Here is a 115343-nt window from a genome sequence, read left to right on the forward strand (position 1 = left end):
TAATTCAGCCACATCTAATGCATGACTATTTAAAGCATCATGCAATGGCGTATTACCTAAACTATCTTTAATATTAACCAGCAAACCATTCTCTAACAGTATTTGGGACTGCATCACTCGGCCACTTTGCGCGGCTAGATGTAAAATACTTTTATGTTGTGTTAACTGTGAACTCTTAATCGCTTGCCCATAAGGGGAATCAAGCAAGACTTGCATAAATTGCCCATTTATTGCCCTAGCCGATTGCTGAGCGAGAAAATTAATATCGCAAGATTTATTATGGCTTTTTATAAGATTTGAAAACTCCACAATATTGCCTTTTTTAATTGCGCTCTTACAACATTCTTGCCAATTTATATTTTGTTTTTCATCAGCCGTCGGAAATAATTTTAACGGAATTTCCACCTCTTTATCATATTCCCCTGTAATTGCATTCCAATTATTCCACGGTTTATGTTTACACATCATTTTAATGATTTTCACCATCGAATGGGCAATAAAACTTCTTGTTAATAATCGGTGCGGTAACCAATTTTTCCAAGAACTCTGTTCGCTATAAGCCATTTTAATACGCGTTCCCAGCGCTGAAGGGATAGGTAAAGTATTTTGTAATGAGTCAAGCCAGTCATATTGTACGGTATAAAACCGGATCAGCCCGTCTCTCGCAATTTGTTCCGCAATGTCATAATCGAGCCCAATTCGGTTTACAGTATTCTTTGCAAGACCAGCTGGACTAAATGCAACTCCTGGGCTTTGGCTGGCTAATGCAGCAATTGATGCAAGGCCACCACCTAATGAATGCCCTGTACAAATCATCTTTCCATTGACTGAATTAGACAAAATGTTAGCTAAACCAACTGCTTGGTAGTATTGCGGCTCATATTGGCCAAGACCTTGGCGAATATTGGCGTAAAAATCAACGATGTCATTTGTTCCCGCAAAGCAGAGTATGTATAAATTATCGTATCGGCATATATTGGCTTGAAACCCTGAAGTCCCATCTCCCAATAACTCTGCATCAATTCCTAATATGTTAAGTTGTGTCGTATTTAATCTTTCCACTCCCAAAATGTGTTGCCAGTCTTTGTAGTAAGCTCCATGTGACAATAAAGCCAAAATATAGTCTTTTTTTTGTGCATCAAAGCCCCAAAAATGGTCTTTTGTCATATTTTGGGGCCATCGCTCTCTTTCACACAGTGGAATATCTAAACTGTGATTTTGCAAATAAATACTTAAACCTTCCCTAGCGAGAGAAAGCTCATCCAATGAGTCTAGTGTTGGTTGTATTGATAAAGGCATAGATTCTCCCTAACAAATGCGTATGTTGGAAGAATATTGAATGCTAAATAGTGTTGAAGAGAAATACTCAACTTTATTAGAGGTAAATAAAAAGCCATTGATATCAATGGCTTTAGAATTTATTACATTATGCTAGATGTGATAGTGTTTAAACTTTATTACAAACTTTCAGTGAAAGTACGGGTAATAACATCACGTTGTTGTTCAGGGGTTAACGAGTTAAAACGAACTGCATAACCTGAAACACGGATAGTTAACTGAGGATATTTTTCTGGGTTTTTCACTGCATCTTCTAATGTTTCACGACTTAATACGTTAACATTTAAGTGCTGACCACCTTCAACACGGACAGTTGGTTTCATTTCCAGTGGCACTTCACGGTACTCAAAAGCCCCTAATTCGTCTTTAGCAACGATCTGGCCTTCATTATAATCAGCTTTAGCACAAACGCAGCGCGCTTCATTTTTCTCGTTATCCAGTAACCAGAAAGAATTCAATAATGCTGCATTATCAGTTTTAGTAATTTGAATACCTGTAATCATGTCGACCTCCACGTTCGAACTAGATTGCGCTCGATTTTTGTATCAATCAAAGCTGCATTAACCATCAATCTTATATACATTTGCAATTGGATATTTGGTCTAACCAATGTCTCTGAGTATTTTATACCAGCTCAATAGGTCATTTTCTTTGATATTTATCAATTATTCCGTATAGCAATTAACCAAACCAGCTCAACTTTATGATTTAAATCAATATTCATCATGATGACATTTTAATTATTTTTATAAATTTTCAAATTAATTTGAAATGAATTATAAAGATCAGGGCTTTATCTCTGCTCAACGAACCAGTAAGCTTATTACCATCATTTGGTTCAGTTATAAATTGCGCCAGCCAACATTCATTGTTATGGAAAATTTCATGTCAAATACCATTACATGGCACGACGTCATTGGCCCTGAAAAATTAAAACCGTATTTTAAAGAAACCTTATCCTACGTCGCGCAGCAGCGCCAAGCTGGCAAAGTTATCTATCCGCCACAAGATGATGTTTTTAATGCTTTCCGTTATACCGAACTTGCAGATATTAAAGTCGTTATCTTAGGCCAAGACCCTTACCACGGGCCAGGACAGGCTCATGGACTCTCATTTTCAGTTTTACCGGGTATTAAGCCACCTCCATCCCTTGTGAATATGTATAAAGAACTCGAAAAAGACATCGCAGGGTTTACGCGACCATCACATGGTTATCTACTCAGCTGGGCGCAGCAAGGTGTGTTGCTATTAAATACTGTGCTCACTGTAGAGCAAGGTAATGCGCATTCTCATGCCCATTTAGGGTGGGAAACATTTACAGATAAAGTCATTGAAGCGATTAATGAAAATACCGAAGGCGTCGTATTTTTACTTTGGGGCTCACATGCTCAGAAAAAAGGCAAAATTATCGATACCAAACGCCATCACGTTTTAAAAGCACCTCACCCTTCTCCACTTTCTGCCCATCGTGGCTTTTTAGGTTGTGGTCATTTTTCACAGACGAATGAAATTTTAATTCAACAAGGCAAAGCGCCAATTGATTGGAACCCTGTGATTAATGAATAGCTGCCTGTTTTAGGTAAGAAAAAGAATGGGATACACATGTATCCCATTTAAACAATTATTTCGAAACAATAACCATTGCAGGTCTGAGTAATCGGTTATTTAACGTATACCCTTTTTGCATCACGTTAATCACATGATTAGGTTGGTGATCAGGTGATTCAATCATTGTCATTGCTTGGTGAACTTCAGGGTTGAATGGTACATTCGCATCCCCCACAGGTTCGATACCAAACTTAGCGACAGCATCTAAGAACGTTTTCAGCGTTAAATCTAACCCTTCTAACATCGCTTTAGATTGCTCATTATCGCGATCAGCGGCATCGATAGCACGTTCCAAATTATCAATCACAGGCAAAAGCTCATTTGAGAACTTCTCAAGTGCAAATTTGTGCGCTTTCTCGATATCTTGCTCCGTACGACGACGAATATTTTCAATTTCAGCATGTGCGCGTAACATCGCTTCACGTTCTGTTTTTTGAGAAGCCGCTAATTGTTCCTCAAGCTCAGCAATACGCGCTGCTAACGCTTGTTCGTTTGCTTGCATTTCTTCAGCTTGCTGAACATCCATTTCTTGCTCTGTTTGCACTTTTTGTGATTCATTTTGCTCAGAAGCTTGCTCATCATGCATATTTTGGTCTTTACTACTCATGAATATCTCCGCGTATTTAGCATTAATCCCATATATGAGAGTATTATGGGGATCTAATACAGGGATTCAAGGGAAGTCATACAATGAGAGGCCAAAAAAGTATGCAAAAGGACAATAATACAGCACATTCTCACTTCAAAACGATAGGCATTGTCGGGCACCCAAGGCATCCTGAAGCGTTAGCAACTCATGAACTTATTTATCATTGGTTAATTTCAAAAAATTACCATGCCATTATTGACAAGCAAGTCGCTAAGGATTTGAAGTTAGTGAATGCGACAACTGGCACGTTAACTGAAATTGGCCAACAAGCCGATTTAGTCATCGTAGTGGGTGGTGACGGTAACATGTTAGGTGCAGCTCGTATATTATCTCGCTATAACAATAAAGTTATTGGTGTTAATCGTGGAAATTTAGGTTTTCTCACTGACCTAGACCCCGATAATGCCCTACAGCAACTTTCACGCGTGCTTGAAGGCGAATATCGTGAAGAAAAACGTTTTCTTCTTGAAGCCCAAGTCATTAAGCCTAATCAAAAAGCACGCAAGAGCAGTGCGATTAATGAAATCGTACTCCACCCCGGAAAAGTTGCTCATATGATTGAGTTTGAAGTCTATATTGATGATAAATTTGCATTCTCACAACGTTCTGATGGGTTAATTATTGCCACACCGACAGGCTCAACAGCCTACTCTCTATCCGCGGGAGGCCCTATTTTAACCCCTAATTTAGATGCTATTGTCTTAGTTCCTATGTTCCCGCATACCTTATCATCACGCCCATTAGTTATAAGTAGCGATAGCAGTATTCGCTTAAAATTTATACGCACCAATATTGATTATGAAGTCAGCTGTGACAGCCAAATCATGTTACCAATTCAAGATGGTGAGGAGGTCATTGTAAAACGTAGTAATAAAAATCTGAATCTAGTGCATCCTAAAGACTACAATTATTTCAATACATTAAGCTCAAAATTAGGGTGGGCGAAAAAAACTTTCTAATTTTTTAGCTCTGCCTCTTTACTGTATAAAAAAACAGGTTAAACTGTATGAAAACACAGGTGTGTATTTTCACAGGAGAGCGCAGATGCTTACCCAATTAACCATCAGTAATTTTGCTATCGTTCGTGAGTTAGAAATTGATTTTCGCAGCGGTATGACCACCATCACTGGTGAAACAGGTGCGGGGAAATCTATTGCAATTGATGCGCTCGGTCTGTGTTTAGGTAACCGCGGTGAAGCCAATATGGTGCGCCCAGGTGCACAACGGGCCGATCTTTGCGCTCGTTTTTCCCTATCTGATGCACAAATGGCGGCAAATTGGCTCACAGAACACCAACTTGATAACCAAAACGAATGCTTGTTGCGTCGTACGATTGCCTCAGACGGTCGTTCACGGGGGTTTATTAATGGTGTTTCGGTCCCTCTCTCCCAACTGAGAGAATTAGGTACCTTATTAATTCAAATTCACGGCCAACACGCACATCAACTGTTGCTTGATAATGCACATCAGAAATCCCTGCTTGATGCCTATGCAAACCAACAAGAATTGCTTGCTCAAATGAAACTAGCTTGGCAAACATGGCATGATTCATGCCAGCAACTTGCTGTATTTCAAAAGCAAATGCAAGAACGTGAATCACGTCAGCAACTATTGGATTACCACTTAAAAGAACTCAATGAATTTCTTCCTGTTCAGGGGGAATTTGAAGAAATTGACCAAGAGTACAAGCAACTGGCTAATCATGGTCAATTTTTAACAATTGGGCAGAATGCAGCACAAATATTGTCTGAAAATGATGATGCAAACGTTATTAGCCTACTAAACATGGCAAAAAATGAATTAATCGATCTTGTTGCACTAAGCCCGAAATTCTCAGGCTTGCTTGATATGCTGGAAGAAGCATCAATACAAGTTAGTGAAGTCAGTGATGAAATAAAACACTACTGCGACCAATATGAACTTGATCCTAATCGCTTGTTTGAACTAGAGCAGCGCATTTCTAAACAAATCAGTTTAGCACGCAAGCATCACATTGCACCTGAAGCTCTACCTGAGCTATTTCAACAACTTTTGTCTGAACAAGCGCAAATCGCCAACCAAAATGAAGACTGTGAAGCATTAAACTCACAAGTCCTTGCTGACCACCAAAAAGCCCTCGCTTGTGCTGAACGCTTGCACCATGTTCGTTTACATTATGCACAAGAACTTAGCACACTCATTACCAACAGCATGCACCAGCTGTCTATGCCGCATGGTTTATTCACGATTGATGTAAAATTTGCACCTGAACAACTTCAAACTGATGGTGCTTGTAAGATTGAATTTAATGTCACAACCAATCCAGGGCAACCACACCAATCACTTGCAAAAGTTGCCTCAGGAGGGGAACTTTCGCGTATTGCCCTTGCAATTCAAGTGATTACTGCGAAAAAAATGGATACCCCTGCATTAATCTTCGATGAAGTGGATGTCGGTATTAGTGGCCCTACCGCTGCCATTGTAGGTAAATTATTACGTGAACTTGGCGAATCAACGCAAGTCATGTGCGTAACCCATCTACCTCAAGTTGCAGGGTGTGGCCATCATCACTTTTATGTGAGTAAAGAAACTAATGGCGTTGAAACCGAAACACATATGCAATTACTAGATAAAAAATCACGATTACAAGAACTTGCAAGGCTTTTAGCTGGTTCTGAAGTCACAAAAAATACGCTAGCTAATGCAAAAGAGTTGCTTGCCGCATAATTTTTGACAACTTTTTTGCGCTCATGTGGTCTTAGAGTCGATAAGGAAGGTTTTAAAATGTATCAATGTCGATTATCATTGATGTTCTGACTCCAAAAGGAATGAGATATCCATGCGTTATAAATTGTTAACTGCTGCTGCACTATCACTCGCATTAATGTCTACGGGCTGTTCAATGATGGAACGTCTTGTCTATCACCCGGATATTAACCAAGGTAATTACCTCACAGCGAAAGATGTTGCTAAGATTCAAAAAGGAATGACACAGCAACAGGTCGCTTATACTTTGGGCACACCAATGTTATCCGACCCGTTTGGTACTCAAACCTGGTATTACGTATTCCGCCAAGAACTGGGGCATGATCCAGTTAAGCAAGAAACGCTGACACTTACTTTTGATCGCAACGGTATTCTTACTGACATCAAAAATGAGAAAAATCTTGCTGCTCAAGAGTCTATGGAAGCAGCTGAGGCTAAAACAGCTGACTAAAAATGCATATGCATTGATATAGAACTAAAAATATAACTACCTATAACCGAATATGCGTAGGTAGTTATTTGTATTTTTGTTAATATCTGATAAAGCCTTCTGAGCTTTAACGTTAGAGCTACAGATAACAGAAACAAAAAAACCGAGCAAATTGCTCGGTTTATCAATTCACTAAAGTCTAATTACTTTTTGCTTCTTTCGATTTTTCAGCACGCTTACGGCGCAGTTCTTTTGGATCCGCAAGTAAAGGACGATAAATTTCAATCCGCTCACCATCTTGTATCGTGTCAGAAAGTTTTGCTGGGCGGCTATATATTCCCACTTTATTCTTTTTCAAATCGATATCATCACGCAGTGAAAGGATACCTGAAGCTACAATCGCATCTTCTATTGTTGATCCCTCTGCAACTTTTACAGATAACAAAAATTGCTTTTCTGGGAGTGCATACACCACCTCAATATTGATATCAGACACTATAAACATCCTTAGCTCTTAGTGTAAAAGCTTGAACCATATTATTAGCTAGCTCTTTAAATATTTTGCCGAATGCTAGCTCTATTAATTTATTGGTAAATTCAAAATCAAGGTGAAATTCAATTTTACAGGCATCTGCACTAAGAGGAATGAATCTCCATCCTCCAGACAGCTTACTAAACGGGCCTTCTACCAATTGCATATGGATGCATTTATTGTCTTCAAGCACATTTTTAGTGATGAACGTTTTGCTAATTCCCGCTTTTGATACCTCAACAGAAGCCGTCATTTCCTCAGCACTGTGACTGATAATACGGCTTCCCACACACCCAGGTAAAAAACTTGGGTATGAAATTACATCATTTACGAGTTTATACATTTGTTCTGCGCTAAAAGGGACTAACGCAGAGCGACTAATCTGTGGCATATCAATTCCTATCCCTAAAAACTGGGCATATAATAGCACTATTGATTGGTTAAACAAAAAACAAAACCCATACAGGGCAAGAAATGCACAATCAAAAAAATATCAGCGCAGAAAGATTTCTTTCGACTCAGCTTACAGTATAATGATTGCACTATGACAAAGAAAAAACCATATAAACCCGGTTCAGCAACAATTGCTATGAACAAGCGTGCTCGCCACGAATATTCTATCGAAGAGGAGTTCGAGGCGGGTTTGTCCCTACAAGGTTGGGAAGTTAAATCACTACGTGCTGGCAAAGCTAACATTGGTGACAGTTACGTATTACTTCGAGATGGCGAAGCTTATTTATTTGGTGCTAACTTTACGCCTCTCAATGTTGCTTCTACTCATGTAGTCTGTGACCCAACACGTAGTCGTAAACTATTGTTAAATCAACGTGAATTAGATACCCTTTATGGTAAAGTTAACCGTGAAGGCTACACTGTCATCGCACTTTCTCTCTATTGGAAAAATGCATGGTGTAAAGTAAAAATCGGTGTTGCTCGGGGTAAAAAAGCCCATGACAAGCGTTCTGATATCAAAGAACGTGAATGGCAACTCGATAAAGCACGTATAATGAAACATTCTAATCGCTAAGTCCTAGCTTTATAGGATAATTTTCTGTTATACTGCGTTCAACAACTTGGGGCTGATTCTGGATTCGACGGGATTTGCGAAACCCAAGGTGCATGCCGAGGGGCGGTTGGCCTCGTAAAAAGCCGCAAAAAAATAGTCGCAAACGACGAAAACTACGCTTTAGCAGCTTAATAACCTGCTTAGAGCCTTCTCTCCCTAGCCTCCGCTCTTAGGACGGGGATCAAGAGAAGTCAAACCCAAAAGAGATCGCGTGGATGCCTTGCCTGGGGTTGAAGCGTTAAACTTAATCAGGATAGTTTGTTGATGGCGTGTCTGTCCGCAGTTGGCAAATGAATTTAAAGACTAGACTAAGCATGTAGTACCGAGGATGTAGAAATTTCGGACGCGGGTTCAACTCCCGCCAGCTCCACCACTATCTAACGACCTGATTCTTAACAAGTTTCAGGTCGTTTTTCTTTCTATCATGTCGAAATTGTGCCGCAGGAATGTACCGCATGACGACATTAAAGCTCCCCCACTACCTTTACCAACGTGCTAATACGTGGTGGTTTCGTAAAACCATCCCGACTGCAAACGCTCGCCATGACATCCGGCTGAGCCTCAAAACGAAGCAATTGCATGCAGCCCGATCATTAGCCTTAATCCTCAATAGTCAATATAATCACTGGAAAGCCCAATATTCAGGAAGCCCGAAAATGACCGAAGAACAAATTGTCTTTTTTCAGCAGCAACTCAAGTTACTAGTCAACACGTGGTGGCAGCGTGAAATGGATGATTTTCATGGCAACTTTGATAAAGGCATTAATGAACTCAATGATTTAGTGCACGTTTCAACAGGGATTATCGAGCTTCATAGAACTCGGGCTGATGATAAAGAATATTGGGACAATGCCAAAAACCAGAGAATAGTTGCCTCGGTATTAGATGAGCTCCAAGAGCAACAATTGAATATTCCACCTAATTTAACGGAACAAGACTATCAGCAACTGGCTTATATGGTTGACCAAGCTTATTGGTTTCATTATCAACGGCTCAATGAATATTTATTAAACCCAATACCTGACTGGTTAAACACCCCCGTCCCCCGTGAGGTTGAATCAATCATTGATGATAAGCCACGTTACCCTCTATCTAAACTGATTAGCGAATATCAGGAAGAAAGCCTGCAAAAAGGGCACAGCCAAAAGACCCAAAATAAGTATGCTCAATGCCTCGCCTTAGCAATTAGCTACTTTGGTGATGTGCTTGTTGATACGATTACACCCGAGCAAGGCAGACATTTTCGAGAGTGCTTAAAGACCTTTCCTATTGGGATTAAAACAAAAGAGATGCTGGCACAGCCACTGAGTGAAATCATAAAAAAACATCCACACGCTCAAACCATATCGGTGGAAACGGCGAATTCACACCTGCAAAAAGTGTCCCAGTTTTTTGATTGGATAGTGTCCTTAGGGTATTTAACCTACAATCCTATCCCTCAAGAACCGCTTCCGGCTCCACGGGTTAACCATAAAGACGATAGAGCCGTCATCACTGACGAGGAAGCCATGCGAGTTTTTCAGCATCCCCTGTTTACGATGCATCAAGGCGTCAAAACCAAGAAGATACAGCAGCCTTACCATTTTTGGTTACCGCTATTGTGTTTATTTACGGGTATGCGTCCCGGTGAAGCTTGCCAGTTGTTCACTAATGACGTTGAAAAAGTAAATGACATTTGGTGTATTCGAGTGGATAACCGATATGAAAAACAGCGGTTGAAAACACCAAATGCCAAACGCTACATCCCAATCCATCAACAACTTATTGATTTAGGCTTCTTGGTATTTGTGAACGATAAGGCAGGAACACACCGTGAAGATACACGCCTGTTCCCTGAAATTATGCTCATTCAAGACTCTTTTGCTACCAAGCCGGGTGAATGGTTCAACCGTAATTTACGAGACCGCCAATCGCTTCCTGAGCACGTCACGCTCTATAGCTTTAGGCATTACTTTAGAGATAAGCTACTCGCCCTGCATCCGTCTGATGAATATTTGAATAAGATTATGGGACATCAAACCAGTTCTTACGGTAAAGCCTTACCAAAAGATCAACAAGCCATGCATGAACTCGTAAACAAAGTCGATTATTCAACCATTATTGCTCAGATAAAACCTTATGAAACATTGGATATCTTCCACTAATAGTGGATAAAGCAGTAGACTACTTTTAGTCTACTTGGGGCGAATTTGGATATCGAAAATTATTGTACATTAAGATTATTTTTTAACCTGTTACCTTTGGCAGGTCTCAGTCGACGAAACTTACCTGAACCTGATATCAATCGCCCTTCATGTGAAGGGCTTTTTTGCCTAAATTTAAAAAAACGTTTTCAGTTCACTTTTGTTTCTAAATACCATATTTCTTATCCCATAATCTGCCAGATAAGCCATGATAGGAATAAGAAAAACAAAATGAATCACGTAGGAAGTCATGAATAAATCTGAAATAATTACAGACACTTGAGTGTATCTATTGGTTTGAAACTCCTTAAGCCCCCATACAATGACATTTATCAGATAAGGCATTAAGACATAGGCTACCAATCGGTACTTTTTGTTTATTTTTAGATCTTTTCGTGACGCATAAATAACAAAAATAAACAAAGCAATCAAATAGATAGAAAGCACCAAGGAAAATACTTTTTGATACTCGATTGCCAATCTTGAATTTACCGCGTGAGGATAAAATTTGAAAAAATACTCATGCACGGTTTCTAAATAGAAAAATGCTACACTAAGGGAAAGTGACAGGAATAAGATTAAGAACCTATTTTTAATAAGCACCAGAGAAAATACCTCCACGCTTAGGGTAATGAAGTTCTATTAGCTTATTTCTGAACGTCCACGGGTCTTCACGAAACAGCATATTCTCTTCAAGTGCATTAAATACGCCTCCACTTTCTTTCAAAATATAAAAAACAGTGTCAGCACACATAGCCCAACCTGCTGTGCCATAATTATAAATTAGCTCAGTGATTTTGTCTGCTTGCTCTCTAGGTACTGTAAATTCAATTATTTGGACATCTTGACCATCCCACAACTGAAAAGACAGGTAATCATCCCAATTGAATTCAGGATAATGGAAAAACTCCCCTGAACCTCGAGGGGTACGGTATTCTTCAATATTGTTATAGCATTCTTTTGAGGGGCATTCCGAATACCCGCCAGACGGGTCATATAGTAAAGCGTCCTCTCCTTCTCCCACGACCAAGCCAGTATGACCAATACCCCAGTTATAGTTAACTATTACAAATATTTTAACAGGGTCTTCTATCAATGAAGCTATGTATGGTTGTGGTGATGATACAATCGGCACATTAAAACGGTTAAAATATACATCATTGATTTTCATTGATATTTCCCATTATAATGTTTCACCTCGAATGCTATATCCCGATGCGTTAGCCTGAATGTGAGTGTAAGAAATGCTCTCGTATAAAAGTGATACTTTCTCAAATGACTGTAGCTCATTTTCAGTTAGAGAACTGGGGGATTCGTTTGTAATTCTAACAATACTGGCTTTTGTTAATCTTATTTTTTTGTAAGGCGTCAATTTACCGCTTTTATCAACACGGTAGTACTCAAAGACACAATCTAATATTTCATTATGAGATATGGCAGAGAGTAGTAGTGCTGAGGATTTATCGTCGGCTTTGACCATGATAAACGGTGCATGGGAAACATTTTGTTTTCTGGCTAAGTCATACGTTGTTGAATAAACCAATATTTCATCCGCATGATTTTCTTGATACCGGTTACCTATCGAGTCATAACTTGAACAACCTGCAGAAATCAACCCTTGTTTGTTGCCTTGCATTGTTAAATAAATAATATCAGCCACAACGACCTCTTAATTAGTCGTTAATTTAACTTAGGCTAGATCAACCATTGGTAGATTTACAATAAGTTAACTCTTAGTTCAGTTACGATTATCAGTGTGGTCTTAAAAAACCGCAGGTAAGTCGTCGTCAGCGGCAAAAACTGGAGAGTTGAACGCGCTCATATGTTCGGCAAATACAAAGATAAGTAAGCTTATCAGGAACGACACCAAAAAGTCATGTATTACAACTCAGTATCCGAGAAACAGCTAAGGCAACGGGCTATAGTTCTTCGCAGGTTTGCAGGGTTCAGGATCTTTATAAATAATTGGAAGCTGATAAAAAAACAGCCTCAACGTACAATAATTTTTGACATCCAAACTGCCCCCTACTTATGAAATCGTGATTGAGAATATTGCAGGTATTGGAAAGGGGTGTAACGTTACATTTTAAGAGAACGTTACAGCAGATCCCTATAATATCAACGTGTATCGCTGTTACGCCAGTTACGTCATAAAAATACGTCTCTGAACAAAAATTAGAACAGCCTAAAAGTTAGTCTAAGCGTCATTCCTATTATTAACGCATTTAGTGACGTTACACTCGTAACAGCGATACAAGCCGACATTGAAACATTTTTTGTTACATCACGCTGATAGTGTAACGTAACAAGGAGAGGTCCCCCCCTCCTTTTTAACTTTCACGATTAAACTGTATAACTTTCCATTACCTCACACCCTTCATCGCTTTGGCCTAAAAGTGTCCCTGATACAACATAGGGTTGTTGCTCTTCTACCTGTCCAACATCGAATATTCGCTCAGATATAGGGTACACGCGGCGAAGACCACCACCTTGCAACCGCTTCGTCACTGCGGATGTCTTAGGTAAAAAACCTAATTTAACCAATACGTTGGCGACACTTTTATGATCGAGTCCCTGACAAATATCGTTGCGAAACGATTCAGGGAAAACACAAAAGTCGTTGCCATCTTTGCAGCCCCAAACAGGTCCATTCGTATTTTGTCCAAATCTAGAGTCTCCCCATTTGAGTAATCGACCTCTAACAACTTCAAGTGCTTGGTTAGATTCGTGTGAGCCTTCGCCTCTTTCTAACAACCATGCATCAAAACAGGTTTTCACACCACGAAAAGCTTCACCTTTTTCCCAGCCAGTAATGTTTGCTGCCAACTCTCCCGCTGCTGCAACGAGGGCAAACCGATTTGCAGCACGTTTTATCTGCCCATCCACATTATCGGGCACATATTGTAAAAACTCTGTCATCAGCTCCCTTAGATTTATTGAGTACTCAGTCTTATTGCCAGCTAACTCCGTCAAAAATGCTCGAGCCGCAACACCATAGTATTGCTTGCTATTACTATTTAACATTTCGGCAAAACTTGCCGCATCAGAAAAACCATGAAGTTCTTCAAAGATACCTAACCCTTTTCCAGCATCTGCAGGAATGTCGATAAAACGAACTTCTTGCCCCGCTTTGACCATTTTTCCCGCCTGACTCATTAAATTTGACAAGGAAACTTCACCTGCTGAAACAAAAATGAGCCTCCATGTTTTCAACGATACCGCCCCACCGGAACGGTTTGCTCGTTGCTTGCTTGACCCATTAGCCACCATATACACTGTCTGAGCTGCTTCACTGGGGTTTTCATCTGCCATCTGACCTAATTCATCAATGACAAGCGTTGCATCATTATGAGCATAGGCGACACTCTCAAGTCCATTGGACGTTGCACGCCATGTCAGCAAGTTATCCGCAGATCCCCATATTCCTTTACACACACGCAATGCCGTTGTTTTTCCTCGGCTACTTTCACTTCGAATATGGAAACCACCCGATTCTAATGCGTGATCTAAATCCAATAATGGTCCCGCAAACGCAGCAGCGACCATCAAAATTAATCGGCTGTTACCTTGGCAATAAGCCGCTACATTACGCTGCCATTCTTCTAGTGTCCCCAATTGTTCATAGCCTGCCGGAGCGCCATACATAGACTGATAAACAACGCGTTCAGAGCTCGCCCCAATAGCTTCATTCGGTAAAACAAATACTTCACCATACCAACCCGTTTGAGATACATTACGGGCACGTTCTACTGGTTGAACATTTGAAATAAAGCTTATTAGGGCTTTATGTTCACTTGGGTTAAATTGCAAGCCTCTCGAAACCAAAGGTTCCAATATTAACGATGGATCTTTCACTATTGCAGCTCGAGGTAAAGCAAACAGATGTTCATGGTTATCCAAGTCTGCAAACTTGAGGACTATTCCCCACTCTTTATTCTCCTTATCTCGAGACAGCGCTTGCGGATACAATGCAGAACAAATTTGTGCATCATACGTCCCTTTGTCCGTAGTTCGTTTTTGATATAACCACCCATTATTGAAAAAATAATCAGCAGGTATCCTCATTCGGGCAATAGCAATAACTGGACACAACTGACGTTTAAGTTCATCAATCCCTTCTAAAACAGCTAAATCATTGGCATCTGTCGGTTGTGTTGATTCATCTTGAAACTGAGGTATAAAACACGAACAACCATATGATTTTGCCGCTTTTTCCGCAGCGTCAACGCCCGCGTTTCTCTCTTTATACTTATCATTATCAGCAATAATCACAATCGGTACATTTGTTTTACTTCGCACAGCTTTAACTACTTCAGATAAATTACCGCAATCAATCGCCATAATGCAGGTATACCCTGTCGCCTCATAACAGGATGCCGCTGTCGCAAATCCTTCGGTTATCAATATGGTGCTGCTATCACCTTCAATCACATAGCAAGCCCCTTTTTTACCACAATCTTTATAAAAGCGTTTAGTACCATCCTCCCAAATACGTTGAGCCGTTATGAAACCACCTTGATATTCACTCAATGGAATAACCAATTGATTACCATTGACTAATATACCATGCGCCTCCACTTTTTTTCGCAACAAATAAGGATGATGATTTGAAGCTGGAGGAAGTCTTTGAATATCCTCTTTTAATGCAGCTCTATTTTCGTCAAATAGGGCTTCTCGTGCTGCATCCTTGGCTGCTCTTAATTGCTTATATTCATCTATTCTTGTTTTTTGCTGTTCCTCTGACACTGAATTTAACCCATCACTACGCCAAATTACCTCACCTAATTCCTCATGAAAACTTTTCGCTATTAACCAATGAATTTTACCATTTTCATCGGCTAATGTTTTTATATAACCACTTGTTTCCCCTTCTTTGTCATGTGTATCTTTAAAACGAGGATAGTCGACCTCGATATCTTTTATTTCTGCATCTTCAGCAGCAAGTTGACGTTCTTTAGCTAACTGTAATCCCGAATCGAATGCGTATTGATTGTGTTCATCAATAGTCATAATTAACTCCAATGAGTGTTTAAGATAAAAGTTTGATGAGCCTCACTCATTTGAATGAGGCAATTGATTAATGAATTAATAGTTTTTTATAGAAAACTCTTCAAGGTCACCATAATCATCAAATATGAGCTTGAGGAAATAATGACCATCACAAGTGAAAAACTTATAGTCATTGGATTCAGGGCAATACTCGACGAAACCATCTTCTACATAGAGAATATCTTCGAGAAGTTCAGGTATGTATTCAAGGCGAGCTTCTTCACTATTGATTTCTCTAAATAGAGCGATTTTAGTGCGAAGGTTTAAGTTGTTTAATTGATTATTCATATTATCTCCTATGATAGTTAGACCCACCCTTGGCGAGTTGGGTCATATCATAAGAAATAAACTACAAAATTAATCCTCCCCCTAATGGGGCCTCATAAGCCCCCCCTTGATTTCCTTTAAGGAAAAGGAAATGATGAGGGGATTTAGCTTAAATCCCAGCAAATAATTCAGGCATAGCATCAATGAACGTGTTGCAACTACTCAATCTTTGTAAGTGTGTTAATGCATCATCTACACCAAAAAACCATTGGTCCTTTCCACTTATTATTGAATTTAAATATTTGACATAATCATTCAATTTTTCCTTATTATCATCATTGAGGAGATTATTTTCATCGAACCGAATGGTATTAATAATGTTTTCTTTTACGAATAACTCTTCCAGATTATCTGGATGCACTGAAATTTTATTTATAATACAACTTTCTCTTTTATTTATATCACCATCAATTTTAAATTTATAGCAAAGCTCACCAAATAACTCTTCATAAAATGATCCATTTTTACTATTTTTATATTTTTTAATATCTTTTTTCGTATAACCCAGAGTCATCATTATAGAAACTCTAGTTAGCAGGTAATGGTAAATATAATCACTTACTTCAACTTTTTTATTTTCTTGCTTCCTATAAGTTACGTTTAGAAAAAAAGAGTCTTGAAATGACTGAAACTCATCACCTTTTTTTAATTGATTATCTATAGCCTCATATAAATAACGTCTAATATTAGGGGGTAATTCCATATTCTTTTTTAGCATGGAGGATATAAAACGCAACAACATTTCCGCAGTTCCTTTTGGGACTCTTTTGTTTTTTTCATACTTTAAATAAGGTATTTCTGGAATTTCATCTTTATTTTTAGCTTGTAGCTTACTAAAGCTATCTTTCTGACTTATATATTTCTTATTTTTTACCATTGACATAACTAAATTATGCAAATGCTCATAGTCAACTAAATCTCTATTGTTTTTATTTTTATCCATCATATTAATCCCTCTAGTTATTAAAGCCTGAATGTAACAGTTAGAATGTAAAGCAAATCATTCAATATGAACACATAAAATAATACGCTAATTAAAAGGTATAAGAAAATAGAACAATATATTAGGAGATTGTTATGCAACAAAAAATCAACGAGGTTAGAGAGTACCTATCTATGCAGCTATACCATACCGAACAACTAACATCCCCTCGAGATACTTATGACTTCCTCGCTGTTCAACTCGGAGATAAAGAGCAAGAAGTGTTTTCAGTAATCTATCTGAATGCCCAAAATCAAGTCATACAGTACGTTGAGATGTTTAACGGCACCATTAATCACACAAATGTCTATCCCCGAGAAATTGCGAAGTTAGCCTTAAAACTCAACGCAGCCAATATTATCTGTGCCCATAACCATCCTTCTGGTACGGTAACTCCATCAAAAAGCGATATTAAAGTTACCGATAAGCTGAAAACAGTCATGCAGTTGTTCGATATAACGCTGCTTGATCACATTATTGTGGCTGGTGGAGAAACAATATCATTTGCTGAAAAAGGTCTGCTATGAAAGCAATCCTCCTCACTGCATTAATAAAAGGGCTTATCACATTTGCCTTTCATCTACTAAAAGTTGTATCGGCGGCATACAACTAAACCTAACTTAAATTTCATTATCCCCCTACCAATAAGCATGCTTCGATATCATACCACCAGCTAAATAACTCAATAAGTTATCCCACCATAGCAAAAGTGGCTATTTGAGCTTTGGTATAGAAATCCATCATACCATGCCCTATCGCTAGGGGTAAGGAGGCCATTGTGGCAATGATTGGTTACGCACGAGTATCAACACGAGGACAGAGCTTAGAGACTCAACTCAACTCGTTGCAAGATTGTGACAAAATATTTAAAGAAGTCATCAGTGGAGCAAAAAACAACCGCCCCGAGTTAGCGGCTCTACTTGATTATGTTCGAGAGGGCGATACCGTCAAAGTCACGAAGCTTGACCGCCTTGCACGTAATACAAAGCACCTCCTCGAAATATCCGATTACCTTGAATCTAAGCAGGTCAGACTGCTCATCATGAATATCGGTATTGATACCGCAACCCCAACAGGCAAATTGATGATAAGCATTATCGCCGCCATTGCGACATTTGAAAGAGAAATCATGTTAGAAAGGCAAGCTGAAGGTATTGCGCTTGCCAGATTAAAAGGTCGGTATACAGGACGGAAAGCTACCGCCAGAGCGAAAACAACAGAAGTTTTGAATTTGCTCGCTCAAGGGATAACCAAACCTGCAATATCAAAACAGCTGAATATAAGTATCACTAGCATTTATCGCATTGTTAACAATCATAAAAGACTTTCATTATAAGGAAATTATCATGCCGTTTTACACAATGACAAACTTTGCAGACCGTATCTCTTTCATGAAAGATGGTCAGTATGTAGGCTCAGCAATGCCAAACGTATTCGGTGGTTATAATCTCTCAGGAGCAACTGGAGAGTCTCTAGGGCACACTAGTACTTTAGGCAACACTGAGATGTTTCACGGTGACATGGGGCAGCTAGAGGGCTTTGCGAGACCCAACATCTTTGGTGGCATTGATTACTTGAGTTCAACAGGTTCATTTCAAGCCATGTCTATACCTGATTTTCAAGGGATGACACTCCATGATATTGCTGATGGTTCATCTGAGCATATATCAATGATTGGTGATAACCTAACTGACGAACACGTTGATGGATTGTCCAGTTTCTTTCATAAATTTCTGGGGTAGTTAACATGGACGACTTTCAACGCATTGAAGCTACTGCATTAACCATCATGATAATGCAGTCTACCGGATTCATTGAAAAAGAAGAGGATACCGCTTGCCTTGTTGATATTCCCTACATACTGTGCAAAGCACTTTGCGAAAAGAACAATTCTGAGCTTTATAATCACTTAAAGCTAACTGATGAGCAAAGAGCAAAAAGCATCAGTGCAGTTACGGCTATGCTAGCAGATAACGATAATTGGCTAGGCCAAGCTGCTCATCTCTACAATCTATTTTCAAACCCTCTAGGTAAAACTATCCGAGATACTATCACTAAACAATATGATGAAAACCCTCTGGTTAGAAAGATAACACGCTTATACCGTGGATTTGGTCTTGACTTAGTACTTGGTATCTGTGATGAACTCATTAATCAAGGTGTACCACCTAACAAGTTATTAGCTGACTTTTCCGATTATCAACTTGCCAACCTTCCCTGTGAAAATTTTGATGAAGTCGTACAAGTTAACGTCGATATTGGTGTCGTATCAGGTCAAATTGACAGCAAGGAAGCGAAGTATGGCGAATTAGCAGGTAACGTAGGTGGATTTGTTGCAGGAGCCAAGGCAGGTGCGATCATCGGTTCATTCATCCTTCCCGGTGTTGGCACAATCGTCGGGGGTGGAATTGGAGCTGCCGCAGGTAAAGTATTCGGCAAGCGCATGGGGAATCTTGTAGGACAAGGCTTTATTGAAACTAAGGAGTCAAAGTCTAAATAGCTATCATCAAATATGGCGGTTAGCAAAATAATCATAGAAGTACTAACCGCCCCTCTACTAAGATTTTTTGTGCAATAGAGTTCGAAAAATTAAGAGTTTTTGTAGCAAAAAAGAACAACACTGCATATAAAAAATAATTTCATATTGTAATTAATGCATTGCTCTAAGTTAAAGGGTAGAATCGCCAACAAATAGCTTAAGTTTTTCTAATCTATTTTAGAGATTATACATTGCCCATATCAAGGCTATCGAATTAATTTCTCCAATAGAAAATACAAGCCACTCTAACAATGAAAGGTCTCCCCATAACAATATACTTATTCGAATTGAGGAAAGAATGAGAGAACTACTTACACACCCAAACTCTACTACCTTTACACAAGGAAGTATATTTGAAGGTTTGAATGTAAACCAAGATACATACACTAATGCACTCGTAATCACTGCAAGATGTGATATTGCAAATGGTAAAGCTAGAAATATTCTGTGTTTACCAATATATAAAGCAAGTGAATGGTTGAATAATCAAGGCCAAGAAATAGTTTTTAGACGAGTCGAAGGGAAGCTCGAAAATAAGTTGAAAGAACAGCTAAAAAAGCTAGGTATTTCTTTTAATTTATTATCAACTTATCCTCTGAGCACTATCACAAAATTAATTGACTCAGCCCCCCCAAAAAAAGGATGTGAAGATATTAAGCAACATCTTAATATGTTTATGTCTAAAAAATGTGATTACAGTCTCAAATTTGTTTCTGATGAAAGAAAAAATCTTTCGAGTTCATTAATCAATAATACTGAAAATTCAATTTACTTTCTAGAGCAAATTGATTTAGATGAAGTATTAGAACCATATGTAGTTGACTTATCTGAACCAATATCAATACCTTATACTATTGCAGCTAAACTATTACAGGGTATAAAAAATAGAAACACTGATGATGTTATTAATCAATACTTAACTATCTATAAAAAGGAAATATCATACATCTCCATTTTAAACTCTCCATACATAGAGCATATCTTACAAAAATTTTCTAATTTTTATAGTAGAATTGGTACTGAAGATATTGATAAAGAACTAGTGAACATTTTAAAGGATAAATTAAATGAAATATGATTTTATCTGCTTAAGCTATGAAGCAACAAAAGTAATTATTCAAGCAAGAACTTTGCAAAGTTTAGATTTTAAAAATTCATCATTCATAGTAAATATTGCTAATGGAACCTTACCTAACTTTGAAAATATAGAATTGCCAATTTATCATATAGAAAAGAATAAAGGATTATATATTCTTCATGATGATGACAAATATATGATTGAACGAGATTCAGTTACATTAGATTTTAAAGCACTATCTTTCGATGACGTTGATGATAGTATGAAAGTAACAAGCATACAAAAATCCCTCAGATTTTGCATCAAATATTGGGATAACTTATCTTATAGTAGCTCGGAGATAATACCTTTAGACTCGACAAAAGGAATAATATTTCCATTTCAAACAAGAAATGGTAGTTCATATAAAGTTGCTATTGAATTAGCTCCTTTTAGAAACAAGTCAAATAAAGAACGAAAATATAAAGGAAAACATCTTTGCATTTATAAATTTGGACAAAACTCAGGAGCTAAAAATAAAGAAGAATGTGAAGTAGGAGTACTAAAAAGAGCTTTAGATGGATTATATTCTGTTGATTTATTCAAAAACACACACAAAAAAACCTCTGAAAAAAATAAAGAAAATATATCAGGTGCAGTTAACCTAGGTGAAAATGACTTACTTAATACTACTGTTTTATTAGGTAGAAATAATCCTTTTGAACTTTTATCAGATAAACAATTAGCTTTTGTAGATGCTAATTGGAAGTTACCTGCTCGATTACATGGCCCCGCAGGTTCAGGAAAAACTATTTGTTTAGTACTGAAAGCATTAAGAGCTATAACTTCAGGTGATTATAAGCTAAAAGTTCTTTTTATTGTTCCTAGTACCGCAGTTAAAAACACTGTTGAATATTTTTTAAAGGTTACAGCTAAATCGTCAGAGTCCTTCTACGATGCTCAATTATCACAAATAAGAGTTAGAACAATTCAACAAGTTTGTATGGAGCAATTAGGTAATGATGTCAGCCAAACAGAACTTTTAGATGAAGATAGTTATGAAGCAAAGCAAACACAATTGCTCTACATTATGGAAATTGTAGAAAAAGTTCAGAGTGAACTAAAAAATCATAAAAATATCATTTCCCAAGAGTTGTATGATTTATTTAATATTGAGGATTCATTTGCCTTATCTGAGTTATTAATACATGAATTTGGTGTTGCTATTAAAGGCCGCTGTGGCAATAGTAAAGAAGAATATGTTAGTGATAAATATGAACAATTCACACTACCGACACAAACTGAAGACGATCGCTACTTTATCTTCAAGATTTTTGAAGATTACCAATTGAAATTAGACGCTTTAAGTCAATTTGATCCTGATGATATAGCTTTATCAGCAATAGGAAGGCTTGAATCTCCTTTATGGAAAAGGAGGAGAAATACCGAAGGATATGACTTTATTATTATTGATGAACTTCATCTCTTAAACTTTAATGAATTAAGTATAATTCACTACCTAACAAAAGAAAATACTAGTGCACCAATATCTTTTGCTGTAGATGCAACACAAGCAATAGGAGATATTGCTTGGAAAAATGATTCTATTTTAGATTATTTGAATATTGCAGATCATTCTAGTTTGGAGGAAAAAACAGATCTTACTATTGTGTTTAGATGCTCTACAAGTATTACTAAATTAGCATCGATGATTACCAGTTCTGGTACATCATTATTTACTAATTTTATTGATCCATTAGCTCAAGCTACAGATATTCAAATAGAATTAGAAGAATACAAGCCAGAATATATACTATATGACCAATCAAATCGTTCAATACATCAAAAAGCTATTGACTTAGCAAGTACAGTACAAAGAGATTTAAATTGCATGAAGCATAGGATTGTTATCATTTATTTTGATCGTCTGCTCTATGAAGATGCTAAAACTGAATTTGAACAACAAAATAGACCTGTTAGTTATTTACATCAACGTGGTGATATTGAAGTTATAGAGGATGCAAAAAATAAAAATGACTACATCGTGGCTATGGCCGATTATGTTGGGGGACTAGAATTTGATGCTGTTATCTTGGTCGGTGTAGATAAAGGAAGATTACCTAGAGAAGATCGTTCAATCAGTAACACTAGTAATATATTTCAAAATTATACCGCTCATAATAGGATGTATGTAGCGATCACTAGAGCAACTAAAATAGTTAAAATCATTGGTGAATCAAGAAGAGGTCCTAGTCCCTTGTTAGGAGCAGCCATATCTGCAGGTGTAATTCAACGTTTAGATATGAGTTAATAATTCAGCTCCCGAAAAGGGAGTTGAACTCATATTAAACTTCAATATTTCGCCCTTGCAGCCATGAATCGACTGTGACACACTAATGTGTCATTAACTTCATCGACATAGATAGAAGAATCAAACAGTTGCTATGGGGAGGTGCTTCAAGCCAGCTCCACCAAATTATCTTCTAAGGACGTCCAAAGAAGACTGAAAAGCCCGCTAACTCAATGAGTTGCGGGCTTTTTTATGTCCTGCACAGTCTGATGTCACCTAATTAAATCCAATCATCTTAGGCACCTTGATAGGCACCTCGTTAACCTTTATAGTTTTTGAGGTGCCTAAAAACAATGGAACATCAAAAATGGCAAGACAAACCAAACCATTATCAGTAAAAGAGATCGACGCAGCAAAGCCAAAACAGAGTGATTATGTCCTCTATGATGGCGATGGATTAGAGCTATTAGTTAAATCCAATGGCAGCAAGCTGTGGTCATTTCGCTACATTCGCCCTCTCACTAAAAAGCGAGCTAAAAAGAGTCTTGGGTCTTACCCTGCCGTCAGTCTTGCTGATGCACGTAGTTACCGCCTTGAAGCAAGAACACTACTCGCTAAGCAGATAGACCCACAAGATCACCATAAAGAGCAAGTCCGTAACACCTTAGAAGCTAAGGCAAATACCTTCCAACTTGTCGCTGAACGTTGGTGGGAAGTGAAGAAATCCACCGTCACAGAAGACTACGGTAATGATATCTGGCGTTCACTTGAACGAGATGTTTTTCCCGCCATAGGCGATATCAGCGTTACCGACATCAAAGCGCATATATTGGTCCAAGCAATACAACCGGTTCAAGCTAGAGGTGCGCTAGAAACGGTTCGTCGCCTATGTCAGCGTATCAACGAAGTGATGATCTATGCTCAAAATACTGGCTTAATTGATGCCGTACCGAGTATCAATATTGGCAAGGCTTTTGAAAAACCCAAGAAAAAGAATATGCCAAGTATTCCCCCTGATCAGCTACCAAAGCTCATGCAGACAATGCGTACAGCTAGTATTAGCCTATCTACTCGATGCTTGTTTATGTGGCAGCTGCTTACCATCTCTCGCCCTGCCGAAGCCGCTGAAGCTCGTTGGGACGAAATCAACTTTGAAACCAAAGAATGGAAGATACCGGCTGCTAGAATGAAAATGAACCGTGAGCACACTGTTCCGTTATCTGACGCTGCTTTAGCTATCTTAGAACTAATGAAACCACTCAGTGGTCATCGTGAGTTTATCTTTCCTAGCCGTATCAAGCCGAGTCAACCCATGAATAGCCAAACCGTCAATGCAGCATTAAAACGCGCTGGATTCGGTGGTGTACTGGTCTCACACGGTCTTCGCTCAATTGCCAGTACCGCACTCAATGAGCAAGGTTTCCCACCAGATGTCATCGAAGCCGCCCTAGCCCACGTTGATAAAAATGAAGTGAGACGTGCCTATAACCGCAGTGATTACCTAGAGCAAAGACGCCCTATGATGCAATGGTGGGCAGATTTTATTGAGGAGGCAGATAGAGGGAGTATTATTGAAGGTGGGATAAGAGGGATATCGCTAGTTGGGTAATTTGTGTGTACCAGCTCAAATTTGAGCTGGTACAATAATACTACAAAACTATACACCATCTATATGTCAGCTTAGTGCCAAAAGCGGACATCACGAATACTATGGAACACTAGAATTAAACCATCTCCCAGAAAGATTCGTGGTGTAAAGTTGAAATCTAACGCATACGCTATATGGGCAGCAAACAATATTCAGAAAAATTTAAACTTGAAGCCGCAAAATAGTTCACGGAAAAGGGCGAACTCTACCAATAGAATTATTGGTGAAATATTGCTCGTTAGTGATTCTATCTCTAATGATGTAAATTAACTCATTAATTTGAAGGTGATTTATGGGCTAAATATAGCAATTAATAATTTTATTTTCTGGTATTTTTATAGCGATATGAATAACTATCAAATAGCTAGAATTATCAAACTTCATAATTACTAATACACTAAATTTAGTAAAAATCATGGCGAACACAATGAAAACCAATAATCTTATTTTATTCACTGTCTTATCTTTGAGTGTTTCATTCATTCAAAATGCGATTTCAGCAGGAAATCAAGAATTATTCTCACTATCAGAAATTTGCAAAGCAGGATTATCTGTCGTCTATGATAGAGATATTGATACAATGCATTCGACCTCAGTTTCAAATAATATTAATAGAATTAAATATATAAGAAACCAAGATGGTAAATCATTTTCATATCTGTGCAGAAAAGAGTCATTATCAAGACTAAGCTTCTTCGATGAAAATCTACCGAATGCTCGTTGGTATGGTGCTGATCTGGCTGAACCTCAGGTATTTTTCTCTATGACAAACAATATACTAACAATCAGAGATGTTGTTGACGGAAGAACATTAAAAACATATTTTTTTAATAAAAGTGATTTTATTCACAATGAGGAAATAACTAAGGGTGAAGTGGATAAAATTAATATCTGGCTAGATGAATATATCCAAAAAAAAATTATAAATTCAAAGAGTTGGGATGTTAAATATATGGGTGTAAAACATACGATGGATAACCCAGTTAATACTTACATGCTGAGTTTTAATACCACAGACAAAAAATTACTAACCCTTGAAAATGCAGATATAGATGCAATTGCTTTTGAAAAAAATATATCAAGAATATCTAATTGGAAGAGTTTTTTTTGTACTGAAGATATTTCTGATTTTATGATTAAGTATGAAATTGATGTGCTGCACTCAGAAATATCCAATGATGGAAAAACACAATTTATTGCCACATGCTTTAAAGGTAAATACTAATATTTATTTTAAGGTGGTATGAAGTGGTCTACAAAAATTGTTCACAGTTTTAGAAGTTTTCCCGAATTATACTGGCCTAACACATTCAGCCAGCATGAGGCTTATCTGGATAATTGCCAGAATTTTAGTACTCTTATAGCGATATAGAAATGACGTCTGCATTGTGTAATCGAACTCTGTTTATCGGGGGCTCTCTTAAGGCGCATAGCTTGTATCTTGGAGTGTGTATTAGGTGGTGATTAGCTAGATAATCAGTTCCCAGCAGATCAACATGTGTCAATGTTAGTCATGTCTTCATTAGTTATGCTAGAACTTCCGCTTTTCGCTCATAGCGGACATCACACTCGTTAAATTGTTGAGCGAGGTACAGAACAAAATACCAAAGCTGATGACCTGTTGAAATTTAACTATAGTTTAGTTTTATTAGTGCGAATACCTACTAATTTCATTTTTAAATCAAAGTGGTACATAGGGTTAAGCATTATACCTCACCTATATCATCAGTAATTTTAAGAAACTCAGTTCGTATTACTTCCACTGTTTTCACAATCATCTAGTTTTCTTGTAAATTAACCAATCATTCCAGACATTACTTGCATTGAGATCCTGATAGCCACGGCTTTTATCCATATCGTCGACAATGTCTGATGGCAATTCAATAGTAGTTGCATTATCGCGGATCGAGTCAACCTCACTCTGAGTTAGTTCATACCCAACCTCGTTCTCTTTAGATTCAAGCAGTGCTACAAGTGAAGGAATGAACACAATAGCCATTTTCAGTCAGACTCTATAGCCGTTTAATACCTAAGCGTTTTGGCATATATTTTCTACTAGCACATATCTTTATCCAAAGCATACAAATACATCACCACCCTGAGCTTATTCCCAAGATGGTGAATTACCATATACTAACGTTGAGCTTCACTAGCCTTTCCTAATCCCTTCATTAACACATCAAACATCAATCCAGCAAAGCCTTTCGCTATCGCTTCATTAGACAGAAGTTTCATTGCCATCTCATTATGGACATCCATACTCTCAATAATGGCATTATTGATTGACTCAGGGAATTGGCCGAGCATAGCTTGTTCTTTGGTATTACTGCGCAGCTGATCCATAACGACTTCATTTTCTGAGATTTTACCTGCAATGGTATTCGCATAATTGAGCATATCATTTTCAGATAAACCATCTTCAATAAACAAGTCGTTCATTCGCTGAATGATCTCGTTAAGCAGTTCAGTTTTGGGATCTTTAGGCACAGCACCAGAGCCTTCTTTTGCTGCAGGCAGATAAGGCTTTGGTTCTTCTCCAATCATAAGGCCAAGCTGTAAATCGGCTTCGCGTTGCTCGTGAAGACGGTAGTGTGTCATCACAACATCTGATAAATCGATTTCGTCTTCCACAACATCGAGGCGCAGCAACGGATGAAGATATTTGGCGAAAATACTCAGCTTTTCTAATTCATAATCATCAAAATTGACAATCTGAGAAGTAAATTCATAATAGCGATAGAACGAGATAAGGTCTTTCTTGAATACCTCAAGAATATCTCGGGCTTCTTTCGCGTGCTTTACGCTATTTTCAGCATACTTAATTTTTTTGTCGTTCTTCTCAATTTTTGCCTTCGACAGCTCCGATTGTGCCGCTCTAAGAACCTGTGATACATCCTTATAACGGACAGAAAAGCGGTCAACAGCTGGCTTGCACTGGTTCGCGAGTTTGGCTTGATTTGCTTGCTTGTTGTTATATGTTTCAACAAACATCTCAACCTCTCGCCATTGATAAATACCAACTTTGTCGAGCTTTTTCATTAATTCATAGACAATGTTTGGATCAGAGACATCAGCTAGTTCTGCCGTTTGGAAATATACTTTAAACTCTGCCAATATATCTTCAGGATCATTAACGAAGTCGAGCACAAAGGTTTTTTCCTTACCTTTATAAGTGCGGTTTAACCTCGAAAGCGTCTGAATACACTCAACGCCTTTTAATGGCTTATCGACATAAATCGCCACTAATTTAGGCTGGTCAAAACCCGTCTGGAATTTATTCGCCACCAGCATGACCTGATAATCTGAGGTATCAAATGCTTTGCGCATATCGCGACCACGGAGATTAGGGTTCATATTATTTTCAGTGAAAGCATGGTCAGGGAAATCAGGGTCATTCACCTCCCCCGAAAACGCCACCATTGCATTAACATTGGTGTAGCCCTTATCTTGCACATATTTTTCAAAAGCAAGTTTGTAGCGTACTGCTTCTAAGCGACTACTGGTGACGACCATCGCTTTGGCTTCGCCGCCTAGCAAATGCTTAATTTTATCATTGAAATGTTCAATGATAGTTTCCACTTTTTGAGCAATGTTGTAAGGGTGAAAGCGAACCCATTTTGCCATCTTTGATGCTGCTTTCTTACTGTCTACCTCATGATCTAAATCCGGGTTTTTATGCGCTAATTGGTAAGCCACTCGGTAACTGGTGTAGTTTTGCAGAACATCGAGAATAAAACCTTCTTCAATCGCTTGGCGCATTGAGTAGACATGAAAAGGCTGGGGTTTATTGGTATCGCTTGCTGGTTCATAAGGATTGGGTCTACGACCAAACAACTCTAATGTTTTTGCCTTCGGTGTCGCCGTAAAAGCAAAGTAGCTGAGTTTATTCGAGCCTTTACGAGCTTCCAGTGATAAACGCAGCATATCTTCACTATCTAGCTCTTCATCACCATCTAATTGCTCTGCCATAAGGACTTCACGCAGTTTACGAGCCGTTGTCCCTGTCTGGCTTGAATGCGCTTCATCAGCAATCACAGCGTAGCTTCGGCCTGCAAGGGTTGAGTCTTGGCGTATCGCTTCTAATACGTGAGGAAAAGTTTGAATAGTCACGATAATGATAGAGGTACTAACCTTCAGCTCCCCAGCTAACTGGCTAGATTTAGAGCCTTGAGCCTCTTCGCGGTTAACGCGAGCAATCATCCCTTCGCTGTGGTCAAACTGATAAATTGTATCCTGTAGCTGGCTATCCAACACCGTTCTGTCAGTGATCACAATAACGGAATCAAATACCTTATCCCCTGCTTGCTTATCAAGTTCAGGGTGATCGATATCATAGTGTTTTGATGCTAATTGGTGAGATAACCACGCAATCGAGTTTGATTTACCTGAACCTGCGCTGTGCTGAATAAGGTACTTATGGCCTGTACCTTCACCATCAACAGTTTTAAGCAGCTTAGAAACTACAGCCCACTGATGATAACGGGGGAAAATCATAGTTTCTTTTCGGCTAATTGAGCCGTCTAGGTTTTCAACATCTTTGACTTCAAGGTGAATATATCGCCCAAGGATAAGCAGCAAATTATCTTTTTGGAAAATTTCATTCCAAAGATAGGATGTCGCATAGCTGCCATCTTCGGGGGTATCATTCCCCTTACCGCCTTCGCTTGTCCCTTGGTCAAACGGTAAAAAATAGGTATTTTTGCCATTTAAGTTCGTGGTCATTGCCACGTTGTATTGACTGACGGCAAAGTGAACCAATGCCCCCCGTTTAAAGGTCAATAACGGTTCGGACTTATGTGTCTTCTTGTCTTTCGGTAGCCTGTCCTTCATATATTGGACTTTGGCATTATCAATTGACTGTTTAAACTCAGACTTAAGCTCACAAGTGGCAACTGGTATTCCATTCACAAATAGCGTTAAATCTAATCGACCGTCATAACCATTGGGTGAGTAAACCAGTTCAGGCACAACACGTAAAATATTTTGCTGATAACGAACCATTGCCGTTGGGTTCAACTCGTGATCTGGTTTAAAGCTACACAGATCAAACTTAGCACCTCGGTTATTGACCTTATTTCGCAATACCCAGAGTGTGCCCTCTTTTTTAAGTTCTTGCTCTAATGATTTGAGTAGCGCTTCAGCTGTTGTATTTGGAAAGTGCTGCGCGAGTTTATCCCATTGCTCTGGCTGTGTAGCTTTCACAAACGTGATAACGTCTTCTGGGTAAAGAGCCAGCTCTTTGTTGTACTTGCTCGATTCACCTAATAACCAACCGTGAGATAGCATTTGGTCAAGGATGTCGTTTTGGAATATTTTTTCTTGTGCTATACCACTCATCTATCGTCTCCCAAAGATTGATTTACGGCGAGCTCCAACTCTTCAATAGAATCAATAACAGCTTTTCTATATTCCTGAAAAGTCTGTTCCTTATTAAACTTTGTGGCTCGATGAGCGATATCATTACGCCTTTTTCTATACTTTAATTTTGAATTGAGCAAATTAGCCGTTTTCGGTAATTCACCTAGCAGCTCTGTTAATTGATTCATAGGTGGAATGGCCGAACATTTTAACTTCAATGGTATATTACTTCCTTTAGGACAAGATTTCAGTTTGCCTGAAAGGTAATCTTGCCACTCAATCAACTTTTTCTCTAATTGTTGCTTGAGGAAGAACTCACCAACTTCTTTGCTAAAGAGCTCAACTACAGACCAGTAAGCGATGTAGGCTAATTCAAAAGATTGATTAGATTGATATTCCTCAGCTAGTTTTATTTGCTCATCCTTGAGTTTTTTTAATTTGGCCCCAAAGTCTACAATCACAATTAAGCTACCTCTACAAGGTTGTTCTCTACTGGCTTCCAATCGCGTACATCAATTTTGCCTGTTACTGCGGCTGAAATAAGAGCTGTTTTGCGTTCTTGGATTAATTTTATAGCATTTTCTGACTTTTCAATTAACTTATCAAAGTGAGGAAGAGTTGTTTCCAAATGTTTTACAATATCACGTTGCTCACAATTAGGAGGGATAGTAACCTTGAATTTACTAACAATGTCAGCATTAAGATTCATTTGACTAGTCTCATTACCTCCATCACGTATAGCGTGATATGCAGCAATAAAAAACATTTTTAAATATTCATTATTTATTAAGTTATTTGCTTCAATAGCAACACATGCTTGATTATATGTTGCAGGAATGCCAAGAATAGCAACACGACCACGAGTAACCCCCTGCCCATACATCGCCATTAGCAAAGTACCTGAAGGTGAAATTTTTACTGCCGTATCTTTAACCGCTAACATTGAAATACTTTCTTCTGTCTCGTAGATCGTGTCGTATCTCACTTCACCTGTTTTAACCCAAGGGATATCACCATTCCAATAACTGATATTTGAACGGTCTGGAGTTGCCCCTGTATTAAGTTTTGCATAGTATCCTAAACTAGAAATTCCCCAGTGCTCAGGCACTTCCCCCAACCATTCCACACCAGAGTCTTTCATTGACACATCTGGGTTAAGCCCTTTAGTAACAACATGAGAAATTACCGCTTGGCGTTTTTCTTTTAGTAACTCAATCAGTTTTTCTTGCTTGGCAATTAAGGTGTCGATATTCACAATTTCATGGTTAAGGAAACTAAGTATTTGTGTCTGTTCTTCAAGAGAAGGTAGTGGAAACTCTAACTCTTTGACAATCGATGAATTTAAGCCGTGCATGATAGAACCTTTACCTTGCTTGCTTATTTGATTCTTAATTTCCTGAGCCTCATCAACTAGCAATCTGAATAGTTCCGGCTGTATTTTACTATTGACTCTGAGTTTAAGAAGGTGAGAATCTATAATCCCAAGACTTGCATTTTCTGGAACAACTTGACATTTTCCACTCGTTCCCATCATTGTTACAAGAATGTCTCCTGCTTCAACAGTATATATTTTCATATCATCGTATTTTTCTTGCGATATAAATCGTTTACCTAGAGTAAAATCTCTCTTAATTACATTCTCTTGTCCGTAAACTCTAATACCATCTTCAACCATATCTTCTAGCTTTAAAGCACTACCAAATGGCCCTATTTTTATTCCTTCAGAACCATCCTTAAGCAGAAACTTAACTTTCATAGTTTTCCAGCCTAACGGAAGACGTTCCAACCATTCCACCCCAGAATCTTTATACTCCGGATATACCTTATAACGCCCCGCCATTATGAATGTACCTCTTTCAGCAACTCCATAATCTCAGCCGATATCGCATCCAAATCAGCATCAATCTCTTCTAATGCTCTCGGTGGCTCGTAGACATAGAAATGGCGGTTAAACGGAATTTCATAACCCACAATACCCACTTCACCATCTAGAGGGTCTAGTTTGCTTTCATCAATCCAAGCATCCGGTACGTGTGGCTGAACTTCTCTAGCAAAGTAATCAGTAATATTTTCAGTGAGTGGTACGTTTTCGTTGTCGCGTAAATCAGGGTTAGCTTCAATCTGGCCTTTGGCTTTGCACACTTCAGCTTCATCATCGTGCTCACCAAGGTGTTTCACGATCAGTTTCAACTGTACTGCACTTAATTTAACATCTGCCAGCTTAGTTTTTAACTGTTTGAGGAATTTATCACGAGACAAATATTTTTCGGCTTCAAATGACGCTAGCGCGTCAAGAATAGCTTGTTGAATGGATTCATCCATTTTCTGCCAAACACTATCTGCTTGCAGAGCTTCGAGGCGTATAGCATCTTTCGGGAAAATGGCTAATTTCAGTGGACGTTCAACCGTAATTCGACGATAACCAAATTCTTTGTAATCAAAGATTTTACTAAAGTCGTTTTCTACAAACTGGCCGTATGTTTGCACGATTGTCTCAATCGCTTCTTCTGTCAGTTCTTTACGCTTACTGCCCAGTGATTTACGCATAGCAGCATAAAACACGTTTTCATCATTGCCTTCAACTTCACCGCCACCACTACGCCCACGCCCACCTGTTTTAGCACGTTCTTTTGACGCATTAATTAGCTGAACCTTACCTTTGCGAGTAGTTGGTTTATGGTTAGATAACACCCAAATATAAGTGGCAATACCCGTGTTGTAGAACATATCAGTAGGCAGTGCCACAATCGCTTCGAGTAAGTCATTTTCCAGAATATAGCGTCTAATTTCACTCTCACCGCTACCCGCTCCGCCAGTAAAAAGTGGGGAACCATTCAGGATAATACCGATACGTGAACCACCGTCGCTTTCAGGGCGCATTTTACTAATCAGGTGCATCAAAAACAGTAATGAACCATCAGACACACGAGGTAACCCTGCACCAAAGCGTCCTTCAAAACCTTTTTGGGTATGCTCATCAGTGATGTATTTTTGGATTTTCTTCCAATCCACACCAAAAGGCGGATTAGATAGCATATAGTCAAACTTATCATTGCGGAGCTGATCATTCGATAAGGTGTTACCCAGCTTGATATTATCGACCTTTTGCCCCTTAATCAGCATATCTGCTTTACAGATTGCGTATGACTCTGGGTTTAGCTCTTGACCAAATGCGGATAAAGAAGCTTTCTCGTTCAGTTTGTGGACATACTCCATACCAGACGATAAGAAGCCGCCTGTTCCTGCTGTAGGGTCGTAGATTGAGCGAACTAAGCCCGAACTGGTTAACTCTTCTTCGTTAGTGAAAAGCAATGACGTCGTCAGCTCAACAATATCCCTTGGGGTAAAGTGTTCCCCTGCGGTTTCATTCGAGCTTTCTGCAAAGCGTCGAATAAGCTCCTCAAACACTAAACCCATACCGTAGTTGCTAATGGTGTCAGGGTGAAGATCTGTGGTCGCAAAACGTTTTGCAACTTTATAAAGCAGGTCGGCTTCTTCCAATTTATCGATGGTATTGAAAAAGTCGAAGTGCTCAAAAATCTCACGGGCATTTGGGCTAAATGATTGAATATAGTTCTGAAGATTATTCGCTACGCCTGTTTCACCCAGATGGTTCAAATCCATTTTTGAGGTGTTATAAAAGCTTAACTGAGCAGCATGGGTAAGTAGTTTGTCCTGCGCTTCAATCGGCATTGATTTTACTGCATCGTATTTAGCCAGAATATCGGCCTTTGTAGCAGCAAGGACACACTCTAAGCGCCTTAGCAGGGTGAAAGGGAGAATTATGCGTCCATATTGAGATTGCTTGAAATCACCACGTAACAGGTCAGCTACTGACCATAGAAATGCCGCTGTTGAAGAGAAATTGTTATTAGTCATTGTAATCAGTACATTGAATATTAAAAAAGTTAACTGATTGTACCTTTATAACAAGCCTAGTGGTAGCGACATACAACGCAAAAAATACAGATTTTCCACCAACTTAACCAAGTCAGTGAACATGGCCTTGATAAAACTGCAGAGAGAAATAATAACTTGCCCGTCAATCATGGCCACTAAGTGAATAATTCAACAAACATATTAATAAACAAACCTCTATTTACTCACATCTTTCTCTTTGTACTTAAGAGCCAAGTCATAATACCCATCACGATTAATATGCCAAGGGAGCATACATTGCTGTTCTAGCAACCCATAATAATAATATAAGATTTGAGGATAGCTGCTTTTTTTTATCGGTTTATGCCGTAAATACAAACTTCTAGCTGATACACTAAAACCATAGTCTAAAAATTTTGATTTTACTTTCTCTGAAATTGTCAGACTATTATCTGCTTCATAATAAATTGCCAATTCTGGCTCCGCTACACTACGAATCTCAATCTCAAATCCCCCTAGAGTTCCAAGCCATTTTCCCTGAGTACCTCCAAACATGCGTTTATGAAAATAAAATCTATTCATATTGTTTAGAAATTTTTTAGCTTTTATTACCGAAACATGTTCTTTACACTTAAAAAACAAAAGTGTCCCCTCATCTTTCCCCTGTAATGAGAGATCAACAAGCCTTTTATAGTAATCCGCAAGAAGTTTACGATCTGTACGGGATGTTTCAGCATCAAGCTTGGGGAGCACAATAGTACCATTCTTCTCGTAGGGTATTGCTACTTCTAACATTCTTTGTAACATCTTAAGCTCAAAAAGTAAGCCCGCTCGAATGAATAACAGCGATAGCTCTGAATTAAGTTCTCTCGCGTATTTATCAGTCTTCCGCGAGTACTTACCACATGCAATAATATTGCGATTTACTAGCTCGTGATAAAAGAGGAAAGGGGCATCAGGATATTCATATGCGTAACAACATTCGGCCAATCGGTACCTAATAATAAATGGCATAGTTGACAATGCTAATACTTTATCACTCATCAACTCATTAGTTGCCTGCAAAAAAAAATTTGGGGTTACGCCATTATGTTCAGCAAATATGGAAAGCGTAGCGAAACTATATAATCTCTCATAGTTAGCTCTTTTCTCAAAGGTCTCCCGATTTAAAGATGAATCATCAGGATTCAACTCTTTAAAAGACTCCGCCACATCTGACAAATATTGGTCATCAGCCGTTAAACGAATCTCAAGAGCACACAGCAGGTAATGCTTGGTTATCTCTGCCTGTTTTCCAGTGAGTCCTTCTTTCTGTAGTATCTTATTGATTCCATTAAGAATCCAAGGGTACCACTCTTCTATAGATTCTCCGTATATAAATCCCATAAAAACTTGATTGAAATGAAGAGTATCTACCGCATCAAATGCTGCTTTTTGCAACTTCGTTAAAGATGGCATAAGTCAATGTCAAAAAAAGTAAGTAATAATTACCAATTTTAGACACTATTCGTCTTCATTACAATGTATCGCATACCAGCCAACAGGCTTAGGTGGCGAATAACAGAGAATCGTTATTCAAGGTAACTTAGATTATTACAGTTAAACGAGGTAGAAAAAATGAACCACCATACTCAAACTATAAAGATCCTACGCATTCGTACAGTTATGGCAAAAATTGGCATCTCCCGTTCGACGATATACGACTGGTTAAACCCGAAATCGAAGCGCTACGATCCCACATTTCCAAAGCCACGCCAGTTGGGAAAACAGTCTGTCGGTTGGTTAGAAACAGATTTAGATAAATGGCTACTTCAATGTAAGATAGCCAATGCATCAACACATTGTGTTGATATTACCAGAAATGGTTTTCTCTAATATTAATCGCTGAGCCTTATAATGACTCTCTCGGACGTTAGACTCGTACTAACGTCCGTTACTAGCTGAGTTGCCGATTCAACTATTCTCGACTCCTTCCAATAGACCTGTATTCATCCTCATAACATTTGGTATAATCCTTAGCTAAATAGTCCATGAAACTTAATAACTGCCCAAGGTGTTCCTCATAATCGTCTTTATTAATATTTAAATGGAAAACTCCTTTTTCCGGAAAATGTACTAATGCAGCATACAAAGTAGAGTCTAATCTTAAAGCACTGCACCATGCCTGCTGAATTATTGCAGATAAGCTATTGCCAGAATAGAATTTTCCTACACCATGGTAAAAATCTTTATTGAGTAATAATAATACGTGGTAGTGTTTACGTTTATTAATATTACCTATTTCTCGTACCCATATGTACCGTAAACGATTTCGCCAATTACGTTCCCAACGTTTATTCTTTCTTATGCAATCAACCTTTATCTTAGCTTTAAGTGATTCAATAAAGCGTGTTATCTCTCGACCTGCATCACTATATTTGTAATCACGTGGAAAACGTAAGTCTACCCGTAAAGCTAAAGTACGAGGAAAATCATTTACTGCCTGATTGATTACATCAACAAATACATTTTGATATTTTTTATTGTATGAGTATTCTTGCATTTATTTATACCAATGGTTATTTTTTATAGACTATAAAAATATCGTTATAAATAAACATACAATATCAAAACCCAACCATTACATGAAAATAATTAAAGAAAAAATAAAGCTTAAAGAACTTTAATTTACTTACCTTCATATAATATAATGTATTAATTAAACCTGTTAAATTAATGTTAAGTCATTAAATTAAGAATAGGTAACTCATACGATTAAATTGATATTATATATTACTATACCGACGACATTAGATTTAATTAAAATTAAAAACAGGGGAATATAGAGCATGCTAGACATACGCTATTCAATTTTATCGAATATAATTTCACTCTGATATTAGTTTGACCTGTTTTTAACATAATTTATTGCGATTCATTGCTACAATCGCAACAGTAGCAATTTAATAATGTGAAATGACTGGATTTTTTGTAAATTTATTGTTACGAAAAAACTTACCCTTATAGACCATTTTTGCTCCTCCTCTTGTATAATCTATTTCAATCGCATTCACACTTTCAAGGTTATTTACTACAATATTCAATAACTCTCCTTTTCGTAAAGCATTAGGGCCGAAGCGACGAATATCATTAAACTTAATACAGTTTGTATTTGAGCGTTCATAATCCATATCTAACCAAGACAATAACAAGGCTTCATAATAGCCCCCCTCATGAGAGAATAAATTAATAGCCTGCTCCATATACCATTCGCATAATAACCAAGCACTCTCAACATATTCTTTTCTTATTGCACAGTCTCCCTCCGTAAAGTAACTAAGTAGTGCAGATAACCGAGCAACATTATTCGGTAACTTTGATGCAAAATCGTTCATGTTGGCATATTTCCCATCAGGATGAATGCTAGACTCAATATCATTATATATTTTATTCCACTCATATTGAGCTTCTGGCTCAAGTGATAAAATGATTCTCTCACCACATTTTTTATCAGCATTATATTGATTTAGTAAGTCACTTATCCTTTGATAAAAATAATTAAGATATCTTGGTTCGTTTAAATAAGGCTTAATAAATCGCTCGCCTTGTGTCGTTAATTTTTCATCGATAAAAACAGGTAAACAACGAGCAAAGAAACCACTACCTCGTGCTTTTTCACCTTGGCGTTTCAAGTACAAATCAAATGGTTTCTTTTGCACCATCATAGATAAAGTAATACGGCTATCCTCTATTGTAAAACTTTGGGTTGTTTTACGCTCAATATGAAAACTGACACCATCCCACATTGAATTAATGAAACTCAAATCTTTCATGACCTGTCTATCCAATATGTTTGCTCCTTCATCCGCAATTAAACCAATATTTGGAGAATGATTATACATAGCAGACTGTAGCGCTTCTGGTGTAGCATTGTTATAGATTAGTCGATTACATTTCGGTAAAATGGGTTTTTCAATTTGTAATTCTCTTAAGCGTTGAGACTCCAGTTCAGTAGATTGTCCTTTTACTGTTTTTTTCTTTATTACTCCTAAAATTGCTTTTTCTTTCTCCTGCCATATCTGCAATTCAACTACATGATTTTTTTTACATGCATCAAATTGACGTAACGAAATTTCATCATGTTGATAAAACGGTTGCATTACCATCCTATCAACTGATGTTTTTCTTTCGCCTGAGTTTGCGATAACAAATAAAAATAATGACACAGGTCCTTTTAATGATTCATTAATATTTACATCAATTAAACTTTGACAAGATAATGAAATAGCGCTAATTACCGAAGATGCAATTAATGGAATAGGAGCTTGTGTACGTTCTTCAATATTTTTAATAACGTTACGTAACTCAGATGGAAATGCATTTAAAGGAAAACGTCTCATGATTTTTGTCCTATTGTTTGTTTCGATAGCCGTAATAAATCGCAAACCCAATCGCAAGTCAATTTGAAATTTAACTTTGGATTAATTTAGTTTAGATAAGACAGAGTATTTACATTGAAATTTATTTAATAAAATTATTTCATTGGAAATCAATCTTAAAATAAAAAGACTTACTCCTCTAAATACTTCATTATAATCTTTCAATATTAATGTCTTGCTTAACATATTTCTTAACCCACAAGAAAATACTTGCGTTGATTTATATTTAAATTCATTACTAACATCATACAACAAGGAAAAGTCATACTTTACCCAAAATCATACAGTTCGTCTTAACAGTTCTATGCGACTCGTTAAACTTTTACAGTTATTACCTTTATCTAATTAATACAAGAGCATTATTACCTAGTGAAATATACTTATGCATTTTAAAAATTTTTTCAGATATATATCATTTTAGTGATATCTCACTCTTGATATCTCAATAAACCACCAACCATCCATTATGATGGCTGATTTATTTTGAGGCTAATATGAAAAAATTATCAGGCTATGCCCTTATTCGTCGCCATCTGCGGCGCTACCCTCGTTCACTGCGTCAATCCTTATTAAAAGAACTCAATCAGCTTGTTACCTATCAGCCTGTGATTGGCATCATGGGAAAAACTGGCGTAGGAAAATCCAGTCTGTGTAATGCCTTATTTCGCAGTCAAGTTTGTGCTGTCAATGCTGTTGAAGCTTGTACTCGGCAGCCCCAACAGGTCAAATTGCGCTTTGGACAGCACACACTAACGCTAGTTGATTTACCGGGTGTCGGAGAAAGCCAACAGCGTGATGAGGAGTATCGTGAGCTCTATCGTGAGTGGATACCTAAACTCGATATGGTGCTTTGGGTTCTGAAAGCTGATGACCGTGCTTTCTCCATTGAAGAACAGTTTTATCAGACAGTATTCACGGAGTATAACGGAGAGCTACCGGCTATTACTTGGATTTTGAATCAAGTTGATAAGATAGAGCCTATAGAGCAGTGGCATTGGGCATCCGCACAACCGTCAAAACAGCAGCAGGCTCATATCTCAATGAAGCAACACGCTATCGCCAAACAAATGCATATCTCTACAGATACCATCATTCCGATATCTGTTAAAGGCCGATATCACCTTCCCCAATTGGTGGAGGCGATTATTACTCGTCTCCCAAAGCAGGCACGTAGTCCCTTAATCCCACATCTACACAACTCCTATCAGACCGCAACGGTTATCAATCATGCGCGTAGCTCTTTCGGTGATACGGTCGTAGATATCATTGAGCAGGTGATTGATTTAGCACCATTACCGCAGGTCGCTCGACAAGCCCTCAAATCAACAACTCATCATATTGCTCAAGTAGCGCGCTCTGTCTGGTCATTTTTCTTTAGTTAATTCAATTACATCCCTGAAATACTAACCTATCGATAAATGATTTTACGTTGTCATGATCGAAATTGTCGATCGAACCGATCGGTTTTTTTCATTATCCATACGGAAATGATGGCTATACAATCTCTCAGAAGTATCATTGCCTTAAGTTTATTTATAAAAATCAATGCGATAAATCACAGGATTTGTCACGTTATTAAGAATTGAGAGCCATCAGTTGTTTATTGAGCACTCACTTTTTGTTCGTATTAATGAAGTCTTAGAGCCTTTTATCTGAATAGGCAAAATCACTAATTGGAAAATATCATGAAAACAAAATTGATTATTTCTGCACTTTTTATTTCGTCTTTAACACCGACATTCACTCACGCTTTTGGTAACTCACACACTTGGACGAGTAACAAAACACAAGGAGTGACGGAGTTTGTCATTCTAGGTCAGGGCAAATCTCAGCTTTATCTGTCTTGTGATGATGACGGTCATCAGCCCGCAACAATTATTTTTACTGATATTAATGGGCGACAAGCCCGTATGGATTCAGACCAATCTCTTGAAATGAAATTCGCAGGTGAAGAGGCTGCAAATGTGAGCGAAAGTGAAAGCCATATTGGAGCTCAATTTGTGCAGTGGGCTTGGAATATGCTACGCAGCGAGGAGCAAGTCACCGTGTTTGGCGAAGGGGTTGCTTCGAGTACCTTTACACTGGATGGGGCTGCCGCAGTTATACCTTACTTTGGCGAAAACGGCTGTGTACCGAAATTCGTATTTTAGTATTCCAATTCGGAAAATGGCTCAATATTAAACAATCGACTTTATTAGACGTTGATTAAATATCGCATTTAACACTATCTCTCTCTTTATCAATAGGTTTTCTATCATGAAAAAACAACTTTGTGCGCTTTTATTAGGGCTCAGTACTTTTTCTATCTATGCTGAACAAGCGCCAATTCAACTCAAATCAGGCCCCAGTAATGCAGGGCGGACATACAGTAAAGTGTATATTACTTCCAATGTTGATAGCGTGGTTATCAAAAAAATCATCGTTAATCGAGGCAACTGTAAAGATGCAGAGTATCTTCCTTGGAAGCCAATTAGACTGAATTTTGGCAGCACCTATGAACGTATTTTCACAGGAAAACGGGCGGGAACACCCTGTAATGTGCTCGAAGTGGCTGTTGATACTAACCAAGGTGCATGGACATTTAATTTCAAATAATCATTCTTATTTTTACCTTAATCTTTTATGGCCTGCTCAACATAGCAGGCTACCTTATTTTGTTTATCAATGACTCCCCTCTCTGACATCTAATGTTAAACGCACTGCTTCACGTTATTTACCAAACGCATTTTTATTCTTATTTATACCCATCAGCCTATTTATTATTCAATTATTACATGGAGATATCACATGTCATCCCCTTATTCAGCCTCAAAACCCGACACACTTATGCAAGCTACTGTTGTTCCGCTTTCTGCTAGGCCAAATTTCTGGCAAACCCACTTTGGTACAGTGAAAGGCTTCGCCACGTTTGAAGTGGTGATTTTCACTATCATGGGCCAGTTCTGTGATGAGTACACTGGCGGTTATTGGGAATACTGCACCTTATCCAATGGTGGCGCATTTATTTATCCCGATTTGAGTTCTGAAAAACTCACACTGTTCAATATGCATAATGGCAACGAAGCGGAACTCAGCTCTGAAGCGGCAGGTGTTGCTGTTTGTTTGATGCTGTATAGCCAGTGGTCGTTCAGAACCGAAAGTGAACTACTGGTTGACCGTTTCTACCAACTTCGTGATTACGCTATTCAACATCCTGAAAGTTCAGCTATCTTTCATCTTATCGATTAACTGCTTCCTTAATTTATTCTCTCAGCCTTACCTATCTTATTTATTTTCAAGGAAATTTATTATGACTCGCTTAGCTTCTCGCTTTGGTGCGGCGAATAGTATTCGTCGTGACCGACCGTTAACTATTGAAGAATTGTTTCGTACTGTACCGAGTGTTTTTTCTGAAGAAAAACACAAATCCAGAAGTGACCGGTATACTTATATCCCAACCATCACCTTATTGGATAGCCTTCAAAAAGAAGGCTTTTATCCTTTCTTTGCTTGCCAGACTCGTGTGCGTGATGCTAGCCGTCGAGAACACACGAAACACATGCTACGACTTAGGCGACATGACCAAATTACGGGTATACAAGTCCCTGAAATTATTCTTTTAAATAGCCATGATGGTTCGAGTAGCTATCAGATGTTGCCGGGACTCTTTAGAGCTGTATGCTCCAACGGTTTAGTTTGTGGAGATACCTTTGGTGAAGTGCGTGTACCCCATAAAGGTGATGTTGTTGGCAAGGTGATTGAAGGAGCATATGAGGTACTGGAAACTTTCGACACCATAGCTGAAAAGCGTGAACAGATGCAATCTCTTCTATTACCGCCACCAGCACAGCAAGCCTTGGCACAAGCGGCTTTAACATATCGCTTTGGTGAGGAACATAAACCTATTACCGAGGAACAAGTATTACAACCTCGTCGCTGGGAGGATAAGAAAGATGATCTTTGGACTGTATATCAACGCTTGCAGGAAAATTTAATTAAAGGAGGGTTATCAGGTAGGAACGCTAAAGGCAAGCGAGCTCTCACTCGTTCGGTGAATGGTATTGATGGGGATATTAAACTGAATAAGGCACTGTGGGTGATGACAGAAAAGATGCATGAACATTTTTCAGGAAGAGAGAGGATATAAAAATGGGAGCACATTGTTTTCATAAAATGATGTGCTGCTATCTATTTGTTGGTAGTTTTCTTTTTTTGTTAAACTGTAGTGGCATAGTTAGCTAATATGAGGCTAAGTTGGATGTTTCAAACACTACTATCTGATGGCATAATCTATTATCTTCATGTATGAATAAAAATGAGGTATAAGTGGAAATCATTAGTGCAAATACGTTCCTTTTGAGCGAAGTTGAAAATAGTATTGCTATCCTCAAATCAAAAATTGATATCCTTAAGAGAAAAACAAAAATTATCAATATATTCACTCTCTTACTTGGCGCTTCAATTACTATTGCTTTAGGGCTTACTATTAATGGCTACCAAGAGTATCAAAGAAATTTAGCTCTCTGTTTTGGTGCTACACTTACAGCTGTAAATAGTTGGAATGTGATTTTTGATTATAAAAAACTTTGGATCAGACAAAAATCAACACTATTACACTTATATCAGCTAAAAAACGATATTTGCTTCTCGCAATCAGTAGGCCAAATATCACATGATAGGCAGTTAGAGTTATTTGAAAGATACCAAAGTATTTGGGAAGACAATGGTAGTGAATGGCGTGACATCAATCGTACATCATCTCGCAATTCTACTCCATCAAAGCCTTCAGATGATTAAAATAGGATTAACATGCATTTAACTCACTTAGAAATAGATAAAATCTGTATCCATCAAATTTTTAACAGAAATAATGATGGTTCCAAGAAAGCTCCAGAAAAAAGTTCAGACCTTATTAAATTTGATGCTGCAGCTTTAGATACATTCAAACAAAGAGTGATCGATGCACTTGGCTCACATTCAAAAGCTGTTGACATGAAAATTATTGAGCAGGCAGAGGACAAAACCCCAAGTCTTTTCACTTCTCTAAAAACTGCTACAGATTCAGACTTTGTTGATACGTCATACGAATTAGCTGATAAGCTTGCTGATGCTCAAAAAAGCAAAAGTTTATCAGGTGGCATCGTTGTTGTATTTTTAGGCTCCTTTGGCTCAATAGATGCAACAGAAAGAAAGGTGATCGTCGGTGTCATAAAAGCTGATATCTATAGTGCATACCAAAAAATTGAAGATGAAATTACCAAAGAAATCTCACTTAAATATGTAAAAGAAGCTTTATTGACGCCATCTACTAAGTTATTCAAAACTGCAGCGTTTGCTGAAAAATACCCTAACTCTAGCACTTCAACTGTACTTGATCTAAATGATAGTTGGCTAGTAGCCATATCAGACAATCAAATCAGCAAAGTAGATGGCAAAGCTGCGGCTCAGTACTTTTATGAAAAATTTTTGGGTTGTGGGTATCCAGAATCAAGTGCAAGAAATACTAAAAATTTTTTTGAAGCAGCTAACACCTTTATCAAAAAGCTCGAAGTAACAAATGAAGAAAAATATGAATTAAACAATGCATTAATGTGTTACTTAAAGCTCGATAAATCGGGGGTCATATCACCAGACCAGTTCGCACAGACTTACTTTGATGCTGACACAGCTGATGATTTTATAACTCACCTTGCAGATTCTGGTGTACCTACAACATCGTTTACAAAAGATACACAGCATGTTGATAGCAAACTCAGAATCCAAAGAGTATCGTTTGGACAAAGTATTCGCTTATTAGCTCCAGCTGAGATACTTCAAGATAAAGTAACAATGGAGCAAGTTACATGTGACGACGACGGTAACTCCGTTAGTTGGACTAAACTAATTATAAAAGAAAAATTGGCCTTACCACAGTGAATCAAACTGAGTTTCTAAAAAAATGGCATAGCGAAAAGCTCATTTACAAAGCATGGGGCAATTTTGTTATATCTAAAGTAAATTCATCCATTGAATCGCTTGGGTATAACCTCAATAATTACATAAAGATCAAACCTTTTGCTAGAGTTAAAGACGATAATTCTCTTATTGACAAAGCCTTTTATAGGCCAGATAAATCGTATGAACATCCTTACTATGACATTGAAGACAAAGTAGGCTGTCGATTTGTTGTACTACTTGTAGACCAAGTGGAGCAAATTGCCAATATAATTAGAACTGATACTTCTTGGCTGACAGAAGAATGTCGACATTTCAATGATGAGAGGAATAGCGCCCCCTTATTGTTCACATACCAGTCAGTACATTTTGTGGTGAGGTCAATAGAAGAGTTAGAGTTTGATAGTATAAAGATTCCTAGTGGTACGCCATGTGAGATACAAATTCGAACCTTACTACAGCATGCATATGCAGAGTTAACACATGACTCAATTTACAAAGCTAAAAAAATGGTTAAACCGCAGATTCAGCGGACCGTTGCTAAGAGCATGGCCCTAATTGAAACTACGGATGGTTTTTTTAAAGAAGTGAGTACAAGTCTACAAGGACCAGCAGAACATTATGATATTGTATCAGTACTTAATGCTCTTTATGAAGAATTTATATCATCACCACCCATAGATTTTCAAAAATCATCTTTTGTCATTTTAGATACGTTCGAAGACCTTTTCGAAAGTAGGTTTCAATCAAGAGTAAGGAAGTTGATTACAAGCAACAGCCATGACTTAATTAATGTAATAAAAGCTAATTCATCTAAAGACCCATTTTATAAGCAAAGCATCTCAATTTTCACTGGGTGGTTAATAATAGAGCGCAGAAGTAGAGTTGTACGTGATTGGCCTTTAGATCAAAATCTTTTAAAGAACTTTGCGTCATCTCTTTCTGTATCTCTCGACCTATAATCACTAATTTAAGTTAATCAATATATTACGATTTTATTGTATCTACGCCCTAATTCTTTTAAACATAATGTTATACTGAACGCAAAATTAGACACTAATTTTCTTCGCTAAGAAAAACCTTTATCTTCATTAAGAAAAGTATACATCTGTTATAAACAAAAATTAAAAACCAACAAACTAAATGAGTGAACATTAATGGATAAAATAAAACTCACAGAAGCAAAAATACGTGACTATATTGCTGAAAACCTATCTTTAATTGAACCATCATTAGAATTTATTGGTAAAGAATATTATTTACCAAATACTGAAGGTGCCGCAGGTTTTCTTGATATTTTTGCACGCGATTCCAAAGGAAAATTAGTAATTATCGAAATTAAACGAACTAATGCTGCTGCAAGAGAGGCCATACAAGAATTGTATAAGTATGTATCACTGATACGCTCACGATTACTCGTAAAAAATGAGGAAATCCGTTTAATACTATTATCCGTTCAATGGCACGAATTAAGATCGCCTGTCTCAGAATTTTATTCTGATACACCTTTTGAAATATCAGTTGGTAAAATAAATCTCAATGAGCAAGGTATCCCTACATCAATCACTCCAGTATTGATTACATCTTCTTCTGCTGAACGAAAAATTGGTATAAGACATTTTCTATGGGGATTTCCGAATGAAGGGGCAGCTGAACTGGCGATTCCTCTAATTGAAACTAAAATAAAAAATTCAGGGTTGAAAGATTTCGTATTGATAAAAAGTAATGCAACGAGTGAATCATTAGCAGGACGTTCGTTTATCTATTTTGCGCAACGAGAGCTTCTTTTAGAAGAATATCTTCAACTTATTAAGAAAAACTCGAGTAAAATACAGTTTTCTGAGTTTGAAAAAAATCTAGAAACACTAACTGAAATTGATGACAAAATAGCGGAAGCATCTGATGAGGTCTGGCTTGGCACATATGGAATGCCTCATCGGCAGTTTGGTGCTGATACTGCAGAAATATCTTCGCTAGAAAAAGGGTATGGTTGGTTCGAAGAAGGAGCTCAAAATAATATCAAAATCTATCGATTTGGCCGTTTTGATGATGAATGGTTAGATGATGATACTATCATAAAAGAGATTCGTGGTTATAATGGGGCATCAACTGTTCTTTTGGATTTTATAGCTAATACCAGTTCACCTCCAGAAATGAAGGCATTAGCTAAAGGGGTCAACAATGTTTTTTTCTATAACCAAACGTGGCAAGGCGCTGTACATAAATTAATACATTATGCTAAAAACAAGCAAGGAAATATAAAAATAGCCGTCCGAGCCTTTAATCCTGAAGATATTTTACGTTCTATTGCAGCTTCAGTTTTTGGTTATCCAGCTTACACTCCTACTTTTAACGTTGATATTGAATGTGAAGGAAATCTTGAACGTTTTATTGGTATTGTTGAATGGAATGGTCGTCAGCCAGATTTTAATAAAATTATAGGTGATCATTTTGAAGGGGAGATGTTGGGTTATTTCACAGCCTGTCATTTCGGTGAAAATAAAACTATAAATCATGATGTTATGCTTGACCTCGGTTTATCTTATTCAGTCTTAAGGGTAAATGCTAATAAATCTCAGCGCATACGTGTTCAAGGTTCATCGATTATCCCTATAAAAGGAGAAGTTCGTTCACTCAACCAATTAGTATCTGAGTATGAAAATGAAACAATACAATTAGCTAAACAATTTATGGCCGTAGATAGTGGATTCGCTGAAATAATTGCACAGTACTACTTGCATATTGATGCAGAACAACACATCTCAAAACTAATTGAAAAAAACACAAAAAAAACTGAAACATACTGGCTCGGTGATATTAACAAATGTGACTCATGTAACTATCCATTCTCACTACTAAAATTCATGGTAGATACTATATTCTTAGGCGGTTTTGGTGCAAATCTCTGTGCTTACTGTTTCTTGCAACAAGGTCGAGGTTTAGGCACAGGACGTGGTCAAATGTATAGAGCAACCACTAAAGGTTGGTTATATATCGCAGGCTGACATAAGAAAACTAAACGCTACTAACAAATCAAGAAAATATAATAATTGAAAGGGCTAAGGTGGAATTATTTCTTATTTTTCTCTATCATTACTGCACTGAATACAATATCAGCAACTGAAGTAATGTAGTTATTCCCCTCCCCTATTAACTAATGAAATACCTAAAATGCTGTACAGATACCTAATCAATCTTAGTATCCAAAAATCAATCAAAATATTTTTAGGCACCTTATTAGGCACTTTTTCAAAGTTGAATTGAACATTAGCACTATAAAATCATTTAGTTAAGCGACGAATTCAGACTCCGCCAGCATAAAAACCTTTAAATTCAAAATGTTATGGTTTTTATAAATATGTCCTTTATATAGACTATTCGTTGGCTATCTAAAACTGAGGAGTATGATTGTCTTGTACTTCAGTGCTATATGCAAAATATAGCTAGTCGGGGAACTTATTGTAAGAAAGTTTTATGAAAAATTTTTAATTATTATAATCACATTCCCTAGAATATTTATTTTTCAGCATTCCCTTGCTTGCACTTCTTATCTCATAGTACCTTGTAGATTTTATAACCGAACACTACTAATTCAGCAGCTATAACTAGTATTTTAGATATTACCAATGTACTCAAATATTCTTATTCATCGTGCTTAACTCATTGTTAAATGGTTAAAAGCTAAGTACAGCGTCGCCTAGATTCCATTAAATCAATTGCTATACCATATATGACAATCATGTATTTGTCTTGCTCACTTTCTCTCTGCTCTTTTAAAATCGCAGATATACGCTCTCCTGTGATATTATGTTTTGATTCATTTAGCAACATAACTGCCCTACCAACTACTTGGCATATCCGTATATAAATTACATCTTTATCTGTGTCCATAATCACCTCTGTGTATTCACTCAACACTAACACCTTATTGAAATAATACCCTGATAAGATTTGTATAGCTTTCAATCTAATCAACATTTCTATGCAAAAACTCAATGGACTCATTCAATAGTTTTTTATATTCATCATCTCCTGATGCTACCATCCTTTCGGTTAACTCGTTCACTAGTGTCGACTTAAATACCATCATATTTCCAAATAATAACTTGACGGTTGCATATCCGATTTCAATCATTATTTCACTTGTTCTACTATCAGCCATAATTCCCCCCTCTTTATTGTATTAAGTTTAGACAATTATTACCTAATTTCGTTTGTTTTAAATGCATTATCACTATGAAGTTAGCCTTTGATAACAAATACCACCTAAAGAATAATAAAAATTCCTTATAGAACATAATTTATAAAAAATTATATATTTCCACACCGAAAAAATTATTCTTGCTACAGCATTATATTTATAAAAGAAATTTAATTTTTACGCTGTTAACTAAAATAGTGCTAAATAAAATATAACTAGTTAAATATTTTTCAAGATAAAAGTAGCCACCTTATGACAATTTTTATTCTTTGGGTTTAAGTCTATCAGCATTAGCAATGTACAGGGCAATAATAAGTATTAGTATTGAAACAGAGTAAATAATAAAAAGCTGAGGTTCATTATGTTCAACTATAATAAGCCGAATTACTGCTGTAATTGCAATATAAATAAAATATTGTAATGGAAAATGGTAATTTGACTGAAAGTACTTGATAATCAAAGCAACAAATTCAAAATATAGAAAATATATAATAAGCTCATCGACCAGCAAATAAATCGAAATGGAATCACTAGCGGAAAATAGTAGCTTCGATAAAATAATAGTTTCTTTTATTAAAAAAGAAATTAATATAATAGCAAGTAAAATCAGCGCAGCACTGCTAATCCACTGCAACACTCTACATATTAATTTTGATTGACTTAGTCCTGACATGGTAACTCCTCAGGAGTTTAACCTTTCTCATTAAGAATATAGCATCATTAAATATTTAAATGGACCACCATCGAGGCCTCGAACCTCGACGTTTAGTTTTGTCAGGACTAAATACTCTTCCAATTGAGTTAATGGTGGAATAAATTTATTTAGCTAAATTTATAATATATGCAATAATTAGAATGAATATGATAATCAGTACAAGAACAACAAGCATGTTTTGTGAAAAATTCAAAATACGTTGATAAAGATTTGACCATTTCATAAATAATACCTTAGAAATCTCACTTACCTTTCAGATAATATTTTGTAAATGCAAGAGTTATGGTAATGAGATACTTTAAATTGCTAACACTCAGAGAATTGTAATTTTTCAATTAATTACTATAAGAACTGAATTAAGAATACTACTCGCTTTAAAACATGACATAGAGCATACACTGGTTAATAGGATCTTTATTCACAACAACATAATACTTTAGAAAAGCTATTACATTTGATTAGTGTTAGTTTTTAGGGAAAATGTATCCACCACCGAGCTGGCTCCATGATGAACTATCGAACAAATAAATTACACCAAGAACGACGATAATTAGTACAGCCACAATGAGAATTTTTTTATAGATACTTAGAACTCGACTATAAAATGTTTGCTTTTTCATTCGTGTTTCCTTAGGAAAGTGATTCCCTTGGATACCACATCTATTTTTTAGATAAAAGCTTGCAGAGGCAAGATTTGCTGTTCATAGCAATGGGGTATAATTATCAAACAAGCATACCACGTCAGCTTAAATAAATACGATTAATGCGATAAAACCTCATTAAAAAGAGATTTAAATATGAATCAAATTATTTATCAGCTAACTTGAGCTTTCATGACACTTTTACAAAAGATACATTTTGCACCATGTGGATTATTGACCGAAACATCAAACTGTGAAGTTCTATACTGGGATCCACTACAGCAAGGACATTTAAAATACAAATAGATTTTTATAGTGTCACCACGTTTCCAGCTGCAGGGCCTTTCATTCCATTCTCGATGGTGAATGAGACTTGTTGGCCTTCAATTAACGATTTAAAGTCATCGCTCTGAATAGCAGAAAAATGGACAAATACATCTTTACTACCATCTGCTGGAGTAATAAAACCGAAGCCTTTATCATCGTTAAACCATTTTACTGAACCAGTTAATATATTAGACATAGAAATTCCTTTAATTATTTAATATTTGCCATAAAGCATAATAGCGTTTGTTTTCAATTTTTACTTATGGGAATTAATTAGAAGGAATTCGCGATGAAGTGATATCAGGGATAACGCTAAATGGTGAACAACTTGAAACTGACTAACATAAATAGGTTTGTACGTCCAAAACAGTAAGGGCATTAAGCCACACCCCCCCGATTATAGCAAGTTTTATTTTTCACTCCACTTATAAGATAAATTATTATTTAACGAATTCCTTTTCAATACAAATCTTAAAAAAGAAATTATTTTGAAAATGACGACTTTTTCTCTGAGTTAGCACCTGTCTTACTGGAATAAATGTAAAAAATCTACAGTTTTTTTAATTTTATTGCTTATAATTTAGTGTTTCATTCTATTTTTTATACAATCAGAGCATATCTTAACAATCTTATAGCGTGATTTTTTAGCAGCTTCAATCGCTTGCATAGCATTAAAAAAGTTACCAAGGTAAAATCTATTTGCAGCTATAGGCATATTCTTGCATCCAACCTTATGTATTTTATAACCACCCAGTGGTTCAACTATAGTCTGAATATAATAATTCATTTATCTCTCCTTTATTTTTCAAAGGTGCTATACCAATATTTTTCCACCATAAATTAGTCCTCGAATCTCAGCGTTGTTAAAACTCATTACTCATTTAGTTTTAGCTAACTGTCAAATAATTTTACATCCAGTATACAAGTGCAAAAGTAGCCAGAAGTAATACCGTTATAATTAACACATTTTCTGTAAATGATAAAAAACGATGATATAATGCAGATAAATACATAGGTAATTCCTTAGGAAACGATTCCTTTAGATACCACATCTATTTTTTAGATAAAAGCTTGCGAATGCAAGGTTTGCTTTTTATAGCAATGGGGTATAATTATTTAAATCACTATAACACATTAGCCATACTTTTACTTGGTTAATAACCTCTGAATGTCATTATCCATCGCAGAGTAATTTAATTGAAATAACTATCTAATTGATTTAGCTAATTATATAACTTTAATCAATAGATTAAATTTCGTAAGTTAACTGATTTACTCTTACTAATTTTTTATTCACCGTAACTAATCTATAATATAGCTAAAAAAACCAATGTTAGTTACACTAATTATGAGTACTTAAAGGGTAGATGTAAACCTAAATATTTCAAATTATTAATGATTGGTCATATCAACTTAAAGGCTGCTGAGAGGGCTATTCAATATCTGGCTACTAAAAAGCCACCAAATGGAGGCTCATTGTACACTTAATCGACTATCAATTTAAAATACTTAGAAATAATTTGCATACTTTAAAACACCTATTATGTTTAAAATGATATTCAATTGTATGAAGTAACATCTCTTAGCCTACTCCTGTGTAAGCTTTTTTTCATTAAAAATGACCCAGTAAATGCAAGAGTACTCGTTCTTTATTACTCTTTATTACAATATCTCATCATTTTCATATGTATCATTCGTCATTGTTAACTTAAGTATGTTATTAAGAATTATTTATCCTTTAGCCTACTCACAAAGTAGGCTTTTTTTTAATCTTTATCGAGTCAATTCCTCTTGTTTTTTCTTTGTTTCACATGACTTTATTCATAAATAAAAGCTACCAACGATTAGCTTATGGCTATGAATATTTACAAATATAAGATAGCTATTGTTTGAATAAACACGTATTGTCATTGGCCTCATGCAGTACACCCAGTGTCATTGGGAATAACAATAAGATTTATGCTAACTCATTGTTTACTATCCCGTGACAAGGATATAGTGAAATTACTGCATTATTTGCTCATCCATGATGGGCTATTTTTTTATCTTTAGTCCTCCAGTTGCAGAGCGCCATGTTCTTCCGAGCCTAAATAAGCAATCAAACCTTCATAATAGATTTCAGTACCAGCAAAAATGATCCCCACTCCAATACTATAAGATGATTACCCTCCTTCTTGTTCAAACCCATGAAAAGAGTTAATTTATTCTAGTGTTAATACAATTCTGTATTTGATCCTATATTTCCAGACACTTTTTATCAATTACCTTAAATGAAAAAACCACCAGTGATCAGCTGATAACTATAAACCTTTACAAATATAAGTTGGCTATTATTTGATCAGTAATGTACTGTTGACTAACTCATGTAGTACACCTACTCATTAGGCATAATAATAAGACATACTGTAGCCCATAATTCAGACCCTCATTAGACACGTGGGTCTATTTTTTCTCTCCACTCCAACATCTTAAATCGCCTCTAATTATAACAACAGAGGACAAAACTAACTGGTAATTATAAATAATTATAAATAATTATAAATAATTATAAATAATTATAAACACATGCTAACCATAGAGATCTATGATGCAACGAATTCTACTATTGTTTTTAATATCAATACCCCAATTGTCATGTGCTTCATATGTCAACTCATGCAATCTGGATATTAATATTCTAGAAAATACTTCCGCACAAACGTCTTGTCTTGATATGGATGAAAATATTTGTAGCCACAAGGAAATATCTATTCTAGTTAGTGGGAAAATAATTAATACAAGGCCCTCTGGCCGCGCGGATAAGGGATGTCATCAATATAAAGACAAAAAATATCGACAATCTTTATCAGTGGGAGATCCAAAGCTAAGCCTTAAACGAGGCGACATCGTAATACTGCATGAAACATTTGAGGAGGACAGTCGAAATCCAATGAGCCGCTATACGCTATTTATTCGTATTAAGAAGTAGTTAAATGGAAATTTAACCTAGTTTTGTATGAAAAAGACAGTCTTTAGCTTCAAGTAACTTGCGAAGCCCTACTGACTTTTCAGTATCATCAGGTAACTGTGCACCCATCTGCTTAGATAGATCGCCAATCGGCTTACTAACTTCTTGTAAGTGAGCGAGTAAATGTTGGTATTCAAAATATTTCATAATTGGGTTAGACATTTAGTACTCCTATTGATATTAAAAAGCACCCTAATTGGAGGCTCGTTGTTGTTCTATTTCCCATATTGCTTTCTTGTCTAAAACATCCACTTGCAGCAGAGATAAATCAGACCTTCAATGACTCCCCATCCGCGCACCGCACATACAATACCGAGGATAAGGAAAGCTGACACATATGAATCATTAAACATGATGCTTTCCTTCTTTTAGTTATTGCTTCTAGTCGCTTCAATCTCTCGAATGCCTTTTAATTGCTCATTAGCTTTATCTAAAGCTGATAACAAAGAGTTATCCATAGTACCGCTTGGCAATAAGTTAATGTGCTGGCAGTAGTGGTACTGGTTCGGTTAGTGTTTTGGAGATCGGCGCACATTGACCTAGGAATAATGCTCCTGCCGCTGTAGTAATTACTCCGAGAGCATAGGAAAAAGGGCTTGAGTTTTTTTCATGCATACGCATATCCCCACCCTGCGGAGTGTTCCGGTTTATTGAATTAATAAGTAGCCATCCGCAAGATCATTGCAGTAATTAAACTATATGTGGATGATTTACTGTGACTATTTACAAAGAAAGGCCACACTAGGTAACCTTTGTAATTGATTGCTAATTAAACTAACTTGGCACTCAGAGCTATCTGATAGATGATTTTATATTGTTATTTATTGTTCTAATGTATAAATACAGTCATCGAACAAAACTCCGCCAATAGCGTAATTATCTTTAATGATTTCTGTAAGGGTAAATCCATTTTTTCCCAGAACTCGAGCTGATGCATTGTTTCCGCCAGTAACCACAGCTTGATACCGTGAAATGGCGGATAATTCAGGTAATGCCAATAAGGCTGCTAATGAGTCCGTTGCTAAAGACATACCTGAAAACTCACTCGCTATCATATAACTAACCTCAGCCACTGGCTTACCACTTTCTCGAACCATCTTTAAGCCAATTAGCCCCATTGGAATCCCGTCAACTTCTCTTCTGATCACTAAACATAACCAATGAGAAGACTCCAAGTCCCACTCTGGTAGACGGCCTTCAAAGGCATCTTTAATTTGCTCATCACTTAGCGGGTCAGAAATAAACCTCATTATTCCAGCGTCGCTATATAACTTCCTAAAAAAATCCCAATCTGCTTTCGTTATTTTTGTTAGGCTAAACATCATTTATTCTCCAGCAATATTTTTATGATATTAGTCTCTTTCTCCCTATTAAATCATTAATATCATAAACATCAGCAGCAAAAATCAACAAACCAAGAATAAATATTTTCCCTACAGAGTGTTCAGATGCTTAGTTAACAGAAATCCACTGTAATTGCCCCTATATTTCCAGACACTTTTTATCACTTATTTCATTATGAGTTCGACGCCGCAGGTACTCTCGCGGAAAACGATAACCCAGTTCACGGTGAGGATGCCATTCATTGTAATGCTCGAAGGCTGCCGCAAGATTCTTTACTGCCGTTAATCCATTAGGTTTTGGCATTAAACTTATGTAGTCTCGCTTCATGATTTTTACAAAGCTTTCAGCAATACCGTTACTTTGTGGACTACGTACCGCCGTATGTCTAGGGGATAAACCAACTTGTTTAGCGAACCAGCGCGTTTCATGGGCTCGATATGCTGAACCATTATCGGTCAACCACTCTACTGATTTTGTCGGTAACCCGTTACCGAAGCGATACTCCACTGCACCCATCATGACATCTTGCACGGTTTCACTGTCAAAGCCTCCCGTGCTAGCTGCCCAATGAAGGGCTTCTCGATCACAACAGTCTAAAGCGAACGTGAAGCGCAGTTTTTCACCATTATCACATCGGAACTCAAAACCATCTGAACACCAACGTTGGTTGCTTTTATTCACCGCTACTTTTCCTGTATGAGCTCGTTTCGAGGCTGTGATTGCGGGTTTACGTTCCAGTAATAATGCTGATTGCTTCATGATACGGTAAACACGTTTGGCATTAATAATCGCGATATTTTCATCCTCAGATTGCCGACATAACATCGCCCAGACGCGGCGATAACCATACGTAGGCAGCTTATCAATCACGTTGTGTATACGAGCAAGCGCATCGCTATCATCTTGAGGGCGTCGTCCTCGTTTATCTTTCCAATCACTTTTCCGTTTTGCTAGAACGTATAACTGCGCTCGTGATACACATAAGGTTCGGCTCACTAAGCTTATTTTCCATCCTTGGGTAATAAGGGCGCGAGCGCTATCCACTTTTTTCTCGACCATACTCGACAGCTTCTTTAAGAAGTTCATTTTCCATTGTTTTTTTGCCGTGCAACCGCTGTAGCTCTTTAATTTGCTTTATTGCAGAGGCTAGCTCAGAGGCAAGAACAACTTGTTCACCTGCTGTTACCGCGGTCAGGCCTCCTTCTTGATACTGTTTACGCCAAAGGAAAAGCAGGCTTGCCGCGACACCATGTTGTCGAGCAACCATGGAAACACTCATACCTGACTCAAAGCTTTGTTGAACAATGGCCATTTTTTCTTATGGGGAACGTCGTTTTCTGCGTTCAGGACCTAATATCTCGATCATGTTATCTCCAAGAACTAGTCTAAAAACTAGTATTAAGATTATCACTAATTTAAGTGATACCAACTGTCTGGAGATCTAAGGGGCCAGTCTATCCACCAGCAAACGAAGATAAAAAATAGTAGTTATTTCAACTTCTAAACAAGACTTTCGAATTGAATAAATATTTACTTGTAGCAGAGCAAGTTGCTCTAGTAGCTAAAGTGGTCCTATCCGACAAGCAATATTTTTTAGCTCTAAAATATTGATAGAGTCAATACTAGATACTAATTTACAGCTCATCGCTGCTTGCATTTCAGTGAGCTGTTTTTCTAATTTTTTTATTCGTTCTTCTAAACTACGGTCAGCCTTTACCATAGATATTCGGGGAGTTCATGTATTTCTGATATTTCGACTCATAACTACCTTTCTTAAATAGAAAAAGGCCACGCAATGCGCAGTTCTTGTAATAATTTATGGAATATTTTGTTGTTAGAAATGGTGTTGTAGAGGCACATACTGAGAGTGTATTTATTTAGGTTCCCATTGCATGTAACCACTTCAGACTGAGTGGTTATTTCATTCCCTAATGCCACTAACTTGTGTATAATTTAATCACCAACGTAAACAAGGAATGAATTGTATGTCTAGCACAATCAATGAATTATCTTTAAATGAGTTGGTTTCTCAGATTGATGAGATTAAGGCTGAAAATAGTGCCATAGAAATACTGTTAACTATGGTTATTCACCAGCTAAGCAATGAGCAAAAGTCGCGAGTTAAGTTAAGAGCTTATGAGTACAATAACCTCATCGCTAAAAATGGAGATTCAGAAGCGGAAAAGGGCTCTGCTATACGCCATGAGACTCTTAGTAAAATTCTTGATGCCGTAATTTAATCCTCCAATCTATTAATGACTTCTACATAAATGTAAGCATATCTTATTTAGATATGCTTTTGACTTACAATTAATCTATAAACTTTATATCTATACTTTTGCCGGATATTCACAAATCTTGCACCCCTTTCGTTCATTACATCAGGCTATTACTGGTATAAAGTGGCTTTAGTATTTTCCACAATGAAAAGGAAGCATTCAACTTTATGAATTTGATAACTCTTGTGTAATTCCGCTGTCGCATGAATGTAATAGTTAATATGCCTTCCCATTTATATACAAAGGGGTACAGCTAATATGAACCGCCATCGAGGCATCTAACCCCGACTCTTAGTTTTGCTAAGACTAATTGGTCTTCCTGTTGAGCTAATGGCGGTATAAAGTTATTTAGCTAGATTGGTCAGATAGGAAACAAAAAGAATGAATAGCACAACCATTACAACAGCAATAATCATATTCTGTGAGAATATCACAACGCGCCTATAGAAGGTTGACCATTTCATGAGGAGCTCCTTGGGAGTTACTCCCTTGGATACCACATTTATTGTTTAGATAAAAACTCGCAAGTGCAAGATTTGCTTTTTATTGCAATGAGGTATGATAACTTAGACACTATAACACATCAACTATAAATTAGCGCGATTAATAATCAGAAAGCAAAAAAACCGCCATTGCTGACGGCTCTATACCGCAATCCAGATTTACCTAGTATGGGACGCCATGATTAAGTAAATCGGAGTGGTATTTATTTTTTTCAAGGCCGCCGTACAGCATTAATTTAATTTATATCCATACCCTGCACATTGCTCAATAATACTGTTGTACTTGTATTCATTATCACCAACGAGGACAACTCGACGTAAGTCAATCTGACCTATAGGCGCAGGCATTGAAAGAATAAAAGGGATTGTCTCTTTATTTGATTCAGCGAATGACCCGCAGTATGCATCATATGGATTAGCAATCATTTTGCCGAGTTTAAACTTTGCAGATGCTGGTAATTTAAGGTGGTTTTTTATTAGGCTAACTACCTTTGCTTCTTCCTCCTTATTCAGATCTCTCTCCGCTGCTAAAGTGCTGCTTGATACAGCCATAATTGAGATGGTTAGTACTACTGAGAATAATCTACTCATTTAATTATCCCTCATTAAATATGAACATCCGATATCTATTTAATTTAGGTCGATAATATTATTAAAGATGAAATGATGAGGCAATAAAGAACCCCGCATTCCGATATTTCATTCTATGATTTTGGTTGCAACGCATTCACTCTTATCACAATAGCATCAAATTTGCGTAGTTCACTAATACCTTTTTACTATCTATCACTTTTACTTTATTAACTACCTCGTTATCCATTTCTAGAGTCACATCCAGCATAGCTAAACAACCATCAACAAAGCCCTCAGCGACTTTCATCATTTGACGAATTCGTCCTTCACTCAGTTTCTATTTTTTGCAATACTACATTTAGATACTCCGTAAAGGTAATGCAACACTATCAAGCCTAATTCTTCTTCTTTTCAAACGTAGGTGGATTTGTTGTAGGAGCCAAAGCAGGTGCAATCATCGGTTCATTCATCCTCCCTAGTGTTGGCATAATTATCGGTGGTGGAATTGGAGGTACCACAGGTAAAGTATTCGGTAAACAAATTAATAATCTTGCGGGCCAAGGGTTTATAAAACCGAAAGATAATACTCGAAAACAAATAAATGTAACCTTAAGACTTACTTATGGCTACATAAAGAAAAAATCACTATTGGGATTATTTATGAACTTTAAAAGCATAGCATAAACCACGGTATCGTTTGTAACAGTTAGTATCAATTGTCAAAGTGCCATCACTTCAAATCAATATTCTAATTCAAAGAACTACGACATTACCTTTCCATCACAGTGAAACTTAAAGTATGAAGGCGTTGATTTCGATCTTGGCATTTATAGTTGTAAAGATTTAGCACAACTACAGTCAAATGCTCAACGTAAGCAGTTTGGAAAACAAGTTGAAAATTTTGGCCTAGCAAACCGGTTAGCTTCCGTGAGAACTGTTTCAATGACAGGCGCAGAAATCGTTAACAATCCAGATAAAGCTTATGAAATGATAGTGAAACTCAGCGATACCTGTGCACAAAAAGATGGGGCATCCTGTGTCATTTTAGGGGGAGCTGCACTCGCAGGTTTCCCCGCAATCCTTCATGAGCGAGTAAGTGTTCCACTGATTGATAATCTCGCAGTAACCATTTCAACGGCACTCACTCTAGCAAAGTACGTTCCCCAGCCAAATCGTAATCAGCAAACGCCATCACCTAAAATGGGCAGCCAAAATTTATCACCAGAACTTTCTGGTTTTCTTTAAAAAAAACAACAGATTAGTTAAAATTACACCAATGAATCTATCGAAGGTACTATTAATATCTATATGAATACGTCTCAATTAATGAAGATAGATATTAAAACTTATGTTAACCGAAAAATATTATGGCCCGCATTAGGCATGTGGGCCTTTTTTAGTTTAATTTCTAATAGACTAATTATAATTTACCTTCAGTAAAACCAACATTTCACAATAATTATCAATAAGTTAAAGTTTCTGGTTAATTTAAATTATGGCCAATAATATTCAATACCGTAAGAACTAAGGATGTTATTCTAGGTTTTAAACAACATTATTCATATCCTGAACAACATCCATTATGTTTTATACAAGAGCCAATAATGAATAAACCTTGAAGGTTATTAGAAAATTAATAGTATTACAGCCACTATGAATATTTCCAATATGAAAAATTATACCTTATTTAAAGCTAACCGAAAAAAATATAGTTTTTTACGTGAATTTAAGTAATCATAGACTCAAGAAATAAACTAATTCATTTTTAGGCACCTTATTAGGCACTTTTGAAAAGTTGAATTGAACATTAGCACTATAAAATCATTTAGTTAAGCGACGAATTCAGACTCCGCCAGCCCACCAAATTTGGTGGGTCAGTGATAAGACAACAGGTTTAAAAACAGGAAGTTAGCAAAATCAGTTGGACTAGACACTGGCAACATTAAGACTAGAAAGTGCACGTGAAATGCACGCGCATTTGAAAGTTACTAAAAGCCCACTTCGGTGGGCTTTTTTATTACACCTCAAAAACTTACTTAGAGGTCCTTAATCTCGGCTAACAATATTAAATGCCCGCTAGTGATGTATTTTGCCATTACTCTTGCAACAACAACCTAAATAGGAAGAAATCAATATGTCTGGCATATGTCCTCAAGTATCTTATGGAAAATGGTGTACTTGGTCAGATCGAATGCAGCTTACAAATATTACGATGCCTGGCATCTACGCAATTATTAGAACGCTAGATGACTACTCTGGTAAGGATTTTTGCTGGACCGATCCTGTTAGTTATATTGGTATGAGTGTTTCAAAAGGTGGATTAGCTAGAAGGCTATATCAATTTCAAAGATCTGTAACAGGCAACACAGGTCACAGTGGTGGTAATAGAATTAAAAAAGATTTCAATGAATCCAATATTGGTTTCTTCAATTTAGAGAACCAACAGTGGAGTGATGGCCATAAATTATTTGTCTGCATTCAACCAGTAATAATAAATGCTGATGATGAATTCCCTCAACAACTAATAAAAAAAGGGCATGTTACTAATTTAGAATATCTCGCTCTATCAAGATTTGCTGAACTAAATAAAAATGAGTTACCAAAATACAATAAAGCTAACTCTCAAAATTATTATTAGTGCGTTACCATGCGGACTTAGCTTCAAATCCTATGATGAATGATACTTACTGATGATAAAAAATTTTCAGTTTGTAGCTTCACAGTTTTCTTTTAAACGACTAACGCCTCTCTAACGAATCAGCACTTTGATAACTGAGTCTCAAAATCCCCCCAATTACATAACTAAAATTCAGTAATCTGCTTCATTTATCATAGATATACATTCATATCGCTAATATAATGGATCATAAGGTTTTTTAGTATTCACATGATTTATGTTACCGAGGCTCATAATGCAACAACGTAAAAAGACCGTTCCGATTTTAATTGCACTAATCGTCATACTCGCAATTACTGCTATCGTGTTTAATCGCATGTATATGAAATACAGGCATGAAAACAAAGTATTGCAAAGCACCATCGGTACCGAGACTCTTATCAATAATGGTTTATCATATGAAAAAACCGGTATTGATAAGACTGTCAAAGCGCTATATGAAAATACAGCAAAGGATTGTGGTGCAAACTCACCAGCCTATGAGTGTTCAGGTTTAGTTACCCATGGTCTAAGATTGCAAGAACAACAATCGCCATGGTCACACCGACCAATTGATGAAAATAATAGTGTCGCATTCTCTTTTTTACGCAAAGATCATAAATTTTCATCTTCTGCCGACTACGGTAGTGGGTTTATTTTCTTCCCATTAAAATCAGTCCCGCAAAGTAAAGATAGCTATACCGTTCTTTGTGCATACCCAGCGGATGGTTCAACGGACGCTAAAAAAACAAATAACTTTGGTTGTGGGCCTTTAGTTGATGAGACTATCCCAGATTTCTATTCAAAAGAAATATTAGCCAAAGTGAAAGAAAATGGCATCGAAAAGAATTCTGGAAACTGCCTTGATTACAATTTAGATACAGCTCAAAAATGGTTTGATTTCCACATTAAAAATCATTATTTCCAAGATAAATCTATCATTATGAATATGTTCTCTTGCTCATACCCGATGGCTGGAAATCAGAAAAGTGCAGAATCATTCAGTGTAGTTACTGATATTAGAAAGCTACTTGATGAAAAAGAAGAATATAAGCCAATTAACTGGAACAACGAATTGCTTATTACTGCATGGGATAGCAGTAAACCAGAAACACTTCCAGTTATGGCTATATTTTATACGATTGGAGAAACCACAACGTTAAATAATGCGTTGTTATATCAACGTAGTTTCTTTGATAAGACTGGCGAGATCATACCTCTTGTGGGTATAAAATTCCCTGCAGATAAAAATGATGAAGCCGAATTTGTTGAGTTTGTAAACCAAGTCGATAAATAACATCATACTAAGCGTGCATCTAATGCACGCTTTTATTTTTAACTAATTCGATACCAGCCCATCAACATGATATAAGCATTTGTTACTGCTAAAGCTGCTCCTGAATCTAAGTTTTCTGTATTCCCTGAATAGGTATGAGTGTGCCCTCCATGTTGAGATGTACTACCACTCAAGGTGCTCACAGCGTTGAAAACATACTTACGAGAATTGGTTACGTTACTTCCTGTGTACCCACCATTACGGTGGTTTTTTGCTGTTAGATGGCTTCACCATTTGATAGTATAAACTACTTAATGTTTACTTTTCCTAAAGTAACAAAATCTAAATTGGGATATGTATGAAAAAGTCTATATCTATAGTAACTGCTTTTTTTGATATTGGTAAGGCTAGTTGGAATGCACAAAATGGCAAAGAAAATAGACTAGTTAGAACCGTTGATACGTACTTTGATTATTTTAATAAGCTAGCTCAACTAGAAAATGAAATCATTGTTTTTACTTCACATGAGTATGAAAAGCGAATATTAGAGCTACGGGAAGGAAGACCAACTAAAGTTATCACGCTTGATTTATTTAGTAAATTCAAACATACATTGAGTAAAATATCATCCATTCAGTTAAGTGAAGAATATAAAAATAAAATAAGACCACAAGAAGCGGTAAATCCAGAGTGTTGGTCTGAAAAATATGTCCTTGTAACTAATCTTAAATATTATTTTGTCCATAAAGCAATTGAATCTGGTCTAGTATCTAATGAGCTCGTCGCTTGGGTCGATTTCGGCTATTGCAGAAAGAATAAGACAACTTACGGAATAAAAAATTGGTATCACCCTTTTGATGAAAATAAAATTCATTTATTTACTATCAGAGACGACTTTAAAATTGAGCCACTAGATATCGTCGTTGGCAGAGCGCTAAGGAATGAAGTGTTTATTGCAGGTTCACCGATTGTTGGCTCCCAAAACCTTTGGCGTCGCTTTTATCTCATCACATCAGAAGTACAGCGGAGATATTTGAAAAGCGGTATTGTTGATGATGACCAAGGCACTCTTTTAATCGCAGCTACTGAAAACCCCGAATTAGTCGATTTACATTTTTTGGGTAAAATGAAATGGTTTTATGCCCTGAGATTATTTCATAAAGGATCTTCTATAAATTACCTAACAAAAATCAAGTTACTATTAGGAATTGCCAAGTAGTTGGAAATAGAGGTTTATTCTATTAAAAGTACCCTACCATTTTTTTAGAGTTAACTCACAATAGTATTTTAAAAGGTCAGACACTTAAAACTATAAAAGTATTCTGACCTTATCAATTCATAAAAAAAACGTGGATTATCAGCCTCGTAATGTAATATGTAGCTATTTTCTTATGATTGGTACGCCTTATTTAAACAAGTAAACTTTGCCAAGCCCCCAATATCTCATATCGTTTACTGTTAGCGTTTTCCCTCCGTTAGATAATCGGCCCACAGCTCCACGAGAACCATTGCCTCCATCAATCGCAAAGGGGATGCCATCAATTGGTGCAACCCCCGTCCAAAGAGCAGTACCATCCCTAGTACTTTGGATTCCAATTATAAATCCAGTAACTGATTCAGGTAATGCATGAGAAGAATCCCCTGCCCCCTTACCATCATATATTTGAACCATTGATAATTTTTTATATGATGGCAGCGTATTAATTTTATTATCAATTTCTTTTCTGTTGTACGTTTCAGATTTAGTATAACTATCACCTTTAACGGCATAATTCCCTGCTGGGGCATAATCACCAGCAGGCTGATAGCTCCCTTTTGGCTGATACCGTGTATCCCCTTCGGCCTTCGTATAGCTTTCACCTTTAAGTGCGTAATTACCTGCGGGAGCATAGCTACCTTTCGGTTGGTACTTGGTATCAGACTCTGCTTTAGAATAGCTGTAACCTGCCGCTTGATAGCTGCCTTTGGGCTGGTATTTATTATCGGTTTCAGCTTTGGTGTAACTATCCCCTTTTAAGGCATAATCCCCCGACGGTTGATAACTCCCCTTAGCTTGGTATCGTGTATCCCCTTCCGCTTTGGTGTAGCTCTCGCCTTTGAGTGCGTAATTCCCTGCTGGGGCATAATTGCCCTTAGGCTGATAGTTGGTATCAGACTCCGCTTTCGAATAGCTGTAACCTGCCGCTTGATAGCTGCCTTTAGGTTGATACTTACCATCGGTCTCAGCCTTGGTATAGCTATCCCCTTTTAAAGCATAGTCACCTGATGGCTGATAACTGCCTTTCGGCTGGTATCGCCCATCGCCCTCTGCTTTCGTGTAGCTTTCACCTTTGAACGCGTAATTACCTGCTGGGGCATAGTTGCCTTTGGGTTGATAATTGGTATCAGATTCAGCTTTAGAATAGCTGTAACCTGCAGGCTGATAGTTGCCTAATGGCTGGAAGCGCTTGTCAGATTCCGTTTTGGTATACACATTGATATCACCAGCACTTAAATCGGCTTTCAGTTCCTGCCATGCTGTACCTGCGACAGGTTCAACTTTGTTATTTTCAATCTTCGACTGCCACGTTTTGTTTTTATGATAAATAATCGCGCGGATTGGGTATGGCTTGCCTTCTGCTGCCCACTTAGGAAAACCAAAGCTTTGTAATTCCCCTACTGCTTCGGTGATATCGTGAAATATGCCGTTCATCTTTTCACGTTCAATATCTTTGGCGGCAGGGTCAGTTTGTTGGTCACGCTCATAATCGTAACTATAGCCTTGCGTGTATGAAACTGCGCCATCGGCTTGCACATCATCGGGAATAGAGATTCTGTCCCCTTGTGTTGCAAAGGGGATTTTAAATATTTTTGTCATGAGTTTTAGGCTCCGAAATTACTGCTAAGGAAGTTTTTACGATGTTGGCCGTGACCAAAGGCTTTTTTCGTCACGATACGGTATTTGACACCCACACCCGATGGGCGAGGCATAAGATCAAAGTTTTCAAGAAGGACCCGTAAACGTTCATCTGGGTTGAAATTGAACACGTAATACAAATAGCTCATATCCAGCGGATCAAGCACAAATACCTTGCTGTCGTCCTGCCAGAAGAACCGTTTAAGAAATTCGTTAATATTGGTGACCGTTGGGCTTTGTGTAAGGTTAAAATAGCACATACGCACGATGAGACGTTTTTGGTCGACCGTCAGTGATAGTGTGTAATCGGCATTGCGCCGAAAGTTGCCTTTGAAATTGGCATTTTTTTTACCAAAACCAAAGCCGATTTTGGTTTTATCACTCGGGGGGACATCAATCCCCAACGGCACATCGAGTATGCGCGACCAAATATTCAGCCCAAACTCATTTGCCATATCGATATTAAATACATCACGGTACCAATCACGCCAAAACTGGACTGTGGATTGTTCAAAATATTCCGCTTTGTATTTGGCTAACGCCTTAAGGTTTGCTGCATCTTCATATTGCCAAAGGATCGCCTTTAATAAATCAGAATGAAAATCAAATGATTGAATTTTGCTCATACCAGCACCACCTGTACCGCACTGCGTTTGAGCCTTGCCACCTCATTCATTTTGATTTCATAGTTATTTGAAGACCAGGCTTTGCCATCGGTTGAAAGGTCGACACGTGTAATAAATAAACGAGGCTCAACAGCATTGATACCGGCTGATATTTCGAAAGGTGATAAATCACGTCCCACCACTAAACCGCCCTCACCATCGATATCCCCATTTGCCCATGACTCAACCGCGGCGGGAATAATGGTTTGTGCATCTACGGTGGCTTTTTCACTGTTACTCGGCAGAACAACACAATTTCTTTCGCCCTATCGAATTTAACGGGATAAATTTGGCCGCTGATAGTTTCCAATACCTCAACCTCTTCACGACCGTTAAAGGCGGCGCCAAGCGTTTTTGTACGCAGTAACGAACGAGCAATCGCCTCTTTATCGCCTCCTTCAACACACACATAAATGCTATGGGGAATTAACGTGATCTCATCGAAAATCATCGGTTGGTCTGTGTAGTTTTCTCGATAGGCCAACGAACGCACACCCTCAAGTTCATATAATGCAGAAGTGATCGCCTCCCCCACACTCACCGTGTTTTTGGCTAATGTCTGCTTACGTCGTCGCCTTGATTGTAAGTCTGATTCAGCATCTCGCCCCAACACTGCATTGCTGGGGTTATGAACGGTTTCCCAACCTAATACCGAACTGGCCACTTTATTGAGTTGGCCCACACCGCACTCAACCGCCCCCGTTTCAATAGCGCGCATATTTTCCAAAGAAATAAGCGGGAAGATAACGGGAAACAATATCAGACTTACCATGTTGTGGTGGTGCGCCTAATATTAACTTAGGGCGCTTCCCGTCCATCATATCAACCAAGAACTGGTCGAGCGCATCACACACCGTTTGAGAGAAATGGCTCGTGATGTATTCAGGGTTTATATACTGAATGAATTCATGCAAACTACGGCGCGCTATCTCCCTTTCGATCTCTTCATCAAACAAACTGAAATCGATATTCATAGCCACACCTAAAATGGAATAAATAGCCCTTTCACCTCAAAATGACAGTGAAATGGAAAATGAGTTTTTGATAACAAATTAGCAACGAATAAAAAGCCTAAATTCAGGAAGAAGATTTAGACTTTTATCGGTTTGAGGTGACATTTTAATTGAGTTGAAAAGTCGCAGGGCATGTAAGGACCATTATGTTAAATAAAGGCAGTAAAGAAGAAATTATCTACTAATCTTTTTCACTTCATGAGGTAGTGCTTTTCTATCTATCCACTCTCCCCGTACATCAGCAATAAATGGCCTAAACCTACCGCTATTAATATGCTGCAAAATTCTCTGAATGTGTTTACTTTCGATATAATGGCCTTTGGCAAAATTAAGCCTAGGCCTATATAAAAATAAACGTACACCTGATTCAACAACACTATAATCCTTAGACAGCACAGAGCCAAAACACAACATAGTCCCAAAAACAAAATAGCCGTCGTATTTACGCACTCGCATTACGATATGAAAATCATAATCAAAACCTTTAATTTCTAGAACTTGCGCATTAGTACCATCGAAATTGAAACCATAAATTCCGTTGTACTTATCGGTTTCATATGTATGCCACTCATACGTTATTTGGTCTACTTTTACCTTTTGCATATCCATGCTTCCATTTTCCCACATGGGTATGTTATATCACTTTTCGGCTTTTTCTCTCAATTGTATAAGCTGCTCAAAACTCAAATGACTTAAATCGATACCTGTTGATTGAATAGGCCCACCATCAGCACCTGTAATCTCAGTCTTGTTCTTAACCATCCCTAAATGTTGTGCAACCATTTTAAGCGCATCATCTTGATTACGAGTGATAACCTCGACACCAAACTTACCCTCTTTCACACCCGCAAATAAGCGACGAGCTGCGCCAGTTAAATCACGCGTATCATGAAAATGCACACGGCCAAGACCTGCGCCATTACATCGAGGACAATCGGGATTGGGGTCTAATGTATCATCGTAACCATAGCCCCCTATATCTTGCGGAGGTGGTTTATTTGCCGCCGTGGCTTTTTTCACAGCATCTTCATATTCGACCGCATCACGCCACTGATAATTGAAACCAAAACCCCAACAATGACGACAACACAAGCGACAATATTCAGTTAACTCATTAACGTCTGCTGTCGCAATATCCCACCACATTTTTAATACAGCATCTTGGGTGATTTCGGTTCTGCGTTCTCGTTCTGCCAAGGCGTCCCTTATTGCTCGATTGACCTCAATATTTCTATATATCTGACTTGCGCTAGCATAAGCATTATGGCCATCACATTTACCACCTGCTCTCTTGTATGCAGCCGTGCGGTTTAAGTCGATAAGATACTCATTGACGAAACGAAATTGTAGGTCTGTAAGCTTGTAGTTACGCAGGTTCAACGCACTTTCATCATTGTGTGCATTATCCTGTTCACTACTCTGCGCAGTTGATATAGGACCATTACATATAGGCTCTTTTGCGCATTCTTTATCGTGCGCAGTGCGCAATTTCTTTTGCGCAGTTTTTTGCGCAGATTGCGTAGCGGTTTTTTTAATATATCGCCTTGCTGTTGCGTAATTGAGTCCCTGGTCTTCGCAAAACTCTTTAGGGGATATTCCTGATTTAGCATGTTCGGTGAGGAACTGTTGCTGTAGCGTCCCCCAATCCGGTTTAGCCATCGTGTTTATCTCCTTAGCCTATTAAAAAGTCCACTAGTTCTTTTAAGGTAAGCTTTTTGATAATTTTGATAATTTCATCTAAAACTATATATTGTTATTAGATTTAGAACTTTCCCTACTCGTAAGTTAATACCATAAGGACACTAATGAATGTCTAAATTTCAATGCAGTTGTGGTCATATAATCAGGGATAATACTGATTACCTCAGTTACAAAGCTCATTACATAGCTGACCAAGACTTTTACGACTTTCTTGATGAGTTAGAAGAAGGCTCTAAAGATAACTTTGCTTCTATATCATTCAAATATGTAAGAGACATATATCAATGTACTCATTGCAATAATATATTCATTTTCAAAGGTAATTTTTTTTATGAATTTAAGCCAATAAAAGAAAATAGCCATAGCTTATTAATGTCTAAAAAAAACGAGAAATGGTCAGGTATTTTAAGAGGGCACTTCATCAACGGTAAAGGAGAAATCTACTGGGAAACAAACCAACAACAAGATTTCCTCACTGGCCTTTCTCGCGAGCAAGTAGAGCTTACTTATTATCAAAAATTTAATGAATTGCTATCCCTTGGGATACTAAGAGACTCATTCTTAAATGTTGATGGTGTTATGATTCACGAATATGAAAATTAATTAATTCACCAGATACACTCTGTTCTTATATAGCCCTGCAACCCCAAAATCATTTGCTCTGATTCTGCAATTCGCTCTCTGAGTAACCAATAATTTCGGATAGCGGAGTCAGTAGGTCGGGCGGTGATTGCATCATCCAAGCCGGAGGCGGTAGTGCCTTCGGCTTTTTTACAACTGGCTTTGATGTACACCCGCTCAGGATTACGCTCAGCAGCAATACGCAACTTATCAATTTGAATTTTTGCATTAGCTAATTCCTGAGTATGTTTAGTATCGAGTTTATGAAGGGATTGGACTCGTTCTTGGTAATCTTCATTAATTTTGACTTGCTCTGTCAGCTCAACGAGTAGTTCGGCATTCTTGATGTTTAGCTCACCTATCCTTTCGTGTTGTTTCCACATTCCCCATATGGCTACCCACGCTGCGATAAATAACGCGACTCTGACTGTATTCATGGCGGTTACCATATAGAAGATTAAAAATTGATTTGCCGACCTTTGTAATGATCGATAGCTTTCTGGCAGCGTTTTTCTAAACTGACTTTATCAATACTGCATGTGTTGTCTGTGAGTCTGTAGGCACCAAATACAATCATTGATATCGCAAGTAGCATAAAGAAAATTACAACCACTATAGGTTTCCATGACATATGGCCGCCTCCGCCTCTCTGCGATTAACGAGTCCACGCCATACCTTGCCACCAGCGTAAACCCATTTTTTTAGCTCTTCGCAAGCACCATATTGGTCACCTGCGTTAAGCTTTTTAAGCATTGTCGACTTAGCGAACGCACCCGTGCCGACATTGAAGGCAAATGAATACAGTGCGGCTTTTGTATGTTCATCAACAGGAACTTTAACCAGGCGATCGACCTGCAGTTTGGTTTTCATAAAATCCAACTCTAGCAACTCATTACATTCTTCTTTTGAATAAACTTTATTAGGAACAATGTCTTTCCCCGTATGCCCATAGCACACTGTTAATACCCCACCCACATCTTCATAAGGTTCATATCTAACACCTTCAAAATGTGCAATCACTGTTAAAGCGATAGCCAAAGCCCCTGCGCCAACGAGCACAGTTAGTTTTTGTTTGAGTGACATTAGATATCCTTAGGTGCTTTCGCCATAAGTTCAGCGGCTTTTCGTGCAGTAGCTGATGGGTTTTGTGGGTCAGTCTTATTGACCAGATCTTCAAATAAACGAGTTCGCTTTCGTTGTTCTCGCCTATTCATGAAGAAAGTCGCTAGCCCTAGGATGATGCTGAACGCCATCCCGATAATAAAACCCCATTCATAAAGTGATAGGCTCGCGAAAAATGCTGTAAGCCCAGCACTACCGTAGGCTGCGTTGCTATATTTATCCATACGCATGATTTCACCTCCTACGGAGTGCCCGAGTTTAGTTAATAGATATCCAACCACAATGCATTGCAGTGATTAAATATGTTGAGTGTGATTTGCGGGGGCTGTATACGAAAAAGGGCCACGCAATGCGCAGCCCTTTAAAAAATTAATTTAATTAAGAAAAACAAGCGAACCTTTCATCTAAAAATCATTTTAGTGAATTATTCTATGGGTATATTCTAATGCAATGCAAAATAACGCTTAAAAAATCAGCAATCGAGTGTTATTTACAAAAATTATTTCAGTTCTCATGTAAGGCATGATTTTTTATTAATGCCTTTTGCTATACAGCTTACCGACATGATCTATTTTCTTATCCAACCAGTTATCCACAAGAACTGTACAATTTGTTCACTTGATAAAATCGAGTATTAACATTATCTTGGGGCTGTTACAAAAGAAAAGGCCAGAAAGCATAAGCCCTCTAGCCTTATTCAGAAGCCAACTAGAACTTTTTAACCATTCTTATGCTGACCGTATTACAACTTAGACACTTGTGATTCTAAGCATGAAAATGGTTTCTGTAAAGCTTCGGTTGGTACACATCAAACAAAATGAGGCTTACGCCATGCTTAAAAGATTATTACGTAAAGAATTTAAAACCCAATACCGTTTTCGTTTTAAACTACCAAAATCAATGATTTCATTATCATTCGAGTTTGAAATGAAGAACGGATAGATATATATGAGGTCAGTAAAAATTAATTTTATCTGACCTCATTAATCTTTCGTATCACATAGTGTTTAACGTTAATTTGGATTTCATGACCACTTAGTAAAACGGAGTATACTTATACTTCACCAACGTATTTTTTCTTTAGCTCATCAATACTAGGCCTGTGACTTTTATCCTTTGGCAAATGAATAATGGTCCCATTCAATGCTCTGTATAGTGGATCATTTTTTAAGTCATCAGCAATCTCAACTTGATAATGGCTAGTAATTTTCAGTAACCCTAAATCAAATAGAGTGTGTATATCTGCTCTTAGCAAAATACCATTAGTAATAATATTTCCTTGATTGCCTGATTTGGAAAATGGATTAATGTGTGCAGCTTCAAGTAATTCCTGAATGGTACATCCGGTAATTGCACATTTTCCATCATAAGCTAAGAGCAAATTCTGCCTAAATTTTCGCTGCCCTCTACGAGCTAATATAGATCTCGTTACATACTCTGGTAGTGAATCATATAAATTAACATCAGAATCAATATTAGTGTTTGCAGCAGAACGAATACTCATTTGGGAATTAACTTTATCAGGGTTATTGTCACCTTTTAAAATTAAAATAGTATCATTTATAGATACAGCCAAATGGTTAGTTAAACTTTGTTCATCCTCTTCTGTCGGCTCTTCTTTATAATAAAATGACATGGGATTATAAAAAACGTTATTGTATTTTGTACCTTCACCTTTACCGTCTACATCCAGTCCTAAAAACTCAGATTTTTTAGATTTTCTAATTACAGTATCCAATCCTTGAGGGTTTGTTTTTGATTCAGCACAACCAATAACTGCTCCTTTTCCCTTCTTATCAAAACAGATAGCAACATATATCCCATTTGATACCTTCTGGTTTTCGGGCAATAAGCAAACATGCCATATGAAAGGAAAATTACCAGCGCCTTTAGATATATCAATTGTTATTTTATTAATTGATAATTGTTCTGACAGTTTCTCTTCAATTTCATTTTTTAGTTTATTTAATAATGCCTTAGCTTGAATAGCATAGGTCGAAGATGTGCTAAAAACTTTATCTGAAGTACTTTGTCTGTATTTACAAACACTATTTAATGCATCATATATCATCAAAAAGCTCCCATTTGATATAATGGAGCCTACTTTGACACATTTGATCAATTAATATGTAAATTATTAATTATCTTGCTATTTATATCACAAACAAAAAACCCAGCGCATTGGCTGGGTTAGTTGGTGAAGTTACTCAAATGGCAACCTACCTTTAAATAGTGGATCATTGGCTCAAAGAAGTCAACACGTTCTTACTATTATTTTTCTTTTTCCACTCATTATCGCGTATTTTAAATGCATTATAGAGATGTGGATAAATTAAATACTCGGCAGAACGGATGATTTCTTTTACCTCACGGCGACATGTGGCCATTGAGGGCTTTCGATGTTCAAGCGTGCGATTTCTGCGAACCATCGGGCGTGGCTGTGCAATACCATAATAATAACGAGCAATGGCACGGTCGGAGCTCACAAAGGCATAACGTAATAACAATAACGTAAATGCGACTCGGTCTATATGATAAATTTTATCAACCACCTTGGTGATTAACATTCCGTCGTCATCGTTACATATTTCCCTTTCTGGATAATCACGCTTTTCCACTGTAGCCATAAATTCAGCAATGATACTGCTTTGGCGTTTTTCTAATCTACCACTGTAAACCCAAGCACCAAACTTGGATAGCCAACCTTGTAACCAAGCCTCTTGCTCTTCATCGAGTACAAGTCCATCAGAAATACTTTTTATACTCGACATGCGCGCAGCTCCATGACTTCTCTTTTCGTTTGTTCCAGTAGTTCAGTTTCGGTACCGTGAATTTCTTGCCACGTTTTAGGCGCTGTATGAAAGCCAGTATCATAGCTAGCGCGGTGGTGAGGTGGACATAACGGCAATACATCTTTATGGCTAGCTCGTTGAGCCATGCCCTGCCCCGTTCTCACATGATGAATTTCAGCGAGGCTTGCTCCATACCCCATATTGCGGCAGCAAATGCAGCCAAGCTCTGCTACATCTGATAGCCACTGTTTATCTTTTTTGGTCTTTGATTTTTTGGTCATTGGTCTTGCCTCTAAGTAAAATCCAATAACTGAGCCGCCGCATTTTCAGCAGCTTCTTGGGTGGGAAATTTACGGAATAGAATGAAATTCCAAAGCACATCGAGTGTGGCTTTGTAGAGTTCGCCAAAGGCTAGGTCATCCATTTTGGCAAAGCTGATTGATTTGGCTACACGGCATAGGCTACCGTCTGGCATTTCAAAGGTTTCATAATGTCCAGACTGTTCAACGACCCAATAACGGAAAGCATCAAAGGATTTGGTTGCTGAGATATTGTGAGCACGTTTCTGTGCTATCTCATCTAGGTAAACATCTGCAGCGGATTGAAGATCATCGTCGTTATCTGTGTAGTAAGCGAGGAATTTAACGTAACCGCGCACCAACTCTTTTTCTTCAGGCGAAATGGTACCGCCGGTTGGTTCCCAGTATTCATACCCTAGATTGAGTAAAGCGAAGTATTTACGGTGAAAACGTGGGTTGCGAGCTTTCTTGAAATCAGCCGAAAGCACATCACCACACTTGATTTTGGAATGCAAAAAATCCCTTGCCGCTGGATTAGCCGGTACAAGAGTGTCGTTAGACATTTTGATAAAGCTATGCTGTGCCATACGTTTCTCTCAGTAGACACAGCAAGTGTTAAGATTGGGTGTTCAGACCAATAGAAATATACAATATTTTTTATTTATCATCTAATAATGCAGAGTAATTGTCAATATTATCTATGCTTTGAATATTTCTTTTTGATGAAAATTCTTTATATAACTGTAATATTACTTTCCTTTTTTCTATTACATATAAATTATCAGGCTCAATTTGTAAAAAATAATTTAACTTTCCTAAAACTCTTTCGAAAATTAAAAAATCATAAGAGTTAGGAATTAAAGCACCAGCTTTCTCTAACCTATAAATTTCATTTCTTAACCGTCGTTTAAACTTTCGAGGAACTTTCATTACTTTGTTACTTATCGATATTCCTGTAATGATTTTTCTTTCTCCGGTTTTACTATACTTAGTTTTAGAAGAATTTATAAGATAATCTTTCTCTCTTAATGTGGAGTGTACAATATTCAAAATCATTTCAGGATTTATATTTTCCCCAGAGAAAGCTATATCATCTGCATATCTGCTATATTTCAAATCATTTTCTGCTGAATATTCATACAACCTATTATCTACGTCAAACAATACAACATTACTTAAATAAGGACTTGTACAGCATCCTTGAGGGAGATACCCTTGATATGTGCACAATCTAACTACAAACTCAACTATTTCATTATCTAGGTAATTGCATAGCACTTCTTTTATTTTATTCCTTGTTGTATTATGAAAAAAATCAATAATATCCAGTTGTAATAATTCGTTATTTTTTAAATGTTGAGCAGTATGCATTATGAAACTTTTATTTTTTACATAAGCAAAGGAATTTTCATGTATTGGGATTTCTAAACTCATTAGTTTAGATAGAATCTTACTTTGGATAGCACCCAGTGACGGATATGGAACTGTGATTTGCCTTAAACCACCTTTTCTTTTAGGAATAAAAAAAATACGATAAAATTTACTTGGTGAAAAGAGACATCTTAATACTAACTCAGATTCAGATTGATTTAATGATAAAAATTTCTTCAATTTTCCAAAGCTTTCACTTGCCACTATAAAGAAACCTCAAAATGAGCTGGTTTTTTTACCTAAAAATGAATGGTGTTACTCAATATAAACACATTTGCGTGCAAATGTGTTTCATTTGCGCTGATGGAACAGAAGTGCAAATGAAATGTATTGGCTAAAATTAGCCTCACCATCCCAGTGGCGTTGACACCACCAGTTACTAAAAAAACCAGCTTTTAATACTATGCCCATATATTTATTTAAAGTCAATTTTTCTAGATAAATCAGGGCGTTTATTTTTTAATAAAAAATTTATTAATGCTTGTTTTTCAACGCTTAAAGTATTTAACGTTAAAAATTTTTCTTCTGCATTATAGGATACTAAATCCTCATTTTTTAAATATAACATACAAGATACAATTACATTTGGACTAAGCTTGTATTTTTCATTGAAATAATAAATACTTGTCTCTCTTTTTTCGATAAGAGCTGTAAGCATAATCTTAATCGCATATCTTACTACATAATGATCATCCATAAAATCACCCTACCCTTACAAAAAGTCTCTTTCTGCTTACGCCACCTTTTAGCTCTGCCCACCAAAATACAGGAAACACATTATTTGGACAATTTTGATTTGCTCCACAATATAGTGCTTCACTTTTTTGATACCCAAATGAAAAAACTTTAACATCAGCTCTTTTACCTTTAATTTTTTTCTTCAATTTTTCTTCCATGCGATTCATTGTTTTTATTTTACTATCTAAATCTTGCCCACAAAATTTTTGTGATATTCCTTTTTCTAGAATAATGGGGCTAAATATTTCATACCCTTCACCTTTGATTTTGCTCATACCTTCGCCCATAGCAGCATAACAAATAAATTTTATAGTAATGCCGGATATTCCTTTTTCCTGTATTTTTTCTTCAAAAAACTTAACTTTTGTAATTATTTTACTCCCTGTCCCTACAAAATCATCAAATAAAATAACTGTATCATTATTTTTAACATCATCGATTGCATCATGTATTGTAGGTCTACACCTGCTGTACCACTCTTCTGAATTAGTTGGAAATAGGTGTTTCAGATTATTAACACCTCCTGATGAACCATCTACTTCACCTTTGTCAGCAACAGCTGCAATTAGCGTATTATTGTGCTCTACATCCCACGATATTATTTTTTCGACTATAGACTCTAAGCATTCCTCCTCTTTATCAGAAGTTAAATACACAAAATTATTCAGTAAAAAACGTAACAACTCTCGTTCATCATTATGATCAAAGGTTGTTGATAATTCTATTAACGCAGCATTCTTTTTTTCACTCAACAACCAGCGATGTTCTTGCTGTAATTCAATGATCCAATTGAAACTATCTTCATCGTATGTTTTATTATTTATGGTCATACTATTATCTATTTTATTTGAATGTTATATTAAATAATAACCTTAGTTTTTATAAATTCAATAGCCTATATACTCTTATTGGGTAATAACCAAATCCATGACTTAAAAATTGTATTTAACATCTACCTACTTTTAATATTCTAAAAATGTATCGTACTATTGCCATGATCTTTATGTAAACAGCCAAAATTATAACCTTTCCTTTCCATCACCAACCTTTCTGCCTCACCTTGGCTAATATTTTTAATGTACGAGTCCACCAGCTGTCCATGAGCCGTTACGGTATTTCCATCACGATTTAAACGAAGAATAATTTCCATCAACGATTTATCTGCATTGTTGTTATAAACCGCATCACGGTATAAGCCTATCCATACATCACAATCTTGCTCAATTTGCCCTGTATCTCGACTATCTGCAGGTGTTGGTCGTTTATCTGCTCGCTCTTCCAGTTTACGGTTAAGCTGGGTAAGTAACAGGACCACACAATCCATTTCCTTGGCTAAGTTTTTTAAACCCGTTGTAATGTCACCGTAGGCAATATCACGGCGTTCTGCTGGGGCAGCTTTGATTAATGTCAGATAATCCACAGCAATGAGCCCAATTTTCCCTTTAACTCTTTTTACCTTTCGACACTCAGCAATAATATGGTGCAAATCAACACCAGGAGTGCTATCGATATACATATTGGATTCTGCAATTTCTTCAGCTCTTGCTAATGCTCGAGCCATTTCCATATCATCATGCGCACCGGTATAGAATATATCTGCTGAAACACCCCCCTCTTGAGCTATCATGCGTTCAATGATCCCTCATATTATCCGAAAGGATTATATCCTGAACAGAATGAAATTGCCGTTAAAGGCGCACTGTTTCCGCATTTTCTTTTAGGAATAGAATTGGCTGGTAAAAATAAATTTATAATAAACACAAACTTCATTAATGCTGACAACATCAACAATATCGAATCGATTGCTCGGCGTGGATTTAATATAGACCAACAAGATTTTGAAAAAAATATATTTGACACTGGATATATACGCTATGGTGAAATCGATGACATACGAGAATTCAGCTCTTATGATGTTTTAAAATGAGTCTGTCAGTATTTCTGTGTAGCTGCAACAGAGTTAAAGGTGATCGCTCGGGTGGTCGCCGCGCTTGGTAATAGGACTATTCATCATTATTAGCCAATTTTAGAACGGTATACTCCATTTTTACGCATCCTTATAACCCGATAAAGAATCCTCAGTATCAAGTCTTCTGTCGGGAACACTTTTTTTCTTAATCAAGATGCTGTAAGCGTTTCCTGCAAAATTAACCATATACTTTTTAAAAATTATTATAGTACTGTTAAATACTTTATGACCTCAGTTTGTTCATCGCTCATAAAGGACATTTCTGAGTGGAATTGCAATCGCCGCTACCCGAATTTTAGGAGCATCAGGTGTGTTACTAAAAAGTATCAGTAACATCCCATTGTAAAATACGTGTACACGCTGTAATTTTTTGAAAATGTGAGCGTTAGGTAGTGATTTCTCAGTTAACAAATGAGGTGTTACTTAGAAGTCTACATATTGACTGTTATATCCCATGTGAAATGTAGTGCCTAATAGCAGTATCCTAACTAATTATTTCGACCTTTTAATATACTGAATATCAAGGATTAAATGGATGAGTGTATTTGAGAATTTCAAGTTATTAAAAATGGATATGGTTGCAAAACGCTGGGTTATAGAAGCATTCCCTTTCAATTACAAAAAACGTGATTACATCGTCTTAGCTAAATTGTACGAAGATAGAGAAATAAAACCAAAATACGCTTTGATGAAAGTAGAGATATTGAAAAGTGGAAACATTAATGAGCGACTAGTTTTATCTGTAAACGCAAATGGATTCATTATCGAGGCTAAGCAGTTAAGAGCTTTTTTTGATATAGAGTACGGTAAAAATCTTGGGAATTTATTGAGTCAGTTTAATGAGTATTTTGCTCAGTTTATTCCAACTCATATAACTTTAGGTAAAAGTCCACATATTGAGGAAGCAATGGTGACATCTCTATCAAGGAGTGATAGGCAAGATCCTAATAAGCGCTTCTGTTATGGTGTTATGAGGAATTCAGATGGGCGAGGAAGATCTCCTTTCAATGACAATAAAACTAGATTGCTAAGACCCACTTTGTACTCAGAGTTCAGTAGTGATCTATCAATAAGCTTTTGCTACTCCACTGATTCTTACGATGAAAAATCTGATGAAGTAATAATTAAAAATTTTGCTAACAGATGAGCTTGGATTACTTATTGCGGGGAATATGGCAAAAAAATACTTAGCACGCTCCCTCCAGTCATTGAGACAACAAAGCAGTAGGCTGCCCCATAGTGTTTAAAACTCAGTAATAGGGCTGACCAAAACTTATCAATGCGTTATCCTTTTGGATAACATATGAGTTTTTTAAGGAAGGACCATTTAATTCGCGTGATCTACAGGGTTTACCTAATGCCTCATTCGTATGTGGCTACTACAATATCAATGTTTCATTAGTAAAAGCATACAAACTGGGACTGCATGGTCACGGAAGTGGTTCACAGGTTGGCCTATATATGTTTGTCCAAATCGTGATGGTCCGTTTTTTACTCCAGATAACCAGCAACTCTCATCACCAGCTCTTGCAAATTCAGTATAACATGTTCCCGCTAATCTGACTGAACTTTATAGGGAAGCACGGTGCTGTAGTGGCGAAAGTTGTTATACGGGTGCGGTTTTACTTTGTAAAAAAATGCTAGTGAACATCGCTGTCGATCCGGGGGCAAAGGAAAGACTAAAATTTATCCAGTACGTTACTTACCTTTCCAATAATGGGTACCCCCCACCAAATTGAAAACATTGGATTGACCATATACGGAAAAAAGTAAATGAAGCCGCACATGAAATAACAGTAATGAGCGAAAATGATGCCAAAAAATTAATCGTATTTATCGAAACACTTCTTCGATTTATTTTTGAACCTCCAAGCATACTACCTAACCAAATTGGTGTTTAGGATACTATATGCGTCATATTTATTAGGCTAGAGTTTATACATATGGATCCTAAGAAACTATTTATTGATAACCGCCTAAAGGGCGTTTGCGCCTATTGCGGTGGTACGCCAAATTCACGTGACCACGTACCGTCAAAGGTTTTGTTGGATGAGCCATATCCGAAGAACTTACCCGTTGTGGAGTCATGTATTTCCTGCAACCAAGGGTCCTCGGCAGCCGAAGAGTACATTGCTTGTCTTATCGAGTGCGTGACGCACGGTACTACAATTCCTAACGAAAAGTTTCGACCGAAGATACTTGCCATCCTTAATGCTAGGCCATCGATTGCAAGTAGAATTGAGAAAGGAAAGCAAGCTGATCGTAACGGAAACCTAATTTGGCAGCCAGAACAAGAAAGTGTTAAAGAAGTTGTTCTAAAACTTGCCCGTGGACATATTGCTTACGAACTAGGCATTCAGCGTATTGATGAACCAGAGTTTATAAATATTTTCCCATTACCTGCCATGGCTAAAGAACAATTAGAAATATTTTTCTCGTTAAATTTCCATCATCTATATCCAGAGATTGGTAGCCGAGCTTTTGTAAATATGCTCTCAGGCAAGGTCAGCGCTTTTGAGAATTGGTTAGTCGTGCAGAGCAGTCGATATCAATATGCTGTAGGTCAGTCCGAAGGCGATTGGGTAAAGATAATTATAAATAGCTACTTAGCTTATCATGTGATATGGGACTAAAAGTGTATAAAAATAGATCAAATGAATATGTTAATTGTAACTGTTTCAGTAATCACTTTTGTGGGAGCAAATGTGCCAACTTCTGCTTCTCGCTCTTTCAGGATAAACAGACATAACTAAATCCCTACGCCACAAGAGATTTAATTATGTCTAAGCGACAAAATGCAGAGCTACTTTTGTGTTGTATAAACCTTGATGCGTGTATCTACCCGCTTGAAAACGTTAACGCCTTCAGATGATAGCTGCTCATCTTGAGTGAAAACACCAAGAAATCGATATAGTGTCCGGTTCAGCTCATCACGAGAATGAGCCATTACGATACGATAACGCCACGTTTCCCTATAGTTACGCGTTGGATTAAGACTCTTTTCCGTTATCAGGTCACCATCAGTGGAAAGTGAATTGTCCCACTCCCCCGCCTTATACAACCGCGGAAACCAAACCATCACATCTCCTCCCAAATCAATCGCCTTTACAACAGTCTCAGGTACCCGCCAGCTACCTGATTGGTGGTGTCCTTTTTTCCCATAACCAAAGCACTGCAAAGCATCCTTGTGATATCGGAATACTGCGTAAGGACCCACTTCAATAACGCCTTCGTCAATATGCTTTTTAGCGGTATAACGGCTGTCATAGTCCCAAGGACGAAATAAGCCTTGTGCTTCCTGTTGGGCTTTTCTATCCCTAACAAGAAAGATGAATTCATCAACAAGATGATTAATCTTGTCCAGTGTCGTGTTATGAGCTGGAATTCGTTTTTCAATAAAGCCTGTCGCTTCCATGATGTCCAAACGGCGGACTCCGTCAGCCATTTTAGCGTCATCGCTATCATGGTGCGCCTCGTCTATTTCAAGATACAACTTCAGCTGTGGAAAAAGCAGGTTTGCAAGATAAATTTTTCCGGAGTGCCCTTCCTTTCGAATACACTGCTGGCAAACGAACTCAAGGTCAGGGTCATTCAACTTGTGAAAAATGCGGTTGATAATGTAGTGTTCCCAGCGCTTATGGGAGATTTTTGATAACGCCCGAAGAATATAGTCATCTTTACTCATGTTAATACCATTTAAAAACAAATAACCAGACAAAAAACTTAACTTAGACGCCTGTATTCGCAGGCGTAGTATCAAAATAGTAAATATATCATCGCTATAATACTTAGCGCAGTAGTTACACTCATCTAAATTCTGTCTGCCACTTTAAAATAACTTAGGTTTCTTGCACTCATATATCTTTTTTTCTTTTGTTGGAAAAGTAATAGCAATTCCACTTTCACGTATGTAAGAAGTCTTTAAATTATCTACGTATTTCTCATCCATCAACAGTTCGCGCTGTTTGCTTTCACAAAACTTGATGAGGTCATTTTTATTGCACAAATTATTGAGGCATGGGCCCTCTACGACCTTATTACCCGCCACTTCAGCCGAATCGCTTTTTATCCTAGAAGAAAAGGGTTTATCTCTATCTTTAATCAGCTGAACTACTGCTGACTGCGAGCCAGTATAATTGATTGGCACAGTAAGAAATCTCATCCCGTTTTCATAGGTGATTTTACTCTGAACATGCAGCGTTTCAAAAATAATGTCATTTGTATCAAGCTTAGAGCATAAAGTTTCGGCAATATCATAATCTTCATTAATAAAGCCCTTTGCGTATTCATCTGCTTGTTTTAATAGTTTATTTCTGGCTTGACGCGACAATTCTTTTCCTTTTGCATCTTGGTAAATAGGATTGTCATAATTCGTGTAACTTTTATTCCAACTTTCTATACCAAAAATACACAGATCATTCCCCTCTGTAGAGCAGCCAGAAGAAGTAATAGCTACAACCATCAGGAAGGCAATACGTTTGAATTTACACACTTTCACTCCTTAAAAGTCCTAATAATTCAGTTGTTAAGTAAAGACATTACTGTTAATTCTAGATTTAATCTTAAATATAACCTAAATTCAGGATATTTATTATTCATAAAAATCAATGCAAGGTAGTAATTACGAGATATAGTAAAAATAGCTCTATTTTAGAAACTAAAAAATATCTGTATACGCAAGGCGACAAACATGAAACCCAAGAGTACGCAAGTTTTAGAAGAACTCAGATCTAAATTACGTCCCGCATCGGTGGCGCAGGTAGGTGGTTTTCGCCCTACAACAGACCCCATTACATCTTGGTTTTTGAAAGGAGTCGCTCTGCCAGGTGAAGGATTACCAGTTTGGCAAGGTCTGCCAATGTTTCCTCTTCTTCAGATCCGTGTAGATGAGCTTCCCGTGATCCCTGAACAATTGGAGGGTATTGCGCTCCTTGTGCTCTACCACAATATGGAAATCCACCCATTTGATAAACCTCATGGAGAGGGTTGGCTAATACGAGAATATACCACCCTCGAGGGACTAGAGTTATTACCCGCAATAGATACGCCGTACCGTGCATTTCCGATTCGATGGTTGCATGTCAATGATGATGCTCCGGGATGGGAGGATGCTTGGGATATTGTTGACCTTTCCGACGTAAACGAGGATGAGGAAGCAAGTGACAGCTTCTTTGATGATTTTAATCGATATAGAGGAACCAAAGTCGGAGGCTATCCGATGGAAATACAACATCGTGTGGGAATTCAAGATTTCGTCTTTCAGGTGGGATCAGAAGAAAAAGTAAACTGGATGTGGGCAGACAATGGTATCGGTTACTTTCACAAATCACCAGAGGGGGTCTGGACGTTTTCATGCCAGTTTTATTAGAAGTACAACGTCAGATCTTTGCTCAAAACCTAAACTCACCAGAGCCAACGTCGCTTAGATTTTTGCCAGCGTCCTTCCCAGAGGTCAAAACGCTTGAGTTGTTCAAGCTTGTGTCGAACGACATCCTCCCCCACCGATGAGAGAGTTTTCTTTGGAATTGAAATACCAAAAAGGCCTTCAGCGACTGGGAAAATCTCACATTCTGATGTCAGTGATCCCAGCGTTTTTTCTATCTTATTAAGATCTGCTTTTACAATTAGTTGGAGTCCCATTAGCTTTTAAACTCCATAATGGCAACATGCTCAAGCGCTTGTCTAATCTGGGCTTGAACTTGATCAGAGATTGATTGCCCTCTGATGTCATAAACGATCCGACAAGTTCGAATGTGCGGTGGAAGCTGCGTGGCTCCCCAGGATATTCTAGCAAGATTGTACGCAATACTGAGCTTTATCGATTCCTGGGATGCCAAGCTGTGGTTCGCTACAAGAATAAACTCGCCGCACTCTTCATTTATAAATTCAGGGGTAAACATACACCTCCCTTTTATTATCTTTGTCAATTTATATCAATTGAAGACTATCATTACAATTAGTTTTCATAGCAACAATCTTGATCAAGCAACAATGTACACATATCGCTCTCGGCGGTTTCTGATTTAATAAACTGGCCCTCTTTATGAAACGAACGTAAGTAACATCATTTCAAATGGTTACCTATTTTTTGAATTGTTTACAGTAACAAGTGATTGTGTAAAATCAAGGCAAAACCAACTGTATAGAGGGTTGTTTGATGAGTTGCAAACAATGCCAAGAACTCTGTGTTAAATATGTAATACGCGTACCTGAACAATTACGCTCTGCAATCCGGATTGCAGAGCGTGCACTAAATGAAGAAATTCTGGTTGAAACTAAATCAGCTGATGATTGGAATCAATATAGCTTCCGTGAATGTGCCGAAAAGATGATATGGGGTGATATCGTTGATTATCATTTTATATGTAAGCATTGCGGAACTCAGTTCGTATTGGCCGCTGAAACCTATCATGGCAGTGGTGGTTATTGGTCGCCCGAGAATGAAAAACCATCATCTATAATTGACTGATTTTTATTCTATTTTATACAGAACTAATCAGTGTTATGCCACACAAATTTACTCATAGGGTCTATTTTGATGGCAATGTGTTTAGTATTATGTTCAGGCTATCATCAGATCAATAAGATGCAATGAAAAATAGGATAATCAATGCGAGACCTCACAGAATTAATTGATCAACAGAGATCTGGCTGGCGTGTTGTGGAGCAATTACTCCAAGAAGCGGCTAACCACTATGAAGTGCTTCCCAGCAATTCAACATTAGCGAGCCCTGAGTTACATCAACTTCAGCTGACCACGTTCTCGCCGCTGGGTGCGGTTCTATTCGAAACTGGTGGAATACTGATTGATAATGGTTGGCTGAGGGTTCTAGGCTCTGGTCACACTAAACTATCACGCACACTCGCTTCTTGGACTCCATCTCTAACAATAGGTCAAAAATTTAAGGCTTTCTTAGTTGCAGATGATGCATCCGGTGGTTTTTTTGCAATTAACGGAGGTGAGTTTGGGAAAGATCATGGTGGAGTATATTATTTCGCACCAGATACCCTTGAATGGGAAAGCCTTGATACTAACTATTCAGGTTTTTTGCATTGGGCTCTTAGCGGCGATTTAGATTTGTTCTATCAAAGTGTACGCTGGACAGGCTGGCGAGAGGAAATATCGTCAATGAATTATGATTCCGTCTACTCCTTTTATCCTTTCCTTTGGACTGAACCACAATTGTCGATAGATCAGCGATCACGAAAACCAGTGCCTATTGAAGAATACTGGTCATTCAGCCTGAATTTGCAACATCAATTAACCAATATGTAAATGACTTACCGACTCTCTGGGCAGACTGATTTATGCCTCATGTAGCTGGGGCACTGATTTTGAGAAGTTCAGTTTTTAGTTATACAACTGTTTTCGTTATTATTTATTTTTCTTGTAAATTAACCAATCATTCCAGACATTATTTGCATTCAGATCCTGATACCCACGGCTTTTGTCCATATCATCTACAACTTCCGCTGGTAACTCAATCGCAGTAGCATTATCACAGATAGATTCAACCTCGCACTGAGTCAATTCATACCCTGCCTCTTTCTCTTTTGCTTCAAACAATGCAATAAGTGAAGGAATGAATACAATAGCCATTTCAATCAACCTCCATTAATCGTTTAATACCTAATCGTTTTGGTATATATCTACTATCGCCACATTCTGCTTTTGTTGAACTCATCAGAGAGGGATAGTTGTATATTCTTAGCAAAACAGCACAGCCCTGTGCGTCGTAGTTTAGGGCGTAGCCAGTATTGATATTTGTGGTGGTCTTAGGGCCACCTATACTACTCATACGGTGGAGCTAAGACCTCTCGCTTACCATTATGGTCTTGTTCACTGACTATGCCTTGCAATTCTAACTGCTCAACGATCATTGCGGCTCTGTTGTAACCGATTCGGAACTGCCGCTGGATCCCTGAAATAGAAACACGCTGTTTTTCTACGACATACTCAGTTGCTTGATCAAATAATGGGTCAAGTTCTTCCTCTGACACATCTCCATTCTGAGCATCCTCATAAAAATTAAGATAACTCGCGCTTCCCCATCGTTTGCAATAATCGACTGTATTCCTGATATCTGAATCACTCACATAAGTACCTTGAATTCTTATAGGCTCAGATAAACTCGATGCTACAAATAGCATGTCACCCAAACCAAATAGTGATTCTGCACCATACTGGTCAAGGATTAAATTAGAGTCAGCCCTAGACGACACAGAAAGAGCAATACGTGTAGGAATATTAATTCGAAGCTGTGAACCGATACTGGTGGATAAAGGGCTGCGAGTCGTTAGAATTAGATGAACACCAACCGCATGACCTTGCTGGCTCAATAGAACTAACATTTCCCCTATTTGTTTATACTCGCCAATGAGTTGGACGTAATCATCAACACAAACAATAATTTCAGGCTCATAGCCTAAATAAAGATGCTCACTATAATTCTCATTAGGACGCCAGAAGGGATCAGGTATAGGCCTACCTAACTCTTTCGCATTTGATATTACCGTATTGTATCCACTCAAATTACGTTGATTTAATGCTCCAAATAATTTTTGTCTACGCCTTGACTCATTAACCAAAAACGTTAATGGCTTTATTGATTCAACAGGAGCAGAGGCAACAGGAAATAATAAGTGGGGTATATCGTTGTATAAACTAAGTTCAAGCTGGCTTGTATCAAACATCACAAAGCGAACTTTATCCGGCGAGTTTCTGTATAAAATGCTCATTATCAAGGAATGCATTAACATTGACTTGCCTGAGCGCGTCACGCCTGCAATAAGTAAATGTGACATTTGAGCGAGATCCCAGCCAACTGGCTCCCCTATAATATCTTCTCCTAGCATGACTGAAAGGGAAGATAATCCATTGTTTCCACACCATTGATTAAAGCATTCAACAAAAGGCACCGCTCTACGATAGGTATTGGTCACGCGCAATCCGATGTAAGGTGTGCCCGCAATAAAATCAATAACTTTTATATCAACGACACTCAAGGAACGACACAGTTCTGGCACTAACGCTGTCACTTGAGAGGCTTTTATCCCTCTGCCCAGTTCAATTTTAAAGAGTGCAAATATTGCGCCTTCATCAAAACCGACAACCTCACCTCTTATTTGGTATTGCACAAAGCAAGATTCAATAGCACGGGCTAAAGCTTCTAGCTCTTGAGGTGACCAGCAAAGCTCAGAGGTATAAATAAACGGTTGTGCCATCAATTCCTCCCATCAAGGTGTGTTAATTCAGTAAATTAGAGTAACCTTCGATATTTCAGCGATTACCAATAACACCAACTGATATTTTTTAAAGTTCTCGGCTTGCTCCAGCACACTTTTATATACTTAATAATTTGCCACTGGAAGGAAACCGTTTTGATGTCATAAATCATATCCGTCATTTATTGAGCGAAACCATCGAACTTTTCGCCATTAAGCACATCTTTCTCTTTGCATTGGTTGGTATTGGTTACTTTTACACTAACTGCCGGTAATATATACAAAATAGGTTTGGATAATATTATCACATAAATTCAGGCGGGTTTGGCGGTGAAAGCTAAAATTATAGCAATCTTGTGAGCCCGATAATCATTGCTCAGAGTTAAAAGTAGGGAACTGGTAATCAACAATATATGCGCCCATAGGTCCAGTTTTTGTTGCCACCCATACTGTTCCTGTATATGTCTGAGTTTTCGATTTTGGATTGCTAATACACAGTAATTTCCATTGTTCAGTATAGGTTTCTTTTATCCATATACCGTGGTCACATCGACTAAATCGGCTAGTACTAGGGCCCGGAGATGTAATTTTATATTCAGTTTGGTAGCGAATGGTTTTGTCTGTTAGTAAATACGTCAGCACATCAAACACAGGAACGATGAATACAAGAGCCATAAACCCAGACTGAAGAAAATTTTTAAATACGTGCTTTAGTGGGCGGCGTAAAATGCTCCAAACTCCACCGATTACACTTACAACAGCAGCAAACGTAATAGAAATAGTCCATTTTGGAAACCATTCAAACATAACAGTTCTATGGCCTAATATTAGTGACCAATACATGAATGCTATCCAGATGACAACTGGAACAGCAATCAAGTAAATAGACATTATTTTGCTCTTGTTGCCCCGACTGTATGACTTGAATTGGTATTCCATATAAACCTTGTATCGCTAAAAAAACGCGCCTTCATCGAAGCACTGATTCATTATGTATTTTAAATCAAACTAATTATATCTATCACGATACTGCGGCTAAGTAGATTCAATATTTAAATAAATTATTTAATTTCAATTTGTTAAATCACACACTGCTTATATATCTCAAAGTTTTTTATAATTCGTTGGTAAACAACTCTCTCTTTTTCCCCAAAGTATGCGGGGTGGCATGATTTGATAAAGAATATTCCCTCAGCCCAAAATAACTCGTCACTAATTTTCACCATCGAGCAAAAAATGTGATTTTTAACCACCCTAAATGTCCCGCCACATATAACAATATTGGGCTTCAGTAACTCTATTTGTTGTTTAATTTCAGTTTTATGACTCTGAACAAACTCACTAAGCTTTTTATCAGATGTTCTATTTTTCCCTGACGACTTCATAATGTTAATGTACGCTATTTTTTCAAACACCAACCTTTCAAGTCTTTTCTTTCTTGCATTTTCATAGGTTATGTTATCACCATAATTTAATATGCCTTGTGACCACAAACCAACACGACGAAGAACTGAAGAACGTCCATGGGACCATTTCGACTTTTTATTATCCAGCGAGTTTAAGATGCTTTCTCTGATATCGATGTTTTCTTTTGTTCCATTTGTTTCTTTCAGTAAAAAAAGAAGTCTCAGCGATGATGAAAAATAGCTCTGCGTTAGTGGCCCATCAAGATTAAAATTACCACTGAAATTATTTTTCCATTCAGTCAAAAATAAATCATGGCTCTTCAATTTAAATTCTCCAGATTAAAACTTAGCACAAATTTAAAGATGCTTTAAAAGTGAAATTATCACACAAATAACCAATATGAGATACCACACTCCTAAACAGGTTATCTCAAAAAATTTCAGATATATATTATCTCCTTAAATAACTATCATTTTCTTTTATTTCAAGGAGTAATATGTCTCAGCACTCTCACTTTAAACTGCTACTGTCAGCTCTACCTCATTCATTCCAAACCTCTTTTTTCAACCAACTCAACCACCTAATAAACTACTCTCCCACCATCGGCCTGATGGGTAAAACAGGGACTGGAAAATCCAGCTTAATTAACGCCCTATTCGAATCCACCCTATCGTCCGTCAGTAATGTCTCTGGCTGCACACGGCAAGCCCAGCGCTTCAATATGGTCATAAACAACCATGTGCTCACCTTTGTAGATTTACCCGGCGTAGGGGAAAGCCTTGAGCGAGATAGAGAATACCACCAGCTCTATCGTAATTTATTACCAGAACTGGATTTAATCATTTGGGTACTCAAAGCCGATGATAGAGCGTGGTCTTCTGATGAACAGTGTTATCGCTTTCTCACTGAGCAATGTGGCTATCAACCAAGCCTCTTTCTATTTGTGTTGAACCAAGCCGACAAAATAGAGCCCTGCCGCCAATGGAATGAACTGAGCCACCAGCCCTCCCCTGAGCAAGTGACTAACTTAGAATTGAAGCAACAAACCGTAGTAATCGCCTTTAAGCCGCATCATCCTGTGATGACGGTTTCTGCGGCAGAAGGTTACCAACTGACTGAATTAGCAGAGCAATTAATACAGGTATTACCGGCAGAGGCTAGTAGCGGTGTGGCTAGGCAACTGAATAACACTTACCGGACGCAATCCGTGAAAAACTCTGCACGTAATGATTTTGGGCAATATGTCAGTGATATTGTGGATACCTTAATCGATATCATTCCCTTGCCACCACTGATAAAACATACGCTCAGCACTGTCAAAAACAACATCGTTTCCGTCGCTAAATCCCTGTGGAGCCTATTCTTTTATTGGGCTTTCACTATTAGGGATCTTGAGTATTGCACTTAAAGTCTCCTCAACACTGAGTGACCGAGGATGTGTATCTTTGCTCAGCGAAACTGAAAGCCCTATCTCTGTTCATGAATATCCGAATAGCCCGGCTTTTATCTTTTATCAACTGCCACCATCACCCTCGTTCTTTTGGGTAAGTAAAAAAACAGCCGATAATACATGGGTACAGCTTTATCAGGCGGTTACTCAATATGGAAATTTATCAGAGTCAGATAAGGTGGGATGGATAAAAGCAGAATACATTGAACAGCAAGATCCTCTTCTTTGTTTTCCTAAACGTAAACCCTAAGCTTGATTTTTCCCTCTAAAACAAGATACTCACAACTAGAAATGTTGTGAGTTAAATACAAAAAGGTAACATAATGAATAAGATAAAAAGCCTATTTGCGATGAGTTTATTGGCAGTCAGTACATTTAGTTTGGCTGAAGAACAACAGCGTTATGCAAGCATCACACATACGAGTTCAAATTTTATTAACCAAGGCTACTGTGGTTATTCATTTACCCTCGATAATGGGGGTAGCCATATGGTTCTAGACCATGCGGAGTTTGGTGCGCTTGAGATAACCTTGAGAATGAAAGATGGGCAAGGAAAAGTATTAGGGGATACGGTACTGGAAGTGGAACCTTTTGGCGATTCTAGCGCAACTCGTGCCACCTTTGCAGGATTGGAAATTCCTTGTGAAGATGTTGCTGAGTTTGAAGTGGTTAAAGCCGTGGAAGATCAGAACGGGCATAAAGTTGAGTTACCGCTATCGATCTTTGAGGCCAATAATCCTGAGTTGGCGAAGATGTCGGTGGCAGGGGAAAGATAATAGTTTTTTTAGATATGTATCAAAGTAACGAGTGGCAGATTGAATGATCTGCCATTTTTGTTTTTTTTACTCTCACGCATTCTGGGTTAGAATGAACTAATATTTATCAGCTAAAAACGTGGTGACTTAAAGGATAATTAGCATAAACATCTACCCATAACTCAGCTAACATTAAAAGAACGGTATAAAAATCTTCTTTAATATGCATACCATAGTTAATACAAGTTATTGTTTTACAAAATAGAAATAATAGCTACAATGGCAAAAAAGTATAATTGATTACTAGATGGGTATATTCATATTGAAGCAACGGTGATTTATGGGGATTTTGTTTTTATTTTCTTTATTATTGGCTTGGCCTACTTATGGAATATCAATAATTTTATATATTGGTATTTTTACCTATCTAGCAAATTCAAAAGATAAAAATAATCTCGTTAAAAATAAAACAGTCAGAAATTTCGCTAAGAATGGCGAAACGGGATATCCATCTTGGATAGATAACGAAAATGAATTGAGTATATTTTTAGAGGTAGTTCAGCAATTATCTTTAAGAAAAGGAGTCCCTTTACTCTTTTACACATCAGTCTTTAAAAATAAAAATTCCAAGGAAAAAATTTTTTCTTATTTAATGAATATAGAAAAATCAGGGGCTAGCTTTATTGAACAACAGATATTAACATCCGAGATTATCTATAATATATGGGAAGAGCAAAAAAAAGTATATTCAATAAAAAATATAGAACCAAGTTACTCACCAATAAGTAGTATTGTAAATACACACAAAAACAACACTAAAAACCATCAAGCATTTATTCGATTTTTGTATTTAACAAGAAAAACAAACAAAAAAATAAAACATGGAGTTAATTCTTTAAAAATACCACAAGATAAGCTAAATGTTTTCTTTGCAAATGAGGTTGACTATAGTAATTTATCAACACCAAAAATAAAAATAGAATTAAAATCCAAAAATAAAGAAACACTAAATATTTTATTTTTCAAAATAAATAAAAATTTAGATAAAAAAGTTTTATTTATCTGCTTTCTTTTTAAAGAACTTGGAGATGATTCATTTTTTTACTACCTAGCAAAAAATCATAAAATAACCAATAATACTGTTATTGGTGATAACCTAGATTTTAAATTCATAACCAATGGTATTTTAAATGCTAAAAGAATATAGGATAAAATCAGAAGGGAAAGAACTAATCTTTTACAAGTTTAATTTAAAGAAACGAGGTAAAACTAGGTTAATATTCAAAGTAAGCGAGCATTTATCCTCATTCTATAAGGAAATAGCAAAAAAAATCGAGTCCTACTACTACTCAATGCTTAATGATGAAAATTTATATTTCTCTAAATTAATGTTAAATAATAGTTTAGAGGAAAAGATGGCCAGAGGATTTATTAAAAATGTCCCTCATGCTTTTTTTAAAGAAAGAAGCGCTGTAACTAATGCATTAAAGCATATAGGCTTTGATCTAACATTAAAACTAGATATAAAAGATTTCTTTAATAATATAAAACCACGTATGCTGCAAGGGCTGTTGGATGAGAAATATTTGCATTTGTGTTTTATAAATGAAACACTGCCACAAGGATTAAGCACTAGCCCTATAATCTCAAATATTGCAATGATAAATATAGATAGAATGATTTATTTGAAATTATGTTCTATTTTACCTATCGATAAATTTATTTTCACTAGATATGCTGATGATATATCAATAAGCATAAAAACCATTGAAAATAACGACATTAAAGCAATAGCAAAGAACATAATAGAAGAAGTGACATTGATTCTAGATAAAAAAGGGTTCCAAATCAATAATAAAAAAACAAAAATAATGTTAAAAAGTAATGGATATAGAACAATAACTGGCATATCAGTAAATGAACACGAAATAAAACCGACAAGAAAAACAATAAAAAAATTAAGGTCAGCTGTGCATAATTTAGATTTTAATGGTGCAGTCGGATTACTAAGCTGGATTGAATATGTCAAAAGAGCGAAATAATCGCTCTTTTGACAAGAGCCTACGTTTTAAGTGTAAAGTGTAAAACACATTTTCAGAACGGACAATTCAGCGGACGAAACATCACGCCATACCTGTATAGGATAAGTCTCTAAGCTAGGCTTGCAAACTATAACCTAAAAAAAGTAAGAAGTCTTGGCTTATTTATGATTATTGAAAAACCTTAAGTTGATTGTAAGTAAGACTATGATTTGTATTAGTCCCCATAAAAAACAGTAAAATAAATTTTAGGCCCAACAATAGGCCCAAATTTAAAGTTGAATTGAATTTTATTAATTTAAAATCAACACCATATAAGCTTAATTCAGACTCCGCCAGCATGAGTTGCGGGCTTTTTTATATCCTGCACTGTCCTATTTTATCCCACACAAGCTAATTCCTTTAGGCCCATTGATAGGCCCAACGAAAAAAACTAACATCTTTGTTGGGCCTAAACGCATGGAGATTTTTCATGGCAAGAAAAACTAAGCCATTAACCGATACCGAAATCTAAGCTGCTAAACCACAAGATAAGGACTATCAGCTATATGACGCTGATGGACTCACACTGTTAATCAAATCTAGCGCAAGCAAGTTATGGCAATTCCGTTACTACCGCCTTTATACAAAACAAAGGACCAAACAAAGTTTTGGGGCATATCCCGCCCCGCGAAAGCCCGTTGGGACGAAGTCAACTTTGAAACTAAGGAATGGAAGATACCCGCTGCTATAATGAAGATGAACCACCGTGAGCACACTGTTCCATTATCTGACGCTGCTTTAGCTATACTAGAGCTCATGAAACCACTCAGTGGTCATCGTGAGTTTATCTTCCCTAGCCGTATTAAACCTACCCAACCAATGAACAGCTAAACCGTCAATGCTGCATTAAAACGCACTGGATTCGGTTGTATGTTGGTTTCACATGGCCTACGTTCAATTGCCAGCACCGCCCTCAATGAGCAAGGCTTTCCACCTGATGTGATTGAAGCCTCCCTCGCACACGTTGATAAAAACGAAGTGAGACGCACCTATAACTGCAGTGATTACTTAGAGCAAAGACGCCCTATGATGCAATGGTGGGCTGATTTTATTGAGAAGGCTGATACGGGAAGTATTATTGAAGCCGGGATAAGAGGGATATCGCTAGTTGGGTAATTTGTGTGTACCCGCTCGAATTCGAACAGGTACAATAACAGTATAGAGCTATACGCCATCTATATGTCAGCTCTGCACCATTATCGGACATTACAGCAGTCTGCACGCTATTAATAATAAGGGAGCAAATCATTCCACCTTCAGTGTCCGCATATGAACGACTTCGTTTTGTGAGTGCAATCGATGGTGATACCAAAATAGCGTGTTCAAGTTACTCTGCTGTTCAATTATGCGTTTTTAAAACTCGCCTAAATATCAGGCGAGCGATTAAAATTAGTGCGGATAGCTGACTAAATTAACGGCGGGATTGACGGTAAAATAGGTACTTCAATGACTGTTGGACCTTGTCGATTGAAAGCCTCCTTGCATGCCTCTTTGACTTGCTCTGCTGTCTCTGCTCGAATAGCAGAACACCCATACCCTTTAGCTAATGCAACAATATCTAACCCAGGAATATCAAGCCCTGGTACATTCGGAGTTTCTTCCAACACTGCGAACGATTTCAATATCGCGTATTCATTATTTTTAGGTATAACAAAAACAATCGGCAATTTCTGCTGAACGGCACTCCAAAGCCCCTGCACCGAATACTGCATTGAGCCATCACCAATTACCGCAACAACGGGGCGATGACGACCGCTATCTTTTTCTCCCAAAGCAATACCTACACTCGCCGGTAAGTTCCAGCCTAAAGAACCACTGGCAAAGGTATAAAACGAATCTGGCGCTTCAATCGGCCACTCACGGTGTAATTCACCCAGATTAGAAGGGGATTCTTCAATCAAAATCGTATTTTTAGGAGACACTTCGCGTAATGCTCGGAAAAGTTCCGCTGCACTTAATACTGATGACTTAATAGCGAGCTCCTCTGCCACAGGATGAGGAGCCATATTATGCACTTGCTTACGGATGGCTGCTTTAGCAGGTCTTGCCGTCACTAACGCCATTAAACCTTCAATCGCCAACACAGCATCACTCAACAAACTATCCCCAACAGGGGCTCGACCAATTTCAACCGCATCATCCGTTATGTGCAGTAAACGCAATCCTTTAGGAATATAATCACCTTGAACATAAGGGTAATAGCGAAATACCGGAGCCCCTATGACAATGGCTAAATCATGGCCATCCAGTTTTTCAGAAAGCGGTTTTATCGCAAAAGGAAGCCCCCCTGCATATAACGGGTGGTTTTCAGGAAAAGCAGGACGCTCTGATGCGGGTGCAGCCCAAACCGGAATATTTAATTTCTCCGCAAATTTAACCCCAATATCCCATCCCTGCCCCCGAGCAATTGCTGAGCCATAAATTAACACCGGATTTTTTGCATTATTGAGTGCATCCGCAAATTCATTTAAACGGATCGGGTCATAGCCAATACGTTGAGGTATTGAACGCACAACCGCGCGTTCTTCCAATGCAGGTTTATCCCAATCATCCAGTGGAATAGAGAGAAAAACAGGACCAGCTGGTGGTTGCATTGCCATTGCATAAGCTCGCATAAACGCAGCTGGAACGTCTTCCGCTCGAGCGGGCTGATAGCTCCATTTAACCCAAGGTTTTGGTAATGTTTCTGGCTCAATATTGGTTAACCATGGTTCCATTAACAGCATTTCTCGTGTCTGATTTCCTGCCGTAATTATCAATGGTGTTCGATTCATGTAGGCGGTTAATATATTGCTCATCGCATTACTTAATCCGGCCGAGGTATGCACGTTAACCATCGCGACCTTACGGGTTGATTGAGCATATCCATCGGCTGCAGCAACCGCAGATGCTTCTTGTAACGTTTGGATATACCGAAAATCCTCAGGGAAATCCTTCAAGAAAGTTTCTTCGGTAGAGCCAGGATTACCAAAAACGGTCGTAATATCTAATTCACGCAATAAATCAAAGGTGACTTGGCGAATTGTTTTTTTCATCATTCAAACTCCGAGGGTAGTGAAAGATTGCAACTTATGCATGTAAATACACGAGAAAAGCGGCCATTGTGGCCATGGATAAAACCGTACTCAAAAAGAACGTTGATGCCATTTCTTGCTCTGCTGTTTTGTATTGCATCGCTAATATCACACTAATGGTTGCGGCGGGTAACGCTATCGTCATCACCGATAAATCAGCAACAGTGCCTTTAATGGACATAAAAATACACAGTCCTAGCGTTATCACAGGCGCAATAATATTTTTGATGATGACAGAGATGAGAACCGTAGAATTAATAGTGACTTTCTGGCTATAAAGAATAATACCGGTTGAAAATAGGGCTATTCCACCTGTGGCGGTTCCTATTAAGGTTAAAGACTTTAAGATATTTTCTGGGATATTAAAATCCAACATAAGGATAATAAACGCTAAAACGGGCAACCAAATAATGGGCTCTTTTACCGTATTTTTTAAATTCTCTGCCATGCTGACATTCGAACCACCATTTCCTTTTGTTGATGTAGCTGTTGATAATGACAATAACGTTAATGGGACTAAAATGAGGTTAATGATAATGCCACATAATGAAATCGGAATAGCGCTTTGCTCCCCATATAAAAACCCCAAGACAGGGATCCCAATAAAAGGCCCCGATGGTGCCGAGGTAGCTAATGCTTGTAATACTGCAATCGGCTTACTCCGATGGAAAATGAAATGAGCGACAAAAAAAACAACACCATAAACACCGACCATGCTAACAAGTAACACACCGGCCATATCCAGTTGTTCCAGTAAAACGGACCGTTTAACACTTAACATTCCCGTAAATAGGGTTATTGGCAATGCATAAAGCATCACTAATCGATTTAAAACCGTACTTTGCGCAGCATTAAAATCCTTATGCCAAGCAGCAAAATACCCTAATAAAAGCGTCACAATAATGGGCAATAATGCGGAGATTATAATCTCTAACATATTTCTTATTCCTTAAATCCTGTATTAAATTGGTATTATTTTTCTGACAAAAATAATGGTGTGACGAATTATCATCTTTCAATGATGTCACCTATTTTTATGCCTTAAACCTATTTGAGCCATTACTCACTAAGTATATGGTTTACGCTTTTACCCCCCCGTTTGCGGTTATTTAGAATAAATGCCAGTGATGAAGGAGAAAAACAGCGTCACTCATAACTCCGTTTGAACGTGGGCTAAACTACGTATCCACGGTGTGTCTTTTTTGAGTGCTGAAGGTAATTGTTGTAGTGCTTGTTTTGCTTGAGTCATTCCTGCATATTCGCCATATACCAACACATACCAACGACGGCCATGTCGCTGTGTTTCATAAACGAGATAATTGGATAGCTTCTGTTTTTTAGCTAACGCCAATAAGGGCTCTGCTTGGCTTGCACTACTTAGTTGCAATGTATAATGACTTTTCGGGGCATCCTTTAGCGCTCCCCCTAAATTCAATGGGTTCAGCGTTTTTTTGACCACGGGTTTTGGTTCTGCGCTTATCTCTTCTGAGACTAAAGGTAAAGCATCCACTACCTCAGAAGGGTGCGTGTCACGCTTTAGCCGCACATCCTCAGCCGCAATAGAGGATGTAACATCAATATTATTCTCATCAGTCACCGCTGGTGTGGCCATGAGTTCCGAATTGTCATCAGGGGTTTGCGCTGAATGTTCCAATACCCGTGCCACGAATAAAGGCCCCTCTGACTCTGAATTTTGCACAGCTTGGCTGGCATTATCATCATCAAGGTCACGGGATTTATCGGGGGTATCTTCGACCACAACTAAGCTAGCCTCTTCCCTTGCGGTCTCTGGCGCTAGCACTGTTTCGTTATACACCTCGGGCTTGATGTCATGCCTATTTTCAGCATAAGGGGTTTGCTCATCGGTTTGGCCAAGCAAGGCATAACCCAGCGAAACAAAGTATCTGCCCATTCTTTCACGAAAAATGGGGAACGATGCGCCCTCCTCCTGCTTAGCTTCATCATCCGCCATCGAACGAACGTCTTCCGCCACTAATTTTTCTTTCTTCACAAAAAGGTGACTTGCAGGCAGCTGCTCACATTCTTGTTCACTCATTGGGCGATAAACCCGTACAGCAGAGTGAGTCGAAAACTCGGAAATAGCTTGGCGCGCTTGTTTTGCCATCAGCCCTGCGTCCCCCTCATCAAGCGCGGCTTTATCCAACCAATGGGTCGCACATTGTTGACTTTGAATACCCCCAATGCCGTCAAAAAACATGACTCCCAAGTTGTACTGCGCAAGTGGGTATCCCCCTAAAGCCGCCTTGTGTATCCAATACCGTCCTTGGGTGAGGTCTTGTTTCACACCGTCACCATTGGCGTAATGGACACCAAAGTCGTACCACGTCGTGGGAATACTTATTTCGCCTATTTCATGCCAGCAGCGAGCTTCGGTTTGCACATCCATAAAGCAGGACGCAAGAGGGGATGAGCTCTCTTCATGAGGTTCACTGCCCCTATCGAGCATTGTATCTTGAGAATACGCTTGCTGACTTGTCGCCATGATAAATGCAACAAGCGTTATGCCTTTTTTTTTCATCATTATAGTCTACGGGCCTCTCGTCTCGTTTAGCACATCACTTCCCCACCTACGGGATATCGAAATTAATCCCAATCTAGAGTCATGGTCGCCGTAGCAGAGGCGCTTCCAAATAGATTAATCCCCCCCTCTGGGAAAGAGCAGAGACTAAAACGGTACGGAATATTGGTTTGCCCTACAGAAAGCTCAGGAATCTCAACTTTGTTCGAATTGGAACTACTATTGCTGAACGTAGTACCCCCAGTAGCACACCCGGGACGTCGTGTCCCAAAAGACGAGCGTACCGTTGCGGGGGCTAGCGAGTCCGTCGCATCCATCCTCACCTCAAGGTCATTTCCATACTTTCTAGTGACTCCTGTCATCGTCAGGACGCCAGATCTTTGGCTACTAGAGTCTCCGTTACAATTGATTCCCAATTCCCCATCAACGACCCCGAGAACATCCTTTCGGGCACCTCCAGGCTGTCCGGTGCTATTGCCAGCAAAATTCCAGAGGTTAACTTGACCAAAATCGATTACTGGTGGGGCAGAGATAGTACATGCTAACGGTGGCGGCTTAACTGTTATGGTGGCCCCAGAGTCACTAAATCCCACTCGAGAACATGGTCCAACCTCAACCTCTATCGATGGGAGCGTGTAAGTCCCCGGAGGCGTCGATGGTAACATTACAAGTTTAGCCCGCAGGTTAGTAACATCACACGAGAAGTCAGTATCAAAGCCCACAAACGAAGGTTTCTTATTGCTTCGAGCTTGCCAAACATATGGGTGATTATTAAAAGTTATCGCTATGGGGGTCTCACTTCCCTTAGCTGTGGGGTTAGCATTCTCCTTAAACAATACCTCTATGTCCCCACCCATAGAGGTATTTTTTACATACACCTTTCCTGTGAATACCATAAAAAAATATTCATTGACTTTAACCCCATAATAGGAATTTTTATTTGACCAAAAACTATTATTAGAATAGGAATTCACAGTAGCATCTAAATGAGATCCATATGAAGTTATCATCCTTCTAACTTTTTCTTTTTTTGTTTCTGAAATACTTTCCCAGATAACTTTATTTGTCGGTAATTGTTGAACAATGAGACTGTCAGGGACCTTATCCGCAACGCTAACCGTACTGTACAAGAAAAATAAAACCAAACTCGCACCTATAGTCCTACTGCACCCAAGCATATCTTGTTTTTTTATTGCCCATTGATGCCATTGCTTTCGATAATTCAGTACCCAATTTCTTTGAATGGCTTTTGTTTTGATTTGGTCTACAGTCATGCTTATATTTTCTATTTGATTTTTCATCATCATCTCTCAATCTCTCTCACCCAAAATTAGTCCACCGCGAGAACGGACGGTTGTCTTCACGGGGTTGATACTCTAATGTCGGAGGGCTCGGCACGAGGGTGGCGGGCGCTTCTTCCGGCAGCATGATTTCCGTCTGACTGTGATTGCCACAGGTGTACGTCACTTGCCGTATTGGGTTGTCTGGGCTTATCGTCAAATGCGTTAAGGTGAACTTCACCGTGCATTGACGGTCAGCACTGTTACCCCATTTCACCGAAAGCTCCCCTTCCTCCGGTAAACCGGCCAGATATACCTGCCCCATATCCCCAACTATTCCACTGATTTCATCCCCTTCCAGCGCGCTTTTTAATGTCGCTATCGCCCCAAATGGGACGGGCTGCTGGTTCGTCTGTTTTAAGGTCATTAACACCTGATAGCCTACGCGCGTCGCGATATTTACCTTCACCACCGCACCCTTAGTCGGATAGACATTGGCATTGGAATGCGTCACATCAACCCCTTCGGGTAAGGTGGTTGGGTCAATTCCCACACTGTTTTTCATATAATCCGACAGATACGGTGCCACCGCATAACCTTGCCAGTCGATGGTCGCATTGCCATTCATCAAGCTCGTACCTGACGCGCCCGGCGCACTCACTAACGCCACCGACTCCCCCATTGACCGTGAAAGCGTCACGCCGCCACTGTGGACTAACAGGCCGCCACTGGCATTCATGTTGACCGACCGCGAGGTGTCGCTGTAGCTATAACCCGTACTGAGGCTACCTTTGCTACCTTGATACCCTATATTGGCATTGCTCACTGCGGTTTGCCCTTGGTTACCCCAACTTTGCGACACGCTGTAAGACAACGAGCTGTCCAACAGACTGCCACTCAGCCCCACTTGGTTTTGTGTGCGGCCTTTATTGTCATGGGTCATTGTCGTGGTGGCATAAATTGACTGTAAGTCCGATGTGTGACCAAAAATACGAAATGGAATACTGACATTGGCACTGATTTGGCGGTTTTCCGGCCAGCTGCCGTTCGTGTCTTTCATGCGGTCAATATTGTAATTCACCCCAAAGCTGACCCCTTTCGCGCTACCGCTGTAACCCAGTGACACCCCCGTTAATGTCTTATTATTACCCCAATAATCATCTCGATTTGCCCTAAAACGCAGTGTGCCATAGCCGCCAAGTTGTTGGCTTAACTGGGTTTGAAAACTGCTGCGCCGACGTTGCAATGTCCAAGGGCTTACCCCGTCTTCCAAGTGGTAGCCTTGGCTATTAAATTCGCTGAAATTGTAGTAGTGCTCGGTGGAATAACGCAGTGCGGTCAAGTCCACAGATGTGCCGGTCGAGATCAAGCTTTTCGAGTAACGTAAACGGTACGATTGCCCTGTTTTTCGATCGGACGTGTCAATACCGGTTTTAAACTTGGCCTCCGAATGGGTCACATCGGCGGAGACCGCCCCAATTTCCCCTAATGACACGCCCGTTCCCGCACTCGCCGCTTGGTAATCTTTGGCCACTAAGGCACCACCAAATACGGTGAGGCCACTTTGCAACCCGTAGACCCCTGTTGCGAGCATAAAGTCTGATTGGCGAGACCCTTGAGTTAAGGCGCCGTTATAACGTCCCGCCGTCAGCTCATACTTCCAGCCACCCGGACGCAACATCATTGGCAATGCCGAATAGGGCACGATAAAGCGGCGTTCAGTGCCATCCGCTTCGGTCACTGTGACATCATAGTCCCCCGATAACCCCGCCTGCTGGATATCATTAATATAAAACGGCCCCGGCGCCACATAGGTTTCATACACTACGTTGCCATTTTGGCGCACAGTGATACGGGCATTCGTGTTCGCTACACCACTGATAGCTGGTGCATAGCCGCGTAATTGGTTCGGGAGCATCTGCTCGTTCGAGGTCAACTTCACCCCTTTAAACGCCACACTGTCAAAAATATCCCCATCCGTACTGGTTTCACCGGCGAGCACCGTTGAGCGCAACCCTTTAATATCTCGAGATAAATAGGTATTCGAAAAACGCGTATCTTGTTGAGTCCGGTTAGATTCACTGTCATGCCCACTGTATTCAAACCGGGTGTGGGTCATCGTGCTGCGCAAGCGCCACGGGCCGATATTGGCCCCGCCCGACACGGAGGCGAAGAGATTATCAGACTGGCTTGCTCCCCCGCCCGAAAAGTGATTTCGGCTCTGCCCCGCACTCACGCTGTAGTTAAATAACAGCGCCGGAATACCGTCTTCCCATAGCTCAGGGTTAGCATGACGAGCATAGTTCGGGCTCATCGCCACCTGAGGAATGCTCACGTCTAATCGTAGGCGGGCTAAATCCAGTCTGCTGGTCGCTTGGGGAATATAAGTAGCCAAATCATCAATCGAAGCCTGTTCATCCAACGATTTGAGTTCTGGCACATTCGGGACATTCACGCCCCAAGACTCAAGCAGAGCAGGCGTCAACATTGGCACAATCGCCGCTTTGGCATTTTTCGCAAAATGCAGTTTAAATTGCCCCATATCTTGGTTGTTCACAAAGACCGAAACGGTATAATCCCCTTCCGCCACGCCCCCTTCTTGTCCAAACGCGGATAAATCAACAGCGCTTGACTCCCCGCTTAGCGTTAAAAAGCTCGGGTCAAAGTAATCTTCACCCTGAGCCCAAGGCGTGACGCCGAGTGCCACACTGGCACTGAGCAAACTAAAGCGAAAAAAGGTCGGTAATCGGGCGCGTTTAGCGGTTTTATTGTGTTGAGTTTGTTGCATACGTCCGTCTCAATTCATTAAGCTAAGGGGCGAGTAACTCAAATTCGGGTTTCGCCATCAGAAATATCATGTTTTACGGCAGTGTTTCGCCGACATCACCTCAGGGCAGGGCCTGAGTGAGCAACGGTGTTTGTTGCCCCTCATCATCAATCAATTGCCAACTGACTGTGGTGGCGCCGTGGCGCGCGTTGGGATATGTCGCCGAGGTAAACGGTGCCAGCATCCGTTTTGCCCCCACATCCAACTGGCTGCTCCCTATTTTTACTTGCCCTAACGTCACGTAATACGGTGTGGGGTTATTAATGGTCAGTTGTGCCCCATGTCTCGAAAACTGTAATGCCTCCGCTCGCGCATCTGCACTCATGAGGGGCAACCCCTCAGGGCGATAAAACAACTTCAGGTTGTTTTGCAAGGCCAATACCATTTGCGCCCCCGACTCGTCTTGCTTTGATGACGGATTGACTTGGCTCGGTATCGCCTTCAGCGATAAGAGAAAAACGGACTCTTGATCTTGCGGAAAATCATTCTTGGTTAATCGAATGCGCAAGGTCATGGCCTCATTCGGCGCAAAACGGGTTAAGGGCGGCAGCACAATAAACGAGGGGGATACCACATTATCGGCAGCCTCAGTTTGCGCAGTAATATTCACGTCAGCAATAGGCTCATCCTCCACCATTACAGGCGCTTCTGCGGGTGTTTCAATGGCCCACTGTAGTACCCGAGACTGCAATAAATAGACATATTGCGTGTGGTTAGTCACCGTAAAGGTAATACCATTTTTGGCACTCGCTGGGTAAATTACACGGGTACTTTCCAACGTTATGCCATCACTATCACCAGAGGCAGCTGCCCAGCTCATTGAAAGACTGCTACCAAACAGCCCTATCACCCACACCCATTTTCTGAATCCCATCATGCGCTCCTGTGTGTTAGCGAGACCATTGGTACAGTTCACTCACACCACCAAATTCATTAATCACTGACCATTGCACCTTATTGGCTTGCCCAGTGCTTTTGACCGTATAGGCCTGGGTGGTAAAAGGGGCAATCATGGCACCTTGGTCACGGGCATTGACGTTCTGCCCATTGAGTGTCAACTGCGCCAGTGTCACGTAATACGGTGTTGGGTTATGCACACTTAACTGTGTCCCTTGTTGTGTGAACGTCAGCTTTTCCGGCGCTGCCGCTGAAGGCATTGATAACCCTGATGGCCGATAAAACAATTTAATCACCGTGCGAATACCAAATGAGACTTGCGTTGAGGTCATCCCTGCCTCCGCGTCTGCATCAGCCGCTTCTGGGGTCGGGCTTTTTTTAACCGACGGAATGGCCAAAAAGCTTAAATAAAAAACGGATTCACGATCTGTCGGCAATGCAGAGGTGTCATTTTTAGAAATCAAGACGGTATTGCGGCTCTCTTTTTCTAACCGAAACAACGGCGGTGTGACCAAAAAAGGCATCGACTCAGAGGGTTGGCGACTGGTATCCGGTGTCGGGAATACCCGACTATTCACCAGATAGACACGGTCACTTTGATTACTCAGCGTCACTTTGGCGCCTTTGGCCTTCGCATCAAACACCACGCGAGTTTGGCTTAAACTGAGTCCTCCCTCCGCGTAACTCATGGGTGCCATGCACAAAAAAGTAGAAAGACAGCACAATAATGTTGCCAGATAAGGACTTTTTAATATTTTTTTCATGGACAACACCTTATTCATACACAAAATCAAATGTGACGGTGGCTTTAAATTCGCCCCCTTGTCGACTTGCGTAGTTACAATTTCCACAGGTCAATGTGGCGGTTAATGGCACGGTAGCACTCGCGCCATTCAATGTGTCAAGCTGTGCATCGCTGTTCCAGTTGTTCGACGTAATTTTGCCGCTCCGAGCCAAATTGGCATTGGGGGCAAAAACAACATTCCCTTCCGTTTGCAGTAAGATGCCATACCCTTTTGCGTCCACAGGCCCCATCACATCGCGGAACAAGGGTTCTCCCCCTAGCTCCGCTGTGGTTTGCCCACTAACTTTAATGGCCGGGGCTAATCCCCACCCACTGCAACCACTGAGTGTCAGAGTTAAGGCTACCGTTGTCGCTGCGACTTTTTGTTCAATGTCATTTGAGCTAAACGCATTGCCATCATTAAATTGAACACTGGCGGGAGCTTTAATATCACAACTACCCCCAACAAACGTGGTAGTAAAATTAAACGTTGTCGATGCAGTATCTGCATTCGCGGTCATACCTCCTCCGCCCAAGAGCAACCCAACCAAAAGCAGAGTGAGTGATTTAATATGTGTTTTCATACATTCTCCTTTTGTGCGTTACTCAAATGCCACATTGAGTGTCAATGAAGCATGAAAATGGCCCGGAATAATCGCGGGCTGAAAGGGGCCCACTAACCCGACCCACACCACGGTGTCACTGTGATACGCATTATCGTCATTGAGCATCGTCAATGAATACCCTTGCCCACCCTGACCGATGGCCGCTGCTGGTTGGTAAAAATCGGTTAAGGGGATCGACGCATCTTGTTCCGATTGGCGCAACATAAACCCCACCCCATTGGGCGTGCCGCTTAAAAAAACGGTTTGGTCAACATCGTCGGGATAAGGCGTTTCTCCTTCCACCGTCAGCATGGGGCGAATCGCTTCATGCTCATCCTCACAGTGCAGTTGGATATGCAGTGGCAAGATTTGGTAAGTTTGTACTGCCCCATCCAATTGACTGACCGACAAAGGTTTAAACTGCAAGGTGGTCTCTGGTAAGGTCAAATCACACCCCAACCCTTTATTCGCAATCACCGCTTGTAAGGATAATGTCGCCGCTTGTTCAGCCGCGGGCGCCGAAACGCCTACAGCCAGCAAGCAAGCGATAAGCATTAAGCGCGGTGTTCCCTGAGCCAAAAAAGCCATCGCTTGCTCCACTGATTAGTCATATTTAAATTCAAAAGTCACATTAGAAACGAGATCGCCCCCTAAGCGCCCTTCAACTACACAATCTCCGCAGCTTAATGTGGCAACCATCGGTATCGTGCCGTCGATTGTGGTCAAGCTGGTGTCAGTATCCCAACCATCAATAGCAGAAATTGTTTTTACATCGGCTAAGTTCATATTGGCTTTGAAATTTGCATTACCGTCTGTGGCTAATAAAATGCCATAACCGGTTGTGGTCGATGACGCGGCATCTAAAAACAGGGTCTCCCCTGTATCTGCATTTGATTCACCCGCAAGTGTAATTTTTGGGGTGACGCCAATGCCTTGACAATTTGCGAGTGTCAAATCAAACGTCTTTTTAGACGCCGCATTGCCAGCTTCGATTTGGCTTGGTAACACGGCATCGCCATTATTAAATACCACGGTTGCCGGTGCCGTAATGTCACATGCCCCTTCAAAGGCAATGGTGGCGCTAAACTCAGTACTCGCCGATGTCGCCGCCCCGGCTGTCATGCTCATGAATAACGCAGACACACCCACAAGGGCTGCTGCACGTTTTATCTTATTGAATTGTTCCATTAAATTTCTCCGTTCCACCGAAATCATTAATTGCTTGCCACGTCACCCGACCGCCCTTACTGACACCGGTGTATTGCATTTGCCCAAACGGGGCTATCATCGTATTTTGTTGACGTGAACTTAAAGAGACAGCTTTCCCCCCGACATTGAGTGACGTTAATGTCACGTAGTAAGGAGTGGGATTATTGACATGCAAGGTTTGGCCTTGCCTTGAAAATTGCAACGCGGCCATCGCCTGTTGCTGTGTCGAGGATAACCCTGAAGGCCTGTAAAACAGCTTAATTACACTCCCTGTCGATACCGTAATGGCACCGCCTAATTCTACTTTGCCCTCAGGTTCATTCCCTTTCCCTGCGGGTAATGCCATCACGCGTAAATAAAAGAGGGATTCTTTATCTTTCGCCAGTACGACACTTCCCGTTTTCACTATCCGTAATTGGTTCGTGGCCCCAGGCTCGAGACGAAACAGTGATGGAGTCACTGAAAAAGGCGTATCCATTTGATTACCCTTCACATCCCCAAGGACCTGTGCTTTTACTAAATACGGAGTCACAGATGTGGCACTGCTGCTCACACCAATCGATTGCCCCCTTGCATCATCAGCCGATGAAAAGACAATTCGAGTACTGTCGAGCGAAATACCCGCAATGGACTTCGCACACACAAACCCTAACAAAAGAAAACCAAGGGATAACCAACGAGTCCTGCGCATGAACCTATCTCCTTCATCGATTATCCGATGTGCAGAGGATACTTCCCTCTGCAACATCAAATAAAACAGGCTAATTATTCAACAATGTACGCTACAAGAACTGGAGCACTGTAAGCACCTGGCTCAGGCGCTACTGCTGTTGATGCCATGCCCACGGTAAAGTTGTACTCGGTGGTTTCGCCCACTTTCGCTTCAACTTCGATTTCTTGGTTGTTGGTGATGACATCCCCTGCCGCATCCGCAATCATAAAGCCCACGGTATTCCCATCTTCGCTCACGAAAATGTTCTTATCGTTGTTTTTGACCGACGTCAGGCCTTGAACAATCAAGTTACCGGTTTCGTCAGCAGCACAGTTCGTTAATGCAACTGGCATCGTCACGCTACCCAGTTTTTCATTTGCAGCAAAATCAACCGATTTAAAAGCACCCACATTCAGGATAGATTTGCCACCGTTAACGGTGACATCACACGTTGTGCTGGTGATAATACCTTGCAGTGTGATTTCTTGAGATGCATCTGCCATCGCATTGATGCTCATGCCTGACAAACCAGTTAATAATGCAGTTGTTAACGCTAATTTTTTAAAAGACATAATTCACTTCCTCTGAAAAGATAATAAAAATATAAATTGATAATAATTCAAACTGAATTATTTAATTAAAACCCACATATAAATATATAAGTTTATCGCTGCATAAATTAATAAATAGATGCAGTCATAAACTCACAAATAATAAGTTTAAGTTTACCCTTAATATAAAAGTTAGAATTAAAAACACAAAATAATGACAGCGCTCTTTATTGTTCAACCAAGGAATATATACCCTGATCATTCTGCGCCTTTAATATTTCACTGTGTGTTTTAAATAATGAATCATATTGCGTATAAAGTGAGGGACGTTTTTTCTCTAATCGTAGCGACACTAAATAAAAAAAAGAATCTAATGAAACATTCAATTGATGTAATAAAGAAAATAATGTGACCGTAGATATTTCACAAACCCCTGTTTCATAACGTGATATCTGTTGCTGAGAGAGCCCCACTAAGTCACCCAACTGTTTACCACTCAATAAACGCTCTCGGCGTAAATACGCAATTTCAGCGCCCATGATAGATGAAAAGCCACAGATATGTGATGACTTCTTTCCCATACTGATCTCCTAAGTCAAATACTGATTCGAAATAAAATAAGAAACGCAACAAAATAAAACAATTTGGTGCATTTCCAATAAATGCAGTCATTGAAATATTAATTTTTATTAATTGTAATATTTAACGCTAAATAAATATTCTTAATAAGATTATTACAAATTAAAACACCAAGCTAATTTAACCGCCATAAAATGGTGAAAAACAAACCCTTTGAAATAAAAAGATATTTATTTCAAAAAAACAAATCAAATGTGTAAATTCTGCTAAGAAAGAGGCTTTAGTTCGTATTTAGATAGATTGATTTTACACTAAATACGTTTAAACTATTTTTCATCAACAACGCACCATATTGTTTTATTATGTTGCATTAAATTAAAATATTACCAATAAAATCAATTACTTAAATAATCATCAAAATAAACACATTTAGTAACAACTGTAAATAATTAACACCTGTTAATGTCAACATAGTATTAATTATGATCACATAGCGCCTTATTATCCCGCACATAAATGCAACAAAAGTGACCAAAATAGGCACTTAAAATAAAAAGCAGCGGAACGTGCTAACATTTTTCAAAATGGGAACCACATAAAACTACGAGAAATTTGGCGGGTAATTATCCTATCGACGCCATAATAAAGAACACTCAGTCTTGAGCGTTCTTACATTATCATCGGTGCATAGAGAGGGTTCATCTGTAAAAAAGGAAATGTCAATACTGCGGTACTGGTTTCCAAATACCTGTAAATCGCTTTTGGTTACTTGCGGTGTAAATGACGGTATGCAAGATATTACGGTGTCCTAAATAGTCTTGAATAAGGCGGGTATCTCGCCCTAAATCCGCTAAAGCATATCCACAAGCATGCCTTAGCATATGAGGATGAACTGTTACCTCCAATCCTGCTAATTCACCGTATTTTTGCATCAACCGAAAAATTTGAGACCGCGATAACGGCTGATGCTTTTGCGAAAGGAATAGCCAATTATCCTCTGCGGCGGCAAAAAACTGTCGCTTATTCAACCAAGATTCGATTGCTTCGACCTCAAGAGGCTCTAAGGGCTGCATTGTGGATAGCCCCCCTTTTAATCGCCGAACGTAAACAACATTTTGGATTAAATCAATATCACTTATAGATAGATACCTTAGCTCACTAACCCGAAAGCCATGCAAAAATGCCATTAAAAGCATACAATAATCGCGCTCAGGATAGCGCCCCTCTTTTGTTGCTTCGAGTAATCGTTCAACTTCATGACGGGTGATAAATTTACGCTGTTTCATACTGTCCTTTTATTTATTTACATTAAAGAAATTAAATATGCTGACGGAATACTGTGTATTATCGGCTTTATAAAAGTATCATTACCTCTATTGTTTTATCATGATGTCGATAATAAATACCCCTCTTTTTCTGATGTTATAATTTAATGGTAATCAGGCAGCTGTATTAATAACATGATGTTCTTTTTTATTCGACAAGATCAATTTGAAACTCCGTATAATTACTATTAATTTCTCGTTAACTGGGCAGCTAGCCGTCTAGCTTTAGTCAGTAACTAAAATAGCCGACTCATCTCCCCTAAATTCATTCTGCCATTGATGGCAATACATCAACTACAGACGAGAATTAAACCTTTACCGCCGCTGTTCACGGTTCAGTATTATTATAAAAAATATCAGATATAAATTATTACCTTGAATAACCATTGTTTTAATTCAAGGCGATAATATAGCTCAACATTCCCAATTGAAAACCACGCTATCCCCTTACCTTGTTCATTACAAACGCCCTTTTCTATCCAACTAAAAAAATTTAATCAACTCCCCCCACTATCGACATGATGGATAAAACGAGATCAGGAAATCTGGTCTTGTCAACGCATTTTTAGTTGGTTTCACTGTTTCAATTTCACCTAAAGAAGTCTCTGCCCTACTCGCTGCGGCAAGATATAAGCAATGGAAAAACTTATTTCAGTTTGCCATTAATACTGGGTTAAGAAGCTCTGAATTATGTGCATTAAGATGGAGTGATATTGATTTCATAGAAAATACTGCACACGTGCAATCCGCCAGCGTCGTCGGCGTTATTAAGAAAACCAAAACTAAAGCTGGCACTAGAAAGGTTGAATTAAATAGTGAAGCCCTGAACGCCCTAAATAACCAAAAGCAATTCACGTTTATAAAAGATGGTGTAATTTTCGAAGATCCAAAAACAAATAAAGCCTGAGCAGGTGCTGATGCAATCAAAAAAAAAGCATGGGTACCAACATTGAAAAAAGCGGGTATCAGGTATCGTAACCCTTATCAAACGAGACATACCTTTGCCACAAGACATATTAGCCAAGGCGCTAACTTATTTTGGCTGGCTGGGACATAAAGGGCCTGAGATGTTGTTTAGGCATTATGGGGGATATCTTAAGGAGTATGATGGGAGATCAGTGAAAAATGGAAATAACTCATATTTAGATACACTAGCTTCGGCTTGAACTATGAAGTGGTCGAAAATGAATTACAGTCGTAAAAATTTTTATACTCGGAGCATCTGCCTTAGCCGCCGTTGCTGCCACTCAAAAACCATAGAACCTACCGACTCACCAACCAATTATTGCTATTTATTCCGAACTATAACCGAATCCTAAATGATTTAAGCATACCTCAAGACCGTTAAGTGCATAGCTTGAACAAAACATATGCCTACACTTATTTTTAGAGAACCCTTCATGAGCTAAAACAATCAAAAACTGCTTGATAGCATTAATTTCATTATCTCTAATTTTAGTGTTTATATTTGCCAATTTAATACCAAAAATTGGAGAGGTATATTTCTCTGGAGTGCATTCAAAGTACCAAGCCTGACCGCATTCATTACAACCATAGTAAAATTCACCATAACTAAATTGTGGATACGATTTTTCGCATGGACTATCCTCAATAAAATAGTAGGGGAATTTATATTGCATCATATTATTCGTTTTGATGATGTCAGAAAAGCCATCCGCGCAAGCAAAAAAATCTCCGACAGTTACACACTCACACATTATAAGAATCCATTGTAGGTAATCATTATCAGTAAAATTAGCACACTTCACACACAGATTCATACCTACGACGCCACTTTGAATGTAATCCAACTATGCAGTTAGAAAGCAGCGCAACATGTGGACTATAATGAAATCTAGAGAGTTGGATTTTAAGTTAATACATGATAAAACATGCAAACTTAACTTAAATGGAATTAACTATGAACATTTTTACGACGAACACCTCTTTTTTGAGTGTCGATTTTTTCATGATAACTCTTTTTTTTTGCATCATGCCTTTCGCATATATCTTATTAAATGAAAATAAAGATAATTTACTTACAACACTTAGCTCTGTTTCAATTATCTTTTATAGCATTATATGTTTGTTTTTATTTGAATAGCCATGAGAGGCAATAAATACCGCCGAAGTGAGGTTTGGTATTTACTGTAATTCACATTATAAATTTCTAACATTGGTTACTTAGCCCCCCTTCATAATCAATAAAATACGCACGCAAGTTAACCTCTGCCAACCATTAGCGTTCCCCTCAATATCATCGTTAACAAGTCCAATATCTAAAAACATTAAAAATAGCCAATCCATTGATTGATAAATATTTTGTACTCATCACATTAAATACATAAGATTAAGATAAATTCACAAAAAACAATTAAACTCAACACGTACAACAATTTAATGTTTTAATGATTAATCTCTATGTAAAAACACGCTGATAATGAGCAAGTAGCATGGTTAACTGGAGAGTTCTCGCTCATCATCTCTATAAGAGGATAATAAAATGTGCACCAGCTTATCGATAACAGATAGTCACAATAATATTTACCAAGGGCGAACATTAGAATTAACCGAAGACCTTCCCTCTTGGGTCACGTATTATCCTGCCAATACATTCTTTCAGAAAAAAGCCCCAAATGGAGAGAATGGCATTAATTACACATCTAAATTCGATATTCTTGCAATAGCTACCGAAGTGTATTTTGATGGTGATAACCAGAATATATTCCAAGGGTTAAATAGTGCAGGATTAGCCTTTAGCGCTAATATGATATCTGAAGCTGAGCTGGCACCGATTAATCCCGAAAAATATTCGCTCTCATTGCCTGTTACCTCATTAGGTGAATGGGCTTTATCCCTTTTTTCTCATGTTGATGAAATTAAAAAAGCCGTTGAAAATGGCTACTTTTGGTCTCCCGTTCTGGTTAATTTTAGAAATTTAACATCACCATTCCACTATGCTTTTTATGATAAACAAGGTGGTAGCATTGTTGTTGAGGAAGTCAATGGCAAATTACAGGTTTTTGATAACCCTACCCGCGTTATGACTAATGGGCCTGATTTTCAATGGCATCTAAAAAACCTGAATAATTATAGCCAGTTATCAAACCTTGATATATCAACAAGCATGCTGGGTAATATTCGTGTTACTCAGCCTGATAGCGGTATTGCAACGTCAAATCTTCCTTCGTCAGATACTTCTGTTGGGCGTTTCGTTCGAGGAGTTTTTTACAGTACTTATGCACTGAAAGCCGATAACGCAAAAGAAGCGATGATGACACTCGCACATATTATGAATAATTTTGACCGTACTAAAAATATGACCGTTGATAATATGGGGGAAGGCGAAGGAGCTGCGGATCGTTTGCTTTCTGAATATACGGTTTGGAGCTGCTTATCTGATTTATCTAACGGTGTAATGTGTATTAGAGGCTATGGTGAAATGAACTATACTCAATATTCACTGAGCCAATTTAGCGGTGAAGGAAAGCCTGTATTTCAACAACTTGATATTTACTAATTTAAGTTATCATTGCAGAAGATAATCTAGGCTCAATTATCTTCTGCATGTCATAAACCAAATAAGCTATTTAATAGCAGCACCTTCATACTTTGGCATAGCCTTTTCAATTTCACCTAATGCAAAGGCTAAATCCACAGCCGCAATAACAGAGCCTGTATAGGAATCAATATGTGCAAGCTCTGCGGTTAATAATGCAATTTCCGCAGCATTTATTTCAGTCACCGTTCCTAAACCATTTTTATAAAAATCAACACTCGCGGTATAACTTAGTTGGGTTGTTTCGACTAAGTTTTTCGCGGCTTTATTGGCCTCGATCGCTGATTTTAAGGCATTTTCGGTTAAACTCATTTCTCGAATTGCTACTTCTTGGCTTTTTCGCAAATTCTCTTGGGCAATAAGAATATCCGACTGGGCGTTCTTCATCCGTGCCTGCCTTATCCCTCCTTCATAAAGCGGGATGCTGACACCGATCAGAATATTTGAGGATGAAGAGCTCTGGTTAATACCCGGTAGCCCTTGTACATCTAAACGACTGTTCCCCCCCGCGACTGCGCCCGCTAAATAAACTTTGGGAAAATAATCAGATTCGACAGATTGAGTCGTTTTCATAGCTGCCAGTGATAACTCATAGTTAGCGAGTACATCTGGTCGTTGGGCTAACGCATTTCTGATCCTTTCATGGGTCAATGGTGCAATATTTTCAGGCAGGACATCGTTGTCATTATATTGAATATTAATCGTTTTAAGTGGGGATATACCTATGCTAGAAAGTAATAATTGGTATTGATCTCTTTCTTTTCCCCTCGCTAATACATTCTGAAACTCTAATTGTGAGACTTGCTGTTTTGCCAATGCAACATCCAATACAGTTGCTAGCCCACGTGCTTTCTTTTGTTCTACAGCATACAGTATTCGGCGACTTCGCTCTAAAGCGTCATCCGTTATTTTTGTTTTTTTCTGTGCGGCCCCATATGCATAATAGGCAATGGTCACATCATGGATAATTTTTTGATGAAGCAAATTAAAGTTCAAATCAGAGGCTAAAGAGGCATGTTTGGCAGCATCAGCGAGTGCGCCTCGTTTGCCAAAATCAAACAATAACCATTGAAACGTAATCGCAGGGATAAAAACATGATTAGAAACATCAATTTTATCGACCAAGTCATTATGAGGAAGTTTTAATGTTCCCCGTTGATAACCGCCCAAGGCCGTTGCAGTTATCACCGGTAAATAGGTGCTTTCAACCATTCCCACGTTGGTTGCAGCTTTTTTAGCGAGTTCCCAAGCAATGCGTGTCTCTGGGTTATTTTTTTGTGCGACATCGATAAGGCTTGCTAAATTATACTGTTCTTTAGATGGTTCGTTATGTTCAGCATATAAATTCTCTTCTGGGGATGAAATATACTTGTCAGTTTCATATTGTAGAGGCTGCTGCGCTTTTTCCATAAATGAACGGCTTGTATCAACACAACCGACAAGAAAAATACTGAGTATCGAGATGAGGATAACGCGTTTTTTTGCATATCTCATTAATGGGGTCATTGTCATTACTTCTCGCTCACTAGTTCTTTAATGACTTGCTCTTTTTCTTGAGCTGATAAATTTGAAGGTATTGCATTTAACACAGCATATTTCAAATCACTGGCGGATTTTAAGTTTGTATTCGAATCAAAATGGCCTTTATGGTTGAAAGCAATAAACTCAGATGAATAATTATGGTAACTCTCTACCGAAACGTCAGTTAAAAATTGATTAAAGAAATGCGTTAAGGCCCCCCCTTTATCTTTAAAGTGGGTTTCAAACATCAATAAATTAATATCATCTTTTGTTTTAATGATGCCCTCATTTATTGCCGCAACCAAGCTGAGAGCCTCTACATTGTTATTATAAGATTTTAATTTAAGTGCAACATAATTATCTAGAATATTTCTAATTTGCGAGTTAACTGCGGTCATGATAGACACTGGCCACACTTTAGTGAACATAATGTACATCACAACATTACCTAATAGGATGCCAAGGATCCTATCGGAAGCAACGTCCATATCATAGCTCGGTTTAAAACCATGAAGAACGGTTAATAAAAAAGCCAGTCCAACTTGAACTCCCGCATAAGATATACGTTCATTGCCCGCGGCTACCCATGCAGCAGGTAAAATACAGAAGAAGATGAGTACCATTAAGCTAAAAATATCGGATAAATGCGGGATGATATACACAAGAGAAATAATTCCGATTAATGCACCAATTAAACACCCGATAATACGCAGTGTTAACTTATGGACAGTTTCACCGACTGAAGTTAATGCAACAACATAGCAAGTGATCATCGCAGTGTGGATCCCCTGCCATTCAAAATAATCATAAAAGACGTAGCATATTAGTGCAGCACAGGTTGTTTTGATGGCGAAATATTTATGGTTTGGATTGGTAAATGCATCTTTAACAAAAAAAGAATTTTTAACTTTAGGATCATTAATCACTTTATTTTTAAATAAGATATCCTGAAAGTCAGCCAGTATCTGTGAGTTTTCAAGATGGCTACTTTTTTCGTTTTTCAGCGTTTCCAGCTGTTTAATTTGATTATTTTCCAAACATTGTGCAATAAATTGACATTTTTTTGCGAGTAATTGGCGAGTTTCCGCTGAAGTATCATCCGGTAAATTTAAGGACATGATCAGTATTTCATAGGAATTATCAATTATGCTATCTAGCCACTGAATTTCTTCTTTTCCTTTAAGAAAAAAAAGCTTAATTAGCATTAGATTTCGCTTACATTCAGACTGTGTACTTAAAGCGTCAGTGATGTTAATTGAATACGGTACTTTTCCTAAAAAGAATCGGCTTGCATCCCCAAAGCGTTCAGCCAACTTATTCATTAATAGTTTTTTGGGGCTAATGCCAAAAAAGTAATTAAAAATAATCACCAATAACATAGGGGATACAGCCATTAACAAGGCATATAAAAGCCCTCTTGTCGCCGCATCACCAAAAGGAACATCATCAATCAGAGTCATTAAAAATGCGATAACAAGCGCAATTAAGTTACCGATATCCCCAAGGGTGCTCGCTGAAGATAAATACATAAATAACCCTGAGAACAGGGCCATAAAGAAAAAACGCAGCATGACATTTTGGATGGTGAGGTTAAATAATATAAAAATCATACAAACGGCAATACTGCATAGCACCATAACACCCACACACAACAGAATGTTTTCAATCGCATTTGTTTTAACAAGGTAGATAATCAGGTAGCAGCTGATCGCCGATTCTGGAATTTCATATAACATTGCAACGCCAGCCATTAATGCACATAGCAAGGCGATACGCCATGTCGTTGCAAAACGAAACTTAGATGGCAATAAATCTTGTTTTATTTGTTGAACAACCAGCAACGCTTTAGCAGTCATCATCTTGAGATACAATAGTAACAGTGGCTGTGGCACCAACCCGCATCAGGTTTTTCGGTGGGTTTTCTAAAATGACTCTCACAGGGAAACGTTGCTCAACACGTACCCAATTTAAAGACTTGGGCACATAAGGCAAGTCTCGAGGTATATTCAGCAAGTCGGTAGACATTACCCCCCAGCCAGCACCTTGTACCCGACCTTTAATCGGTTGCTTGTTATTAATCATTGAATAAACAACTGCGCAACGACCCATTTGGATGTTGTCTAGCTCAGTTTCTTTAAAATAAGCGGACACAAACCATGTTTCGGTATCAATGAGTGTAAAAA

General features: G+C 38.3%; 112 protein-coding genes, 1 other RNA gene and 7 pseudogenes (2 of these 120 cut by a window edge). 47 read left to right on the forward strand and 73 right to left on the reverse strand.

The annotated features are described in order from the left end of the window. Both AC4IFT_RS06165 and grcA read right to left on the reverse strand, forming a co-directional pair. On the reverse strand, window positions 1-1299 hold the 5' portion of the coding sequence (locus AC4IFT_RS06165; protein WP_490750849.1) for an ankyrin repeat domain-containing protein. It extends 147 nt beyond the left edge of the window; the window shows 1299 of its 1446 coding nt (coding positions 1-1299); its start codon is at window positions 1297-1299; its stop codon lies beyond the left edge, outside the window. Window positions 1300-1457: 158 nt separating this feature from the next. Continuing rightward, the gene (gene grcA / locus AC4IFT_RS06170) at window positions 1458-1841 is read right to left on the reverse strand and encodes an autonomous glycyl radical cofactor GrcA (RefSeq protein ID WP_042844740.1); all 384 of its coding nucleotides are present in this window, start codon (window positions 1839-1841) and stop codon (window positions 1458-1460) included. 382 nt (window positions 1842-2223) lie between these two features. Between grcA and ung the strand changes: the two genes are divergently transcribed. Further along, on the forward strand, window positions 2224-2904 hold the full coding sequence (gene ung / locus AC4IFT_RS06175; protein WP_490732214.1) for a uracil-DNA glycosylase: 681 nt from the start codon (window positions 2224-2226) through the stop codon (window positions 2902-2904). A gap of 55 nt (window positions 2905-2959) precedes the next feature. On the opposite strand, the gene grpE is transcribed toward ung, so the two are convergent. Then, on the reverse strand, window positions 2960-3553 hold the full coding sequence (gene grpE / locus AC4IFT_RS06180) for a nucleotide exchange factor GrpE (RefSeq protein ID WP_490750850.1): 594 nt from the start codon (window positions 3551-3553) through the stop codon (window positions 2960-2962). Between the two features lie 101 nt (window positions 3554-3654). Here grpE and nadK point away from each other — a divergent pair, with 101 nt between their 5' ends. From nadK to bamE, 3 genes are all read left to right on the forward strand, one after another. After that, window positions 3655-4554: an NAD(+) kinase gene (gene nadK, locus AC4IFT_RS06185; protein WP_490750957.1), complete on the forward strand. Its 900-nt coding sequence runs from the start codon at window positions 3655-3657 to the stop codon at window positions 4552-4554. Window positions 4555-4639: 85 nt separating this feature from the next. After that, window positions 4640-6301, forward strand: a complete 1662-nt coding sequence (gene recN / locus AC4IFT_RS06190; RefSeq protein ID WP_273803619.1) for a DNA repair protein RecN — start codon at window positions 4640-4642, stop codon at window positions 6299-6301. A 112-nt stretch (window positions 6302-6413) separates the two neighbouring features. Then, window positions 6414-6791: an outer membrane protein assembly factor BamE gene (gene bamE / locus AC4IFT_RS06195; RefSeq protein WP_219246882.1), complete on the forward strand. Its 378-nt coding sequence runs from the start codon at window positions 6414-6416 to the stop codon at window positions 6789-6791. Between the two features lie 178 nt (window positions 6792-6969). On the opposite strand, the gene AC4IFT_RS06200 is transcribed toward bamE, so the two are convergent. Together AC4IFT_RS06200 and AC4IFT_RS06205 are read right to left on the reverse strand one after the other, a co-directional pair. After that, window positions 6970-7266, reverse strand: coding sequence for an RnfH family protein (locus AC4IFT_RS06200; protein WP_219246880.1), 297 nt, complete (start codon window positions 7264-7266; stop codon window positions 6970-6972). After that, entirely contained in the window at window positions 7259-7693 is a 435-nt protein-coding gene (locus AC4IFT_RS06205; RefSeq protein ID WP_206082531.1) for a type II toxin-antitoxin system RatA family toxin, read from the reverse strand. Before AC4IFT_RS06205 ends, AC4IFT_RS06200 begins: the two co-directional genes overlap by 8 nt. A 153-nt stretch (window positions 7694-7846) precedes the next feature. Between AC4IFT_RS06205 and smpB the strand changes: the two genes are divergently transcribed. The 3 genes from smpB to AC4IFT_RS06220 all read left to right on the forward strand — a co-directional run bounded on the left by smpB (window position 7847) and on the right by AC4IFT_RS06220 (window position 10512). Further along, entirely contained in the window at window positions 7847-8329 is a 483-nt protein-coding gene (gene smpB / locus AC4IFT_RS06210; protein ID WP_219246878.1) for an SsrA-binding protein SmpB, read from the forward strand. A gap of 48 nt (window positions 8330-8377) precedes the next feature. Next, window positions 8378-8741: a transfer-messenger RNA gene (ssrA, locus tag AC4IFT_RS06215) on the forward strand. An 82-nt stretch (window positions 8742-8823) separates the two neighbouring features. After that, the gene (locus AC4IFT_RS06220; RefSeq protein WP_490750851.1) at window positions 8824-10512 is read left to right on the forward strand and encodes a hypothetical protein; all 1689 of its coding nucleotides are present in this window, start codon (window positions 8824-8826) and stop codon (window positions 10510-10512) included. Between the two features lie 631 nt (window positions 10513-11143). Here AC4IFT_RS06220 and AC4IFT_RS06225 read toward each other — a convergent pair. Together AC4IFT_RS06225 and AC4IFT_RS06230 are read right to left on the reverse strand one after the other, a co-directional pair. Further along, window positions 11144-11722, reverse strand: coding sequence for a hypothetical protein (locus tag AC4IFT_RS06225; RefSeq protein WP_490750852.1), 579 nt, complete (start codon window positions 11720-11722; stop codon window positions 11144-11146). A gap of 12 nt (window positions 11723-11734) precedes the next feature. Continuing rightward, complete coding sequence (locus AC4IFT_RS06230; protein ID WP_490750853.1) at window positions 11735-12211, reverse strand: Hcp family type VI secretion system effector; 477 nt, start codon at window positions 12209-12211, stop codon at window positions 11735-11737. Between the two features lie 107 nt (window positions 12212-12318). Between AC4IFT_RS06230 and AC4IFT_RS06235 the strand changes: the two are divergent. Further along, window positions 12319-12516, forward strand: a pseudogene (locus AC4IFT_RS06235) (recombinase family protein); the annotation flags it as partial. A 378-nt stretch (window positions 12517-12894) separates the two neighbouring features. Here AC4IFT_RS06235 and AC4IFT_RS06240 read toward each other — a convergent pair. The 3 genes from AC4IFT_RS06240 to AC4IFT_RS06250 all read right to left on the reverse strand — a co-directional run bounded on the left by AC4IFT_RS06240 (window position 12895) and on the right by AC4IFT_RS06250 (window position 16873). Next, entirely contained in the window at window positions 12895-15561 is a 2667-nt protein-coding gene (locus tag AC4IFT_RS06240) for a DUF927 domain-containing protein (RefSeq protein ID WP_490750854.1), read from the reverse strand. 75 nt (window positions 15562-15636) lie between these two features. Continuing rightward, complete coding sequence (locus AC4IFT_RS06245; RefSeq protein WP_490750855.1) at window positions 15637-15888, reverse strand: hypothetical protein; 252 nt, start codon at window positions 15886-15888, stop codon at window positions 15637-15639. Window positions 15889-16036: 148 nt separating this feature from the next. Further along, the gene (locus tag AC4IFT_RS06250) at window positions 16037-16873 is read right to left on the reverse strand and encodes a hypothetical protein (RefSeq protein ID WP_490750856.1); all 837 of its coding nucleotides are present in this window, start codon (window positions 16871-16873) and stop codon (window positions 16037-16039) included. A 131-nt stretch (window positions 16874-17004) separates the two neighbouring features. Here AC4IFT_RS06250 and radC point away from each other — a divergent pair, with 131 nt between their 5' ends. From radC to AC4IFT_RS06290, 8 genes are all read left to right on the forward strand, one after another. Continuing rightward, window positions 17005-17436: a RadC family protein gene (gene radC / locus AC4IFT_RS06255; protein WP_490750857.1), complete on the forward strand. Its 432-nt coding sequence runs from the start codon at window positions 17005-17007 to the stop codon at window positions 17434-17436. Between the two features lie 257 nt (window positions 17437-17693). Next, window positions 17694-18245, forward strand: a complete 552-nt coding sequence (locus AC4IFT_RS06260; protein WP_257644765.1) for a recombinase family protein — start codon at window positions 17694-17696, stop codon at window positions 18243-18245. A gap of 10 nt (window positions 18246-18255) precedes the next feature. Next, window positions 18256-18651, forward strand: coding sequence for a hypothetical protein (locus AC4IFT_RS06265; protein WP_140180217.1), 396 nt, complete (start codon window positions 18256-18258; stop codon window positions 18649-18651). A 5-nt stretch (window positions 18652-18656) separates the two neighbouring features. Beyond that, window positions 18657-19409: a glycine zipper domain-containing protein gene (locus tag AC4IFT_RS06270; RefSeq protein WP_140180215.1), complete on the forward strand. Its 753-nt coding sequence runs from the start codon at window positions 18657-18659 to the stop codon at window positions 19407-19409. 337 nt (window positions 19410-19746) lie between these two features. After that, window positions 19747-20526: a hypothetical protein gene (locus AC4IFT_RS06275; RefSeq protein WP_140180213.1), complete on the forward strand. Its 780-nt coding sequence runs from the start codon at window positions 19747-19749 to the stop codon at window positions 20524-20526. Continuing rightward, window positions 20516-22816 (forward strand): UvrD-helicase domain-containing protein, encoded by a 2301-nt coding sequence (locus AC4IFT_RS06280; RefSeq protein ID WP_490750858.1) that lies wholly within the window; start codon window positions 20516-20518, stop codon window positions 22814-22816. The genes AC4IFT_RS06275 and AC4IFT_RS06280 overlap by 11 nt, the downstream gene beginning before the upstream one ends. Window positions 22817-23162: 346 nt before the next feature. Then, on the forward strand, window positions 23163-24404 hold the full coding sequence (locus tag AC4IFT_RS06285; protein WP_490750859.1) for an integrase: 1242 nt from the start codon (window positions 23163-23165) through the stop codon (window positions 24402-24404). 466 nt (window positions 24405-24870) lie between these two features. Next, window positions 24871-25668 (forward strand): hypothetical protein, encoded by a 798-nt coding sequence (locus AC4IFT_RS06290; protein WP_490750860.1) that lies wholly within the window; start codon window positions 24871-24873, stop codon window positions 25666-25668. Between the two features lie 908 nt (window positions 25669-26576). Here AC4IFT_RS06290 and AC4IFT_RS06295 read toward each other — a convergent pair. The 5 genes from AC4IFT_RS06295 to AC4IFT_RS06315 form a co-directional block, all read right to left on the reverse strand. Further along, window positions 26577-29780, reverse strand: coding sequence for a type I restriction endonuclease subunit R (locus AC4IFT_RS06295; protein WP_490750861.1), 3204 nt, complete (start codon window positions 29778-29780; stop codon window positions 26577-26579). After that, window positions 29777-30262 carry a hypothetical protein gene (locus AC4IFT_RS06300; RefSeq protein WP_490750862.1) on the reverse strand — a complete coding sequence of 162 codons (486 nt, stop codon included), beginning with the start codon at window positions 30260-30262 and terminating at the stop codon, window positions 29777-29779. Before AC4IFT_RS06300 ends, AC4IFT_RS06295 begins: the two co-directional genes overlap by 4 nt. A gap of 2 nt (window positions 30263-30264) precedes the next feature. After that, window positions 30265-31641 (reverse strand): restriction endonuclease subunit S, encoded by a 1377-nt coding sequence (locus AC4IFT_RS06305; RefSeq protein ID WP_490750863.1) that lies wholly within the window; start codon window positions 31639-31641, stop codon window positions 30265-30267. Beyond that, window positions 31641-33680: a type I restriction-modification system subunit M gene (locus tag AC4IFT_RS06310; RefSeq protein ID WP_490750864.1), complete on the reverse strand. Its 2040-nt coding sequence runs from the start codon at window positions 33678-33680 to the stop codon at window positions 31641-31643. The genes AC4IFT_RS06305 and AC4IFT_RS06310 overlap by 1 nt, the downstream gene beginning before the upstream one ends. Before the next feature lie 216 nt (window positions 33681-33896). Next, window positions 33897-35138: a hypothetical protein gene (locus AC4IFT_RS06315; RefSeq protein ID WP_490750865.1), complete on the reverse strand. Its 1242-nt coding sequence runs from the start codon at window positions 35136-35138 to the stop codon at window positions 33897-33899. A 159-nt stretch (window positions 35139-35297) separates the two neighbouring features. On the opposite strand from AC4IFT_RS06315, the gene AC4IFT_RS06320 reads away from it, so the two are divergent. Continuing rightward, window positions 35298-35555, forward strand: a complete 258-nt coding sequence (locus AC4IFT_RS06320) for a helix-turn-helix transcriptional regulator (protein WP_272691020.1) — start codon at window positions 35298-35300, stop codon at window positions 35553-35555. 82 nt (window positions 35556-35637) lie between these two features. On the opposite strand, the gene AC4IFT_RS06325 is transcribed toward AC4IFT_RS06320, so the two are convergent. Beyond that, window positions 35638-36222 (reverse strand): inovirus Gp2 family protein, encoded by a 585-nt coding sequence (locus AC4IFT_RS06325; RefSeq protein ID WP_490750866.1) that lies wholly within the window; start codon window positions 36220-36222, stop codon window positions 35638-35640. Window positions 36223-36622: 400 nt separating this feature from the next. Beyond that, window positions 36623-38059 (reverse strand): YfjI family protein, encoded by a 1437-nt coding sequence (locus AC4IFT_RS06330; RefSeq protein ID WP_490750867.1) that lies wholly within the window; start codon window positions 38057-38059, stop codon window positions 36623-36625. Between the two features lie 533 nt (window positions 38060-38592). Here AC4IFT_RS06330 and AC4IFT_RS06335 point away from each other — a divergent pair. The 9 genes from AC4IFT_RS06335 (at window position 38593) to AC4IFT_RS06375 (ending at window position 47016) form a co-directional block, all read left to right on the forward strand. Next, on the forward strand, window positions 38593-39480 hold the full coding sequence (locus tag AC4IFT_RS06335; protein ID WP_490750868.1) for a GTPase family protein: 888 nt from the start codon (window positions 38593-38595) through the stop codon (window positions 39478-39480). A gap of 303 nt (window positions 39481-39783) precedes the next feature. Then, complete coding sequence (locus tag AC4IFT_RS06340; RefSeq protein WP_490750869.1) at window positions 39784-40248, forward strand: YfjT/YkfB family phage-associated protein; 465 nt, start codon at window positions 39784-39786, stop codon at window positions 40246-40248. Window positions 40249-40354: 106 nt separating this feature from the next. Continuing rightward, window positions 40355-40693 (forward strand): hypothetical protein, encoded by a 339-nt coding sequence (locus tag AC4IFT_RS06345; RefSeq protein ID WP_272673619.1) that lies wholly within the window; start codon window positions 40355-40357, stop codon window positions 40691-40693. A 231-nt stretch (window positions 40694-40924) separates the two neighbouring features. Next, window positions 40925-41326 (forward strand): antirestriction protein, encoded by a 402-nt coding sequence (locus tag AC4IFT_RS06350; RefSeq protein ID WP_490750958.1) that lies wholly within the window; start codon window positions 40925-40927, stop codon window positions 41324-41326. Window positions 41327-41387: 61 nt separating this feature from the next. Next, window positions 41388-42224, forward strand: a complete 837-nt coding sequence (locus AC4IFT_RS06355) for a DUF932 domain-containing protein (RefSeq protein WP_490750870.1) — start codon at window positions 41388-41390, stop codon at window positions 42222-42224. A gap of 179 nt (window positions 42225-42403) precedes the next feature. Continuing rightward, the gene (locus tag AC4IFT_RS06360) at window positions 42404-42874 is read left to right on the forward strand and encodes an SLATT domain-containing protein (RefSeq protein ID WP_272691013.1); all 471 of its coding nucleotides are present in this window, start codon (window positions 42404-42406) and stop codon (window positions 42872-42874) included. Between the two features lie 12 nt (window positions 42875-42886). Then, on the forward strand, window positions 42887-43993 hold the full coding sequence (locus AC4IFT_RS06365; protein ID WP_272691012.1) for a nucleoid-associated protein: 1107 nt from the start codon (window positions 42887-42889) through the stop codon (window positions 43991-43993). Beyond that, window positions 43990-44973, forward strand: coding sequence for a GTP pyrophosphokinase (locus AC4IFT_RS06370; RefSeq protein ID WP_272691011.1), 984 nt, complete (start codon window positions 43990-43992; stop codon window positions 44971-44973). The genes AC4IFT_RS06365 and AC4IFT_RS06370 overlap by 4 nt, the downstream gene beginning before the upstream one ends. 195 nt (window positions 44974-45168) lie before the next feature. Continuing rightward, on the forward strand, window positions 45169-47016 hold the full coding sequence (locus AC4IFT_RS06375; RefSeq protein WP_490750871.1) for an endonuclease NucS domain-containing protein: 1848 nt from the start codon (window positions 45169-45171) through the stop codon (window positions 47014-47016). Between the two features lie 676 nt (window positions 47017-47692). On the opposite strand, the gene AC4IFT_RS06380 is transcribed toward AC4IFT_RS06375, so the two are convergent. From AC4IFT_RS06380 to AC4IFT_RS06425, 10 genes and pseudogenes are all read right to left on the reverse strand, one after another. Next, window positions 47693-47902: a hypothetical protein gene (locus tag AC4IFT_RS06380; RefSeq protein ID WP_490732284.1), complete on the reverse strand. Its 210-nt coding sequence runs from the start codon at window positions 47900-47902 to the stop codon at window positions 47693-47695. A 76-nt stretch (window positions 47903-47978) separates the two neighbouring features. Beyond that, on the reverse strand, window positions 47979-48173 hold the full coding sequence (locus AC4IFT_RS06385) for a hypothetical protein (protein WP_490732286.1): 195 nt from the start codon (window positions 48171-48173) through the stop codon (window positions 47979-47981). A 301-nt stretch (window positions 48174-48474) separates the two neighbouring features. Beyond that, a complete protein-coding gene (gene psiE, locus AC4IFT_RS06390) occupies window positions 48475-48885 on the reverse strand; it encodes a phosphate-starvation-inducible protein PsiE (RefSeq protein ID WP_180312532.1) in 411 nt (136 codons plus the stop codon). 506 nt (window positions 48886-49391) lie between these two features. Beyond that, window positions 49392-49547 (reverse strand): hypothetical protein, encoded by a 156-nt coding sequence (locus AC4IFT_RS06395; protein ID WP_180312531.1) that lies wholly within the window; start codon window positions 49545-49547, stop codon window positions 49392-49394. Window positions 49548-49759: 212 nt separating this feature from the next. Next, window positions 49760-49882: pseudogene (gene ymcF, locus AC4IFT_RS06400) on the reverse strand (cold shock small protein YmcF); the annotation flags it as partial. Then, window positions 49879-50091: a transcription antiterminator/RNA stability regulator CspE gene (gene cspE / locus AC4IFT_RS06405; RefSeq protein ID WP_490750872.1), complete on the reverse strand. Its 213-nt coding sequence runs from the start codon at window positions 50089-50091 to the stop codon at window positions 49879-49881. The pseudogene ymcF and the gene cspE, both read right to left, overlap by 4 nt. Before the next feature lie 384 nt (window positions 50092-50475). Then, window positions 50476-50682 (reverse strand): hypothetical protein, encoded by a 207-nt coding sequence (locus AC4IFT_RS06410; protein ID WP_490750873.1) that lies wholly within the window; start codon window positions 50680-50682, stop codon window positions 50476-50478. A 2193-nt stretch (window positions 50683-52875) separates the two neighbouring features. After that, window positions 52876-53064 carry a hypothetical protein gene (locus tag AC4IFT_RS06415; RefSeq protein WP_180312529.1) on the reverse strand — a complete coding sequence of 63 codons (189 nt, stop codon included), beginning with the start codon at window positions 53062-53064 and terminating at the stop codon, window positions 52876-52878. A gap of 659 nt (window positions 53065-53723) precedes the next feature. After that, the gene (locus AC4IFT_RS06420) at window positions 53724-54227 is read right to left on the reverse strand and encodes a GNAT family N-acetyltransferase (protein ID WP_490750874.1); all 504 of its coding nucleotides are present in this window, start codon (window positions 54225-54227) and stop codon (window positions 53724-53726) included. 157 nt (window positions 54228-54384) lie between these two features. After that, a protein-coding gene (locus AC4IFT_RS06425; protein WP_490750875.1) for an IS3 family transposase occupies window positions 54385-55558 on the reverse strand; the annotation gives its coding sequence in 2 pieces (ribosomal slippage) (window positions 54385-55297 and window positions 55296-55558; 1176 coding nt in all). A 673-nt stretch (window positions 55559-56231) separates the two neighbouring features. On the opposite strand from AC4IFT_RS06425, the gene AC4IFT_RS06430 reads away from it, so the two are divergent. After that, window positions 56232-56486: a hypothetical protein gene (locus tag AC4IFT_RS06430; RefSeq protein ID WP_272536583.1), complete on the forward strand. Its 255-nt coding sequence runs from the start codon at window positions 56232-56234 to the stop codon at window positions 56484-56486. Window positions 56487-57259: 773 nt separating this feature from the next. On the opposite strand, the gene AC4IFT_RS06435 is transcribed toward AC4IFT_RS06430, so the two are convergent. Both AC4IFT_RS06435 and AC4IFT_RS06440 read right to left on the reverse strand, forming a co-directional pair. Further along, entirely contained in the window at window positions 57260-57619 is a 360-nt protein-coding gene (locus AC4IFT_RS06435; RefSeq protein WP_272536582.1) for a hypothetical protein, read from the reverse strand. A 145-nt stretch (window positions 57620-57764) separates the two neighbouring features. Next, the gene (locus AC4IFT_RS06440; RefSeq protein WP_490732298.1) at window positions 57765-57911 is read right to left on the reverse strand and encodes a hypothetical protein; all 147 of its coding nucleotides are present in this window, start codon (window positions 57909-57911) and stop codon (window positions 57765-57767) included. Window positions 57912-58036: 125 nt separating this feature from the next. On the opposite strand from AC4IFT_RS06440, the pseudogene AC4IFT_RS06445 reads away from it, so the two are divergent. The 5 genes and pseudogenes from AC4IFT_RS06445 to AC4IFT_RS06465 form a co-directional block, all read left to right on the forward strand. Continuing rightward, window positions 58037-58285, forward strand: a pseudogene (locus tag AC4IFT_RS06445) (glycine zipper domain-containing protein); the annotation flags it as partial. Window positions 58286-58426: 141 nt separating this feature from the next. After that, window positions 58427-58846, forward strand: coding sequence for an aspartate/glutamate racemase family protein (locus AC4IFT_RS06450; protein WP_490750959.1), 420 nt, complete (start codon window positions 58427-58429; stop codon window positions 58844-58846). 889 nt (window positions 58847-59735) lie between these two features. After that, window positions 59736-60239 (forward strand): hypothetical protein, encoded by a 504-nt coding sequence (locus AC4IFT_RS06455; protein WP_490750876.1) that lies wholly within the window; start codon window positions 59736-59738, stop codon window positions 60237-60239. Between the two features lie 274 nt (window positions 60240-60513). Beyond that, a complete protein-coding gene (locus tag AC4IFT_RS06460; RefSeq protein ID WP_490750877.1) occupies window positions 60514-61554 on the forward strand; it encodes a hypothetical protein in 1041 nt (346 codons plus the stop codon). A 337-nt stretch (window positions 61555-61891) separates the two neighbouring features. After that, the gene (locus AC4IFT_RS06465; RefSeq protein ID WP_490750878.1) at window positions 61892-62752 is read left to right on the forward strand and encodes a WlaTC/HtrL family glycosyltransferase; all 861 of its coding nucleotides are present in this window, start codon (window positions 61892-61894) and stop codon (window positions 62750-62752) included. A 186-nt stretch (window positions 62753-62938) separates the two neighbouring features. On the opposite strand, the gene AC4IFT_RS06470 is transcribed toward AC4IFT_RS06465, so the two are convergent. The 6 genes and pseudogenes from AC4IFT_RS06470 to AC4IFT_RS06495 form a co-directional block, all read right to left on the reverse strand. Then, window positions 62939-64390, reverse strand: coding sequence for a hypothetical protein (locus AC4IFT_RS06470; RefSeq protein WP_490750879.1), 1452 nt, complete (start codon window positions 64388-64390; stop codon window positions 62939-62941). A gap of 5 nt (window positions 64391-64395) precedes the next feature. Then, on the reverse strand, window positions 64396-65055 hold the full coding sequence (locus AC4IFT_RS06475) for a DUF2612 domain-containing protein (RefSeq protein ID WP_490750880.1): 660 nt from the start codon (window positions 65053-65055) through the stop codon (window positions 64396-64398). Further along, a pseudogene (locus AC4IFT_RS06480) lies at window positions 65052-65815 on the reverse strand (baseplate J/gp47 family protein); the annotation flags it as partial. The gene AC4IFT_RS06475 and the pseudogene AC4IFT_RS06480, both read right to left, overlap by 4 nt. Beyond that, window positions 65811-66068, reverse strand: a pseudogene (locus AC4IFT_RS06485) (phage terminase large subunit); the annotation flags it as partial. The pseudogenes AC4IFT_RS06480 and AC4IFT_RS06485, both read right to left, overlap by 5 nt. Before the next feature lie 213 nt (window positions 66069-66281). Then, on the reverse strand, window positions 66282-66716 hold the full coding sequence (locus AC4IFT_RS06490; protein WP_490750881.1) for a hypothetical protein: 435 nt from the start codon (window positions 66714-66716) through the stop codon (window positions 66282-66284). A 30-nt stretch (window positions 66717-66746) separates the two neighbouring features. Then, the gene (locus tag AC4IFT_RS06495; protein ID WP_490750882.1) at window positions 66747-67766 is read right to left on the reverse strand and encodes a terminase small subunit; all 1020 of its coding nucleotides are present in this window, start codon (window positions 67764-67766) and stop codon (window positions 66747-66749) included. Window positions 67767-67916: 150 nt separating this feature from the next. On the opposite strand from AC4IFT_RS06495, the gene AC4IFT_RS06500 reads away from it, so the two are divergent. Next, the gene (locus AC4IFT_RS06500) at window positions 67917-68411 is read left to right on the forward strand and encodes a DUF8617 domain-containing protein (protein ID WP_490750883.1); all 495 of its coding nucleotides are present in this window, start codon (window positions 67917-67919) and stop codon (window positions 68409-68411) included. Between the two features lie 5 nt (window positions 68412-68416). On the opposite strand, the gene AC4IFT_RS06505 is transcribed toward AC4IFT_RS06500, so the two are convergent. The 12 genes from AC4IFT_RS06505 to AC4IFT_RS06560 form a co-directional block, all read right to left on the reverse strand. Continuing rightward, entirely contained in the window at window positions 68417-68866 is a 450-nt protein-coding gene (locus tag AC4IFT_RS06505) for a lysis protein (RefSeq protein WP_490750884.1), read from the reverse strand. 20 nt (window positions 68867-68886) lie between these two features. Further along, window positions 68887-69060: a hypothetical protein gene (locus tag AC4IFT_RS06510; RefSeq protein WP_206277412.1), complete on the reverse strand. Its 174-nt coding sequence runs from the start codon at window positions 69058-69060 to the stop codon at window positions 68887-68889. Next, a complete protein-coding gene (locus tag AC4IFT_RS06515) occupies window positions 69042-69512 on the reverse strand; it encodes a lysozyme (RefSeq protein ID WP_490750885.1) in 471 nt (156 codons plus the stop codon). The genes AC4IFT_RS06510 and AC4IFT_RS06515 overlap by 19 nt, the downstream gene beginning before the upstream one ends. Then, window positions 69512-69781 (reverse strand): HP1 family phage holin, encoded by a 270-nt coding sequence (locus tag AC4IFT_RS06520; RefSeq protein ID WP_004912034.1) that lies wholly within the window; start codon window positions 69779-69781, stop codon window positions 69512-69514. The genes AC4IFT_RS06515 and AC4IFT_RS06520 overlap by 1 nt, the downstream gene beginning before the upstream one ends. A gap of 824 nt (window positions 69782-70605) precedes the next feature. Beyond that, on the reverse strand, window positions 70606-71622 hold the full coding sequence (locus AC4IFT_RS06525; protein WP_490750886.1) for an HNH endonuclease: 1017 nt from the start codon (window positions 71620-71622) through the stop codon (window positions 70606-70608). 166 nt (window positions 71623-71788) lie between these two features. Further along, window positions 71789-72322 (reverse strand): antiterminator Q family protein, encoded by a 534-nt coding sequence (locus tag AC4IFT_RS06530; protein WP_490750887.1) that lies wholly within the window; start codon window positions 72320-72322, stop codon window positions 71789-71791. Next, complete coding sequence (locus tag AC4IFT_RS06535) at window positions 72310-72624, reverse strand: Ref family recombination enhancement nuclease (RefSeq protein WP_490750888.1); 315 nt, start codon at window positions 72622-72624, stop codon at window positions 72310-72312. Before AC4IFT_RS06535 ends, AC4IFT_RS06530 begins: the two co-directional genes overlap by 13 nt. Before the next feature lie 11 nt (window positions 72625-72635). Beyond that, a complete protein-coding gene (locus tag AC4IFT_RS06540; RefSeq protein ID WP_490750889.1) occupies window positions 72636-73229 on the reverse strand; it encodes a DUF1367 family protein in 594 nt (197 codons plus the stop codon). Window positions 73230-73299: 70 nt separating this feature from the next. Continuing rightward, on the reverse strand, window positions 73300-74277 hold the full coding sequence (locus AC4IFT_RS06545; RefSeq protein WP_490750890.1) for a reverse transcriptase family protein: 978 nt from the start codon (window positions 74275-74277) through the stop codon (window positions 73300-73302). Between the two features lie 211 nt (window positions 74278-74488). Then, complete coding sequence (locus tag AC4IFT_RS06550) at window positions 74489-74770, reverse strand: hypothetical protein (RefSeq protein WP_490750891.1); 282 nt, start codon at window positions 74768-74770, stop codon at window positions 74489-74491. 4 nt (window positions 74771-74774) lie between these two features. Continuing rightward, window positions 74775-75641, reverse strand: coding sequence for a phosphoribosyltransferase-like protein (locus AC4IFT_RS06555; protein WP_490750892.1), 867 nt, complete (start codon window positions 75639-75641; stop codon window positions 74775-74777). A 140-nt stretch (window positions 75642-75781) separates the two neighbouring features. Further along, window positions 75782-76438 carry a DnaB-like helicase C-terminal domain-containing protein gene (locus AC4IFT_RS06560; protein WP_490750893.1) on the reverse strand — a complete coding sequence of 219 codons (657 nt, stop codon included), beginning with the start codon at window positions 76436-76438 and terminating at the stop codon, window positions 75782-75784. Between AC4IFT_RS06560 and AC4IFT_RS06565 the strand changes: the two genes are divergently transcribed. The 3 genes from AC4IFT_RS06565 to AC4IFT_RS06575 all read left to right on the forward strand — a co-directional run bounded on the left by AC4IFT_RS06565 (window position 76427) and on the right by AC4IFT_RS06575 (window position 79413). Continuing rightward, window positions 76427-76738 (forward strand): hypothetical protein, encoded by a 312-nt coding sequence (locus tag AC4IFT_RS06565; RefSeq protein WP_490750894.1) that lies wholly within the window; start codon window positions 76427-76429, stop codon window positions 76736-76738. The two genes, AC4IFT_RS06560 and AC4IFT_RS06565, sit on opposite strands and share 12 nt — an antisense overlap. A gap of 577 nt (window positions 76739-77315) precedes the next feature. Then, on the forward strand, window positions 77316-77927 hold the full coding sequence (locus tag AC4IFT_RS06570) for a DUF6037 family protein (RefSeq protein WP_490750895.1): 612 nt from the start codon (window positions 77316-77318) through the stop codon (window positions 77925-77927). Between the two features lie 796 nt (window positions 77928-78723). Then, window positions 78724-79413, forward strand: a complete 690-nt coding sequence (locus AC4IFT_RS06575) for a hypothetical protein (protein ID WP_490750896.1) — start codon at window positions 78724-78726, stop codon at window positions 79411-79413. A gap of 170 nt (window positions 79414-79583) precedes the next feature. On the opposite strand, the gene AC4IFT_RS06580 is transcribed toward AC4IFT_RS06575, so the two are convergent. Together AC4IFT_RS06580 and AC4IFT_RS06585 are read right to left on the reverse strand one after the other, a co-directional pair. Next, window positions 79584-80465: an AbaSI family restriction endonuclease gene (locus tag AC4IFT_RS06580; RefSeq protein WP_490750897.1), complete on the reverse strand. Its 882-nt coding sequence runs from the start codon at window positions 80463-80465 to the stop codon at window positions 79584-79586. 144 nt (window positions 80466-80609) lie between these two features. Further along, window positions 80610-81272 (reverse strand): hypothetical protein, encoded by a 663-nt coding sequence (locus AC4IFT_RS06585; RefSeq protein WP_490750898.1) that lies wholly within the window; start codon window positions 81270-81272, stop codon window positions 80610-80612. A gap of 198 nt (window positions 81273-81470) precedes the next feature. On the opposite strand from AC4IFT_RS06585, the gene AC4IFT_RS06590 reads away from it, so the two are divergent. Next, entirely contained in the window at window positions 81471-82148 is a 678-nt protein-coding gene (locus tag AC4IFT_RS06590) for a DUF1963 domain-containing protein (RefSeq protein ID WP_490750899.1), read from the forward strand. A gap of 35 nt (window positions 82149-82183) precedes the next feature. Here AC4IFT_RS06590 and AC4IFT_RS06595 read toward each other — a convergent pair whose 3' ends face one another. Beyond that, window positions 82184-82420: a hypothetical protein gene (locus AC4IFT_RS06595; RefSeq protein ID WP_490750900.1), complete on the reverse strand. Its 237-nt coding sequence runs from the start codon at window positions 82418-82420 to the stop codon at window positions 82184-82186. Continuing rightward, complete coding sequence (locus tag AC4IFT_RS06600; protein ID WP_490750901.1) at window positions 82420-82680, reverse strand: hypothetical protein; 261 nt, start codon at window positions 82678-82680, stop codon at window positions 82420-82422. The genes AC4IFT_RS06595 and AC4IFT_RS06600 overlap by 1 nt, the downstream gene beginning before the upstream one ends. 257 nt (window positions 82681-82937) lie before the next feature. Here AC4IFT_RS06600 and AC4IFT_RS06605 point away from each other — a divergent pair, with 257 nt between their 5' ends. Together AC4IFT_RS06605 and AC4IFT_RS06610 are read left to right on the forward strand one after the other, a co-directional pair. After that, complete coding sequence (locus AC4IFT_RS06605; protein WP_490750902.1) at window positions 82938-83249, forward strand: hypothetical protein; 312 nt, start codon at window positions 82938-82940, stop codon at window positions 83247-83249. A gap of 141 nt (window positions 83250-83390) precedes the next feature. After that, the gene (locus AC4IFT_RS06610) at window positions 83391-84056 is read left to right on the forward strand and encodes a DUF2625 domain-containing protein (RefSeq protein ID WP_490750903.1); all 666 of its coding nucleotides are present in this window, start codon (window positions 83391-83393) and stop codon (window positions 84054-84056) included. A 99-nt stretch (window positions 84057-84155) separates the two neighbouring features. Here the strand turns inward: AC4IFT_RS06610 and AC4IFT_RS06615 are convergent, their stop codons facing one another. From AC4IFT_RS06615 to AC4IFT_RS06630, 4 genes are all read right to left on the reverse strand, one after another. After that, window positions 84156-84380 carry a hypothetical protein gene (locus AC4IFT_RS06615; protein WP_490750904.1) on the reverse strand — a complete coding sequence of 75 codons (225 nt, stop codon included), beginning with the start codon at window positions 84378-84380 and terminating at the stop codon, window positions 84156-84158. A gap of 191 nt (window positions 84381-84571) precedes the next feature. Continuing rightward, complete coding sequence (locus AC4IFT_RS06620; protein ID WP_490750905.1) at window positions 84572-86005, reverse strand: DNA translocase FtsK; 1434 nt, start codon at window positions 86003-86005, stop codon at window positions 84572-84574. Between the two features lie 369 nt (window positions 86006-86374). Continuing rightward, window positions 86375-86896, reverse strand: a complete 522-nt coding sequence (locus AC4IFT_RS06625; protein WP_490750906.1) for a hypothetical protein — start codon at window positions 86894-86896, stop codon at window positions 86375-86377. 188 nt (window positions 86897-87084) lie between these two features. Continuing rightward, entirely contained in the window at window positions 87085-87735 is a 651-nt protein-coding gene (locus AC4IFT_RS06630; RefSeq protein ID WP_490750907.1) for a hypothetical protein, read from the reverse strand. A gap of 173 nt (window positions 87736-87908) precedes the next feature. Between AC4IFT_RS06630 and AC4IFT_RS06635 the strand changes: the two genes are divergently transcribed. The 6 genes and pseudogenes from AC4IFT_RS06635 to AC4IFT_RS06660 all read left to right on the forward strand — a co-directional run bounded on the left by AC4IFT_RS06635 (window position 87909) and on the right by AC4IFT_RS06660 (window position 92814). Next, window positions 87909-88820 (forward strand): GTPase family protein, encoded by a 912-nt coding sequence (locus tag AC4IFT_RS06635; RefSeq protein WP_490750908.1) that lies wholly within the window; start codon window positions 87909-87911, stop codon window positions 88818-88820. After that, window positions 88804-89112: a hypothetical protein gene (locus AC4IFT_RS06640; RefSeq protein ID WP_490750909.1), complete on the forward strand. Its 309-nt coding sequence runs from the start codon at window positions 88804-88806 to the stop codon at window positions 89110-89112. Before AC4IFT_RS06635 ends, AC4IFT_RS06640 begins: the two co-directional genes overlap by 17 nt. A 73-nt stretch (window positions 89113-89185) precedes the next feature. After that, window positions 89186-89638: an IrmA family protein gene (locus AC4IFT_RS06645; RefSeq protein ID WP_490750910.1), complete on the forward strand. Its 453-nt coding sequence runs from the start codon at window positions 89186-89188 to the stop codon at window positions 89636-89638. Between the two features lie 319 nt (window positions 89639-89957). Beyond that, complete coding sequence (locus AC4IFT_RS06650) at window positions 89958-90824, forward strand: hypothetical protein (RefSeq protein ID WP_490750911.1); 867 nt, start codon at window positions 89958-89960, stop codon at window positions 90822-90824. Further along, the gene (locus tag AC4IFT_RS06655) at window positions 90808-91659 is read left to right on the forward strand and encodes a reverse transcriptase family protein (protein ID WP_490750912.1); all 852 of its coding nucleotides are present in this window, start codon (window positions 90808-90810) and stop codon (window positions 91657-91659) included. Before AC4IFT_RS06650 ends, AC4IFT_RS06655 begins: the two co-directional genes overlap by 17 nt. Before the next feature lie 469 nt (window positions 91660-92128). Then, window positions 92129-92814: pseudogene (locus tag AC4IFT_RS06660) on the forward strand (tyrosine-type recombinase/integrase). Between the two features lie 290 nt (window positions 92815-93104). On the opposite strand, the gene mdlC reads toward AC4IFT_RS06660, so the two are convergent. From mdlC to AC4IFT_RS06730, 14 genes are all read right to left on the reverse strand, one after another. After that, window positions 93105-94736: a benzoylformate decarboxylase gene (gene mdlC / locus AC4IFT_RS06665; RefSeq protein WP_490750913.1), complete on the reverse strand. Its 1632-nt coding sequence runs from the start codon at window positions 94734-94736 to the stop codon at window positions 93105-93107. Window positions 94737-94767: 31 nt separating this feature from the next. After that, window positions 94768-95709: an AEC family transporter gene (locus tag AC4IFT_RS06670; protein WP_490750914.1), complete on the reverse strand. Its 942-nt coding sequence runs from the start codon at window positions 95707-95709 to the stop codon at window positions 94768-94770. A gap of 213 nt (window positions 95710-95922) precedes the next feature. Next, entirely contained in the window at window positions 95923-97314 is a 1392-nt protein-coding gene (locus AC4IFT_RS06675; RefSeq protein ID WP_490750915.1) for an SPOR domain-containing protein, read from the reverse strand. 62 nt (window positions 97315-97376) lie between these two features. Beyond that, entirely contained in the window at window positions 97377-98618 is a 1242-nt protein-coding gene (locus AC4IFT_RS06680) for a hypothetical protein (protein WP_490750916.1), read from the reverse strand. A gap of 13 nt (window positions 98619-98631) precedes the next feature. Next, complete coding sequence (locus tag AC4IFT_RS06685; protein ID WP_490750917.1) at window positions 98632-101379, reverse strand: fimbria/pilus outer membrane usher protein; 2748 nt, start codon at window positions 101377-101379, stop codon at window positions 98632-98634. A 100-nt stretch (window positions 101380-101479) separates the two neighbouring features. Next, window positions 101480-102295: a fimbrial biogenesis chaperone gene (locus AC4IFT_RS06690; protein ID WP_490750918.1), complete on the reverse strand. Its 816-nt coding sequence runs from the start codon at window positions 102293-102295 to the stop codon at window positions 101480-101482. 13 nt (window positions 102296-102308) lie between these two features. Beyond that, window positions 102309-103079: a fimbrial biogenesis chaperone gene (locus AC4IFT_RS06695; RefSeq protein ID WP_490750919.1), complete on the reverse strand. Its 771-nt coding sequence runs from the start codon at window positions 103077-103079 to the stop codon at window positions 102309-102311. 10 nt (window positions 103080-103089) lie between these two features. Next, window positions 103090-103683, reverse strand: coding sequence for a fimbrial protein (locus tag AC4IFT_RS06700; RefSeq protein ID WP_490750921.1), 594 nt, complete (start codon window positions 103681-103683; stop codon window positions 103090-103092). An 18-nt stretch (window positions 103684-103701) separates the two neighbouring features. After that, window positions 103702-104292, reverse strand: coding sequence for a fimbrial protein (locus AC4IFT_RS06705; RefSeq protein ID WP_490750922.1), 591 nt, complete (start codon window positions 104290-104292; stop codon window positions 103702-103704). Between the two features lie 15 nt (window positions 104293-104307). After that, window positions 104308-104892, reverse strand: coding sequence for a fimbrial protein (locus tag AC4IFT_RS06710; protein ID WP_490750923.1), 585 nt, complete (start codon window positions 104890-104892; stop codon window positions 104308-104310). Next, complete coding sequence (locus tag AC4IFT_RS06715) at window positions 104876-105604, reverse strand: fimbrial biogenesis chaperone (RefSeq protein ID WP_490750924.1); 729 nt, start codon at window positions 105602-105604, stop codon at window positions 104876-104878. The genes AC4IFT_RS06710 and AC4IFT_RS06715 overlap by 17 nt, the downstream gene beginning before the upstream one ends. Before the next feature lie 74 nt (window positions 105605-105678). Further along, window positions 105679-106197: a fimbrial protein gene (locus AC4IFT_RS06720; protein ID WP_490750925.1), complete on the reverse strand. Its 519-nt coding sequence runs from the start codon at window positions 106195-106197 to the stop codon at window positions 105679-105681. 206 nt (window positions 106198-106403) lie between these two features. Next, window positions 106404-106757: a helix-turn-helix domain-containing protein gene (locus AC4IFT_RS06725; RefSeq protein ID WP_490750926.1), complete on the reverse strand. Its 354-nt coding sequence runs from the start codon at window positions 106755-106757 to the stop codon at window positions 106404-106406. 717 nt (window positions 106758-107474) lie between these two features. Then, window positions 107475-108041, reverse strand: coding sequence for a tyrosine-type DNA invertase (locus AC4IFT_RS06730; RefSeq protein ID WP_490750927.1), 567 nt, complete (start codon window positions 108039-108041; stop codon window positions 107475-107477). A gap of 625 nt (window positions 108042-108666) precedes the next feature. Here AC4IFT_RS06730 and AC4IFT_RS06735 point away from each other — a divergent pair. Next, window positions 108667-109246: pseudogene (locus tag AC4IFT_RS06735) on the forward strand (site-specific integrase); the annotation flags it as partial. 126 nt (window positions 109247-109372) lie between these two features. Here AC4IFT_RS06735 and AC4IFT_RS06740 read toward each other — a convergent pair. Next, window positions 109373-109861 (reverse strand): hypothetical protein, encoded by a 489-nt coding sequence (locus AC4IFT_RS06740; protein ID WP_490750928.1) that lies wholly within the window; start codon window positions 109859-109861, stop codon window positions 109373-109375. A 722-nt stretch (window positions 109862-110583) separates the two neighbouring features. On the opposite strand from AC4IFT_RS06740, the gene AC4IFT_RS06745 reads away from it, so the two are divergent. After that, the gene (locus AC4IFT_RS06745; RefSeq protein WP_490750929.1) at window positions 110584-111600 is read left to right on the forward strand and encodes a linear amide C-N hydrolase; all 1017 of its coding nucleotides are present in this window, start codon (window positions 110584-110586) and stop codon (window positions 111598-111600) included. A 66-nt stretch (window positions 111601-111666) separates the two neighbouring features. Here the strand turns inward: AC4IFT_RS06745 and AC4IFT_RS06750 are convergent, their stop codons facing one another. The 3 genes in view from AC4IFT_RS06750 to mdtN are tightly spaced (each overlapping or abutting the next) and all read right to left on the reverse strand, a layout consistent with a single transcriptional unit that may run on beyond the window. Continuing rightward, complete coding sequence (locus tag AC4IFT_RS06750; protein ID WP_490750930.1) at window positions 111667-113151, reverse strand: TolC family protein; 1485 nt, start codon at window positions 113149-113151, stop codon at window positions 111667-111669. Continuing rightward, window positions 113151-115019, reverse strand: a complete 1869-nt coding sequence (locus AC4IFT_RS06755) for an FUSC family protein (RefSeq protein WP_490750931.1) — start codon at window positions 115017-115019, stop codon at window positions 113151-113153. Before AC4IFT_RS06755 ends, AC4IFT_RS06750 begins: the two co-directional genes overlap by 1 nt. Continuing rightward, a protein-coding gene (mdtN, locus tag AC4IFT_RS06760; protein WP_490750932.1) for a multidrug transporter subunit MdtN crosses the window boundary here: on the reverse strand, window positions 115006-115343 show its 3' end. Its footprint extends 703 nt past the window's final position; only the last 338 of its 1041 coding nucleotides appear in the window; its start codon lies beyond the right edge, outside the window; the stop codon is at window positions 115006-115008. Before mdtN ends, AC4IFT_RS06755 begins: the two co-directional genes overlap by 14 nt.

This window comes from Providencia sp. UF-183 (genome assembly GCF_058246155.1).

Coding starts and splice junctions, on each gene's coding strand:
- AC4IFT_RS06750 (WP_490750930.1), bottom strand. CDS start 113,151: ATGACAATGACCCCATTAATGAGATATGCAAAAAAACGCGTTATCCTC.
- AC4IFT_RS06280 (WP_490750858.1), top strand. CDS start 20,516: ATGAAATATGATTTTATCTGCTTAAGCTATGAAGCAACAAAAGTAATT.
- AC4IFT_RS06355 (WP_490750870.1), top strand. CDS start 41,388: ATGACTCGCTTAGCTTCTCGCTTTGGTGCGGCGAATAGTATTCGTCGT.
- AC4IFT_RS06365 (WP_272691012.1), top strand. CDS start 42,887: ATGCATTTAACTCACTTAGAAATAGATAAAATCTGTATCCATCAAATT.
- AC4IFT_RS06535 (WP_490750888.1), bottom strand. CDS start 72,624: ATGACCAAAAAATCAAAGACCAAAAAAGATAAACAGTGGCTATCAGAT.
- AC4IFT_RS06420 (WP_490750874.1), bottom strand. CDS start 54,227: ATGATGTTTAGCCTAACAAAAATAACGAAAGCAGATTGGGATTTTTTT.
- cspE (WP_490750872.1), bottom strand. CDS start 50,091: ATGTCTAATATATTAACTGGTTCAGTAAAATGGTTTAACGATGATAAA.
- AC4IFT_RS06295 (WP_490750861.1), bottom strand. CDS start 29,780: ATGAGTGGTATAGCACAAGAAAAAATATTCCAAAACGACATCCTTGAC.
- AC4IFT_RS06680 (WP_490750916.1), bottom strand. CDS start 98,618: ATGATGATGAAAAATCAAATAGAAAATATAAGCATGACTGTAGACCAA.
- AC4IFT_RS06740 (WP_490750928.1), bottom strand. CDS start 109,861: ATGAATCTGTGTGTGAAGTGTGCTAATTTTACTGATAATGATTACCTA.
- AC4IFT_RS06205 (WP_206082531.1), bottom strand. CDS start 7,693: ATGCCACAGATTAGTCGCTCTGCGTTAGTCCCTTTTAGCGCAGAACAA.
- AC4IFT_RS06635 (WP_490750908.1), top strand. CDS start 87,909: ATGTCTCAGCACTCTCACTTTAAACTGCTACTGTCAGCTCTACCTCAT.
- AC4IFT_RS06570 (WP_490750895.1), top strand. CDS start 77,316: ATGAGTGTATTTGAGAATTTCAAGTTATTAAAAATGGATATGGTTGCA.
- AC4IFT_RS06600 (WP_490750901.1), bottom strand. CDS start 82,680: ATGTTTACCCCTGAATTTATAAATGAAGAGTGCGGCGAGTTTATTCTT.
- AC4IFT_RS06505 (WP_490750884.1), bottom strand. CDS start 68,866: ATGAATACAGTCAGAGTCGCGTTATTTATCGCAGCGTGGGTAGCCATA.
- AC4IFT_RS06440 (WP_490732298.1), bottom strand. CDS start 57,911: ATGATGAAAGTCGCTGAGGGCTTTGTTGATGGTTGTTTAGCTATGCTG.
- AC4IFT_RS06395 (WP_180312531.1), bottom strand. CDS start 49,547: ATGAAAAAGCAAACATTTTATAGTCGAGTTCTAAGTATCTATAAAAAA.
- AC4IFT_RS06540 (WP_490750889.1), bottom strand. CDS start 73,229: ATGGCACAGCATAGCTTTATCAAAATGTCTAACGACACTCTTGTACCG.
- AC4IFT_RS06225 (WP_490750852.1), bottom strand. CDS start 11,722: ATGAAAATCAATGATGTATATTTTAACCGTTTTAATGTGCCGATTGTA.
- AC4IFT_RS06430 (WP_272536583.1), top strand. CDS start 56,232: ATGTCTAGCACAATCAATGAATTATCTTTAAATGAGTTGGTTTCTCAG.
- AC4IFT_RS06710 (WP_490750923.1), bottom strand. CDS start 104,892: ATGGAACAATTCAATAAGATAAAACGTGCAGCAGCCCTTGTGGGTGTG.
- AC4IFT_RS06435 (WP_272536582.1), bottom strand. CDS start 57,619: ATGAGTAGATTATTCTCAGTAGTACTAACCATCTCAATTATGGCTGTA.
- AC4IFT_RS06510 (WP_206277412.1), bottom strand. CDS start 69,060: ATGTCATGGAAACCTATAGTGGTTGTAATTTTCTTTATGCTACTTGCG.
- AC4IFT_RS06380 (WP_490732284.1), bottom strand. CDS start 47,902: ATGGACACAGATAAAGATGTAATTTATATACGGATATGCCAAGTAGTT.
- AC4IFT_RS06720 (WP_490750925.1), bottom strand. CDS start 106,197: ATGTCTTTTAAAAAATTAGCGTTAACAACTGCATTATTAACTGGTTTG.
- AC4IFT_RS06270 (WP_140180215.1), top strand. CDS start 18,657: ATGGACGACTTTCAACGCATTGAAGCTACTGCATTAACCATCATGATA.
- AC4IFT_RS06460 (WP_490750877.1), top strand. CDS start 60,514: ATGCAACAACGTAAAAAGACCGTTCCGATTTTAATTGCACTAATCGTC.
- recN (WP_273803619.1), top strand. CDS start 4,640: ATGCTTACCCAATTAACCATCAGTAATTTTGCTATCGTTCGTGAGTTA.
- AC4IFT_RS06705 (WP_490750922.1), bottom strand. CDS start 104,292: ATGGCTTTTTTGGCTCAGGGAACACCGCGCTTAATGCTTATCGCTTGC.
- AC4IFT_RS06305 (WP_490750863.1), bottom strand. CDS start 31,641: ATGGCGGGGCGTTATAAGGTATATCCGGAGTATAAAGATTCTGGGGTG.
- AC4IFT_RS06580 (WP_490750897.1), bottom strand. CDS start 80,465: ATGAGTAAAGATGACTATATTCTTCGGGCGTTATCAAAAATCTCCCAT.
- AC4IFT_RS06470 (WP_490750879.1), bottom strand. CDS start 64,390: ATGACAAAAATATTTAAAATCCCCTTTGCAACACAAGGGGACAGAATC.
- AC4IFT_RS06650 (WP_490750911.1), top strand. CDS start 89,958: ATGGGGATTTTGTTTTTATTTTCTTTATTATTGGCTTGGCCTACTTAT.
- AC4IFT_RS06550 (WP_490750891.1), bottom strand. CDS start 74,770: ATGGATGATCATTATGTAGTAAGATATGCGATTAAGATTATGCTTACA.
- AC4IFT_RS06385 (WP_490732286.1), bottom strand. CDS start 48,173: ATGGCTGATAGTAGAACAAGTGAAATAATGATTGAAATCGGATATGCA.
- AC4IFT_RS06655 (WP_490750912.1), top strand. CDS start 90,808: ATGCTAAAAGAATATAGGATAAAATCAGAAGGGAAAGAACTAATCTTT.
- AC4IFT_RS06310 (WP_490750864.1), bottom strand. CDS start 33,680: ATGACTAATAACAATTTCTCTTCAACAGCGGCATTTCTATGGTCAGTA.
- AC4IFT_RS06690 (WP_490750918.1), bottom strand. CDS start 102,295: ATGATGGGATTCAGAAAATGGGTGTGGGTGATAGGGCTGTTTGGTAGC.
- AC4IFT_RS06500 (WP_490750883.1), top strand. CDS start 67,917: ATGTCTAAATTTCAATGCAGTTGTGGTCATATAATCAGGGATAATACT.
- AC4IFT_RS06645 (WP_490750910.1), top strand. CDS start 89,186: ATGAATAAGATAAAAAGCCTATTTGCGATGAGTTTATTGGCAGTCAGT.
- AC4IFT_RS06620 (WP_490750905.1), bottom strand. CDS start 86,005: ATGGCACAACCGTTTATTTATACCTCTGAGCTTTGCTGGTCACCTCAA.
- bamE (WP_219246882.1), top strand. CDS start 6,414: ATGCGTTATAAATTGTTAACTGCTGCTGCACTATCACTCGCATTAATG.
- AC4IFT_RS06605 (WP_490750902.1), top strand. CDS start 82,938: ATGAGTTGCAAACAATGCCAAGAACTCTGTGTTAAATATGTAATACGC.
- AC4IFT_RS06515 (WP_490750885.1), bottom strand. CDS start 69,512: ATGTCACTCAAACAAAAACTAACTGTGCTCGTTGGCGCAGGGGCTTTG.
- AC4IFT_RS06220 (WP_490750851.1), top strand. CDS start 8,824: ATGACGACATTAAAGCTCCCCCACTACCTTTACCAACGTGCTAATACG.
- AC4IFT_RS06345 (WP_272673619.1), top strand. CDS start 40,355: ATGAAAAAACAACTTTGTGCGCTTTTATTAGGGCTCAGTACTTTTTCT.
- mdlC (WP_490750913.1), bottom strand. CDS start 94,736: ATGATGAAAAAAACAATTCGCCAAGTCACCTTTGATTTATTGCGTGAA.
- AC4IFT_RS06335 (WP_490750868.1), top strand. CDS start 38,593: ATGAAAAAATTATCAGGCTATGCCCTTATTCGTCGCCATCTGCGGCGC.
- AC4IFT_RS06250 (WP_490750856.1), bottom strand. CDS start 16,873: ATGATGGATAAAAATAAAAACAATAGAGATTTAGTTGACTATGAGCAT.
- AC4IFT_RS06745 (WP_490750929.1), top strand. CDS start 110,584: ATGTGCACCAGCTTATCGATAACAGATAGTCACAATAATATTTACCAA.
- AC4IFT_RS06455 (WP_490750876.1), top strand. CDS start 59,736: ATGTCTGGCATATGTCCTCAAGTATCTTATGGAAAATGGTGTACTTGG.
- AC4IFT_RS06410 (WP_490750873.1), bottom strand. CDS start 50,682: ATGAATTATTATATTCAGACTATAGTTGAACCACTGGGTGGTTATAAA.
- AC4IFT_RS06415 (WP_180312529.1), bottom strand. CDS start 53,064: ATGTCTAACCCAATTATGAAATATTTTGAATACCAACATTTACTCGCT.
- AC4IFT_RS06275 (WP_140180213.1), top strand. CDS start 19,747: ATGAGAGAACTACTTACACACCCAAACTCTACTACCTTTACACAAGGA.
- AC4IFT_RS06285 (WP_490750859.1), top strand. CDS start 23,163: ATGGCAAGACAAACCAAACCATTATCAGTAAAAGAGATCGACGCAGCA.
- AC4IFT_RS06615 (WP_490750904.1), bottom strand. CDS start 84,380: ATGGCTATTGTATTCATTCCTTCACTTATTGCATTGTTTGAAGCAAAA.
- AC4IFT_RS06525 (WP_490750886.1), bottom strand. CDS start 71,622: ATGATATATGATGCATTAAATAGTGTTTGTAAATACAGACAAAGTACT.
- AC4IFT_RS06625 (WP_490750906.1), bottom strand. CDS start 86,896: ATGTCTATTTACTTGATTGCTGTTCCAGTTGTCATCTGGATAGCATTC.
- AC4IFT_RS06320 (WP_272691020.1), top strand. CDS start 35,298: ATGAACCACCATACTCAAACTATAAAGATCCTACGCATTCGTACAGTT.
- AC4IFT_RS06475 (WP_490750880.1), bottom strand. CDS start 65,055: ATGAGCAAAATTCAATCATTTGATTTTCATTCTGATTTATTAAAGGCG.
- AC4IFT_RS06240 (WP_490750854.1), bottom strand. CDS start 15,561: ATGACTATTGATGAACACAATCAATACGCATTCGATTCGGGATTACAG.
- AC4IFT_RS06685 (WP_490750917.1), bottom strand. CDS start 101,379: ATGCAACAAACTCAACACAATAAAACCGCTAAACGCGCCCGATTACCG.
- AC4IFT_RS06610 (WP_490750903.1), top strand. CDS start 83,391: ATGCGAGACCTCACAGAATTAATTGATCAACAGAGATCTGGCTGGCGT.
- AC4IFT_RS06315 (WP_490750865.1), bottom strand. CDS start 35,138: ATGCCATCTTTAACGAAGTTGCAAAAAGCAGCATTTGATGCGGTAGAT.
- ung (WP_490732214.1), top strand. CDS start 2,224: ATGTCAAATACCATTACATGGCACGACGTCATTGGCCCTGAAAAATTA.
- AC4IFT_RS06695 (WP_490750919.1), bottom strand. CDS start 103,079: ATGAAAAAAATATTAAAAAGTCCTTATCTGGCAACATTATTGTGCTGT.
- smpB (WP_219246878.1), top strand. CDS start 7,847: ATGACAAAGAAAAAACCATATAAACCCGGTTCAGCAACAATTGCTATG.
- AC4IFT_RS06725 (WP_490750926.1), bottom strand. CDS start 106,757: ATGGGAAAGAAGTCATCACATATCTGTGGCTTTTCATCTATCATGGGC.
- AC4IFT_RS06490 (WP_490750881.1), bottom strand. CDS start 66,716: ATGGATATGCAAAAGGTAAAAGTAGACCAAATAACGTATGAGTGGCAT.
- AC4IFT_RS06495 (WP_490750882.1), bottom strand. CDS start 67,766: ATGGCTAAACCGGATTGGGGGACGCTACAGCAACAGTTCCTCACCGAA.
- AC4IFT_RS06340 (WP_490750869.1), top strand. CDS start 39,784: ATGAAAACAAAATTGATTATTTCTGCACTTTTTATTTCGTCTTTAACA.
- AC4IFT_RS06330 (WP_490750867.1), bottom strand. CDS start 38,059: ATGAGACGTTTTCCTTTAAATGCATTTCCATCTGAGTTACGTAACGTT.
- AC4IFT_RS06265 (WP_140180217.1), top strand. CDS start 18,256: ATGCCGTTTTACACAATGACAAACTTTGCAGACCGTATCTCTTTCATG.
- AC4IFT_RS06260 (WP_257644765.1), top strand. CDS start 17,694: ATGATTGGTTACGCACGAGTATCAACACGAGGACAGAGCTTAGAGACT.
- AC4IFT_RS06730 (WP_490750927.1), bottom strand. CDS start 108,041: ATGAAACAGCGTAAATTTATCACCCGTCATGAAGTTGAACGATTACTC.
- AC4IFT_RS06590 (WP_490750899.1), top strand. CDS start 81,471: ATGAAACCCAAGAGTACGCAAGTTTTAGAAGAACTCAGATCTAAATTA.
- AC4IFT_RS06670 (WP_490750914.1), bottom strand. CDS start 95,709: ATGTTAGAGATTATAATCTCCGCATTATTGCCCATTATTGTGACGCTT.
- nadK (WP_490750957.1), top strand. CDS start 3,655: ATGCAAAAGGACAATAATACAGCACATTCTCACTTCAAAACGATAGGC.
- AC4IFT_RS06560 (WP_490750893.1), bottom strand. CDS start 76,438: ATGATAGCTCAAGAGGGGGGTGTTTCAGCAGATATATTCTATACCGGT.
- AC4IFT_RS06325 (WP_490750866.1), bottom strand. CDS start 36,222: ATGCAAGAATACTCATACAATAAAAAATATCAAAATGTATTTGTTGAT.
- AC4IFT_RS06520 (WP_004912034.1), bottom strand. CDS start 69,781: ATGCGTATGGATAAATATAGCAACGCAGCCTACGGTAGTGCTGGGCTT.
- AC4IFT_RS06595 (WP_490750900.1), bottom strand. CDS start 82,420: ATGGGACTCCAACTAATTGTAAAAGCAGATCTTAATAAGATAGAAAAA.
- psiE (WP_180312532.1), bottom strand. CDS start 48,885: ATGTCAGGACTAAGTCAATCAAAATTAATATGTAGAGTGTTGCAGTGG.
- AC4IFT_RS06375 (WP_490750871.1), top strand. CDS start 45,169: ATGGATAAAATAAAACTCACAGAAGCAAAAATACGTGACTATATTGCT.
- AC4IFT_RS06465 (WP_490750878.1), top strand. CDS start 61,892: ATGAAAAAGTCTATATCTATAGTAACTGCTTTTTTTGATATTGGTAAG.
- AC4IFT_RS06575 (WP_490750896.1), top strand. CDS start 78,724: ATGGATCCTAAGAAACTATTTATTGATAACCGCCTAAAGGGCGTTTGC.
- grcA (WP_042844740.1), bottom strand. CDS start 1,841: ATGATTACAGGTATTCAAATTACTAAAACTGATAATGCAGCATTATTG.
- AC4IFT_RS06755 (WP_490750931.1), bottom strand. CDS start 115,019: ATGATGACTGCTAAAGCGTTGCTGGTTGTTCAACAAATAAAACAAGAT.
- AC4IFT_RS06290 (WP_490750860.1), top strand. CDS start 24,871: ATGAAAACCAATAATCTTATTTTATTCACTGTCTTATCTTTGAGTGTT.
- AC4IFT_RS06700 (WP_490750921.1), bottom strand. CDS start 103,683: ATGAAAACACATATTAAATCACTCACTCTGCTTTTGGTTGGGTTGCTC.
- AC4IFT_RS06715 (WP_490750924.1), bottom strand. CDS start 105,604: ATGCGCAGGACTCGTTGGTTATCCCTTGGTTTTCTTTTGTTAGGGTTT.
- grpE (WP_490750850.1), bottom strand. CDS start 3,553: ATGAGTAGTAAAGACCAAAATATGCATGATGAGCAAGCTTCTGAGCAA.
- AC4IFT_RS06350 (WP_490750958.1), top strand. CDS start 40,925: ATGCAAGCTACTGTTGTTCCGCTTTCTGCTAGGCCAAATTTCTGGCAA.
- AC4IFT_RS06530 (WP_490750887.1), bottom strand. CDS start 72,322: ATGTCGAGTATAAAAAGTATTTCTGATGGACTTGTACTCGATGAAGAG.
- AC4IFT_RS06555 (WP_490750892.1), bottom strand. CDS start 75,641: ATGACCATAAATAATAAAACATACGATGAAGATAGTTTCAATTGGATC.
- AC4IFT_RS06245 (WP_490750855.1), bottom strand. CDS start 15,888: ATGAATAATCAATTAAACAACTTAAACCTTCGCACTAAAATCGCTCTA.
- AC4IFT_RS06675 (WP_490750915.1), bottom strand. CDS start 97,314: ATGATGAAAAAAAAAGGCATAACGCTTGTTGCATTTATCATGGCGACA.
- radC (WP_490750857.1), top strand. CDS start 17,005: ATGCAACAAAAAATCAACGAGGTTAGAGAGTACCTATCTATGCAGCTA.